Annotated in this window: 96 protein-coding genes, 1 tRNA gene and 1 other RNA gene; 28 read left to right on the top strand and 70 right to left on the bottom strand. The window is 45.6% G+C overall.

The features are described from left to right. From nuoL to AC9UEY_RS01565, 13 genes are all read right to left on the bottom strand, one after another. Positions 1 to 1177: NADH-quinone oxidoreductase subunit L (nuoL, locus tag AC9UEY_RS01625; RefSeq protein ID WP_509536827.1), on the bottom strand; the 1177-nt coding region annotated here is incomplete at its 3' end. Between the two features lie 2 nt (positions 1178 to 1179). Next, positions 1180 to 1479, bottom strand: coding sequence for an NADH-quinone oxidoreductase subunit NuoK (gene nuoK / locus AC9UEY_RS01620; protein ID WP_509536824.1), 300 nt, complete (start codon positions 1477 to 1479; stop codon positions 1180 to 1182). Then, complete coding sequence (locus tag AC9UEY_RS01615; protein ID WP_509536821.1) at positions 1479 to 2270, bottom strand: NADH-quinone oxidoreductase subunit J; 792 nt, start codon at positions 2268 to 2270, stop codon at positions 1479 to 1481. Before AC9UEY_RS01615 ends, nuoK begins: the two co-directional genes overlap by 1 nt. After that, positions 2271 to 2882: an NADH-quinone oxidoreductase subunit NuoI gene (gene nuoI, locus AC9UEY_RS01610; RefSeq protein ID WP_509536819.1), complete on the bottom strand. Its 612-nt coding sequence runs from the start codon at positions 2880 to 2882 to the stop codon at positions 2271 to 2273. Then, positions 2875 to 4125 carry an NADH-quinone oxidoreductase subunit NuoH gene (gene nuoH, locus AC9UEY_RS01605; RefSeq protein WP_509536817.1) on the bottom strand — a complete coding sequence of 417 codons (1251 nt, stop codon included), beginning with the start codon at positions 4123 to 4125 and terminating at the stop codon, positions 2875 to 2877. The genes nuoI and nuoH overlap by 8 nt, the downstream gene beginning before the upstream one ends. After that, positions 4122 to 6470 (bottom strand): NADH-quinone oxidoreductase subunit G, encoded by a 2349-nt coding sequence (locus tag AC9UEY_RS01600; protein WP_509536814.1) that lies wholly within the window; start codon positions 6468 to 6470, stop codon positions 4122 to 4124. Before AC9UEY_RS01600 ends, nuoH begins: the two co-directional genes overlap by 4 nt. After that, entirely contained in the window at positions 6471 to 7751 is a 1281-nt protein-coding gene (nuoF, locus tag AC9UEY_RS01595) for an NADH-quinone oxidoreductase subunit NuoF (protein WP_509536811.1), read from the bottom strand. It abuts the gene before it with no gap. After that, complete coding sequence (gene nuoE / locus AC9UEY_RS01590; protein ID WP_509536808.1) at positions 7751 to 8377, bottom strand: NADH-quinone oxidoreductase subunit NuoE; 627 nt, start codon at positions 8375 to 8377, stop codon at positions 7751 to 7753. Before nuoE ends, nuoF begins: the two co-directional genes overlap by 1 nt. Then, the gene (locus tag AC9UEY_RS01585) at positions 8377 to 9714 is read right to left on the bottom strand and encodes an NADH-quinone oxidoreductase subunit D (protein ID WP_509536806.1); all 1338 of its coding nucleotides are present in this window, start codon (positions 9712 to 9714) and stop codon (positions 8377 to 8379) included. Before AC9UEY_RS01585 ends, nuoE begins: the two co-directional genes overlap by 1 nt. Continuing rightward, entirely contained in the window at positions 9711 to 10337 is a 627-nt protein-coding gene (locus AC9UEY_RS01580; RefSeq protein ID WP_509536803.1) for an NADH-quinone oxidoreductase subunit C, read from the bottom strand. Before AC9UEY_RS01580 ends, AC9UEY_RS01585 begins: the two co-directional genes overlap by 4 nt. Beyond that, entirely contained in the window at positions 10337 to 10894 is a 558-nt protein-coding gene (locus AC9UEY_RS01575) for a NuoB/complex I 20 kDa subunit family protein (protein WP_509536800.1), read from the bottom strand. The genes AC9UEY_RS01580 and AC9UEY_RS01575 overlap by 1 nt, the downstream gene beginning before the upstream one ends. 3 nt (positions 10895 to 10897) lie before the next feature. Continuing rightward, positions 10898 to 11269 carry an NADH-quinone oxidoreductase subunit A gene (locus AC9UEY_RS01570; RefSeq protein WP_509536798.1) on the bottom strand — a complete coding sequence of 124 codons (372 nt, stop codon included), beginning with the start codon at positions 11267 to 11269 and terminating at the stop codon, positions 10898 to 10900. A 40-nt stretch (positions 11270 to 11309) separates the two neighbouring features. Continuing rightward, complete coding sequence (locus AC9UEY_RS01565) at positions 11310 to 12002, bottom strand: demethylmenaquinone methyltransferase (RefSeq protein WP_509536795.1); 693 nt, start codon at positions 12000 to 12002, stop codon at positions 11310 to 11312. 59 nt (positions 12003 to 12061) lie between these two features. On the opposite strand from AC9UEY_RS01565, the gene AC9UEY_RS01560 reads away from it, so the two are divergent. Both AC9UEY_RS01560 and AC9UEY_RS01555 read left to right on the top strand, forming a co-directional pair. Further along, positions 12062 to 12646, top strand: coding sequence for a biotin transporter BioY (locus AC9UEY_RS01560; RefSeq protein WP_509536792.1), 585 nt, complete (start codon positions 12062 to 12064; stop codon positions 12644 to 12646). A gap of 2 nt (positions 12647 to 12648) precedes the next feature. Then, entirely contained in the window at positions 12649 to 13869 is a 1221-nt protein-coding gene (locus AC9UEY_RS01555; RefSeq protein WP_509536789.1) for an isochorismate synthase, read from the top strand. Here the strand turns inward: AC9UEY_RS01555 and menD are convergent. From menD to menB, 3 genes are read right to left on the bottom strand one after another with little or no spacing between them, the layout of a single operon-like run. Next, entirely contained in the window at positions 13862 to 15436 is a 1575-nt protein-coding gene (gene menD, locus AC9UEY_RS01550) for a 2-succinyl-5-enolpyruvyl-6-hydroxy-3-cyclohexene-1-carboxylic-acid synthase (protein WP_509536786.1), read from the bottom strand. The two genes, AC9UEY_RS01555 and menD, sit on opposite strands and share 8 nt — an antisense overlap. Then, positions 15433 to 16362: an o-succinylbenzoate synthase gene (locus tag AC9UEY_RS01545; protein WP_509536783.1), complete on the bottom strand. Its 930-nt coding sequence runs from the start codon at positions 16360 to 16362 to the stop codon at positions 15433 to 15435. Before AC9UEY_RS01545 ends, menD begins: the two co-directional genes overlap by 4 nt. Positions 16363 to 16365: 3 nt before the next feature. Next, complete coding sequence (gene menB, locus AC9UEY_RS01540) at positions 16366 to 17205, bottom strand: 1,4-dihydroxy-2-naphthoyl-CoA synthase (protein WP_509536836.1); 840 nt, start codon at positions 17203 to 17205, stop codon at positions 16366 to 16368. Between the two features lie 80 nt (positions 17206 to 17285). Here menB and AC9UEY_RS01535 point away from each other — a divergent pair, with 80 nt between their 5' ends. The 3 genes from AC9UEY_RS01535 to AC9UEY_RS01525 are packed head-to-tail and all read left to right on the top strand — an operon-like array spanning position 17286 to position 19447. Next, positions 17286 to 18338 carry an AMP-binding protein gene (locus AC9UEY_RS01535; protein WP_509536780.1) on the top strand — a complete coding sequence of 351 codons (1053 nt, stop codon included), beginning with the start codon at positions 17286 to 17288 and terminating at the stop codon, positions 18336 to 18338. Further along, positions 18331 to 19179 carry a 1,4-dihydroxy-2-naphthoate polyprenyltransferase gene (locus AC9UEY_RS01530; protein ID WP_509536777.1) on the top strand — a complete coding sequence of 283 codons (849 nt, stop codon included), beginning with the start codon at positions 18331 to 18333 and terminating at the stop codon, positions 19177 to 19179. Before AC9UEY_RS01535 ends, AC9UEY_RS01530 begins: the two co-directional genes overlap by 8 nt. A 4-nt stretch (positions 19180 to 19183) precedes the next feature. Continuing rightward, positions 19184 to 19447: a PLD nuclease N-terminal domain-containing protein gene (locus tag AC9UEY_RS01525; protein ID WP_509536775.1), complete on the top strand. Its 264-nt coding sequence runs from the start codon at positions 19184 to 19186 to the stop codon at positions 19445 to 19447. Here the strand turns inward: AC9UEY_RS01525 and ccsB are convergent. From ccsB to AC9UEY_RS01500, 5 genes are read right to left on the bottom strand one after another with little or no spacing between them, the layout of a single operon-like run. After that, the gene (gene ccsB, locus AC9UEY_RS01520) at positions 19444 to 20334 is read right to left on the bottom strand and encodes a c-type cytochrome biogenesis protein CcsB (protein ID WP_509536772.1); all 891 of its coding nucleotides are present in this window, start codon (positions 20332 to 20334) and stop codon (positions 19444 to 19446) included. The genes AC9UEY_RS01525 and ccsB overlap by 4 nt on opposite strands. Then, entirely contained in the window at positions 20335 to 21807 is a 1473-nt protein-coding gene (gene resB / locus AC9UEY_RS01515; protein ID WP_509536769.1) for a cytochrome c biogenesis protein ResB, read from the bottom strand. It lies immediately after the preceding gene. After that, positions 21807 to 22532 (bottom strand): cytochrome c biogenesis CcdA family protein, encoded by a 726-nt coding sequence (locus AC9UEY_RS01510; protein WP_509536766.1) that lies wholly within the window; start codon positions 22530 to 22532, stop codon positions 21807 to 21809. Before AC9UEY_RS01510 ends, resB begins: the two co-directional genes overlap by 1 nt. After that, the gene (locus tag AC9UEY_RS01505) at positions 22529 to 23065 is read right to left on the bottom strand and encodes a TlpA family protein disulfide reductase (protein WP_509536763.1); all 537 of its coding nucleotides are present in this window, start codon (positions 23063 to 23065) and stop codon (positions 22529 to 22531) included. Before AC9UEY_RS01505 ends, AC9UEY_RS01510 begins: the two co-directional genes overlap by 4 nt. After that, on the bottom strand, positions 23065 to 23688 hold the full coding sequence (locus tag AC9UEY_RS01500) for a histidine phosphatase family protein (protein ID WP_509536760.1): 624 nt from the start codon (positions 23686 to 23688) through the stop codon (positions 23065 to 23067). The genes AC9UEY_RS01505 and AC9UEY_RS01500 overlap by 1 nt, the downstream gene beginning before the upstream one ends. 50 nt (positions 23689 to 23738) lie before the next feature. On the opposite strand from AC9UEY_RS01500, the gene AC9UEY_RS01495 reads away from it, so the two are divergent. Genes AC9UEY_RS01495 through AC9UEY_RS01480 form a run of 4 tightly spaced genes read left to right on the top strand, consistent with a single transcriptional unit; the run spans position 23739 to position 29455 of the window. Then, positions 23739 to 24500, top strand: a complete 762-nt coding sequence (locus AC9UEY_RS01495; protein ID WP_509536757.1) for an HAD family hydrolase — start codon at positions 23739 to 23741, stop codon at positions 24498 to 24500. 46 nt (positions 24501 to 24546) lie between these two features. Further along, the gene (locus AC9UEY_RS01490; protein WP_509536754.1) at positions 24547 to 26742 is read left to right on the top strand and encodes a helicase-associated domain-containing protein; all 2196 of its coding nucleotides are present in this window, start codon (positions 24547 to 24549) and stop codon (positions 26740 to 26742) included. Positions 26743 to 26751: 9 nt separating this feature from the next. Then, positions 26752 to 27813, top strand: coding sequence for a M20/M25/M40 family metallo-hydrolase (locus AC9UEY_RS01485; RefSeq protein ID WP_509536751.1), 1062 nt, complete (start codon positions 26752 to 26754; stop codon positions 27811 to 27813). Then, the gene (locus AC9UEY_RS01480; protein WP_509536749.1) at positions 27806 to 29455 is read left to right on the top strand and encodes a DNA repair helicase XPB; all 1650 of its coding nucleotides are present in this window, start codon (positions 27806 to 27808) and stop codon (positions 29453 to 29455) included. The genes AC9UEY_RS01485 and AC9UEY_RS01480 overlap by 8 nt, the downstream gene beginning before the upstream one ends. Here AC9UEY_RS01480 and AC9UEY_RS01475 read toward each other — a convergent pair. Continuing rightward, a complete protein-coding gene (locus tag AC9UEY_RS01475; RefSeq protein ID WP_509536746.1) occupies positions 29418 to 29669 on the bottom strand; it encodes a glutaredoxin family protein in 252 nt (83 codons plus the stop codon). The genes AC9UEY_RS01480 and AC9UEY_RS01475 overlap by 38 nt on opposite strands. 96 nt (positions 29670 to 29765) lie before the next feature. On the opposite strand from AC9UEY_RS01475, the gene AC9UEY_RS01470 reads away from it, so the two are divergent. Continuing rightward, entirely contained in the window at positions 29766 to 32141 is a 2376-nt protein-coding gene (locus tag AC9UEY_RS01470) for a fibronectin type III domain-containing protein (protein ID WP_509536744.1), read from the top strand. A 3-nt stretch (positions 32142 to 32144) separates the two neighbouring features. On the opposite strand, the gene AC9UEY_RS01465 is transcribed toward AC9UEY_RS01470, so the two are convergent. Genes AC9UEY_RS01465 through proC form a run of 3 tightly spaced genes read right to left on the bottom strand, consistent with a single transcriptional unit; the run spans position 32145 to position 34284 of the window. Next, positions 32145 to 32243 (bottom strand): 30S ribosomal protein bS22, encoded by a 99-nt coding sequence (locus AC9UEY_RS01465; RefSeq protein ID WP_009612566.1) that lies wholly within the window; start codon positions 32241 to 32243, stop codon positions 32145 to 32147. A 50-nt stretch (positions 32244 to 32293) separates the two neighbouring features. Continuing rightward, a complete protein-coding gene (locus AC9UEY_RS01460; RefSeq protein WP_509536741.1) occupies positions 32294 to 33484 on the bottom strand; it encodes a hypothetical protein in 1191 nt (396 codons plus the stop codon). Then, positions 33481 to 34284, bottom strand: a complete 804-nt coding sequence (proC, locus tag AC9UEY_RS01455) for a pyrroline-5-carboxylate reductase (RefSeq protein ID WP_509536739.1) — start codon at positions 34282 to 34284, stop codon at positions 33481 to 33483. The genes AC9UEY_RS01460 and proC overlap by 4 nt, the downstream gene beginning before the upstream one ends. 39 nt (positions 34285 to 34323) lie before the next feature. On the opposite strand from proC, the gene AC9UEY_RS01450 reads away from it, so the two are divergent. From AC9UEY_RS01450 to AC9UEY_RS01435, 4 genes are read left to right on the top strand one after another with little or no spacing between them, the layout of a single operon-like run. Further along, entirely contained in the window at positions 34324 to 35136 is an 813-nt protein-coding gene (locus AC9UEY_RS01450) for a DUF3109 family protein (protein WP_509536736.1), read from the top strand. Between the two features lie 26 nt (positions 35137 to 35162). Next, the gene (gene radA / locus AC9UEY_RS01445; protein WP_509536733.1) at positions 35163 to 36530 is read left to right on the top strand and encodes a DNA repair protein RadA; all 1368 of its coding nucleotides are present in this window, start codon (positions 35163 to 35165) and stop codon (positions 36528 to 36530) included. Next, positions 36527 to 37378 carry an HhH-GPD family protein gene (locus AC9UEY_RS01440; RefSeq protein WP_509536731.1) on the top strand — a complete coding sequence of 284 codons (852 nt, stop codon included), beginning with the start codon at positions 36527 to 36529 and terminating at the stop codon, positions 37376 to 37378. The genes radA and AC9UEY_RS01440 overlap by 4 nt, the downstream gene beginning before the upstream one ends. Then, positions 37375 to 37842, top strand: a complete 468-nt coding sequence (locus tag AC9UEY_RS01435; protein WP_509536729.1) for a GNAT family N-acetyltransferase — start codon at positions 37375 to 37377, stop codon at positions 37840 to 37842. The genes AC9UEY_RS01440 and AC9UEY_RS01435 overlap by 4 nt, the downstream gene beginning before the upstream one ends. Here the strand turns inward: AC9UEY_RS01435 and AC9UEY_RS01430 are convergent, their stop codons facing one another. The 14 genes from AC9UEY_RS01430 to AC9UEY_RS01365 all read right to left on the bottom strand — a co-directional run bounded on the left by AC9UEY_RS01430 (position 37843) and on the right by AC9UEY_RS01365 (position 51586). Then, a complete protein-coding gene (locus AC9UEY_RS01430; protein WP_509536726.1) occupies positions 37843 to 40344 on the bottom strand; it encodes an ATP-dependent Clp protease ATP-binding subunit in 2502 nt (833 codons plus the stop codon). 135 nt (positions 40345 to 40479) lie between these two features. Continuing rightward, entirely contained in the window at positions 40480 to 40971 is a 492-nt protein-coding gene (locus AC9UEY_RS01425) for an amino-acid N-acetyltransferase (protein WP_509536723.1), read from the bottom strand. Between the two features lie 3 nt (positions 40972 to 40974). Further along, complete coding sequence (gene lysS / locus AC9UEY_RS01420; RefSeq protein ID WP_509536722.1) at positions 40975 to 42480, bottom strand: lysine--tRNA ligase; 1506 nt, start codon at positions 42478 to 42480, stop codon at positions 40975 to 40977. A 20-nt stretch (positions 42481 to 42500) separates the two neighbouring features. Beyond that, a complete protein-coding gene (locus tag AC9UEY_RS01415; protein WP_509536720.1) occupies positions 42501 to 43265 on the bottom strand; it encodes a type III pantothenate kinase in 765 nt (254 codons plus the stop codon). Between the two features lie 2 nt (positions 43266 to 43267). Continuing rightward, entirely contained in the window at positions 43268 to 44020 is a 753-nt protein-coding gene (locus AC9UEY_RS01410) for a 4-phosphopantoate--beta-alanine ligase (protein ID WP_509536717.1), read from the bottom strand. A gap of 56 nt (positions 44021 to 44076) precedes the next feature. Further along, positions 44077 to 44526 carry a 2-amino-4-hydroxy-6-hydroxymethyldihydropteridine diphosphokinase gene (folK, locus tag AC9UEY_RS01405; RefSeq protein ID WP_509536714.1) on the bottom strand — a complete coding sequence of 150 codons (450 nt, stop codon included), beginning with the start codon at positions 44524 to 44526 and terminating at the stop codon, positions 44077 to 44079. Further along, on the bottom strand, positions 44523 to 44885 hold the full coding sequence (folB, locus tag AC9UEY_RS01400) for a dihydroneopterin aldolase (RefSeq protein WP_509536712.1): 363 nt from the start codon (positions 44883 to 44885) through the stop codon (positions 44523 to 44525). Before folB ends, folK begins: the two co-directional genes overlap by 4 nt. Further along, positions 44882 to 45637, bottom strand: coding sequence for a dihydropteroate synthase (gene folP, locus AC9UEY_RS01395; RefSeq protein WP_509536710.1), 756 nt, complete (start codon positions 45635 to 45637; stop codon positions 44882 to 44884). Before folP ends, folB begins: the two co-directional genes overlap by 4 nt. 5 nt (positions 45638 to 45642) lie before the next feature. After that, a complete protein-coding gene (gene folE, locus AC9UEY_RS01390; protein WP_509536707.1) occupies positions 45643 to 46245 on the bottom strand; it encodes a GTP cyclohydrolase I FolE in 603 nt (200 codons plus the stop codon). Continuing rightward, positions 46232 to 48280 carry an ATP-dependent zinc metalloprotease FtsH gene (gene ftsH / locus AC9UEY_RS01385; RefSeq protein ID WP_509536704.1) on the bottom strand — a complete coding sequence of 683 codons (2049 nt, stop codon included), beginning with the start codon at positions 48278 to 48280 and terminating at the stop codon, positions 46232 to 46234. The genes folE and ftsH overlap by 14 nt, the downstream gene beginning before the upstream one ends. Positions 48281 to 48305: 25 nt before the next feature. Further along, positions 48306 to 48857: a hypoxanthine phosphoribosyltransferase gene (gene hpt, locus AC9UEY_RS01380; protein ID WP_509536701.1), complete on the bottom strand. Its 552-nt coding sequence runs from the start codon at positions 48855 to 48857 to the stop codon at positions 48306 to 48308. Between the two features lie 8 nt (positions 48858 to 48865). After that, a complete protein-coding gene (gene tilS, locus AC9UEY_RS01375) occupies positions 48866 to 49828 on the bottom strand; it encodes a tRNA lysidine(34) synthetase TilS (RefSeq protein WP_509536699.1) in 963 nt (320 codons plus the stop codon). A 61-nt stretch (positions 49829 to 49889) separates the two neighbouring features. Further along, positions 49890 to 50681 (bottom strand): DUF2705 family protein, encoded by a 792-nt coding sequence (locus AC9UEY_RS01370; RefSeq protein WP_509536696.1) that lies wholly within the window; start codon positions 50679 to 50681, stop codon positions 49890 to 49892. Further along, on the bottom strand, positions 50681 to 51586 hold the full coding sequence (locus tag AC9UEY_RS01365; protein WP_509536693.1) for an ABC transporter ATP-binding protein: 906 nt from the start codon (positions 51584 to 51586) through the stop codon (positions 50681 to 50683). Before AC9UEY_RS01365 ends, AC9UEY_RS01370 begins: the two co-directional genes overlap by 1 nt. Positions 51587 to 51612: 26 nt before the next feature. Here AC9UEY_RS01365 and metZ point away from each other — a divergent pair, with 26 nt between their 5' ends. Beyond that, entirely contained in the window at positions 51613 to 52839 is a 1227-nt protein-coding gene (gene metZ / locus AC9UEY_RS01360; protein ID WP_509536690.1) for an O-succinylhomoserine sulfhydrylase, read from the top strand. Here the strand turns inward: metZ and AC9UEY_RS01355 are convergent. Then, positions 52828 to 53685: a heme o synthase gene (locus tag AC9UEY_RS01355; RefSeq protein WP_509536833.1), complete on the bottom strand. Its 858-nt coding sequence runs from the start codon at positions 53683 to 53685 to the stop codon at positions 52828 to 52830. The two genes, metZ and AC9UEY_RS01355, sit on opposite strands and share 12 nt — an antisense overlap. 114 nt (positions 53686 to 53799) lie before the next feature. Between AC9UEY_RS01355 and AC9UEY_RS01350 the strand changes: the two genes are divergently transcribed. Both AC9UEY_RS01350 and AC9UEY_RS01345 read left to right on the top strand, forming a co-directional pair. After that, positions 53800 to 53955, top strand: a complete 156-nt coding sequence (locus AC9UEY_RS01350; RefSeq protein ID WP_509536687.1) for a hypothetical protein — start codon at positions 53800 to 53802, stop codon at positions 53953 to 53955. A gap of 16 nt (positions 53956 to 53971) precedes the next feature. Next, positions 53972 to 55051 carry a YncE family protein gene (locus tag AC9UEY_RS01345; protein ID WP_509536684.1) on the top strand — a complete coding sequence of 360 codons (1080 nt, stop codon included), beginning with the start codon at positions 53972 to 53974 and terminating at the stop codon, positions 55049 to 55051. On the opposite strand, the gene AC9UEY_RS01340 is transcribed toward AC9UEY_RS01345, so the two are convergent. Next, positions 55048 to 56229, bottom strand: coding sequence for a D-alanyl-D-alanine carboxypeptidase (locus AC9UEY_RS01340; RefSeq protein WP_509536681.1), 1182 nt, complete (start codon positions 56227 to 56229; stop codon positions 55048 to 55050). The two genes, AC9UEY_RS01345 and AC9UEY_RS01340, sit on opposite strands and share 4 nt — an antisense overlap. Before the next feature lie 22 nt (positions 56230 to 56251). Here AC9UEY_RS01340 and AC9UEY_RS01335 point away from each other — a divergent pair, with 22 nt between their 5' ends. Together AC9UEY_RS01335 and AC9UEY_RS01330 are read left to right on the top strand one after the other, a co-directional pair. Further along, entirely contained in the window at positions 56252 to 56899 is a 648-nt protein-coding gene (locus AC9UEY_RS01335; protein ID WP_509536679.1) for a TrmH family RNA methyltransferase, read from the top strand. Next, positions 56896 to 58059 carry an MFS transporter gene (locus AC9UEY_RS01330; RefSeq protein WP_509536677.1) on the top strand — a complete coding sequence of 388 codons (1164 nt, stop codon included), beginning with the start codon at positions 56896 to 56898 and terminating at the stop codon, positions 58057 to 58059. The genes AC9UEY_RS01335 and AC9UEY_RS01330 overlap by 4 nt, the downstream gene beginning before the upstream one ends. Here AC9UEY_RS01330 and AC9UEY_RS01325 read toward each other — a convergent pair. From AC9UEY_RS01325 to AC9UEY_RS01315, 3 genes are read right to left on the bottom strand one after another with little or no spacing between them, the layout of a single operon-like run. Further along, positions 58007 to 58486, bottom strand: coding sequence for a low molecular weight protein-tyrosine-phosphatase (locus tag AC9UEY_RS01325; RefSeq protein ID WP_509536674.1), 480 nt, complete (start codon positions 58484 to 58486; stop codon positions 58007 to 58009). The genes AC9UEY_RS01330 and AC9UEY_RS01325 overlap by 53 nt on opposite strands. 25 nt (positions 58487 to 58511) lie before the next feature. Further along, on the bottom strand, positions 58512 to 59462 hold the full coding sequence (locus AC9UEY_RS01320; RefSeq protein WP_509536671.1) for a tetratricopeptide repeat protein: 951 nt from the start codon (positions 59460 to 59462) through the stop codon (positions 58512 to 58514). A gap of 23 nt (positions 59463 to 59485) precedes the next feature. After that, on the bottom strand, positions 59486 to 60811 hold the full coding sequence (locus tag AC9UEY_RS01315; RefSeq protein ID WP_509536668.1) for a N,N-dimethylformamidase beta subunit family domain-containing protein: 1326 nt from the start codon (positions 60809 to 60811) through the stop codon (positions 59486 to 59488). Between the two features lie 95 nt (positions 60812 to 60906). Between AC9UEY_RS01315 and nicT the strand changes: the two genes are divergently transcribed. From nicT to AC9UEY_RS01300, 3 genes are all read left to right on the top strand, one after another. Further along, positions 60907 to 62094: a Nickel transporter NicT gene (nicT, locus tag AC9UEY_RS01310; protein WP_509536665.1), complete on the top strand. Its 1188-nt coding sequence runs from the start codon at positions 60907 to 60909 to the stop codon at positions 62092 to 62094. 184 nt (positions 62095 to 62278) lie between these two features. Then, a complete protein-coding gene (locus AC9UEY_RS01305; protein WP_509536662.1) occupies positions 62279 to 64417 on the top strand; it encodes a DEAD/DEAH box helicase in 2139 nt (712 codons plus the stop codon). A gap of 17 nt (positions 64418 to 64434) precedes the next feature. After that, positions 64435 to 66468, top strand: coding sequence for a M3 family metallopeptidase (locus AC9UEY_RS01300; protein WP_509536660.1), 2034 nt, complete (start codon positions 64435 to 64437; stop codon positions 66466 to 66468). Here AC9UEY_RS01300 and AC9UEY_RS01295 read toward each other — a convergent pair. The 15 genes from AC9UEY_RS01295 to fbaA all read right to left on the bottom strand — a co-directional run bounded on the left by AC9UEY_RS01295 (position 66465) and on the right by fbaA (position 79897). Continuing rightward, a complete protein-coding gene (locus AC9UEY_RS01295) occupies positions 66465 to 66656 on the bottom strand; it encodes a DUF5302 family protein (RefSeq protein ID WP_509536658.1) in 192 nt (63 codons plus the stop codon). The genes AC9UEY_RS01300 and AC9UEY_RS01295 overlap by 4 nt on opposite strands. Before the next feature lie 40 nt (positions 66657 to 66696). Then, complete coding sequence (locus tag AC9UEY_RS01290) at positions 66697 to 66897, bottom strand: BldC family transcriptional regulator (RefSeq protein WP_509536655.1); 201 nt, start codon at positions 66895 to 66897, stop codon at positions 66697 to 66699. A gap of 96 nt (positions 66898 to 66993) precedes the next feature. Beyond that, positions 66994 to 67809, bottom strand: coding sequence for a DUF8083 family protein (locus AC9UEY_RS01285; protein WP_509536653.1), 816 nt, complete (start codon positions 67807 to 67809; stop codon positions 66994 to 66996). After that, positions 67806 to 67982, bottom strand: coding sequence for a DUF3073 domain-containing protein (locus AC9UEY_RS01280; protein ID WP_509536650.1), 177 nt, complete (start codon positions 67980 to 67982; stop codon positions 67806 to 67808). Before AC9UEY_RS01280 ends, AC9UEY_RS01285 begins: the two co-directional genes overlap by 4 nt. Before the next feature lie 42 nt (positions 67983 to 68024). After that, a complete protein-coding gene (gene purM / locus AC9UEY_RS01275; protein ID WP_509536647.1) occupies positions 68025 to 69083 on the bottom strand; it encodes a phosphoribosylformylglycinamidine cyclo-ligase in 1059 nt (352 codons plus the stop codon). Continuing rightward, complete coding sequence (purF, locus tag AC9UEY_RS01270) at positions 69083 to 70552, bottom strand: amidophosphoribosyltransferase (RefSeq protein WP_509536644.1); 1470 nt, start codon at positions 70550 to 70552, stop codon at positions 69083 to 69085. Before purF ends, purM begins: the two co-directional genes overlap by 1 nt. After that, the gene (locus AC9UEY_RS01265) at positions 70549 to 70845 is read right to left on the bottom strand and encodes a sterol carrier family protein (RefSeq protein WP_509536641.1); all 297 of its coding nucleotides are present in this window, start codon (positions 70843 to 70845) and stop codon (positions 70549 to 70551) included. Before AC9UEY_RS01265 ends, purF begins: the two co-directional genes overlap by 4 nt. Before the next feature lie 5 nt (positions 70846 to 70850). After that, positions 70851 to 73076 (bottom strand): phosphoribosylformylglycinamidine synthase subunit PurL, encoded by a 2226-nt coding sequence (gene purL, locus AC9UEY_RS01260; RefSeq protein WP_509536638.1) that lies wholly within the window; start codon positions 73074 to 73076, stop codon positions 70851 to 70853. Continuing rightward, positions 73076 to 73744 carry a phosphoribosylformylglycinamidine synthase subunit PurQ gene (gene purQ / locus AC9UEY_RS01255; RefSeq protein WP_509536635.1) on the bottom strand — a complete coding sequence of 223 codons (669 nt, stop codon included), beginning with the start codon at positions 73742 to 73744 and terminating at the stop codon, positions 73076 to 73078. The genes purL and purQ overlap by 1 nt, the downstream gene beginning before the upstream one ends. Further along, positions 73744 to 73989, bottom strand: coding sequence for a phosphoribosylformylglycinamidine synthase subunit PurS (gene purS, locus AC9UEY_RS01250; protein WP_509536632.1), 246 nt, complete (start codon positions 73987 to 73989; stop codon positions 73744 to 73746). Before purS ends, purQ begins: the two co-directional genes overlap by 1 nt. A 14-nt stretch (positions 73990 to 74003) precedes the next feature. After that, complete coding sequence (locus tag AC9UEY_RS01245) at positions 74004 to 74885, bottom strand: phosphoribosylaminoimidazolesuccinocarboxamide synthase (RefSeq protein WP_509536630.1); 882 nt, start codon at positions 74883 to 74885, stop codon at positions 74004 to 74006. Next, a complete protein-coding gene (purB, locus tag AC9UEY_RS01240; protein WP_509536627.1) occupies positions 74882 to 76303 on the bottom strand; it encodes an adenylosuccinate lyase in 1422 nt (473 codons plus the stop codon). The genes AC9UEY_RS01245 and purB overlap by 4 nt, the downstream gene beginning before the upstream one ends. Further along, on the bottom strand, positions 76304 to 77548 hold the full coding sequence (gene purD, locus AC9UEY_RS01235) for a phosphoribosylamine--glycine ligase (protein ID WP_509536624.1): 1245 nt from the start codon (positions 77546 to 77548) through the stop codon (positions 76304 to 76306). A 2-nt stretch (positions 77549 to 77550) separates the two neighbouring features. Then, positions 77551 to 78834: an adenylosuccinate synthase gene (locus tag AC9UEY_RS01230; RefSeq protein ID WP_509536622.1), complete on the bottom strand. Its 1284-nt coding sequence runs from the start codon at positions 78832 to 78834 to the stop codon at positions 77551 to 77553. Positions 78835 to 78862: 28 nt separating this feature from the next. After that, a complete protein-coding gene (gene fbaA / locus AC9UEY_RS01225) occupies positions 78863 to 79897 on the bottom strand; it encodes a class II fructose-bisphosphate aldolase (protein WP_509536619.1) in 1035 nt (344 codons plus the stop codon). Between the two features lie 350 nt (positions 79898 to 80247). On the opposite strand from fbaA, the gene acs reads away from it, so the two are divergent. Next, the gene (gene acs, locus AC9UEY_RS01220; RefSeq protein ID WP_509536616.1) at positions 80248 to 82212 is read left to right on the top strand and encodes an acetate--CoA ligase; all 1965 of its coding nucleotides are present in this window, start codon (positions 80248 to 80250) and stop codon (positions 82210 to 82212) included. Here acs and AC9UEY_RS01215 read toward each other — a convergent pair. Both AC9UEY_RS01215 and nth read right to left on the bottom strand, forming a co-directional pair. Continuing rightward, complete coding sequence (locus tag AC9UEY_RS01215) at positions 82209 to 82736, bottom strand: TlpA family protein disulfide reductase (protein ID WP_509536613.1); 528 nt, start codon at positions 82734 to 82736, stop codon at positions 82209 to 82211. The genes acs and AC9UEY_RS01215 overlap by 4 nt on opposite strands. Continuing rightward, entirely contained in the window at positions 82733 to 83431 is a 699-nt protein-coding gene (nth, locus tag AC9UEY_RS01210) for an endonuclease III (protein WP_509536611.1), read from the bottom strand. The genes AC9UEY_RS01215 and nth overlap by 4 nt, the downstream gene beginning before the upstream one ends. A 19-nt stretch (positions 83432 to 83450) precedes the next feature. Here nth and AC9UEY_RS01205 point away from each other — a divergent pair, with 19 nt between their 5' ends. Further along, positions 83451 to 84134: a Crp/Fnr family transcriptional regulator gene (locus tag AC9UEY_RS01205; RefSeq protein WP_509536608.1), complete on the top strand. Its 684-nt coding sequence runs from the start codon at positions 83451 to 83453 to the stop codon at positions 84132 to 84134. A gap of 3 nt (positions 84135 to 84137) precedes the next feature. Here the strand turns inward: AC9UEY_RS01205 and AC9UEY_RS01200 are convergent, their stop codons facing one another. The 8 genes from AC9UEY_RS01200 to ffs form a co-directional block, all read right to left on the bottom strand. After that, the gene (locus tag AC9UEY_RS01200) at positions 84138 to 84605 is read right to left on the bottom strand and encodes a RidA family protein (RefSeq protein ID WP_509536606.1); all 468 of its coding nucleotides are present in this window, start codon (positions 84603 to 84605) and stop codon (positions 84138 to 84140) included. Continuing rightward, positions 84602 to 84760, bottom strand: a complete 159-nt coding sequence (gene sp36 / locus AC9UEY_RS01195) for a Sp36 family protein (protein WP_509536603.1) — start codon at positions 84758 to 84760, stop codon at positions 84602 to 84604. The genes AC9UEY_RS01200 and sp36 overlap by 4 nt, the downstream gene beginning before the upstream one ends. After that, positions 84757 to 85209 carry a GatB/YqeY domain-containing protein gene (locus tag AC9UEY_RS01190; RefSeq protein ID WP_509536600.1) on the bottom strand — a complete coding sequence of 151 codons (453 nt, stop codon included), beginning with the start codon at positions 85207 to 85209 and terminating at the stop codon, positions 84757 to 84759. Before AC9UEY_RS01190 ends, sp36 begins: the two co-directional genes overlap by 4 nt. Further along, positions 85206 to 86279 (bottom strand): aspartate-semialdehyde dehydrogenase, encoded by a 1074-nt coding sequence (locus AC9UEY_RS01185; protein ID WP_509536597.1) that lies wholly within the window; start codon positions 86277 to 86279, stop codon positions 85206 to 85208. The genes AC9UEY_RS01190 and AC9UEY_RS01185 overlap by 4 nt, the downstream gene beginning before the upstream one ends. Then, a complete protein-coding gene (locus tag AC9UEY_RS01180; RefSeq protein WP_509536594.1) occupies positions 86276 to 87547 on the bottom strand; it encodes an aspartate kinase in 1272 nt (423 codons plus the stop codon). The genes AC9UEY_RS01185 and AC9UEY_RS01180 overlap by 4 nt, the downstream gene beginning before the upstream one ends. Before the next feature lie 90 nt (positions 87548 to 87637). After that, positions 87638 to 88231, bottom strand: coding sequence for a recombination mediator RecR (recR, locus tag AC9UEY_RS01175; RefSeq protein ID WP_509536830.1), 594 nt, complete (start codon positions 88229 to 88231; stop codon positions 87638 to 87640). Between the two features lie 12 nt (positions 88232 to 88243). Beyond that, complete coding sequence (locus AC9UEY_RS01170; RefSeq protein WP_509536592.1) at positions 88244 to 89968, bottom strand: DNA polymerase III subunit gamma and tau; 1725 nt, start codon at positions 89966 to 89968, stop codon at positions 88244 to 88246. Between the two features lie 54 nt (positions 89969 to 90022). Further along, positions 90023 to 90120, bottom strand: an RNA gene (ffs, locus tag AC9UEY_RS01165) — signal recognition particle sRNA small type. A 41-nt stretch (positions 90121 to 90161) separates the two neighbouring features. Between ffs and AC9UEY_RS01160 the strand changes: the two genes are divergently transcribed. The 3 genes from AC9UEY_RS01160 (at position 90162) to AC9UEY_RS01150 (ending at position 91940) form a co-directional block, all read left to right on the top strand. Further along, positions 90162 to 90246, top strand: a tRNA-Ser gene (locus AC9UEY_RS01160). A gap of 84 nt (positions 90247 to 90330) precedes the next feature. Further along, on the top strand, positions 90331 to 91236 hold the full coding sequence (locus AC9UEY_RS01155) for a proline iminopeptidase-family hydrolase (protein ID WP_509536589.1): 906 nt from the start codon (positions 90331 to 90333) through the stop codon (positions 91234 to 91236). 158 nt (positions 91237 to 91394) lie between these two features. Then, the gene (locus AC9UEY_RS01150) at positions 91395 to 91940 is read left to right on the top strand and encodes a hypothetical protein (protein ID WP_509536586.1); all 546 of its coding nucleotides are present in this window, start codon (positions 91395 to 91397) and stop codon (positions 91938 to 91940) included. A gap of 16 nt (positions 91941 to 91956) precedes the next feature. Here AC9UEY_RS01150 and AC9UEY_RS01145 read toward each other — a convergent pair whose 3' ends face one another. After that, positions 91957 to 93375, bottom strand: a complete 1419-nt coding sequence (locus AC9UEY_RS01145) for an NAD-dependent succinate-semialdehyde dehydrogenase (protein ID WP_509536583.1) — start codon at positions 93373 to 93375, stop codon at positions 91957 to 91959. 104 nt (positions 93376 to 93479) lie between these two features. Here AC9UEY_RS01145 and AC9UEY_RS01140 point away from each other — a divergent pair. Continuing rightward, positions 93480 to 95790: amino acid permease (locus tag AC9UEY_RS01140; protein ID WP_509536580.1), on the top strand; the 2311-nt coding region annotated here is incomplete at its 3' end.

Here is a 95790-nt window from a genome sequence, read left to right as displayed (position 1 = left end):
GAACACCAAGGATTGCTAAATACCCAAGACCAAAGGTCACAAATGTAATTGGCATAAACTTACTAAGCGCACCGTATTTGCGCATATTTACTTCATCATTCATTCCATGCATAACAGATCCTGCACCAAGGAACATTCCTGCTTTAAAGAATCCGTGTGTGAGCAGGTGCATGATTGCGAAGGCATAACCAACTGGGCCTAAGCCAGCTGCAAGGATCATGTAGCCAATTTGAGACATTGTTGAGGCAGCAAGTGCCTTTTTAATGTCATCTTTTGCAGTACCAATCAGTGCGCCAAACATCAATGTGATCGCACCAACGATTACAACTAATAGTTGCGCAGTCGGTGCTGCATCAAAAACGAAGTTAGAACGAGTAATTAAATAGACACCTGCTGTAACCATTGTCGCGGCGTGAATCAGCGCTGACACAGGCGTTGGACCCGCCATCGCATCGCCAAGCCATGCTTGCAATGGGAATTGCGCAGACTTTCCGGCCGCAGCAATTAACAGCATGATTCCCATGCCTGTTAATGCCGCCTCTGATGTGTTTTCTACTTGTTCTGCCACCCCTGCAAATGAGACTGTGCCCATGGTTGCAAAAGCGATCATGATTGCAAATGACAATCCCATGTCACCAACGCGGTTCATAACAAATGCCTTTTTAGAGGCTGTGGCATAGGCAGGCTTGTGATTCCAGAAACCAATTAATAGATAGGAAGCAAGTCCCACGCCTTCCCAGCCAACATAAAGGCTGAGGTAGCTGTCGCCCAAAACCAAGAGCAACATGGCTGCAATAAACAAATTTAAAAAGGCAAAGAATCTACGACGATCATGATCGTGCGACATATAAGAAATTGAATAAATGTGAATCAGAGTTCCGACGCCGGTAATGAGTAAAACGAAACAAATAGAGAGCTGATCTAATAAAAGGCCTGCGTCAACATTGAATGTTCCAACATTGATCCACTCAAAAAGCTTTTGTGAAACTGGACGAGCCTCGGTTGAGCGTCCAAGCATCTGTGAAAGTTCGTATAGACCAACTCCAAATGATGAGGCTGAGAGCGCAGTAGCAAGTAGGTGGCCCCACTTGTCTGTGCGACGTCCACCAAGAAGAAGTAGCGCTGCTCCTGCTAATGGCAGCACAATCAAATAGACAAGGCTTGTCGATGTTGTCATCTTTATCGCTTCAACAAACTCGCATCATCAACAGATGCTGATCGACGTGAACGATAAATCGTGACGATAATTGCTAAACCAACTACAACTTCACACGCTGCAACGACCATTGTGAAGAATGCCATTACCTGACCATTGAGGTCACCGTTGATGCGTGAAAAAGTTACAAATGAAAGGTTTGCTGCGTTGAGCATTAGCTCAATACACATGAACACAACGATTGCATTACGGCGAACAACAACTCCAACCGCTCCAATAGTAAAGAGGAGTGCTGATACGTAAAGGTAATTGGAGGCGTCCATTACTTCTCCTCCTCAACCTTGGTATTGACTTCGCTAAGATCAAATTTCTTGTAATCCAACATGTCTCCACGCGCAGAAAGAGTTGCATTGACTGAGCCCGCGGCAGGCGTTCCATCTGGAAGCAGGGCGGGAACATCAACTGCGTTGTGTCGTGCGTAAACACCTGGGCTAGGCAGACCTGCTGCTGTACCTAGAGATTCACCGCGGAAGCGATCAATTGAAAGCTGACGCTGCGTTGGACGGATAATTGTGCGCTGGTGATGGGCCAAGACCATTGCTCCAAGAGCTGCAGTAATTAGTAGCGCAGAAACAACTTCAAATGGCCAGACATAGGTACTAAATAAAAGTTGAGCCAACGCTTGAACATTTCCATCAGCATTTGCTTGTGCTAATCCAACGGACTGGCGACCAATAGTTGCTTGACCTAACAATGAAACCATTAAGCCGCCGAAACCAACCGCTGCTGTAATTGCAATTGGACGGAGTCCACGAATTGTTTCAGTTAATGAATCAGAGGAATCAACACCAACAAGCATCAAAATGAATAAAAAGAGCATCATCACTGCGCCGGTGTAGACAACAATCTGAACGATTCCTAAGAATGCGGCATCTTGGGCAATATAAAAAACCGCCAAAATAATCATTACAAAAGCCATCAAGATCGCAGAGTGAACCGCCTTCTTCACGAGCAGCATTGCAAGAGATGCAACGACTGCTAGTGGACCAAGGATCCAGAACATGACAGCTTCTGGTTTAGCGGTTTGTCCAACCTCGAGGGCTAATTCCAACAATTACTTGCCCTCCTGAGAAGGGTGCGCCTGCTTTACATCCCCGTTGTAATAATTAGTGTCAGTCATGTCTGGATACATCGGATGCGGTGGCATCAACATTCCTTGACGAAGCGGGGCTAATAAATCTTGTTTTTCAAAGATCAATTTGGCACGAGTGTCATCTGCAAGTTCGTACTCGTTTGTCATTGTTAGTGCGCGAGTAGGACAAGCTTCAATGCATAGACCACAGAAAACGCAGCGAAGATAATTAATCTGATAGACCTTGCCGTATCGCTCTCCTGGTGACATGCGATTTTCTTCAGTGTTTGTTTCACCCTCAACATAAATCGCATCAGCAGGACATGCCCACGCACACAGTTCGCACCCAATGCACTTTTCCAAACCATCTGGGTGGCGATTGAGTTGGTGGCGTCCATGGAAACGCTCTTCTGTTGGTGCTTTAACCTCAGGGTATTCAACGGTCAAAGGCTTCTTAAACATTGTGGAGAAGGTGACCCAGAACCCTTTCATGCTTCCAAGGAAGCCAACGGCAGGGGTCTGCTCTACTTCGTAGAATTCAACATCGTTGATGCCAAGCTCTTTTGACTTTAACGGTTCTAGATTTTCACTCACGGTTATCTCCTACCTTCTGTGAAACATTGATAGTTGAAACTTCCATTGGCAAGGAAGGCACAGCAAATTTTGGTACAGCTTTATTATCGCCATCAGCAATCGCTTGCTCTTTCTTCTTTTTGGAGCTTTCAAATCCCAAATTAACCGCCATGATGATGAATACGACGCTGCTTGCAAAAGCAATCACGACGATTCGTGGTGCATTCTGCAATGAAAGAACGCGAAGTGTGGCAACGACCAAGATCCATAAAATTGAGACTGGAATTAAGACCTTCCAACCAAATTGCATGAATTGGTCATATCGCAAACGTGGCAAGGTTCCACGCAGCCACACAAATACAAAGAAGAATGTAAGAACCTTCAGGAAGAACCAGATAGCTGTGAACCAGCCACCAAGCCAGCTTTCAGTAAATCCAAGTCCTGGAGGAGCTTTGTAACCACCAAGGAACAATGTTGTAGCCAAAGCAGATACGGCAATGATGTTTACATATTCAGCCAAGAAGAAGAGTGCAAATTTAAGTGATGAGTATTCGGTGTGGAATCCACCAACTAATTCGCCTTCAGCTTCAGCAAGGTCAAATGGGGCACGGTTTGTTTCGCCAACCATTGAAATTACGAAAATTGCAAATGATGGGAACAAGACCACTGCATACCACCATGTTGACTGCGCAGCCACAATGTCAGATGTTGACATTGAACCGGCATAAATAAATACGGCAACTAATGAAAGTCCCATTGCGATTTCATATGAAATTACTTGAGCACTTGAGCGAAGTCCGCCAAGTAATGGATAGGTAGATCCTGAAGACCAACCCGCTAACACAATTCCGTAAACACCGATAGAAGCAATTGCAAGAATGTATAAAACACCAACTGGAATATCAGTGAGCTGCATGGCTGTCTGGCGGCCAAACATTGTTACCTCGCCAGTAATTGGAATTACAGCAAAGGACATAAAGCAGGTAGTGGCACTAATAATTGGTGCCAAAACAAATACAACCTTGTCAGCAGCTGTAGGAATGATGTCTTCTTTAAGGGCCAGCTTAACTCCATCGGCAACTGCCTGAATTAATCCAAAGGGTCCAACACGGTTTGGGCCAGGACGCTGCTGCATACGGCCAACAACACGGCGCTCTCCCCACACAGACATAAGCGTTAGCAATACACAGATAGCAAAAACGACTAATGCTTTTACTACGATTAACCACCCTGGATCTGATGCAATGAGTTGTGCATTTGTCATGCCTTCACCACCGTAACTACTGCGCCATGTGCAACGCCTAGATTTACCAACAATTGAGATCCGCGTGAATTACGTGGCGCCCATACTGCATCATCATGAATGTTTTCAACTAGAGCAGAAAGCGTTACTGATCCTTGATTAGTTGAAATCTTTACTCGATCTCCATCCACAACACCCATCGCTTGTGCTCGTTTAGGAGAAATAACTGCAACCGTGCGACGTGCTGTTCCTGCAAGGTTCTCTTCACCTTGCTGCAAAGTGCCAAGATCTAATAAGCGACGCCATGAAGTAATGAGTGCTTGATCGGCATTAAGTGCAGGCTGTGCTGAAGAGTTAACTTTGTTAAGTGAAACTCGAACGCCATCCCATTTGCCTATTGAAGCAATTTCCTTGATAGCCGCGGTGACAGTTCCTAAGTTAAGTGAAATTCCCATTTCTTCAGCGATCATCGAAAGGATTCGAAGATCACTACGATTTAAGGAATCGCTCACCGCTGTATCAAAAGAACGGGGGCGGCCTTCCCAGTTAAGGAATGAACCAGACTTTTCAGTAATAGCAGCAACTGGCAGAACAACATTGGCTCGCTCTGTGACCGCACTTGGGGCAATTTCAAGTGAAACGACAAAAACCTTATCAAGTGCTGCCAAAGTTGCCTGGCTGTTATCACCATCTAGTGGATCAACACCACCAACAATTAGCCCGCCAATCTGTCCGGCATTAACAGCTTCAATAATCTGTGAAGTGCTGCGACCTATTTCAGATGGAATTGATTCTGTGTTCCAAAGCGCTGCGATGTCCACGCGGGCCGCCGCATCTGTTACTGGACGCCCACCTGGCAACAGGTTGCCAATTGCGCCAGCTTCAAGTGCCCCACGCTCACCTGCGCGACGTGGAATCCAAGCAAGCTTTGCACCAGTTGAATCGGCAAGTGCTGCAACGGCGCTCAATGCACCAGCACTTTCAGCAGCTCGTTCCCCAACAAGAATGACAGATTTGTTTGTTAATGATTGCGCCGCAATTGCTGCTGATTCTTGTCCTGGTGCAACCTTTACAAACTCGGCCTTCAGCTTGTCCACTGCAATAGATTCCTTAGAACCGATTGAAACTACCTTCAATGCACGCTTGCGGAATTGCTTGTTAATACGCAAGAAAACAATTGGTGATTCTTCTTCCGGCTCAAAACCAACAAGTAGAACTTGATCAGCCTTATCGATGTCGCGATAGGTAGTTGTTGATCCAACTACTCGTGCTGCCAGGAACTCACGTTCTTCATCTGATGAAACACGTGAGCGGAAATCAATATCGTTAGTGCCAAGTGCAACGCGAGCAAACTTGCTATAGCCGTATGCATCTTCATATGTTGCACGACCACCCACAAGAACAGCCGATTTTGCTGCCTTCAATCCTGCTGCAGCAACTGCCAACGCTTCAGGCCATGAGGCTTCTTCAAGAACGCCTTCAGCGTTTCGAATCTGCGGAACCTTGAGGCGATCTACCGCTGTTACATACTTAAATGCCCAGCGTCCCTTATCGCAGTTCCACTCTTCATTAACTGATGCATCATCGCCTGCAAGTCGACGCAAAGTTTTTCCGCGGCGAACATCGGTACGCATATCGCAACCTGATGCGCAGTGCTCACATGCAGATGGAGTTGATACTAAATCGAATGGACGAGCACGGAATCGGTATGCCGCACCAGTTAACGCACCTACTGGACAAATCTGAACAGTGTTGCCTGAGAAATATGATTCAAAGGGCTTGTTCTCGTAGATTCCAACTTGCTGCAATGCACCGCGCTCATTCAAAGTAATGAATGGATCACTAGCAATTTGCTCAGAAAAACGTGTGCAACGAGCACACAAAACGCAACGCTCACGATCGAGCAATACCTGTGAAGAAATGTTGATTGGCTTTTCAAATACGCGCTTTACGCCCTCAAAACGACTTGATCCTTCTCCTGTGCTCATTGCTTGGTTCTGCAATGGGCACTCACCACCCTTGTCGCACACTGGGCAATCAAGCGGGTGATTAACAAGCAAAAGCTCCATGACACCGCGCTGTGCTTTTTCGGCCACAGTAGAAGTTAATTGTGTTTTAACAATCATTCCTGGCTCAACAGGAATTGTGCAAGAAGCCTGTGGCTTTGGAAAAGCGCGACCATTAATTTCGATATCAACTAAGCACTGACGACATGCTCCGACTGGCTCAAGTAGTGGGTGATCGCAGAAGCGTGGAATCTGAATTCCAAGTTGTTCTGCTGCGCGAATAACTAATGTGCCCTTAGGAACAGTGACTTCGAAACCGTCGATTACGACGGTGATCATGTCCACTACTTCTGTTGTCATTTATGCACCAGCTCCAGCAAATAGCGTTGAGGCAACTGGATCAAAAGGACATCCACCATGTGTTAAGTGCGCGATGTATTCATCACGGAAGTACTTAATCGAAGATGTAATTGGACTAGTTGCACCATCACCGAGTGCGCAGAATGAGCGGCCCATGATGTTGTCGCAGAGATCAAGCAACTTAGCTAGATCTGCTTCAGTTCCCTTACCCGCCTCTAGATCACGTAGGATTTGTACTAACCACCAGGTGCCTTCACGACATGGTGTGCACTTTCCACATGACTCGTGCTTGTAAAACTCTGTCCATCGCAATACTGCGCGAACAACACATGTTGTCTCATCAAATATTTGTAACGCTTTTGTTCCAAGCATTGATCCTGCTGCTGCAACACCTTCGTAATCCAGCGGAGTATCAAGGTGTGCATCAGTAAACAAAGGTGTTGATGATCCGCCAGGTGTCCAGAACTTCAACTTGTGTCCTGGGCGAACTCCCCCAGCTAGATCAAGAATTTCGCGAAGTGTGATTCCTAGTGGTGCTTCAAACTGTCCTGGGTTAACAACGTGGCCTGACAAGGAGTAAAGAGTTGTTCCCTTGCTCTTTTCAGTTCCCATTGATTGATACCACTCAGCGCCATTCTTAATAATTGCTGGCACAGATGCGATTGATTCAACGTTATTTACAACTGTTGGACGTGCATAAAGGCCTGCAATTGCAGGAAATGGTGGACGCAAACGAGGCTGCCCACGGAATCCTTCTAGTGAATCAAGCAGCGCTGTCTCTTCACCACAGATATATGCACCGGCGCCAATGTGTAGAACTACATCGATTCCGTTGCCAAGAATTCCTGCAGCGTAGGCATCTTCAATTGCTTGATTAACTCGACGAACAACATGAGTTACTTCACCACGGATATAAATAAATGCATGCTTTGCGCGAATTGCATGGCAAGCGATGATGCAACCTTCAATTAAAACATGTGGGTTAGCCATCAATAATGGTGTGTCTTTACAGGTTCCTGGCTCTGATTCATCTGCGTTAACAACAAGATAGTGATCCTTGTTATCGCCTTGAGGAATAAATCCCCACTTCATTCCGGTTGGAAAGCCTGCGCCACCACGACCACGAAGTCCTGAATCCTTAACAAGCTGAATGACTGCATCTGGATCCATCGCAAGTGCTTTTGCAGATGCTGTGTATCCACCATGGCGCTTATAGCCTTCTAAAGTAAATGAATCCTTTTCATCCCAATGTGCAGAAAGCACTGGTGCTAGCTTTGTCATTATTTGCCCTCTTTCGAAAGTTTCAAGCCAAGCAAAGTTGGCTCTCCGGCTTGAACACCTTCATGTGCAAGTCCATCATTTAATCCTGCTAGAACAGCAGAAGCTTCTTTCCATGTAACCAGCTTGTTTGGTCCTCTGGTTGGTGGCTTTGGATTACCTGCACGCATTGAATCAACTAGATCTTTTGCAGACTCAACAGTTTGGTTGTCGTAAAATTCCCAGTTAGCCATTACAACAGGTGCGTAATCACAAGCTGCGTTGCACTCAATGTGCTCTAGTGAAACTTTGCCATCGGCAGTGACTTCATCGTTTCCAATACCCAGGTGATCCTTGAGCGAAGCAAAGATTGCATCCCCACCCATAACGGCGCACAAAGTATTTGTGCAGACACCTACGTGGTACTCGCCTACCGGTGTTGGCTTGTATTGGGTATAAAAGGTAGACACAGCAGTGACTTCAGCAGCCTCTAGTTGTAGAACCTTGGCAATAACTTCAATACCTTCATTAGTTACATAACCTGCTTTTGATTGCACGTAATGCAACAAAGGCATGATCGCTGAACGAGGGCGTGGGTAGCGCTTAATAATTGAATCCATAATCTGGAAATCTTCATCTGAATATGCCATTAGCGATCAACCCCTCCCATAACTGGATCAATTGATGCAACCGCACCGATGATGTCGGCAACCATGCCACCTTCACTCATTGCAGCTGTTGCTTGTAAATTATTAAATGACGGTTCCCGGAAGTGAACGCGATAAGGCCGAGTTCCACCATCAGAAACAACTGAAGCACCAAGCTCTCCGCGTGGAGATTCGATCGCAACATATGCCTGACCTGCAGGAACATGGAAACCTTCTGTAACAAGTTTGAAGTGGTGAATCAAAGACTCCATCGATGTCCCCATAATCTGGCGGATGTGATCGAGTGAGTTACCAAGTCCATCGCCACCCATTGCAAGTTGTGCTGGCCAAGCGATCTTCTTGTCTGCAACCATGACTGGTGCACCTTCAAGCTTTTCTAACTTAACGACACATTGCTCGATGATACGAAGTGATTGTTCTAATTCATTCATACGAATTAAGAAGCGGCCATACACATCGCAAGTATCTGCAGTGACAACATCAAAGTTATAGTTTTCATAACCACAATATGGTTGCACCTTACGAAGATCCCAGGGCATTCCAGTTGAACGAAGAACTGGACCAGTAATACCAAGTGTTGTGCAACCAGCAAGATCTAGATAACCAATGCCTTGTGTGCGCTTCATCCAAATTGAGTTACCAATAAGCAAAGTTGCATTGTCTTTAAAGTTTTTGCGCATCAGCTTTACGCCATCGCGGATCTTGGTAAGAGCACCCTCTGGAAGATCTTGCTGAACTCCACCTGGACGGATGTAGGCCATATTCATGCGCAAGCCGGTGATCATTTCGAAGATTTCAAGAACAGTTTCACGATCACGGAAAGCAAAGAACATAGGGCCCATAGCGCCTAATTCAAGGGCTCCTGTGCCAAGTGCAACCATGTGTGAAGAAATACGGTTGAGCTCCATCATCATTACTCGAATAACTGAAGCACGCTCTGGAACATCATCTGTAATTCCCAAAAGCTTTTCAATCGCTAAGCAATAAGCAGTCTCGTTGTGCAGAGGTCCTAGGTAATCCATTCGAGTGACAAATGTTGTTCCCTGAGTCCAATTGCGGTACTCCATGTTCTTTTCAATACCTGTGTGTAGATATCCAATTCCGCAACGTGCTTCTGTGACTGTTTCGCCTTCAAGCTCTAGCACCAAGCGAAGCACACCGTGTGTTGAAGGGTGCTGAGGACCCATGTTTACAACAACACGCTCTTCCTTGGTTGCGCCAATATCTTGAACTAGCGCGTCCCAATCTCCACCTGTAACAGAGAAAACTTTTCCTTCAGTTGTATCACGCGAAGGAGCGTATGGATCAAATGTTGTCACTTGTAGCTCCTTCTTTCACTAGGAGGTGGTGTGGTTGCACCCTTGTACTCAACTGCAATTCCACCGAGTGCGTAATCTTTGCGTTGTGGGTGACCTTCCCAGTCATCTGGCATCAAGATGCGCGTCAGTCCTGGGTGGCCATCAAAGATGATTCCAAACATGTCAAAAGTTTCGCGCTCGTGCCAATTGTTGCCGGCCCACACTTCTACCAATGACGGGATGTGTGCGTCGCCATCTGCAACTGAAACTTCGAGGCGAATTCGCTGATTCTTTGTCATTGAAAGCAATGGGTAAACAGCATGTAATTCGCGGCCAGTTTGCTCTGGGTAGTGCACACCATTAACGCCCATGCACATTTCAAACTTCAACGTGTCACGCAAAATCAAAGCAACTTCAACCAGCTTTTCACGCTTCACGTGAAGAGTTATTTCCCCACGATCAACAACAACGCGCTCGATTGCATCAGAAAACCCTGGGTAGGCACGTTCTAGATCGTCGGCAACATCATCAAAATAACCACCGTATGGACGCTCGGAAGAGCCTGCAGTACTAGCTTTACGAACTAAACCACCGTAGCCAGAAGTATCGCCAGTGCCTTTTGCGCCAAACATTCCATCAGTCATTACGCAAGCAAGCCCTTCATCTCGTGAGTTGGCTTCGCGTTCATTGCAGCAAGTTCAACTTCCTTGATGATTTGAGCGCGGTTTGCACCAAGCTTTGTCTCATTGATTTGTTCATGTAATTTCAAAATTGCATCAAGCAACATCTCTGGACGTGGTGGGCAGCCAGGCAGGTAAATATCAACTGGAACAATATGGTCTACGCCTTGAACGATTGCGTAGTTATTAAACATTCCACCTGATGATGCACACGCACCCATTGCAAGTACCCACTTTGGTGCTGACATTTGATCATAAATCTGACGAAGAACAGGAGCCATCTTGTTAGAAACGCGACCTGCAACGATCATTAAATCTGCTTGACGTGGGGAGGCGCGAAAAACTTCTCCACCAAAACGGGCAATGTCATACTTTGCAGCTGAACCAACAGCCATCATTTCAATTGCACAACATGCAAGACCAAATGTTGCCGGCCACAATGAGTTCTTGCGCATGTATCCAGCAAGTTTTTCAACTGTAGTTAATAAGAAACCACTCGGGATTTTCTCTTCAAGACCCATTGTTTAATCCCATTCCAATCCGCCGCGGCGCCACACATATGCATATGCAACAAAAACAGTTCCAATGAAAATTGCCATTTCCACTAAACCAAACAAACCAAGAGCATCAAATGAAACCGCCCATGGGTATAGAAAAACTATTTCGATATCAAAGATGATGAAGAGCATCGCAGTTAAGAAGTACTTGACTGGAAAACGTCCACCTTCTGCTGCTTGGGGAGATGGTTCGATTCCACATTCATAGGCGTCGAGCTTTGCTCGGTTGTACCGAGCTGGGCCTGCGAGCGCGCCAGCAACAACCGAAAAGAGGGCGAAGCCAAAACCAATGGCCCCAATCACCATAATCGGTACATACGGGTTTGAAGTGGGTATCACGGTCGAAATCCTAAGGTCGATTGGCCTATGCCGCTGACCGCTAGCCCTTTATCCCGCTGTGAACTGCAACAACCCCAAAAGTCAGATTTTTCCAGGTGACCTGGCTCCAACCAGCTTTTTCCATACGGGCTGCTAGGCCATCTTGATCTGGCCACGCCCTGATCGATTCAGCTAGGTAGATATAGGCATCTGGGTTCGAGGCGGTCTTTGTGGCGATCGCGGGTAGGAGGCGCATGAGGTACTCCGTATAGATGGTACGAAAGGGGCGCCACGTGGGATGGCTGAACTCAACAACCACCATTCGCCCACCTGGCTTGGTTACTCGACGAGCCTCAGCAAGGGCCTTATCGAAATCAGCTGTATTTCGCAGGCCATAAGAAATAGTGACCACATCAAATCTATCCGCCTCAAAGGGCAGATTCAGGGCATCGGCCTTGGAGAAGTTCAGGTATGGACGAGCTTTTCGGCCCTGAGCCAGCATTCCCTCGCTGAAATCGGTGGCAAAGACGGTTGCCCCGGCCTTAAAAAGAGGTTCTGAAGAGGAGCCAGGCCCTGCTGCAAGATCTAAAATCACCATTCCGGGCTGTGGGGCGATGATCTTTGTCGCCGCTTTGCGCCAGGCCTTGGTGCGGCCCAGACTCAAAAGATCGTTGACCAGGTCATAGCGCTTAGCGACCCCATCAAACATTGCCGCGACCTCATCGGGATCCTTGTTCAAATTAGCGCGTGACATAGGCTCATTCTCCCTTGAAGTAGGCTCATCCACAACTTAGGTACATCGAAAGGCTCCCCATGTCGCTCTCTGCTACATCGCTTCGCACTTCACTGATCCCCCGATCAACGGCTCTTTCAAACGCTGTTCTCGTTGTTAGTGGAGTTCTTGGCTTAGCAGTATTGGCACAAATTGCGATTCCAGTTCCGGGATCACCAGTTCCTGTTACAGGTCAAACATTGGGTGTCTTGATTCTTGGAACTGCATACGGATCAACCTTAGGATTCACAACTTTTGCTATCTATATCCTGGCTGGAATTGCAGGTGCACCAGTATTTGCAAATAGTGGCCATGGACTAGATCGCATTGTTGGAGCGACAGGTGGGTACTTAATCGGAATGTTGGTTGCAACCTTTGTATTGGGTCAGCTTGCACGTTTTCGCTTAGATCAAAAATTCTTAACAGCTCTTCCTTCGATGTTAATTGGAACTGTTACTACTTTCTCATTTGGTCTTGTGTGGTTACAGCAATACACAGGCCAAAGTTGGAGCTGGACGATTAATGCAGGGCTGACTCCATTTATTGTTGGTGAAGCTTTAAAGATTGCAATTGCTGGAACTTCGCTGCCTGCTATTTGGCGAGTTGTTAACCGCAAAAATTCATAGCAATGCCACAACTCACTCCTGTAACCACAACTCGCCTTGGCGAGCATTTACCGTTGCTGGAATTACTACCAGATTCAAATCCTGTTGCCTGGGTTCGAAGTGGTGATGGTTTAGTTGGTTGGGGCACTTATGCCACTACAACAGTTAGTGGTCCGCATAGATTTGCAGATGCACGTCACTGGTGGCAGAAGCAGCTAGAAAAGTTAGCAGTCACAAATACTGTGCACGGCAGCGGAACTGGCCCAATTTTGTTTACCTCTTTTTCTTTTTCACCTGATGATGTTTCCGTTCTTGTTATCCCACAGGTAGTTGTTGGTTCTAAAGGCGATAAGTCTTGGATTACATGGATCGGTTCAGATCCTCAACCGGTACTTAAAACCACACCTGATCATGTTTCTAACGCAGATATGGCCTGGGATGAAAAACCACAGTCAGATCTAGATTGGAAAAACCGCGTTGCAACTGCGGTTTCACGAATTCAATCTGGGGATTTAGACAAGGTTGTTTTAGCGAGAGATATCACCATAAAGTCCAATAAAAGCATTGACTCGCGGGCCATCTTGAACAAGCTAGCGGTTGAATATCCAACAACTTGGAAGTACTCAATTTCAGGATTAGTTGGAGCAACTCCTGAACTATTACTTCGCTTATCACGCGGAATGATTACTTCACGCGTCTTGGCCGGAACTATTAGCAAGACTGGTGATGATGCAAAAGATTTGGCGTTAGCAGCATCTCTTGCTCGTTCATCAAAGGATCTGGCAGAACATGAATACGCCGTGCGATCAGTTGCAGATGCAATAGAGCCATTTTGTTCATCAACAAATGTTCCTGAGTCCCCATTTGTCTTACACCTTGCAAATGTTATGCACCTTGCAACAGATGTGACTGGTGCACTAGTTGAAACACTTGCTCACACAGATGCATTTACAATTCTTGAGCAATTACACCCGACAGCTGCTGTGTGCGGAACTCCGAGACCAATTGCCGCAGCATTAATCTCTGAGATTGAAGGAATGTCTCGTGGACGATATGCGGGGCCTGTTGGTTGGATTGATGCAGCAGGTGACGGAGAACTTGGAATTGCACTTCGTTGTGGTCAAATAAATGGCGACACTATTCGCATCTTTGCCGGATGCGGAATTGTTGATGGTTCAGATCCGAAGATTGAATTAGCTGAAACATATGCAAAGTTTGCACCAATGCGAAGCGCCCTTAAATAGAGGTTAGTGCCTCCACAATCTTCTTTAGATTATCTGCATTCGATTCACGATCAGGTACATCGCACACAACAACGCTCACACCAGATATTGGTACCTTGATCTCTGCCTCTAACTCTTTAAGGGTTGTAATTTGCTTTGCATCAACACCCATCGCTTGCGCAATTGCTGCTGGATTTAATCCATGGGGTGTTCCAAAAACAGTTTCAAAGCCATTTACACCGCGTTGCGGAAGGGTTGAAAAGATTCCCCCGCCGTCATTATTGATAACAATGAAGCGGCAGTTAATTGCCTCCTTATTTACTAAACCCGTTAAATCATGCAGGAAAGAAAGATCGCCCAGCACTGCAATTGTGGCCTTATGGCCATAGGCAACACCTAGCGCAGTTGAAATGTTTCCATCAATGCCAGCTAACCCTCGGTTTGCATATGTGCGAACACCGCCTCGTGGATGGGCAAAACCTTCAAGATCTCGAATTGGTCGTGATGAAGAAACAAACAAGGCGGTGCCATTTGGAATTGTTGCCGCGATTGTTCGTGCAATAAGCGCTTCGCTCCATCCATCTAATGATCCGATCAGTTTTTGGGCGCGCTCAGAAACCTTGTTCCACTTTGCAATCCACTCATCAGATTGGATAACGCCTTGAAGATCCGGTAACTCTGTAAATTTACGATCTGCTTGACGATCAGAATCCACCGTTGCAAGTCTTTGATCTACTACATATGTGATTGGGCTAGATTTAATAAAAGCATTAATAGACCGTGACAAAGTTGTGCGTCCTATTACCAAAATAGATTGTGGAATTAGCGTACTTCGTATTTCTGGTGATGTTAAGAAAATAGATGCATGTGCAATGGCATCAGGAAAAGAAAGTGGATCTTCGGCAATTACCGGCCAACCTAGTACCTTTGTGAACTGTGTAACTTCATCAACTGTTAAACCACCACGATCGTGTCCAATTACGACAACTCCTCGCGCGCCAACCAAGCGAAGCGTGCCGGGCTTGGTTCGTGGAACAAACTCTTTTGGAGCAACATTAATCTGTGAAAGCCAATCAGAAGAATCATCTGACAATAAAGGCTCATCAAACTGCAAATTCAAATGAATTGGCCCAGTGCGCAAACTATCTAGTGGCAACTCCATTGGGTATACGGGACCATCAATATCTGCAAAGTAACGAACAGCTTTTCCAAAAATTCGTGCTTGTTCTGTTGTTTGATTAGCACCGGTCTTACGCAACATCGCTGGGCGATCTGCCGTTAAAACCATGAGCGGTGCGTTTGTGTGGCTAGCTTCAAGTACTGCTGGGTGGTAATTAGCAACGGCTGTTCCGCTAGTACACACAACAGCCACTGGACGACCAGTTGATTTGATGATTCCTAGTGCAAAGAAGGCAGCTGTCCGCTCGTCAATACGCACATGAATCTTAATTAAGCCCTCTTGTGATGCTTCAAAAAATGCCAAAGACAAAGGCGCATTGCGTGATCCAGGAGAAATAACTACATCGGTAATCCCAGCTTCAATAATTTGGCGAACAACTACACGCGCTAGCGATGTGGAGTTGTTCACTTCAGTAGCCCCGCGGTTCTCATGATGCGATTCTTCCACCATTCGAAGCGATCCGCACTGACATCTAAGCCGTCAAGATTAGGAACCACATCACTAATCTGGATTTTTCCATCAACTATTGGCAATTGGGCAACATTCTTTGCTAGAAGTGAGCCTGTGCCAAGGCCACAATCAAAGTTCATATCCTCAAATGATGCGGCCAAGGTAAGACCATAACTAATGCCAACAGCACTTTCTAGCGCACTTGAAACTACTACAGGTAATTTGTGATGTTGTGCAAGTTGATGTGCACGCTTGATACCACCAAGCGGCTGAACCTTTAACATCAAGTAATCCACAGCCCCAGTTAGGTCGATAGTGAATGGGTCTTTTACTTTTCGCAGCACTTCATCACCAACTATTTTGACGTCAATCCGCTTTTTTAATTCTCGCAGCTCGTTGATTGTTGCACAGGGTTGTTCAATGTATTCAATGTCTCCCACCAAGTGCAACAACGAGACTGCTTGCTCAACGCTCAATAAACCATTGGCATCAATACGAATCTTTGCATATGGTCGCAGAGATCTAATTGTGTTTATCCGTGCAACATCCTCTTGGGTGTTCGTACCAACTTTCACCTTAAAGGTTGAGACACCGGGAAAAGAGTTGACCACTCTTTCTAATTCTTCTTTATCGTTTATCGCTGGGATCGTTCCATTAACGGCAACCTCATTGCGAAATAGCTGTGGTTTTGGCTGGGTTGCCGCTTCAATTGCACAGGCTAACCATGGTGCTGATTCAGCATCGTCATACTCAAGAAATGGTGAGAATTCACCCCAGCCATACTCGCCTTGAATTAAAGCGACTTCACGAACAGTAACGCCACGAAAATTAGTTTTCATTGGCAGCGCAACTACACGCAATGTCTCTAGAAGCAATTGATCCATGGATTATGGGCGCTTTGGAAACTTTCCAAAATCAGGAGCGCGCTTTTCTTTGTAAGCATCCCGACCTTCTTGGCCCTCTTCTGTCATGTAGAACAACAAGGTTGCATCTCCAGCAAGTTGTTGCACTCCTGCCAAACCATCAGTTGCAGCGTTCAAACTAGCTTTCAGCAAACGCAGCGCCATTGGAGAGTTGCGAAGCATCTCTCGGCACCAAGAAACAGTTTCAGCTTCTAATTCAGCAATTGGGACAACTGTATTCACAAGCCCCATATCCAAAGCTTCTTGTGCATCGTATTCGCGTGTCATAAACCAAATTTCGCGAGCCTTCTTTTGACCAACATGTGCTGCTAATAATCCAGCGCCATATCCACCATCAAAAGAACCAACCATTGGCCCAGTCTGACCAAACTTTGCATTATCAGCAGCAATTGTTAAATCGCAGACAACATGTAACACATGTCCGCCACCGATTGCCCAACCAGCAACCATTGCAACAATTGGCTTTGGTGTGCGACGGATCTGCACCTGAAGATCTAGAACATTCAGGCGACCGATTCCCTTTTTAGCTAACTTGTCATCGCCAAGGTATCCATCATCTCCACGAACACTGATGTCTCCGCCAGAACAAAAAGCTTCTGTGCCTTCACCAGTAAGGATGATCACGCCGACTTCTTCATTATCGCGCGCTAAATTAAATGCTTCCATCAATTCAATAATAGTTTGAGGACGAAATGCATTACGAACCTGCGGACGGTTGATCGTAATCTTGGCGATGCCATCGCCCATTTGATATTTGATATCTACGAAATCTTCTCCGCCGGGTGCTGTGACCCATTGTGGAATCTCTCGGCTACCAAATTCTCGCTTGATCGGCTTGCTCACATTTCCTCCATCGTCGTTGCTAGCGATAGCCTACGGTGGCAATGGATACCTCGTCACAACGAAAGATTCTGCGGGTCAGCCCTGCATGCGAAATCTCCCAACTAGCGAGAGAAATCACAGCAGCGCTCGTGGGCGATGGCCCCACCCTTGGTTTCGGCGAGATCTCATCAGAATACGCACCACACGATGCCGCAGTTGCGATCGGAACATCAGGATCAACTGGCGCGTCCAAAGAAGTGTTACTGAGTTCAACTGCCCTAATTTCATCTGCGCGAGCTTCCAATAAATTTATTGGTGCGCAATCTGGCCAAACTTGGTCACTATTACTTCCGCTGACTCACATCGCTGCGGTAAATGTAATTGTGCGCTCAATGGAACTAGGAACAACACCAATTGATCTGCGTGATTTTGAGGGTGACTACCCAAAAGCTGACTACACCGCAATTGTTCCAACACAATTATTCCGTGCGCTAAATGGTGACCAACGTTTACTAAGCCACCTTAAATCAGCCAAGGCAGTTTTAGTTGGCGGTGCTGCGCTATCTCAAGCATTGCGTAATCAAGCCGAGTTGGCAGGAATCAAAGTCATTACAACATATGGAATGACTGAAACATGCGGTGGATGTGTTTATGACGGCACGGCACTTGATGGCGTGGAGATTGAAATTCGAAGTGGCAAAATTTGTATCAAAGGTCCAGTTCTTGCATCCTCTATTGCGGTCAACGACGAATGGTTTGAAACAAATGATCTAGGTGAATACGACAATGATCATCTAGTTGTTATTGGAAGATCTGACGATGTCATTATCTCCGGTGGAGAAAATCTTTCCCTTGACGCTGTTGAAAATTCGCTCAGCCTTGCATTTCCAGATACTCAATTTGCCGCCTTTGCTGTTGAAGATCCTCAGTGGGGACAGAGCTTACAACTTGCAGTTGTTGGAACGATTAGCGATGATCAAATTGCTACACATCTTGAAAGAGATCTTGGTGGTTTTGCAAAACCAAAAGGCATACATCGCATGACATCGTTACCATTGCTGGGTATTGGCAAGATCGATCGAAAGAGTTTGGCGAAAGGTATTGCACATGAATAAGTGGGTACTGGGTGCACGTCCCCGAACTCTGCCAGCAGCGATTGCGCCAGTTGTCGTTGCTTCTGCTTTAGCGGGTTCAGATTTCAATTGGTTTCGGGCAACACTTGCTCTCAATGTGGGAATATGGCTTCAGATAGGGGTCAACTTCGCCAATGATTACAGCGATGGGATCAGGGGTACCGATGATGATCGTGTTGGCCCGATTCGTTTAGTTGCCAGCGGAGTAGCAACTTCACAGTCGGTTAAGGGTGCCGCCTTAATCTCTTTTGCAATTGCATGCATCGCCGGAGCTTGGTTGGCTTTCTTGACCTCACCTTTTCTCATAATTATTGGGGCTATCGCTATTGCTGCTGCGTGGGGATACACCGGAGGAAAAAATCCATACGGCTACAAAGGCCTTGGTGATATATCTGTCTTCATTTTCTTCGGAGTAATTGCGACTGTTGGTACTTTTTATGTCCAGACTGAAACAATAACTCCCTTGAGTTTTATTGTTTCAATTCCGATGGGTGTCCTGTCCTGTGCGATTCTTGCGATTAACAATCTCCGGGATAGACCTAAGGATGAGTTAGCCGGAAAATTGACGGTTGCTGTGCGTATCGGTGACACCAAAGCGCGGTACATGTACGTTGCACTCTTGGCTACTGCACACATCGCAGCAATTGCAACTTTGATACCTACAGCACTTCTAACTTTGTTGCTACTTCCAATGAGCCTCTCGATTTCAAGGCAAGTTCTCAGCGGTGCTTCTGGAATGGAATTAGTTCCTGTTTTAGGCCGAACTGGCAAGCTTCAACTGATGTTTTCAATAGTTTTTGCCGTCGCCTTAGCGATACACTAAATTCATGTCACGGATTCTTCCACTCATCTTGGTCTTTGGGTTAACAATTTATGCGTTAATCGATTGCGCACGAACTGATGAATCCCAGATTAAGACTCTTCCAAAATGGGGCTGGCTACTTTTAATTATTATTCTTGGCCCACAGGCACTTGCAATTGGTCCCATTGCATATTTAATTGCTGGAAGAAATAAACCAAAGGGTGGCAAGGCTCCTAAGCGACGCATCTTGCCGCCAGATGATGATCCAGATTTCTTGGGAAAGCTTTAAAGGCCTGAGTAGGTGTGCTTTCCACTTCCCCAGATATTGACGTACACATAGTTAAACAAGAATGTAGAACCTGCAAATAAACATAGCCATGCAGCTCTGCGTCCACGCCAACCAATAGTTACACGAGCATGTAAATACGCTGCATAGGCAACCCAAGTAATGAATGCCCATGTCTCTTTTGGATCCCAACCCCAATAACGACCCCAAGCGCTCTCAGCCCAAATTGCTCCTGCAATAACTGAAAAAGTCCACAATGGAAATACAAATGCGACTAGTCGATACGAGAGTTGATCCAGAACTTCTAATGAAGGAAGTCGCTTGGCCCAGGCTGTTCGCTCACCTTTTGTTTCCATTTTATCTAGATACAGATAAGCTGCTGCAATTACATTTGCTAACAAGAACACGCCACCTGAAATAATTGCAGTAGAAACGTGAATAACTAACCATGGTGACTTTAGCGCCGGTACTAATGGTGCACTTGGCACATACAAAACAGTTACAGCGGTACCAATAGTTAGCAATACTGAAATCGAAACAAGTAGGCCTAACCAACGTAGATCATATTTACGGAGCGCACCAAGATATGCGCCAGTAAATGCAAGTGCACCTGTAATTGAAAACTCATACATGTTTCCCCACGGCACGCGACCTGCTGAAATTCCACGAGCAATTACACCTGCAAACAAAAGAATGAAACCTAAAACCATCATCGCTGTAGCGATGCGTGCCACTTTTTCGGTGCGCTTGTAATCCAGGGTTTTTGTAGTGTCATTGGGGACTTTTACCGCCCATGCTGTCTCTATTGCATGAGCTAAAAATGACAATGTGTAAACAGCCATGGCGGAGTAAATGAAATAGTTTGAAGCAAAAGCCCACGAACGTGACATCTATTTCTCTCCCTTTAGCATCCGAACAAACTGTTCCATTTCAACATCTAGCCCTGGTGCACCATTTTTGGCTAATCCAGCAACTTCTACTTGTGACTCAACTCGAATCCAAATACGACGTCTGCGCGTAAATAGTGAAGCGAGCAATCCAAGGATGGCAACGATACCGCCCAGCAATGCGAACTTCTTTCCAGGATCTGCAACGAAGTTAAGGTTGACCCATTGGAGATAGCCTTCAAATCTGATTGATCCGCCTGGATACTCAAAGGTTTCCCCTGGCTTCAGAGATTTAAGACCGACTTGCAGCATCTTTGAGGTATCGATTCTGTACACAGATTGAGGAACACCAGAGTCCAATCCAAGATCACCAGCCCATGCTGCCAACAACAACCGTGGATCTAGCGCCTTAGGGAAAGCACTCAATGCGCCCCCGCCATTTGCATCACGAACATATGTCGGAACAAAAGATCCAACAAATCCAATCTGTGGGACTGCATCTGGAACTTTGATCGCACCGATTGATCGAAGATTTAAATCTTGTGGCAAGAACGGGACAGGGCCTTGGAAAGCAACATCACCCTTGGAATCTCTAACAGTTACAACAGGTGAGTATCCATTAGCTTGTAAATAAATTCGCGTACTCCCAATTGTCAGTGGGCTATTAACCTTAATAACTTTCTTCTCTACAACTGAAGAGTCCTCGCGAAGTAGTGAAACATCTAAGGTGTAATCCTCTGGTGCACTAGTTTTCAAGTTGTATTGTGCAACAAATTTATCTGTAGTCAACATAAAAGCTGGCAGATTTGCATCTTTATACAATTTTCCATAAGTCAATGTGTCATAACTAGTTGGTGTATTAACAAATCTTTCACCAACATTAATGATTGCTTCACCACGCATGCCAAACAGTGAACTAAAACTAATTCCTAACAAAACAAGGATGAGTGCTAAGTGGAAAAATAGGTTTCCAGTTTCTCGCGTAAAGCCCTTTTCGGCCGAAATAGATACATCTTTTTCTAAGACTCGAAAATGCTTTGACTTAAACCATGCGCGAGCCGCATCTAACTCTGTTCCATTAGCTATCCATGTTGAATGATGTTCCATTCGCGACAAGTTCTTAGGTGTTGCGGGCGGAAAAGCGCGCGCGGCATGAAAATGCTCAATTGTTCGAGGCAATACACAGCCAATTAAAGAGATGAATAAGAGGATATAGATGGCGCTAAACCAGGGTGAACCGTAGACGTCAAATAGATAAAAACGATCCATCCAGCGCGCAAGCTCTGGCGAATCCTTAAAGTACTGACCTACTTGTATTGGATTTTGAGTGCGTTGAGGCGCCAAAGAGCCAGGAATAGAGGCAACTCCGAGCAGTAACAAAAGAATTAACGCCGTGCGCATGCTCGTTAATTGGCGCCATGCATAACGCAAAACACCAACACTATCTAGCTCTGGAAGCTCGGTTTGTTGACTCATCAAATCACCGGAATGAAATCAGAGATTAGTGAACGCATTGAATTTAAAAGCTGGTTCCAGAAACCAAGAACCTGAAGGACGCCGATTGTAATCAAGAAGATTCCACCGATTTTTGAAATGAGATCGCCTCTGCGGTAAATAATTGAACGCAACTTGGCAGATTTATCTAGAGATAATCCTGAAAGGATAAAGGGAAGTCCTAGACCTAGGCAGTAACCAAAGGAAAGCACCGCTCCCCGCACCGCACTTGATTCTTGGAATGCCAGAGTCTGTACCGCGGCTAATGCCGGTCCAATGCATGGTGTCCATCCAATTCCGAACAACACACCAAGTAAAGGTGCACCTAGCAGTCCACCGGTTGTTCGCATCTTTGGTCGAATAGTTGGTGAAAAAGGAAAACGTCCGTAGAAAATAAATCCTAAGAAAATTGTTATTACGCCAAGAATTCTAGAGATTATTTCTTCGTTGGCAGAAAGTTGATTTCCCAAACCACCAAAGACTGCGCCGTATGAAACAAAAACCGCGCTAAAGCCTAGAACGAATAAAAGTGAGCCTAAAAAGACTTTGCCTCTGCTTACTGAAAATCCAGCGGCAAATGAAAGATAACCAGGCACCAATGGCAAAACACATGGTGACAAGAAAGAAACAATTCCTGCGATAAATGCGAAAGGAAATGCTGCTACAAGAACACCCGAAAATATCTGCTCTACAAAGAACTCTTTCATTCGGCGCTCACCCTTTCAATCAGCTTGGTCAGCGAAGCAACGGTAACCACGCCTGAAATGCGTGCGGCTACACGTCCTTGCCTATCCAGAATTACCGTCGATGGGATGGCATTTGCCGGCAATGAACCCTTAAATCCAATCAAGATGGAGTCATCAATAACTGTTGGATAAGGGATTTTAAATCGACGTTCAAACGCTTCGGCGTTTGCAGGATTATCACGGGTTAAGATTCCAATAAACGCAACATTTGTATATTTGTTTGCCAATGAAACAAGTATTGGTGCCTCAGCCCGACACGGTGAACACCAGGATGCCCATACGTTAACAACGGCAACCTTGTCTTTTGTGTATGTGTAATTAGTACCAGACAGAGTTAATCCAGTGATTGCTGGAGCAATTTTTCTATCTTCAATCTTTATGAATGTTATTGATCCATCTCCTGAGACAAAACTTTCTTCAGCCGAAGATGTTCCGCCCCCGCTACACCCGGTCAGTGCAATTGCTAATGCAATCAGGAGTGAAAATTTCTTCATTACTTATTTTCAGGCAATAGGTGACGTGCTGGCTCAGAATAGGTTAGACCTGAAATAAATCCCTCATCATCAAAGTGAACACTGGTGACAGATGCAAGTGTGCACTCGCGTTTGCGAGGATCGTGTAATAGCCGACGATTTGTAATCGCACTTCTCAAAATCCAGATCGGTAACTGGTGTGAAACGCAGATTGCGTCTTTCCCATTGGCTGCATCCCGAGCTGCAAAGATTGCTGCAAGCATGCGAGTGATTTGTTTATCGTAGGGCTCACCCCATGATGGCTTCCATGGATTCCATAAGTGCTTCCATGCTGCAGGATGGCGCAAGACGCCATCACCGACACCGAATGGTTTTCCTTCAAAAATATTTGCGGCCTCAATGAGACGTTCATCAGTAGTAATAGAAATGTTGTGGGCAGCGGCAATAGGAGCAGCTGTTTCTTGAGCGCGTTGCAAGGGTGAAACATGAAGCGCGCCTAAATCAAGAGTCTTAGACCACTCAGCAATTGTGCGAGCCATCTCTTGTCCTCGATCAGATAATCTCCAACCGGATTGGCGACCATACAAAATCTTGTCAGGATTATGGACTTCTCCGTGGCGGAGCACATGCACTGTTGAACTCATTGGTAAAGCATAAAGCGTTCCTAAACCCCGTCTATCGGTAAGGTAGTGACATGGCACTCACAGGTAAACGAGCGGCCTTCTTTGATGTCGACAACACGCTTATACGTGGCTCAACCATTTATTTCTTGGGCCGCGGCATGTACCAGCGCGGTTACTTCACCAAGAAGGACATTTCACGTTTTGTATTAGCTAACCTGAGATTTCGCTTAACAGGAAAAGAAAACAAAGAAGAGATCGCACGTTTTCAATCTGCCGCAACCGACTTTATTGGCGGACATAACGTCAAAGACATTGAGGCGATTGCGCAACAAATTTATGACGAGTTTGTTTCTCCTGCAATGTGGCAGGGAACAATTGACATTGCCCAAACACATATTGCAAATGGAGTTGAAGTTTATTTAGTTACCGCTGCGCCAGAAGACATGGCTACATTAATTTCCGCCAGACTCGGTTTAACTGGTGCTCTTGGTAGTAAGGCTGAAATCAAAGATGGTCTCTACACCGGACAAATGAATGGTGCTCTACTGCATGGAAAAGAAAAAGCGGTCGCAGTTCGGGAGTTAGCAGAGAAAAAGGGATTTGATCTAGAGAACTGCTTTGCTTATTCAGATAGCAGCAATGACCTACCGTTACTGCAATGTGTTGGCCATCCATCGGCAATTAATCCGGATGCGCTGCTGGGCTTGCGTGCAATGGCTGAAGGTTGGCCTATCCATGACTTCCGTCGCGCCAGATTTATTGGTCGTGCTATTTCGCCAATAGTTGTCCGAATTGCAGCTCTTGGAACATGGCTGACCCCGCGTAAGCGATGAAGTGAATTAACAAGAACAGGTAATTTGCCAGTAATGTAGGCAAGTTATGGAAATGCGCTCCTTCTCTGACTACCTACGTAGTGTTGATGATGCTGCCCTTTTAGATTTATTCACCGCACGTCCAGATCTAGTAACTCCCGTTCCCCCAGATATCGCCTCGCTTGCAGTGCGTGCTTGTTCTGCACCAAGTTTGGCAAGAGCAATCGATTCACTCAATCAATGGCAGTTTCAAGTGTTAGAAGCAACAGCATCCTTAAATGAACCCTTCTTAGAAAAAAGCGTCGTAACTCTCACAGATAAAGAAGCAAAAGGTGCTTTAGAGCATTTGGTACGGATTGGTCTTGTCTATCCATCCGATGATGGAATGCGCTTGCCAACACAGTTACGCGATGTAATTGGCACAGAACCTGCAGGCTTAGGGCCAGCTTCAATGGCAAAGCTAAAGCTCAGTGAATTAGATGATGCACCAGCAGATGCTAAGAAAGTTTTAGAACGATTGATATGGGGCCCTCCGCGCGGAAGTGTTGGAGATATTAAGAATCCTGGACCCGGAGTGACTTGGTTACTTGAAAAGAAGTTCTTAGTCCCACTAGATCAACGAACTGTTATCTTGCCTCGTGAAGTTGCGATTGCATTACGCGGTGGAAAGATTCACAAAGAGCGTTTTATTACACAACCACCGCTGAGCGGTGCAAAGCGTGATGAACGACAAATAAACCTTGCCGCAATAGCCAATGTCTCAACAGTCCTGCGCTGGGTTGAAGAGCTGCTTAATTTTTGGGCCGATGAACCCGCAGATGCACTACGTGCTGGTGGTTTAGGAGTTCGTGATCTCAAAATTATTTCAACACACTTAGGTGTTGATGAGTCCTGCACAGCATTTGTTACTGAACTTGCATACCTTGCATCATTAATAAGCATTGATGCTGATGACCGAATCCTGCCAAGTAATAAATTTGATATCTGGTTAATGCAAACACCTGCTGATCGCTGGCAGATGCTAGCATCGCAGTGGTTAATAACCTCACGAGTTAGCGGATTAGTTGGCCGAGTAGAAGCAAAAAATGTTGCAGCACTTGGCCCTGAACTAGATCGAGTAAATGCTGCGCGCGTACGTGCTTTAACTCTTGAACTATTACGGGAAAACGAAGGCATTGCACCTGAATGGAATAGCTTCAGAGAGGTCTTGTCATGGCGCACACCAGTGCGTCGTAACTCATCACTGCAGGACGAACTCGCGGAATGGACCCTTCGTGAGGCGGAATGGCTAGGAATTACAGGCCAAGGCGCACTCTCTAAGTTCGGTACCCAATTTCTTGATGGTGATGATCTAAGTTCCATCAACGAAGATCTACCAAAGACTGTTGATCATATTTTGATTCAAAGTGATAACACCGCAATTGCACCGGGCCCACTTGAACATGAGATTTCGCAAGCACTTGCCATGATGGCTGAGATTGAAAGTCGTGGCGGTGCCACTGTTTATAGATTTACAGAGGGCACAATTCGACGCGCTTTAGATCACGGTAGGACGGGCGATGAGATAAAAACATTCTTGATTAAGACATCAAAGACACCAATGCCGCAACCACTTGAATATCTCATTGCAGATGTTGCAAAAAAACATGGCAAGTTGCGTGTTGGAAACACATCCTCGTTTATTCGTTGTGAAGACACCGCCTTAATTTCACAGATCATGAATGACAAAAAGCTTGAAATCTTGGCCTTACGTCGTATTGCACCTGAAGTTGTCATCTGTGACATGGATGCAACAGATGCAATGCGCCTACTGCGTGAATGTGGTTATCTACCTGCAGGTGAATCTGCAAATGGAATGATTTTGACTGGACCAAAATCTAACCGTGCATTAACAAAGCCTCGCCCTCCACGCGTAATTGGAGAAGTTGAGATTCCCGATACCGAAAGTTTAAAGACCGCTATTCGTGCATTACGTACTGGTGAAAAATCAACCTATCGCCAAACTCGTTTGCGTCAGGTGGCAAGCGAAGCGTTAGGTCAGCTTCCTCGCACAACTGCAAATGAAACAATGGATACTCTGAATCAATTCATTATTGATGAGAAAACCCTTTCAATTGGATATGCCGATAACAATGGCGGAGTAACCCATCGAATAATTGACCCAATTCGCATTAGCGCAGGCGCCTTAATCGCACGCGATCATGCAACGGGTGAGGTCCAATCCTTCAGAATTCCACGCATTACTGGCGTGGCACCGCTATAGACTTATCCCATGTTGGCAGCCCTTGAAGCTTTAGTTAAGTTGGAATCACCAACTGAAGATCTAGATGCCTGCCGCGATGTTGTTCATTTAGCAAGTGACATAGCAACTAGAATCTTGGGCACTCCTGCAGAAATTCGCGAAGTAAATGGGCGTCCAGTTTTTTGGTGGGGTGCACCTAATCCTGATGTTGTTGTTCTTGCCCACTTAGACACTGTGTGGCCTAAGGGATCTTTTCAACCTTTGTGGAGCGTTGAAGGAACAGCAGCTCGCGGGCCAGGAATTTTTGATATGAAAGCTGGATTTGTTCAGGCGTTATATGCCATGAAGGGAATTACAGGAAGTGCGGCATTGATTGCAACTACAGATGAAGAAACAGGTAGTGCGACAAGCAAAGATTTTATTAAGGAAATTTCTGTCAAAGCAAAAGCAGTTTTAGTTATAGAGGCAACACTTAACGGTAAGGTCAAAACTGGTCGCAAAGGCACCGCGATGTATCAAGTGAAGATTCATGGCAAGGCATCACATGCAGGCCTTGAACCTGAAAAAGGTGTGAACGCTACAACCGAAATGGCGCATGCTGTTTTAGCAATTACAGCAATGCAGAATCCAGAACATGGAACAACGGTTGTTCCAACAACACTTCGCGCGGGTAACACGACCAACACCGTCCCAGACCTTGCAGTCCTAGATATTGATATCCGTTCATACTCAATGGATGATCTAAAACGAGTTGACGCTGCTATCAAGGGCTTAAAGCCTATTAATGCTGCGAGCCGTTACGAAATTACTGGTGGATTTAATCGTCCTCCTTTAGAGACAACTTCAACTATGGCCCTCTATGAACGCGCAGAGAAAGTCGCTAAAGCACTTGGAATGCCACCACTTGGCCATGCATCAGTTGGCGGGGCAAGTGATGGCAACTTTGCAGCCGCAGCAGGTGCACAAGTTCTAGATGGGCTTGGTGCAATTGGGGATGGAGCCCACGCAGCACATGAATGGGTAGACATCAGTACCCTTGAAGATCGCAGCAAGTTATTACACGCGCTAATAAAGGATTTACTTAATGACTGATGGTCCACTGATTGTTCAGAGCGACAAAACGCTGCTGCTCGATATCGACCATCCACTGTCCACTGAATGTCGGCGAGCAATTGCTCCATTTGCCGAACTAGAGCGAGCACCAGAACATATTCATACATACCGATTAACATCACTTGGTTTATGGAATGCCCGTGCTGCAGGACATGACGCGGAACAGGTTATCGACACATTAATTAAATACTCCCGCTACGCAGTCCCCCACTCAATTCTTATTGATGTTGCCGAAACAATGTCTCGTTATGGACGCCTGCGTCTTGAGATGGATCCTGTCCATGGACTAATTCTTATTACGACTGATACAGCCGTTCTTGAAGAAGTAATTAGAGCAAAGAAGATTGCTCCACTACTTGGTGCACGAATTGATCCTGAAACAATTACCGTTTTACCTAGTCAACGTGGACAAATCAAGCAGTCACTACTTCGTCTTGGTTGGCCAGCAGAGGATTTTGCAGGTTACGTTGATGGCCAGGCTCATGAGATTTCATTGGTGCAAAAGGATTGGAAAATCCGTCCTTACCAAGAACTCGCAGCTGAAGGTTTCTGGCATGGCGGTTCTGGTGTGGTTGTTCTTCCTTGCGGTGCAGGTAAAACTATTGTGGGCGCTGCTGCAATGGCACATGTAAAGGCCACAACTTTAATTTTGGTAACAAACACAATTGCTGCACGTCAATGGCGTGAAGAATTGTTGAAAAGAACAACCCTTAATGAGGATGAAATTGGTGAGTACTCAGGGGCAAAGAAAGAGATTCGCCCTGTAACGATTGCCACATACCAAGTGATGACTCAGAAAAAGAATGGTGTTTATGCGCACTTGGATCTCTTTGATTCATATGACTGGGGTTTGATAATTTATGATGAAGTGCATCTACTGCCTGCGCCAATCTTCCGCTTTACCGCAGATATCCAATCACGCCGCCGCCTTGGACTAACAGCAACTTTGGTTCGCGAAGATGGCATGGAAGGTGAAGTTTTCTCACTGATCGGTCCAAAGCGTTTTGATGTGCCGTGGAAGGAAATCGAAGCACAAGGCTATATCGCGCCAGCTGAATGTATTGAGGTTCGAGTTAATCTCACCGAAACAGAGCGTTTAGCGTATGCAACTGCTGAGCCAGAAAACCGTTATCGCAACTGTGCAACAACTCGCACAAAGCGCGAAGTGGTTGAAGCTTTGGTAGAAAAACACGCAGATGATCAGGTATTAGTAATTGGCCAATACATCGATCAACTTGATGAGTTATCTGAAGTCCTAGGTGCGCCTCTGATTAAGGGTGAAACCCCTATTAAAGAGCGAGAAATACTGTTCAATAAATTTAGAACTGGTGAAATTAAATGTTTAGTTGTTTCAAAGGTAGCTAACTTTTCAATTGATTTACCTGATGCAACAATTGCAATTCAGGTATCTGGAGCATTTGGAAGCCGTCAAGAAGAGGCGCAGCGCTTAGGACGCATCTTGCGACCAAAGTCTGATGGACGTACCGCAAAGTTTTATTCCGTAATTTCTCGAGACACTATCGATCAGGATTTTGCACAGAACCGTCAGCGCTTCTTAGCTGAACAAGGTTATTCATACAAAATTATTGACGCTGACGATGTTTTTCAAGGGAAGATTTAAACCGTTCTGGATCTACGCGCCAGAAATCATGATGCACTCCATCAATTTGAGTAACAGGAATCTTCTCACCATATAGTTTTTCTAACTCTTCATTTCCATCAATTAATATCTCTTCGATTTCAAAGTTAAGTTCATCCCGCATTGATTGCAAAAGCTTTAATGCATCCTCGCAGAGATGGCAACCAGTTCGGCCATAAATTGTTACCACGGTCATTGATTACCCCTTTCTTACCTGTTAATTCACTTAGAGAATTGGTAATTCCTACCCCTGACCTTAAACCACGCCCGATGCCCTGATAGCGTTCGGCTCATGCTGCGTTTGAACAGACTCTGGGCAATCACCTTTGCTGGTGCGCTTGCTGTTTCCATTCTTTCTGCGCCATCTGCCCCAGCTTTAGCCTTTAAACAGATCCCTGCAACTAATTGGGGTTACATATATGCAGGAACCGATCCTGTTACAACTACAACAGCCAAACCTGCGGCAAAGAATCTAGAGTTTAAATCGAAGTTTGACGTTAAATACAACAACTTTCCGGATTGGGCTAAAAAAGAAGTTCAGGCTGCAATTGATGTGTGGTCAGCAAACTTTAAATCAACAACTGTGATTACTGTCGATGCATCATGGGGACGTTCAAGCTCTTGGGGTGTTCTAGGTAGTGCTCGTCCCGGAAGTTTCTTTTCAGCATTTTCTGGTGCACCTGATCCCTCACTGTGGTACTCATCAGCTGCTGCAAATGCTTTAGCGGGAAAAGATTTAGATAAAGCAAATCCTGAAATAATTATTCAAGTTAACTCTGGCGCAACCTGGAATACTCGTGGAGATGGAGTTCCAACTTCTTCTGAATACGATCTTGAATCTGTTTTCATTCACGAACTTGGACACGGGCTAGGTTTTCTTTCTAATGACGCATACGATCCTTTTTTCGAATTAGGTAGTTTGGATCAACCAACACCCTTTGACGCATACCTACAAACAGCAGATGGTCGTCGCTTAGCAGATCTTCCAACGCCATCACGAGAATTAGGAACTGCACTTACCTCATCTTTAGTGTGGTCAGGTCCTCTTGGAATTAAAGCCAATGGCGGAGTTAAGCCAAAGATGTATACACCTTCGCGTTACCAATCTGGATCATCAACCTCGCACTTAGATGAAGATACTTTTTCAAAATCTGGTCTTGATTCAGTTATGACTCCAAGTCTTGATCCGGGTGAAGTTTTTCGCCAACCTGGCCCACTTCAATTGGCAATGATGGAAGATATGCGCAATAAACCACCTGTCGGCATTGCAACAGATCTTCCACAGTCACCACGCAATGCTCAGGCATTCACAGGCGATTCATCTGCACTTGTTTCATTTGATCCACCGGTTAATTTGCGCACCGCACAAATTAGTGAATACATTGTTAAGAACTTAAAGACTGGCCTTGAGAAGAAAGCTCTTTCTAGCCCAGTGTTGATGGCTGGATTAAAAAACGGCACTTCATACAGTTTTTCAGTTGTAGCAAAGAATGCTTTAGGTGTGTCAGATGCTGTAACAACTAAATCTGTCATCCCACAAGCGGGCTGGAAAAGCACTGTCCTGGATACTGCAGCTGATGGTAAGAGTGTTGCAAGTACAACCTTTAACGGACAGCCAGCAATTGCCTACACAGATACAAAAAGTGGCGACCTAAAGCTTGCAACCTTTGATGGCAAAGCTTGGAAGAAAGTCACTGTTGATGGGGCTGGCGGAAGCAGTGGTCGCACAACGGACACAATTTCTGGTGGTATTTCTATGTGTGTGAATGGCAGTGGAGTTAAGCAAACACTCCATATTTTCTACAGTGACTCAACTGAAAAAGATCTCCGCTATGCCACATATAACGGTAAGAGCTTTGCTATTGAAGTGGTTGATGGCAATGGTCCTGCCGTCAATGAGTACACGGACTTAGTTCGTGTGCGCACATCTAGTGATGTAAACGTGGCAAATGCGTGCGTCGCTACAACAAGTACTGTGCAGGTCTTTTATCGAGATGAAAGCCAGGGAGTGCTTCTTGGTGCCATAAAGAGTAAGTCTGCTGCTTGGAAATATGAACTTCTAGATGGCGATCGTAAAACAGATGGCCGCACTACTGGTGACGTCGGATTCCATTTGCAGGCAATCTTTGATGGTTCAAAAACATATGTTGCATATGATTCAGTTGTCTCAATGAATCAGAAGAAAGAAATCACATCCGGTGCAATCCGTATTGCGACTCGCACTGGCATTGAACCAACTGGATGGGCCTATCAAACACTAGATCTCTCAACTGATGATGCTTCTGTATTTGGATTTGATGTTGCGCTTGCCAAGGTAAATGGTGATGTAATGGCTACATGGTTAGCTGCATCAACTGCAACAGCACCAAAACCTAATCAAGTTCGTTGGGCACTATTAAGCGATCCAACAAATATTTCAAAGTTAACGACCGAAAATTTCGGAACTCCCGGCGAGTACCTGACAACTGATGGAAAGACAATTATTTTTAACTGTCAGGACAGATTGTGTGCTCTAGATACGAGCAAAAAGGATTTAGGACAAGCTGCAATACGTTTAGTAAGCAGTACCCAAGGCTCTGAACCTACTCAGAGCGCTTGGGTAACTGTTAATAAGATTAAATATCTTCTTGCCACGGTTAACGGCAAGCTTGCCCTTCTAAAGCCGTAATTATTACTTCGCGTTACGGCGCTGAATGCGAGTCTTCTTAAGAAGCTTCTTGTGCTTCTTCTTCGCCATGCGCTTGCGTCGCTTTTTAATTACGGAACCCATATGTCACGCTCTCATTTCATAAGTTCGCACTGAGTGTGCGGGGAATTAGGTTACCGCGGAAGTAGGGTAAAAATCGAAACCGATTCTGTGCTCGAAGTAAGGGCTAAAACCCCAAACTCCTTGGAAATGAGTAGCCCAAGCACTTCTTTCTGCCCTATGGGGCCACTATCGGCTGCAGTGATGAGCCCTTTAGAGTCAAAGGTGAGCAATAACGGTGTTGGAGACTTGGGATTCCAATTGAGTTGTGCAACTGCGCCGGTAGAAATGAAGATCACCTGAGTAGCAGATGCAGAAAACGTTGGACCTGTTGAAGCAAAGCGATAGCTCCATGATGGCGCATAAGCAAGAGAAAACTTTGTAATCGCTGACTCAGTTTTACCGCCTGCTACAACTTCACCCGCAAGCAGTAATGAATTCGATGCGCTATTCCAGATGCGCTTTCCCTTTGCAACCGAACTGCGTACAACAGAAGTTATCTTCAAAGCCTTTGATACCTTCACCAAAATGCCATCAGTTATTCCGGCAACTTTCTTCCCAGCCAAAGTTTCCGCACTAGACCCAGCAATAGTAAAACTTCCATCACCATGTCTTGCAACTGCATCTGCTGTTGTCGATACTGCACCGATCTGCAACAACTTTGAGAACGCACCGGCGGTATCTGCATTTGCTAGAAAGCCGGCATTACCTTTCTCATTAGCAATAATTCCAACAACAGATGCTCCATTTTTATCTACTGCAATTGCAGTTGGAAATAGCACAGAACTAGTTGGCAAGGTATTTGTAAACAACAATGCACCTGCTGCACTTACCTTCCAAATAGTTACGGCTTGTAAATCGCCAATGAATACAGATGGCGGAATAACTGCATTATCTGGATTTACTGGAGTAGCAGTTGATGCAGGTGGAATTGCACCCAAGGCAAGTGGTGTTGCACCAGCAATCCAAATATCTCCTGCTGAATCAACAGCAGCAGATGTTGCAACTGATGCTACAGATTGATCCAAGGTTAAGTTCCACAGCTCTTTACCCGTCCTATCAATTGCCCGGGCATATGCCTTTGAGCTTTTAGTACCAAAAATAATTATTGATTTACCGCTAACAACTGCTCCACTTACTTCATCTGGCGTCCCAATTGTCGTTAACAATTGCATTGGCTTAACGCTGATTTTCTTAGGTGCAGCCTGTGAAACTGGAGCAATAACTAGTAATGCAAGTACAACGAATGCTACAAAGCGTTTCACGCTAATTCCTGCGAACGATCGCTAGCCGCCTTCATTGCCGCAGCAACCATAGAGTTGAGCTCACTTGAACCAAATGAGGCGAGCGCGGCAGCGGTTGTGCCATTTGGACTTGTCACATTTTCTCGCAGAGTTGTTGCACTCTTACCTGACTCATCTAATAACTTCGCAGCACCAATAATTGTTTGAACTGTAAGAGTTGTTGCATCGGCTTCGCTGAGGCCAAGTTCTTTGGCACCTGCAACCATTGCCTCAACGAATGCAAAAAAGTAAGCAGGTCCAGAACCGCTAGTTGCCGTAACTGCATCTTGTAGATCTTCGGCAACTTCAATTACCTTGCCGGTTGCCGCCAAGAAGCCCAGAACAAATTGCTTGTGTGCAGGTGTAACGCCTGGACCAAAAGATGCTGCAGCCATTCCCGCACCCACCATTGTCGGTGTATTGGGCATAACGCGGACAACAGGGTTGCCAGTACCTAATCCATTGCTAATAAATGAGATTGTCTTGCCCGCTGCAAAGGTGATTACAACCGCGGCAGAGTTAATTGAACCCTTGATTTCTTCAAGTACTCCAGCCATATCCTGAGGCTTAACCACCAATAAGAGAGCATCTGCTGCTGCAACATTGGATGCCAATGGTGCTTGTTTGATTGAGTACTTTGCAATCAGCTCTGCGCTTCGATCTGCACGCTTTTCTGAAATTGTGATCAACTCTGGATTAACACCAGATGAAATCAATGCAGCGATCAAGGCTTCGCCCATAATGCCGACGCCAACAACTGCAACCTTTGATTGCTGATCCATGTAACAAGCCTACCTGTTATGCCTGTAGGCTCTACGACTATGTCAGAAGTTAAAGCTGGATTTGCGCGTGATTGGGTTGAATTTTTCGACCCAAATGATGCTGAAACTATTTTCAAGTGCGACCTAACCTGGTTGACCTCGTATTGGACTTGTATTTATGGTGATGGCTGCCAAGGTGTTTTTAAAAGCCAGCCATTTTCTGGATGTTGCACCGAAGGTGCGATGTATACAGATAAGGCAGATGAAGAGCGCACAGTTAAAGCTGCTGCTTATCTAACTCCTGAAATGTGGCAGTTCTATAACGAAGCCCGTCCAAAGAAGCCTGGCGGAGATTTACGAATCTCTGAAAAAGATGAAGATGGCGAACGCAAAACTCGTCGCGTTGAAGATGGTTGTATCTTCTTAAACCGTAAAGCTTATGAAGCAGAAGGTTTCACAGGATCATTTGGTTGCGTACTTCACCATGTTGCACAACGCGATGGAAAGCACTTTGCAGATACAAAGCCTGATGTGTGCTGGCAGTTGCCATTACGACGTAGTTTTGAAACTCGCGAATATGGCGAGCGCGAATACTCAGTAACAGTAATCGGTGAGTACGAACGCCTTGCATGGGGCGATGGCGGAGAAGATTTTGACTGGTACTGCACAAGCAACAGTGATGCTCACGTTGGAACAGAGCCTGTGTATATCTCTAACAAGTACGAGCTGGAACTGTTGATGGGTAAAGATGCATACAACGAACTTGAGCGCCTATGTCACGCACGCATGGAACACATCCGTGAGTCCACAGCCCGCAACTTGCCACTATTTGTCATTCAGCATCCAGCAACATTGGCTGCCCAGAAGAAATAGTCAGTGCCTTGTCATAGGGTTACCTCATGGCCAAGGTTGAAAAAGATCCGTTCCGCTGCACAGAGTGCGGTTGGACATCCCAAAAATGGGTTGGTCGCTGCGGTGAATGCCAAGCATGGGGCGTTGTTGAAGAGATTGCTGCGCCTAAGAAACTCTCACTTGTTGCAGGAAATGTAACCGCGAAAGCAACTCCGATTGGCGATGTTGATTTATCTGCAGCCCATGCACGTCCAACAGGTGTTTCAGAGTTAGATCGCGTTCTTGGTGGTGGATTAGTACCAGGTGCTGCGATTTTATTAGCGGGCGAACCAGGCGTTGGTAAATCAACGCTTTTACTTTCAGTTGCCGCACAATCTGCAGCAAAGGGCATTTCAGCACTTTATATAAGTGGTGAAGAATCTGCCTCACAGGTGCGACTTCGCGCAGAGCGCATCAATGCAATTGATCCACAACTATTTCTTGCATCCGAAACAGATCTTGGCGCAGTAATTGCCCACGTTGATTCTGTTAAACCACAACTACTCATCATTGACTCAGTACAAACTATTGGAAGTGCTGCAGCAGATGGCGCACCTGGAGGAGTTACACAGGTTCGAGAAGTTGCTGGTGCGTTAATCCGCATCTGTAAAGATCGTGACATCACACTACTTCTTGTTGGACATGTAACCAAAGATGGCTCAATTGCAGGTCCAAGACTTCTAGAACACATCGTTGATGTTGTTTTACAGTTTGAAGGAGAACGTCATTCGCGCCTTCGTTTAATCCGTGCAATCAAGAACCGCTTCGGTGCATCAGATGAAGTTGGATGTTTTGACTTAAGTGACACCGGAATTGAATCTGTGCTTGATCCAACTGGACTATTCACATCACGTCACGCAGAACCTGTGCCAGGCACATGTGTAACCGTCACTCTTGAAGGTCGCAGGCCACTGCTGGCAGAAATCCAAGCACTAGTCTCTGCAGGACGTGAAAATGATTACGGAAATGCACGTCGCGTTGTTTCGGGTCTGGACTCAGCTCGCACATCAATGACTCTTGCTGTTCTAGAACTACGCGCAAATGTTCGAGTTGGCGGCCGCGACGTCTATGCAGCAACTGTTGGCGGTATGAAAATGACTGAGCCTGCCGCTGATTTAGCCCTTGCTCTGGCCGTTGCATCTGCTGCAAAAGGTCTTGCTCTGCCTTCAGATTTAGTAGCAATCGGTGAAGTTGGATTAGCTGGTGAAATTCGCAAGGTCAGCGGAGTTAATCGCAGACTTCAAGAGGCATATCGTCTTGGTTTTAAGCGCGCTCTAGTTCCAACCGGATCAGACACAAAGATTGACGGCATGGAGATCGTTGAGGTTTCACGTCTTGATGCCGCTCTAAAACGGGTAAAAATCACCGGCGAATGAGTTCTTTAGAAAAACCAATTCTTACCTGGTTTAAAAAGAACAAAAGAGATCTACCGTGGCGAGACACATCCCCGTGGGGTGTAATGGTCAGCGAATACATGTTGCAACAAACCCCAGTGAATCGCGTTCTTCCTAAGTGGAATGAGTGGATGGAACGTTGGCCAACTCCTATAGATTTAGCCAAGGCAACACCTGCTCAAGTTATTACTGCTTGGGGACGTCTTGGATATCCACGCCGTGCATTACGACTTCATTCTGCAGCACAAATCATCGCTGAAGATTTCAATAACACCGTGCCAGAAGATCAAGAGACACTTCAGCTCTTGCCAGGTATTGGTGAATACACCGCTGCTGCTATAGCCGCTTTTGCATTTGAACAAAGATCACTTGTTATGGATGTGAATATCCGAAGATTACTGGTGCGCGCCATTGATGGTGAAGAGCATCCGAAGCCAGCTCCGACTGCTCGAGAGAAAGCTCGCAGACTTGAAATTCTTCCAACCAAGAACGCTCACCTGTGGGCTGCTGCAACCATGGAGCTTGGCGCACTTGTTTGCACATCAAAAAATCCCTCGTGTGAACTCTGCCCGATAATTAGTCAGTGCAACTGGCGCAAGAATGGTTATCCAAAAACAGATCTAGTTCGTAAATCTCAAGATTGGCATGGCACTGATCGCAAATGCCGCGGAACAATTGTTCAAGCATTACGCGAGAATGAATCACTCACAGAATCAGCGATAAAGACGTTGTGGCCTGAAGAATCACAGGTCGAAAAAGCATTGAAAACATTGACTGATGACCTACTTATTCAAAGACTCCCCCGTAATCGCTATAGACTGCCGCAATGATTCGTTACGCAACCAAAGCGGATATTCCCCGCATACATCAGCTGATTAAAGATCTAGCTGAGTATGAAAAAGCACCTTTGGAAGCAAAAGCCACAGTTGAACAAATCGAAGAGACAATCTTTGGAGAAAACCCAGTTGCCTACTGCCACGTTGCAGAAGAAGATGGTTTTGTAGTCGGAATTTCTATTTGGTTTCTCAACTACTCAACATGGGTTGGCAAGCCTGGAATTTATCTCGAAGATCTCTATGTTGATCCCGCTTATCGCGGCAAGGGTTACGGTTTAGCTTTCCTTAAAGAATTAGGAAAGATTTGCGTAGAACGTGACTACGAAAGATTGCAGTGGTGGGTTCTGGACTGGAACCAACCAAGCATCGACTTCTACAAATCCATAGGCGCAGTGCCCATGGATGGGTGGACTGTGTATCGCGTTAGCGGAGAAGCACTTAAAAAACTAAGAAGTTAATTAAGCAGTTGGTGATTCAGCAAGATCTTCAGGAGTATCAGGCGTAGCAACCTTTGGTGCTCCTACAAATGTGAATTTTGCTTCGGCACCCTCTCCTTCAATATCAACAACGATGATCTCGCCAGCCTTTAGCTCGCCAAACAAGATTCGCTCTGACAATCCATCTTCGATCTCACGTTGAATAACACGACGCAGTGGACGTGCTCCTAGAAGTGGATCGTAACCACGCTCTGCAAGAAGATCCTTAGCAGCAGGAGTGAGCTCGATGCCCATGTCCTTTGACTGCAAACGATCATCAAGATTTTTCAGCATGAGATCAACGATCTGAATGATCTGAGGCTTAGTCAACTGGTGGAAGACGATGATGTCATCAATACGGTTGAGGAACTCAGGGCGGAAGTGTGACTTAAGTTCATCACTAACCTTGCCCTTCATGCGCTCGTAATTAGTCATATCGTCATCGCTGTTAGCAAAGCCAAGCCCGAGTGACTTAGAGATATCACGAGTACCTAGGTTTGTTGTCATGATGATGACAGTGTTCTTGAAATCTACTCTTCGGCCTTGTGAATCTGTTAGATGACCTTCTTCTAAAACCTGTAGAAGTGAGTTGAAGATATCTGGGTGTGCCTTTTCGATTTCATCAAAAAGCACAACAGAGAATGGACGACGGCGAACCTTTTCAGTCAGCTGTCCACCCTCGTCATATCCAACATATCCTGGAGGTGCGCCGAACAAGCGTGAAGCGGTGTGACGCTCTGAGTACTCAGACATATCAAGTTGAATCAACGCATCTTGATCACCGAATAAGAATGCAGCAAGTGTGCGTGAGAGTTCAGTCTTACCAACACCTGAAGGACCAGCGAAGATAAACGATCCACCTGGACGGCGTGGATCTTTAAGACCTGCGCGGGTTCGACGAATCGCTTGTGAGAGCGATTTAATCGCTTGGTCTTGTCCGATGACACGGTTGTGTAATTCATCTTCCATGCGCAGCAGACGTGCTGTCTCTTCTTCGGTTAACTTAAAGACTGGAATACCTGTTGATGCAGATAGAACCTGAGCGATGAGTTCTTCATCAACCTCAGTGACCTTATCTAGATCAGTTGCTTTCCAATTCTTCTCAGCTTCTTGCTTTTCAGTGATAAGAGTCTTTTCCTTATCACGAAGAGTTGCTGCTAATTCAAAATCTTGACCATCGATTGCAGACTCTTTTTCTTTGCGAGCGTTTGCGATCTTTTCATCAAACTCGCGAAGCTCTGCGGGTGCTGTCATGCGCATAATGCGAAGACGTGAACCTGCCTCATCAATAAGGTCAATTGCCTTATCTGGCAAGAAACGATCTGACACATAGCGATCTGCAAGGTTTGCAGCTGCTGCAAGTGCGCCATCGGTGATTGAAACACGGTGATGTGTTTCGTAGCGATCACGAAGGCCCCTCAAAATCTCAATTGTGTGCGCAACAGAGGGCTCTTTAACCTGAATTGGCTGGAAGCGGCGCTCTAGGGCTGCATCCTTTTCAACATGCTTGCGGTACTCATCAAGAGTTGTTGCACCAATTGTCTGTAGCTCACCACGTGCAAGCATTGGCTTCAAGATGCTTGCTGCATCAATTGCACCTTCTGCAGCGCCTGCGCCAACAAGAGTGTGAATTTCATCGATAAAAAGAATGATGTCTCCGCGAGTTTTGATCTCCTTAAGCACCTTCTTCAAGCGCTCTTCGAAATCTCCACGGTAGCGGCTACCTGCAACAAGTGCACCTAAATCTAATGAGTACACCTGTTTATCTTTCAAAGTTTCTGGAACATCGTTCTTATAGATCGCCTGTGCAAGACCTTCAACAACAGCTGTCTTACCAACACCTGGCTCACCGATGAGAACTGGGTTGTTTTTGGTGCGACGTGAAAGAACTTGCATAACACGTTCAATTTCATTCTCGCGGCCAATAACTGGATCAAGCTTTCCTTCGCGGGCAGCTTGTGTCAGGTTTCGACCAAACTGATCAAGTACCAGCGATGTTGATGGTGTGCCCTCTGCAGGTCCGCCAGTTTGTACAGCTTCTTTTCCTTGGTATCCAGAGAGAAGTTGAATAACTTGTTGACGAACACGATTGAGATCTGCGCCAAGCTTCACAAGAACTTGTGCGGCCACTCCCTCACCTTCACGGATCAAACCAAGAAGAATGTGTTCTGTGCCAATGTAATTGTGACCTAACTGCAACGCTTCACGAAGTGAAAGTTCAAGAACTTTTTTCGCGCGCGGAGTAAATGGAATGTGACCACTTGGAGCTTGCTGACCTTGTCCAATAATTTCTTCAACTTGTGCGCGCACGCCTTCAAGTGAGATGCCTAATGATTCAAGGCCCTTAGCTGCAACGCCTTCACCTTCATGGATTAATCCCAAGAGGATATGTTCAGTACCGATGTAGTTGTGATTGAGCATGCGTGCTTCTTCTTGGGCCAGCACAACAACTCGGCGGGCTCTGTCGGTAAAGCGCTCAAACATGGGCGGTGCTCCTTTGGGTCGATCTTTGATTAAGCCTAATACCTGCAGGCCTACGCTCGCGAGGTGGATTGGATCTGAGTTTTACACCCCCAAATATGGCGGGGTTATGCCCGAAAATGGACTAAATCTAGGTTCCTATAGCTTCTTGAGCATTCGGGTATTTCCCAGGGTATTGGGCTTTACCGACTCAAGATCCAGGAACTCAGCTACACCGGCATCGTAAGAGCGTAGGAGTTCCTTGTATATCTCTGGCTCAACCGGTGTTCCCTCGATGACTTCAAAACCATGGCGTCCAAAGAACTCCGTCTCAAAGGTCAAACAAAAGATTCGCTCCACGCCAATATTTTTCGCACGATCAATGATTGATTCAAGGATTTGATGACCAACACCTTTACCGCGAACCTTTTCTGACACTGCAACTGTACGAACCTCTGCAAGGTCTTCCCACAAAATGTGTAGTGCGCCGCAACCAATTACTTCATTGCCTTCAACGGCAACAGTAAATTCTTGGACGCTTTCATACAAAGTAACAGTTTCTTTTGTAAGCAGACGACCTTGCGGTGCATAGGAGTCAATTAATTGACGAATGCCCTTAATATCACTAGTGCGTGCTAGACGAATCTCCATCGATTAATCAATTTCTGGTTTAACAAGTGGGAACAGAATTGTTTCGCGAATTCCAAGACCAGTAAGTGCCATGAGCAAACGATCAACGCCCATTCCCATTCCACCAGTTGGCGGCATTGCAAACTCCATTGCGCGCAAGAAATCTTCATCTACTTGCATTGCTTCAAGATCACCCTTTGAGCCAAGTGTTGCTTGTTCAACTAAACGATCGCGCTGAACAACAGGATCAATTAACTCTGAGTAGCCCGTTGCAAGTTCAAAGCCGTCAATGTATAAATCCCACTTTTCAGCAACACCCGGTAGCTCGCGGTGTGCGCGAACAAGTGGTGAAGTATCAACCGGGAAGCCCATAACAAAAGTTGGTTCAATTAATTCATGGCGTGCAACATTTTCGAAGATTTCTTCGGCAAGCTTTCCGGTAATCCACTTAGGATCAATCTTCATACCTAGCTTTTCAGCGATCTTCTTCAACTCTGCAATAGGGGTAAGGGCTGTAACGCTCTGACCAACACCATTAGAAATAGCGTCATATAAGGAGATCTGCTTCCACTGGCCACCAAGATCTGCCTGGCGTCCATCATGGTGTGTAACAACATGTGAACCAGCAACTGCCATTGCCGCGTTCTGAACAAGGCTGCGAGTTAAATCAGCGATTGACATCCAATCGCCATAGGCCATATAGCTCTCGATCATTGCAAACTCTGGAGAGTGAGATGAATCAGCGCCTTCATTACGGAAGTTACGGTTGATTTCAAATACTCGCTCAATACCGCCCACAACACAGCGCTTTAAGAATAGTTCTGGCGCAATACGTAAGTACAGATCCATGTCATAAGCGTTAGAGAAAGATTTGAATGGTCGTGCAGCTGCCCCGCCATGTATTACCTGGAGCATTGGAGTTTCGACTTCAACAAAGTTTGCTTTATCAAATGTGTCGCGCAAGGACTTCATGACAGCTGGGCGCATGCGTGCATTACTACGTGCCTCAGGGCGAACAATTAAATCCACATAACGCATACGAACACGAGTCTCTTCAGACATCGGCTTGTGATCATTTGGCAATGGGCGAAGTGACTTTGACGCCAAAGTCCATGAATTAGCAAGGATTGAAAGTTCTCCGCGCTTTGAAGTAATAATCTCGCCCGTTATAGAAACGATATCGCCTAAATCAATATCTGCTTTCCATGAATCAAGAACTTCTTGGCCAATCTTGTCTAATGACAACATGGCCTGAAGTTCTGTTCCGTCACCTTCGCGCAACGTTGCAAAGCACAACTTTCCTGTGTCGCGCTTAAAGATGATTCGCCCTGTTAGAGATTCAATATCTCCTGTTGCAACATCAATTTCAAGACCAACATACTTCTCACGAATTTCAACAAGAGATTTTGTGCGAGGCACAGAGACTGGATATGGCTCAATGTTGCGCTCTAATAATGAGGCGCGCTTTTCACGTCGAATACGGAGCTGCTCAGGCAGATCCTCTTCAATCGGTGGGTTTTCTGTGCTCATAGGATGCCAAGCCTACCGACTTAGGCATTTCGTTCGTGAATTAGGCGAAGTCCGATGAGGGTCAAATCAGGCTCGTGGTGGTCGATTGTTTCTGAAACTCCGATGATCAATGGGGCTAATCCACCCGTTGCAATAACTGTTGGCTTTTCAGAATAAGAATCCATTAGCTCTGCTGTGATTCGATCAACGAGACCATCAACCTGGCCAGCAAATCCATAAATAGTTCCAGATTGCAACGCCTCAACTGTGTTCTTGCCTATGACATTTTTTGGTCTGATTAATTCGACTTTGCGAAGCTGGGCAGCGCGAGCAGCTAACGCATCAACTGAGATTTCAATTCCAGGTGCCAGTGCTCCACCTAGAAATTCTCCCTTTGGTGACACAACATCCAGATTTGTTGAAGTTCCAAAGTCCACCACAATTGCCGGTCCACCGAACAGAGTGTGAGCAGCCAAGGTATTAACAATGCGATCTGCGCCAATTTCCTTTGGGTTATCAACTAATAGTGGCACACCAGTTTTAATCCCTGGTTCAACAATTGTGACTCGAACATCCGCAAAATAATCGGCAATCATTGTGCGAAGTTCGCGCAATGTGGCAGGAACAGTTGAGCAAACAGCTAAACCAGTCATCTTGTAATCCTCTATCAAAGCGCGGTACTGCAGCCACAACTCATCAGCGGTGCTGCGAGGATCAGTTTTGACTCTCCACGAATGAACCAATTCCTTATCATCAAAGATTCCAAGGACAGTATTTGTGTTTCCAACGTCAACTGTTAATAACATTGTTATCTCCCCACCAGTAGCATGTTGTCTATCAATCGAACTCCCTCAACCCATCCAGCAATAATTGCTCGACGGTTTTCTGTGCCTTCATCTGCTAAGGAAAAATCCTTTTCATCAATAATTGTTGCGTAATCCTTATCAAAGCCAGGCTCCATAGATAGCGTCGTGTTTAGTATTTCCTGGGCAATTTCTACTGTTGGGGCTAGCTTTGCAGCCGCTAGCGCCCGGTGAATAACCAATGCAACATTTCGGCCTGTTTCACTCAGTCGCAGATTGCGTGAAGACATTGCTAAGCCATCAAATTCGCGAACTGTTGGAACGCCAACGATCTCAACTTTGCTCTTCATTGCTTTAATGATTGTTAACTGCTGAAAATCTTTTTCGCCAAATACAGCTTTGTCTGGCTTTGCAATTGCACACAGCCGATCTATAACTGTTACGACACCATCAAAGTGACCAGGACGTGAAGAACCTTCATATAAATTTCCTAGCGCTCCAGCACTTAAAGTTTTGAATCCCTCTGGATATAAATCTTCGTACTCCGGAAACCACACCTCAGTAGCGCCAGCAATTGTTGCAATTTCGATATCACGCTCTGGTGATCGTGGATACTTTTCTAATTCTGATGTGTTCTCAAACTGCAATGGATTTACAAAGATGCTTACGATTACATCTTTATCCAATGTGCGCGCACGTTTAATCAACGCTTGGTGGCCTTTATGCAAGGCGCCCATTGTTGGCACTAATACAGTCATTTCAGTGGCTCCAGTCCTTTCGTGGGGTACCGGGCGAGATACATAAAAGTTTACCTCTAAGCAGGCAATTGCTCCAAAAGTTCTTTTATCGCTCCATGCGTAAGTAGGATTGCATCAGGCTCAATTTCAAACCATGGTTCTAGAACAAAACGACGCTCATGTGCGCGTGGGTGCGGCAGCTGCAGTTCATCAGCTTTGCTTAATAACCCGCCGTATTGAATAAGGTCTAAATCAATGGTTCGGGGTCCCCAGTGCTCAATTCTTTCGCGGCCCAAGCTCTTTTCGATGCCATGTAGCAATGACAATAGATCCATTGCCGGTAACTCACTGTCAATAATGCACACCGCATTTAAGTAATCAGGTTGCTCCGGTCCACCAGCTGGTGCGGTTGTGTAATAGCTAGATACTAATTGCACATCAGTTGCCTCTCTAAGTAATGCAATTGCTAGATCAAGATTCTCTTTTAGTTCACCAATATTGGCACCAAGTGCGATGACAGCTTTCATCTGGTTCTAGTTACTACAACTGCAATATCTTTTAGTTGCGCAGCAACAGGTGCTTGAGGCTTATGCACAGTGACAGTCACAGACTTAACTTTCAGATGGTGATTTAGCACTCGCTCTGCAATTCGCGCTGCTAGCTTTTCAATTAAGTTAACTGGATTACTTGTTATCTCTTCGACAACCAAATCTGTAATCTCAGCGTAATTAACTGTATCTGCAATCGCATCTGATTGTGAAGCTGCTTTCAAATTGACTACAATTGTTAGGTCAACAAAGAAATCTTGACCATCTTTGCGCTCTTGTTCAAACAATCCGTGAAAACCAAAACCATGGATGCCTGTTAGAACAATCTGATCACTCATTGTGCCAACACCTCCTTATGTGGTTTCACGCTATGAACTCTAACCGCCCACACACCTGTGGTGGCAAGTCGCTTCGTTAAATCAATTGTTGCTTGTTCGCGTTCATCTGGAGAGTCCCCACCTAGAAAACGCTTGCGTGAAGCACCGATTAATACTGGATAGCCCAAACCAACAAAGGCATCGATTGAATCAATGATCCTCCAGTTTTGTTCGGCATCTTTAGCAAAACCCAGACCTGGATCAATTATTAGATTGCTAACTTCAATACCTGCATCCAAGGCAGCAGTAATACGCTCTTGTAGCTCTGAAATCACGTCGATGACGACATCGTTATAAATAGCCTTTGAATTCATATCTTTTGACTGTCCGCGCCAGTGCATTGCAATATATGGCACCTGTGAGCGTGCAACGGTTTGCAGCATGTGAGGGTCCGCTAATCCCCCGCTGACATCATTAATTATTGATGCACCCGCTTTAATTGCAGCCTCTGCTGTACTTGCACGCATTGTGTCGATGCTGATTCTTGCGCCACTTTTTGCAAGTTCAGTTATTACTGGAATAGTGCGTTCTATTTCTTCTGCTTCACTTACTCGTTCTGCGCCAGGTCTAGTTGATTCACCACCGATATCAATGATGTCAACACCTTCTGCGATCATTTCAAGACCGCGCGTAACTGCAGCATCGAAGTCGTTATGTCTTCCACCATCGGCAAAAGAGTCAGGGGTAACATTTAAGATACCCATGATCAACATGAGAATTACGCCTTAGTGATAAGTGAAATTGCTTCTGCGCGTGTAGCAGGATTTAACAATGCGCCACGAACAGCAGATGTTGTAGTTCGAGCATGTGATTTCTTAACTCCACGCATTGACATGCACAAATGCTCACAATCAATAATCACAATCACACCTAGTGGATCCAAGATTTTTACCATCGCGTCTGCAATCTGTGTAGTTAAACGCTCTTGCACCTGTGGACGCTTTGCATACAAATCAACTAAACGAGCAAGCTTTGATAGACCGGTGATCTTTCCGCGCGGGATATAACCAATATGTGCAACGCCGTGGAATGGAGTCAAATGATGCTCACAATGTGAAAATATCTCGATATCGCGAACGATCACTAACTCTTCATGGCCAATATCAAAAGTAGTAGTTAAAAAATCCTCAGGTGATTGCCATAATCCTTCAAAGTTTTCCTTCATGGCGCGTGCTACTCGTGCAGGAGTTTCTTTTAATCCTTCACGATCAGGATCCTCGCCAAGGGCTATAAGCAGCTCACGAACGGCCTTTTCAGCACGTTCCTGGTCATAAGGGCCAGATGCGCGACCATCAGAGACAGTTACTTTATTTACCGTCACTTGCAGCCTTCTTACGACGTGTTGGTTTCTTTGCTGCAACAGGTGCCACAACAACGCGCTCTGGAACATCCACTGGTGGTTGCTCAGATGGAATGCGAGAAGCAGAACCAGTCCATGCAGGACGCTTTGTCACTAGCTTCACCTTCTTAAAGATAGCAGCGATTTCATCCTTGTTCAAAGTTTCCTTTTCAAGAAGTTCAATCACCATCTCATCAAGAATTTTGCGATTGGCAACCAAAATATCAAATGCTTCTTGATGTGCATTTTCAATTAGACGACGAATTTCGCGGTCAACAACGCCTGCAATGTTTTCGCTGTAATCGCGTTGATGTCCATAATCTCGACCTAAGAATGGTTCAGAAGCGCCGCCGCCAAGTTTGATTGCACCAATTGCTTCTGTCATTCCGTATTGAGTAACCATTGCGCGAGCAAGCTCTGTTGCCTTCTCAATGTCATTTGAAGCACCAGTTGATGGATCATGGAAAATTAGCTCTTCTGCTGCTCGGCCACCTAATGAGTACGCCAACTGATCTAGTAATTGATTACGAGTTGTTGAGTACTTATCTTCATCTGGTAACACCATTGTGTAACCAAGCGCACGACCGCGAGGCATGATCGTGACCTTGTGAACAGGATCTGTGTGTGGCAAAGCATGTGCAACAAGTGCGTGACCGGCTTCGTGATAAGCGGTTACTCGACGTTCATCATCGCTCATCAAACGAGATTTACGTTGTGGACCGGCCATAACGCGATCAATAGCTTCATCTAGTTCTGGATTTCCAATTGCTGACTTGTCTTCGCGTGCAGATAAGAGCGCTGCTTCATTGAGCACATTTGCTAAATCGGCACCTGTAAAACCAGGGGTGCGACGGGCGTAATCAACTAGCTTTACCTCATCGCTCAGTGGCTTGCCCTTTGCATGAACCTGCAAGATCGCTTCGCGACCCTTGAGATCTGGACGATCAACAGCGATCTGGCGATCAAAACGACCTGGACGCAGCAACGCAGGATCTAAGACATCTGGACGGTTTGTTGCAGCGATCAAAATAACCTGTGAGTTTTCCTCAAAACCATCCATCTCAACAAGTAGTTGATTAAGTGTTTGTTCACGTTCATCGTGACCACCACCCATACCTGCGCCACGTTGGCGACCGACAGCATCAATTTCATCAATGAAAACAATTGCAGGTGCGTTTGCTTTTGCTTGATTAAACAAATCGCGCACACGCGCTGCGCCAACACCAACAAACATTTCCACAAAGTCAGAACCTGAAATTGAATAGAAAGGAACCCCTGCTTCACCGGCTACTGCGCGAGCAAGAAGTGTCTTACCTGTTCCTGGAGGACCGAACAGCAAAACACCCTTTGGGATCTTTGCACCAAGGGGTGCATACTTTTCTGGCTTTGCAAGAAAATCTTTAATTTCATCTAATTCAGCAAGTGCTTCGTCAGCTCCTGCTACATCTTTAAATGTTGTCTTAGGAACATCGTTGTCTTGTAATTTGGCACGTGATTTTCCAAATTGGAATACCTTATTTCCGCCTTGAGCTTGACTCATCATCCAGAAGAACAAGAAACCGATGAGTAAGAATGGAACGATTGAGAAGAGGAATGAGATCAGTAGTGACTGCGAAGGAACCTTTACATTCCAGCCTTTTGAAGGTGGATTAGCTGTTAAGGCATCAACCAGCGTTGGTTCTTGACGTGCAACATAGAAGGATTCAACCTTTGAGTCACCATTAATTGTGTTGCCAGGAGTAAGTATGAGACGAATCTTCTGATCTTTATCAACTAGCTCTGCTGAGAGAACCTTTGACTGAGTAATCGCATCGATAGCCTGAGAGGTTTCAATTTGTGTGTATTTATTACCCGCAGATGAGATCTGACCAAAAACTGTAACCGCAAAGATTGCAGCGATAATCCAAAAAAGAGGACCACGAAATATTTTGCTGCCTGATGAGGCAGGCTTCTTTGACGTGTTCTTGCTTGAGAAGCTTTTCTTTGTCGGTTTCTTAGACTTTTGCGCTTGTGACATATTTGGGAATTCTCGTTTCTAATTCTTATTCATACATGTGCTTAGCAAGCACACCAATGAAGGGAAGGTTGCGGTACTTTTCATTAAAATCAAGGCCATAGCCAACTACAAAATCTTTTGGAATATCAAAACCGACATACTTCACATTTACTTCAACCTTTGCTGCCTCTGGCTTGCGCAAGATTGAAAGAATCTCCACTGATCCAACTCCGCGTGATTCAAGGTTTGCCTTAAGCCAAGAAAGTGTCAAACCTGAATCAACAATGTCTTCAACGATCAATACGTTACGACCAGTAATGTCTCGATCTAAATCTTTAAGAATTCGCACAACTCCGCTGGACTTAGTTCCGGATCCGTAGGATGAAACTGCCATCCAATCCATATCTATATGGCGCTGCAGTGCGCGTGAAAGATCAGCAACAGCCATAACCGCACCCTTTAAGACTCCAACAAGTAAAAGGTCTTTACCTTCGTAATCTTTATTGACCTGTGCGGCAAGCTCTTTAATACGTGCTTGCAACTGTTCTTCGGTCACGATTACCCGTTCGATATCGCCCTTGACTACTTCTAAATCCACGGTTCTCCCTATGGTCGGTGCGGTGAGAGCGAAAGTCTGCCCGAAATTCGCTCAACCTTCACACCGCCCGGCAAATTGAGCGCACCTTGACCGTTCCACGCGGAGATTAGCGCCTCAACCGCACTCACATGCTCTGCTGAGACCGATCCTGAAGGAGCACCAGCTGCATAGATGGCAGATCGAAGAATTCGGGTCCGAATTGCTCGAGGCAAGGATTCAAGATGGGAACAATCCAAATCATGAAGATCTAGATGAATCTCTTCACGTTTTGCCCAATGATCGAGTGCATCTGCGTCATCTCGCAAGAGGTGAGAGCTTCGAGCCAATGCATTTGAAATTCCTGGACCAATACTTTTTTCTAAAACCGGAAGCGCTTCAGTGCGAACACGTACACGTGCAAACTGTGCGTCTTGGTTGTGTGGGTCATTCCAGTAATCCAAACCGACTTCCTTACAAAACTCTTCATTTTGGTTTCGAGTAATTTCTAGGAGTGGTCGAACATAGATTCCATTGTGATGTGCCATTCCAGATAGCGACCGAGTTCCGGAACCACGTGCAAGTCCTAACAATACTGTTTCAGCTTGATCATCTTTTGTGTGGCCAAGAAAAACTGCAACTGCATTTTCTTTTTTGGCAACTCTGCTGAGTGCTTCATATCTGACTTTACGTGCTGAAGCTTCTAAACCTTCTTTCATGTCAACAGTGACTTTCTCAATTACACACCTCAGACCAAACTTTGAAAGTTGGTCTACAACTTTTTCTGCTTGAGTCGATGAGGCCGCTTGTAGTTGATGATCAACAGTTACACCAATAACAGTGATCGCAAGTTTTTCTGCTTCAACTGAAAGTGCGTAAGCAAGTGCTAAAGAATCTGCACCACCGGAGACGGCAACAAGTACTCTGTCTCCAGCTTCATATTTTTCCAGCCATGTTCGAACCGTGTTTCGAACTGCAGGAACTGCTGTTGTCATAGGACAAGAGTAGTGCTGGTCTAGACGCGACCACCAGATAGCACGAGATTTTTGAGCGTCGCTAATTAGCCACATCACGACGGACAAAGAGCACTGAAGCAACAATTGCTCCAACTGCTACATATAGTCCACCAACAGTGAGTGCATGCTTATAGCTCAGATCTATTGCTCCACCAGAGGCGATTGCAGAAAGCTGGGCACCGGGTAACCAACTCTGTAGAGAGTTTTTCACTGCAATCAATAAGTTTTCAACAATCAATAACCACAAAACACCAAAGGAAATGGCACTTATTGGTGAGCGCAAGAGAAGTCCCAAAACCATTCCTACGATTCCAAATGCGACAACGGAAATTGTGACATTTATAAAAGTTGTGAATATGGCATCAAAACCAGCGGATGTGAACCAAAGATCTGTGCTCACTTCGGCACCTGGGGCAAGAATGTAAGAGATTGCGATACTAACAACAGCAGCGATAGTGATCATCGCGACTGCAAAAAGCGCCATAGAAATTAATTTACCAACAAGGATTTTCATTCGGCCTGGTTGACGAATCAATAAGTTGCGCAAGGTTCCGTAGGTGTACTCCTGGGCTGTTTGTGCCGCAAATACACACAGTGCAATGATTCCTAAAAACCCACCAACAGATGCAAAACCATTAACGGATCCACTAGCTAGCGCCAAAACTTCTCGACTAATGGATCGACCTCGATCACCATTTCCTTGCGGTGAATCAATCATCAAGTAAATAAATGAAGTGATCAGGCCGGTAAAGAAGAGTGCAGCTCCCATGGTGCCAAAAAATAATGTGGGACGACGCAGTTTGCGTAGCTCTGCTTTGACAACATTAAACATTACTTATCCCCCGTCATTTCAAAGAAGGTCTCTTCCAGGTTGGGCAGCTGGGGTGCGAGTTGGGCCAATGTGATCCCTGCATCAAATGCTGCTTTATTAAGCACTGGCGCCCACTCCATATCTGCCAAGACATGAACTGAATCATTTCTAATGACTGCGTGATGTCCTGCCTTTTCGGCAATCTCAGCAATGCGCTGTAGCTCTGAGTTATTAAGTGATTTAGCAATAATTGTTGGTTGCTGCTGAGCCATTAATTCTCCAATAGGACCAGCAAAAACAATCTCACCCTTTCGCAACATAACAATGTAGTCGCTAATAATTTCTAGCTCGGATAACAAGTGCGAGGAAACAAATACCGTTGTTCCTTCATTTGCTAAGTCGCGCAATAGAGCACGGACTTCTTGAATTCCTTCAGGATCTAAACCATTTGTTGGTTCATCCAACATCAATAACTTTGGCTCGGGTAGAAGCGCTGCTGCAATTCCTAATCGCTGCTTCATTCCAAGTGAATACGTTTTAAACTTTGACTTTCCGCGATCTCCAAGTCCAACTTTGTCTAGTAACTGCTGTACTCGCTCAATTGGAAACCCACCAAGCTTTGCAAGAACCATTAAGTTCTCATAACCCGACAGTGCTGGATAAAAAGCTGGCCCTTCAATCATTGCGCCAACGCGACTCAAATACTTTTCTGGATGCTCAATTGGCTCACCAAGAATGTGGCCCTGACCAGTTGTTGGAGTAATAAGACCCAACAGCATTCGCATAGTCGTTGTCTTGCCTGATCCATTCGGGCCAACAAAGCCACACACCGTGCCCAAAGGCACTTCGAAGTTGATATGTGAGACCGCTAAGCGGTCATCATATTTTTTGGAGAGATCTGTGACTGAAATAGCAGTATTAGGCATGCCCCTTACTCTGCCACAATTAGCCCATGAGCAAACGACCTTGGGGTTATCAATCTCGTAAGGATTCACTGGGACCTGACTGGGAATTACACCCCCAGACACATTCAGTGCGCACAGGTTTGGCTCGATCTGGTTTTGGTGAAACATCTGAAGCTTTGTATCTAACAAGTGGCTTCACATACACATCTGCTGAAGAAGCTTTTGATTCCTTTGCCGAAGAAAATGATCACTATTTATATGGCCGTTTTCATAATCCAACAATTGCGATGTTTGAGCAGCGACTTGCGGCAATTGAAGGTGCTGAAATGTGCGTTGCGACAGGCTCAGGAATGTCTGCAATGTTTGCATCCCTTGCCTGCTTAGTTGAGCAAGGTGACCACGTAGTTGCATCTGCTGCAATGTTTTCTTCTTGCTATGTTGTTATTACAGAATTTTTGCCTAAGTGGGGTGTCACATACGAATTAGTAAAGGGTAATGATCCTGCTGCGTGGGCAAAGGCCTTAAGTAAGCCAACTAAGGCTGTCTTTATTGAATCACCAAGTAATCCATTGTTAGAGATCGTTGACATCAAAATGGTGAGCGAGCTTGCACACAAAGTTGGTGCAACTGTAATTGTAGATAACGTCATGGCTTCACCTGTCTTGCAAAAGCCATTACAACTTGGAGCAGATGTGGTTATGTATTCGGCTACCAAGCACATTGATGGACAAGGTCGAGTGCTAGCTGGCGCACTACTTGGTTCTGCAAATTACATTGTTGAAAAACTTCTACCGTTTGTTCGTCACTCAGGTCCTGCACTCAGCCCATTTAATGCCTGGGTGCTTGTTAAGTCATTAGAAACAATGCATATGCGTGTTGAGAGTATGGTTTCAAATGCACAAGCAATTGCTGAATTCTTAGAAAAGCAGCCTGCAATCAAAACTGTTCGCTACCCCGGATTGAAATCTCATCCTGGTCACGAATTAGCAATGAAACAGATGAGCAATGGCGGCGGAAGCACAATTGGTATGGAATTTAAAGGCTCTCAGGAAGAGGTCTTTGCATTCATGAACAAGCTTTGCGTCATAGATATTTCAAACAACTTGGGTGATAGCAAGTCTCTTATTACTCATCCTGCATCCACCACGCACCGCCGTTTGGCTCCAGAAGTTCAGGCAGAGATGGGCATAACAGCATCAGTGCTGCGTTTGTCTGTTGGATTAGAACACTCATCAGATCTGATAAAAGATCTGGAACAAGCCTTAGCTAAGTAGTTGGGCTGCAACAAGTACAACAGAAAGCAAGCTTAAGTAAGTAATAGACCACTGGAAAATCTTTCCGGCAACTTTTCCATACTCTGGCGAGCCTTCTTTGAGAGCAAGCAATTGACGCGCAAAAACTAATCCAAGTGCAATTGTTACAACCATCGACCATGTTGGCAGCTTTGCAGAACTGATTAACCAAATTGATGATGCGATCATCAGGGTTGTGTGGAACCACATTTCACCAAGTACGCGACCCTTTGTTGCAACTACAGGGAGCATTGGTGTGCCTGCCGCCGCGTAGTCATCTTTGTATTTAATTGCTAGCGCCCAGAAGTGTGGTGGGGTCCAAAAGAAGATTACAAAGAAAAATGCCCAAGGTGTCACTGACAATGAATTTGTTACCGCTGCCCAACCGATTAGCACCGGCATACATCCTGCAGCGCCACCCCACACAATATTTTGTGATGTGCGTTGTTTCAGCGCCATTGTGTATACGACAACGTAAAAAACAATTGCGATAAAGGTCAACAAGGTTGCCAGCGGAGTTGTAAAGAGCCAGAACATAACTAGGGAAAAAACTCCAATTACCCCTGCAAAAATTGTTGCATTTGTTTTTGAAATCAGGCCCGTAACAATTGGACGCTTTGATGTTCGCGCCATTAATTTATCTAAATCACTTTCAATAACCATATTGAATGCATTTGCACTACCCGCAGCCAAAGTTCCTGCAAAAATTGTTGCGATAGCCAAGCCAAAATCTGGCAAACCTTTTGCCGCCAAAACCATCGCAGGTAAAGTGGAAACGAGCAATAGCTCAACGACCCGTAACTTCATTAGGTCTAGGTATCCCCGAATAGCGATGCTCACTCACCAAGATTACTCAGCGATTTAATTTGTGCATCACAGTCTCCTCATAGGGACAATAGTTACCTTGCTCTCAACCAAGGGTCCTAGAGAAAGAATGTGGCCATGACTGAGAACAACAAGCCCGAATGGTTTGAGATCGCAGAAAATGAGGGACCAGCGATGCCACCCAAGCCATCTAAAACTTTGCCAATCCTGCCATTTCGCAGGGTCCCAACAGATAGCCCGAGTGATAACGCTTATGAATGCGACGATGTCTGACTAGTACAGTTAGAAAATGCGCAACCGCTTCCTAACTTTAATTCTCATAACTTCGCTCTGTGCCATCGCAATACCGGCCCAGGGCGAAGTTGTTTCACCCGAACTAAAGATGAAGTTAATCAAAACAATTAATGGTTCAATTGCACCAAAATCGGTTAGATCATCAGGTGATGGTGTGGTTAGCGCTCATAACATGATGTATCGACATTCAGTCACTATTTATGATGCAAAGACTTTTGAATTACTTCATACAGTTCCTGACTCTGTTTCACTGCAGGACTTCGGGTACTCCAAAAGCACATCAATCTTCAAGGGTGCACCAGTTGAAGGAACATTCTCACCAGATGGTAAGTACCTCTACGTGAGCAATTATGCGATGTATGGTCCTGGATACAACAAAGAGGGACATGACACTTGTTCTCCAGAATCTGGGTACGATAAAAGTTTTGTCTATCGAATCAATCGCAGTAATTATGAAATAGATGCAATCTACCCAGTTGGATCTGTTCCCAAGGTTGTAGAAGCAACCCCTGATAATAAATATGTTTTGGTTGCTAACTGGTGTTCTTACACAGTGTCAGTCATTTCTGTGGAAGCTCAAAAGGTTGTTCAAACAATCAAAATTGGTCGTTATCCAAGGGGTATCGCAATCTCTAATGACTCAAAGCGTGCATATGTAGCTGAAATGGGTGGCAACAGAATTCATGTCATTAACTTAGAGGATTTCACAGTTTCCTACATCCCAATTGGAAGCAACCCTCGCGCAATAGTTCTATCACCAGATAACTCAAAGATGTATGTGACTATGAACCTTTCGGGCAAAGTCGCATCATGGGATTTGATTGCAAGCAAGCCTGGTAAATCTGTAAAAACTGGGGAAGCCGCCCGTAGCTTGGCGATTTCCTCAGACGGATTAACAATGTTTGTTGTTAACTTTAAAAGCAACACCATGTCCAAAGTGCGAACAAGTGACATGAAAGTCTTAGAAACGATTAGAGCATGTGCTGAGCCAATCGGTGTTACCTACGATGTACCAACAGGCAATACCTGGGTTGCATGTTACAAAGGACAGATAAAGATTTACTCCAACAATTAAGGGGTTGGACTAATCTCTGCAGGAATATTTGGAGCAGCAATTCTTCCAAGAACTCGATCAATTGCAGCCCGTGCTTTGTTAAGAGCAGCATTTCCTTTTGCTATGTCATCTGCAAGGGTTACAAAGACATATTCACGATCAGTTGATTGAACATAACCTGCAAGTGTTGCGGTGCCGTTTAGTGTGCCGGTCTTTGCGCGCACCAAGCCCACAGCAGATGAAGCAGTTGTCGTAAACCTGTCCTGCAATGTTCCAGAGACTCCGCCTACAGGAAGAGATTGATACAAAAGTGCATACTTTTCATCTTTACGAATCTTGTACAAAAGTTCGCCCATTAGTTTTGCGGTGATCTTATTTTGCTTAGACAACCCGCTTGCATCAGCTACAACTAATTTGCCGTCATCAATTTCTAGTTGGGTCAATAGTGTGCGGAATATTGTCTCGATGCCCTTGATGTTGGGAGAATAACCAGCAGCTCGGGCTGCTAATCCAGCCAGTCGATCGGCCAATAAGTTATCGCTCCACAGCATCATAAAATCAAGAATTTCTCTAACTGTAGGTGAGTTCTCTGAGACGACGAGATCACCTTGGGCCATATAGGCTTCTTCATCTTTAACCTGTTTAAAAACTGGCTTGAATCCACGCTTTGCCCAAAAAGCTTTTAGATTAGCAACATCTTTCGAGTAGAGATTGCTGTAAATGACTTTGTAGTTTTTTAAGGAGCCGCCATTGGCCTTTTTAATGGCCGATAAAGTATTGAAACCCATATACGGCAAGGAAGCACGGTTCATTTTGCGAGCAACATTGTGATCCAGGCTAATCCACGGATCAAGTGATCCTCGGATAACAACCGTCTTTCCCTCAGGTGCAATATTTATGGTTGTGTTAAACACTGATTGTGGATCTAAATACTCAAGAGTTACAGCGCCAGCTAAAACCTTCATGACAGATGCTGGTTTGCGTTGCGAGTAAATATTTTTTTCGTAAATGATCTGCCCTGTTGTGCCGTCAATAACGATCATGGCTGGATTAGACAGCGTCGGAACTTTAAGAAGTTCATCAAATACTGCAGGGATTGAGTCAGGGCCTAAAGCAGCATCTGCCGGTGCAATCGGAAGAATCAGCGCAAGGCAGACCGCAAATATTCTTCGGAGCGCAACCATGTTGAAGGTAGACATCTGTTCAGTTTAGAGTGCACGCATGTCTTCTCCAACCACCCCCGCCAGTATTGGCCCAGGGGAATTTTTTCCCGTTGTAGGAGTCGGACCTCATGAAAAACCTTGGCCAGAAGGTGATCACTACGATCCTGAATTATTACTGAATGGTGATCGTCGTAATGTTTTAGATCATTACCGATATTGGAGCGTTGAAGCGATTGTTGCCGATTTGAACACTAAGCGTCACAAACTTCAGATCGCGATTGAAAATTGGCAGCACGATTTGAATATCGGATCGGTCGTTCGTACAGCTAATGCATTCAATGTTTCTGCTGTTCATATTATTGGAAAGCGTGACTGGAACAAGCGTGGGGCAATGGTGACAGATAGGTATCTAACAGTTATGCATCATCCAACAGTTGAAGATTTTGCTGCATACTGCAAAGAGCAAAACTTACCGATCATTGGAATTGATAATGTGCCAGGATCAAAGCAGCTAGAACCGGCAGTTCTGCCTGAGAGTTGTGTTCTTCTCTTTGGTCAAGAGGGTGCTGGCATGTCAGATGAAGGTATTGCAGTCTGCGAAGTTTTGTATGAGATCAATCAATATGGCTCGACTAGGTCGATGAACGCCTCTGCAGCGGGTGCGATTGCGATGTATCACTGGGCGTTACAACACCTTCCACGATGAAAAGAAAGTGGCTCTCCAAGAATCTAGTTGTCTTAACCTTAGTTTCTCTTACACAAGATGCTGCAAGTGATCTTTTATATCCACTGTTGCCTCTGCTATTAGTTGGTGTTATAGGCGCAGCTCCATTGGCCCTTGGCATTATTGAAGGATGTGCTGAAGCTGCAGCAGGCTTTTCAAAACTATATGCGGGAAAATTCAGCGACAAGTTTGGTCGTAAGCCATTTGTTGTCGCTGGTTATACATTAGCTGGCCTCGGAAAAGTCTTTGTCGTACTCGCAACTACATGGCCTTTGGTTTTCTTTGGTCGAGTCACTGATCGCATCGGTAAAGGAATTAGAAGCTCGCCTCGCGACGCATTAATTAATGACTCAGTTGACACAAAAGATCTTGGGAAGGCATTTGGTTTTCACAGAGCCGGTGACAATTTAGGAGCTGTTATTGGCCCTGCGTTGGCGTTAATAGGGTTATCCCTTCTCAATGATGATGTGCGGGCTGTGGCTAAATGGGCTTTAATTCCAGCTGTTTTATCAGGTCTACTAACATTTTTAGTAAAAGATAACTTTGTTAAACCAGCTAAAAAAGAGGTAAGGGTTGCAAGTACCTACAAACTATCTGCTGGTTTGAAGGTAAGAATTTCTACGCTAGTAGCAATTCAGCTTACTAATATTCCAGATGCACTTTTATTGCTTCAACTCCATCAGATTGGTTTTTCTGCCAAGGGTGTAGTTGCTTCTTACATGCTATTTAGTGCGGTTTCAGCATTACTTGCTTATCCTGCTGGAGCGTTCTCTGACAAGTTGAACCCGCGTATCGTTTACGCAATTGGTTTACTTTTCTTTGCTTTTGGCTATATAACTTTAGGAGTGACTGAAAATCACACACTTGCTATTGTCGCAATTGTTCTTTATGGCGTTTTCCCAGCATTAACAGATGGGGTTGGAAAGGCGTGGATTGCATCTTTAAGTCCACAAGAACACAGAGGAAAGATTCAAGGTATTTATCAATCATCAATGAATTTTGCAATCCTTGGTGCAGGAATTTGGGGTGGTGCCACATGGACCAGTAATGGCACACAGTGGCCATTAGTTGTTGCAGGTTTTGGTGCGCTTATAGGTTCTTTAGTTCTCGTAACAATCCGTCCACAGCCTTTTCAACCATAGCTAAAGTTTCTTCATAAGCTGCATCAGATTGGTTGTAAGGATCAGGGACTTCTAGCTTGAAGTAATCTGCTGAACTTGGATCTAAGCCTTTTAGTAAAGGATCAAAGTTTCGCAAATAGAAAACTTTGCTGCGATGCTCTTCATTTTCAGCCAATGAAACAACGTTGTGATAATTACTAGAATCCATTACCAAAATCAGATCGTGGACAAAGAAATCATTTGCCTTAAATTGCTTCGCTATATGGGAATGCTTGTATCCAGCGGCTTCCCAAATCTTTTTCGATGAAGGGTGTGGACCTTGTCCGATATGCCACGAGCCAGTACCTGAACTATGAACTTCAATGCGCGGAGTTTTCCAATCAGCGGTTTTGCCCGCCAGAACAGCAGCTGCCATAGGTGAGCGACAAATATTGCCGAGGCACACCATCGTGATGCTGAGTTTGTCCCTGCCTTTAAGTGAGGAGATCAAGCTCTGGTTCATCTTCCAGCGCTTCCTGCACAGTCTTTAAGCGGCGTTCAATCTCATCTGCTTCTTCACCCCGACCTTGCATGCGCAAAATCTTGGCGATTCGAGACTCAACATCCACAATAAATTCGAAATCTTTTGGCTCATCTTCACTAACTATTGCCAACACATTCTCAAGAGTTGCTAAACCATCATCATACTTTTCAAGCAAGATCTGTGCCTTGCCAAATTCGAAGGTTGCAAATGTTTCACGACGATGATCGTGGCCTGTTTCAAAAACATCAATAGCTTTGCGAGCAGTTTCTAAAGCTAACTCACCCTGACCAAGTTCAATTAAGCACGATGCCATTTTTTGATCGCAACGGGCAACATGAATGACTTCTTTGTTTCTTTTAAAGAAAGATCTTGCTTCTTTAAATGCTTCGATTGCTTTTTCATAATTCTTCAATTCGCGCTCTGCGCAACCAATCAGGTGCAGATCATTTGCTGCACCAATTTCATTACCGTCAACTAAATGCTCTTGTGCACACTCATTCATAGTTATGACAACTTTGTCGTACTTCTTTGATGTGTACCACCACTCGCCAAGTGTGCAAGCAAGTTCAAGTGCAATGGGTGATTTATTTTCCCGAAGTAATTCAACCGCTTTACTCATTGCTAATGCTGCTTCATCCATACGCTTTAATTGATTTAGGTTATAACCAATTGCTGAATATGCTTGAGCTAATCCTTCAGATGGTGCTTCTTCACCAAGTTGTGAATAAATATCACGGGCGGTTTCAGCTAATGCAAGTGCTTCGTCATATTGACCACGTGCATAAATTCGCGCACTTAATTCGTAATAGGTGCTGGCACGTTCTTCGCCTTCGACCTCGGGGATTCGATCCCACAACATCTCTTCGCTGATGAGTTCTTCTAAGCCATCATCTTCGCTCATGAGCAAAACCTATACGGATTGGCTTACGAACGAGTGGGAATATCTATCTGCGCCACAGGCCATTTTGAAGTTTTGACAGTCTTAAGAACCGCTTCGGTAACCTTTTGAATCTGTTTTTGAGCCTGTAAGTCGAAGGTGTGACCCCAAGGGCAACGGTTAGAGATCGCACAGACCCAACCGTTGGTACCCATATTCATTACAGCTGCCCCGCTAGGCGCTGTGTAATAAGTACTCATTGCAACGAAACCTTTTTCCGTTGGGCTTATGACTGCTCTGGCAAGAACCTGAACTCCGGGTCCTCTCGTTCCCATGGCTGTGTCCGCCTCGTAACCATAAATCCCTTTTATCTGAGCATCAATTCCAAGTACTGAAAATGGCCACACATTGTTTGACACTAAATCTTTTCGTATTGCTACTGCAAAGTATTGCGAGCCAAGTAGAAGGGATTCGGGTTGTCCAATTTCACGATAAGGGGTTCTGCCAGAAATTTTACGCGCCTTAATTTCAGTGATTGCATATCCTGTGTTACCACCAAAAACAATGAGATTAATTCCAGATGCAACAGCGTTTTCAAAATGTTGGCGCATGTTTCTGGTCCAATATTCGCTGTGTCCACCCACAACAATTGAGCGAGTTTGAGCAAAGACTTCTGGGTTTGAATCAACTTCTAAATCAGTGATGTAATTAATGTCTAAACCATTCTTTTCCATCAAGGTTATAAGTGGCTGTTCCATATATCGAAATTGTCCTGAGCCATCACCATCGTATGGTCGATCAAATGAAACTACAGATGCTGCGGTTTCGCGATTGCCATCAGCTCCTTTGTACAAGGACTCTCCGCCCCACTGGTTATATGACTGCCACGTAAGTACGGATGAAACGAAAGTTAGATCATTAGCACCGCTACCTGTAATCACTAACGGAACAAAGGTGCTTGCTCGCTTAAGGCTTCGCAACTTCAATAAATACTGCCCAGGAATCATTGTGCTATCTACCGTTATTGATTTAGGTGATACAAGAGTTCGAATGAGGCGAGCGCCTGTGTTTTTGTAATAACCCATTCGATAGATCTCAACCTGAAACTTTTTAGATTCCACCGTAGTTAAAGAGACTGTGTCGCCACATGTCGCAGAAGCTGAACTTACAAAGCCTTCAATCCGTGGAACCTCTTTGCGGCGCGTGAAATCAGCGCTGAAACGAAGTGGCACATCCGCATCCCACTTAGCGTCTCCCTTTTTAAGGTTTTCCCGTTGGACCCATCCGGGGTTTTGATCCCACGAGCAAACCTTGGCTTGGGCCGGAACCGGAGTGAGTCCCAGCAGTAAGGCCAGAACAAGCAGCAACTTCATGCTTGTAACCCTAGGGGCAATTTCAAATAGACACCTCTTTGAGCCTGCTTTACCCTTCTACTTGCAAATCATTCGCATATACCACCAGGAGCGCCGTGAACCAGATAGTCCAGGAGCCAATCAAGGTTGCCTTTCGTGACCGCCTAACTCGGGATGAGTGGCGCCGCATGGCAGCCATGTTCGGATTCATACTCTTCTTGCACGTTGCAGGCGCAAGTTTGATGTGGAAAGCAACTACCGGAAATTATGTTTTAGCAGATGGAACTTTGTTTGGTTGGGGCACAGCCGCCCTTGCCTACATTTTGGGTATGCGCCATGCATTCGATGCTGATCACATCAGTGCCATTGATAACACAACTAGAAAATTAATGTCTGAAGGCCAACGTCCATTAGCGGTTGGTTTCTTTTTCTCGCTCGGTCACTCATCAGTAGTTTTCCTACTCACCATTTTGCTTGGCTTTGGTATCAAGACTCTTGGATCACAGCTAAACGATGATGATTCGGCACTACAGCACTACACAGGACTAATTGGAATTTCAGTCAGTGGCACTTTCTTGATGATAATCGGAATCTTAAATTTAATAGTCTTAGTTTCAATCGTTGGTGTCTTTTTTAAGATGCGCCAAGGTGCATATAACGAAGAAGAGTTAGAGAAGCACCTGGACTCTCGTGGGTTACTAATGCGTTTCTTCGGTCCTATTGCCCGTCGAATCGATGCTTCATGGAAGATGTATCCGCTAGGAATTTTATTTGGTCTGGGTTTTGACACTGCAACTGAAGTAGGGCTACTAATTCTTGCGGGATCATCAACCATTGCAGGGCTGCCATGGTGGGCGATGATTTCATTGCCATTTTTCTTCGCCGGTGGAATGAGCTTGCTTGACACTATTGATGGATCGTTTATGAACTTTGCTTATGGTTGGGCTTTCTCAAAGCCTGTTCGCAAGGTGTACTACAACATTATTATTACTGGCCTCTCTGTAGCGGTTGCACTTTTCGTAGGTGGGCTTCAAATTCTCCAAATTTTTGCCCAACAGTTGAATCTAACTGGTGGTATTTGGGATTCTGCACTTGCCTTTGACTTAAATAGTGCTGGGTACTTTATTGTTGCCTCTTTTGTAGTTGTATGGACCGTTGCATTGTTGTTATGGAAGTACGGCAAGATTGAAGAACGTTGGCATAACAAGGCACATGAAGCCCAGTTATCGCGCGGAGAAGAGTCAGATCACACCGCTGCAGGAATTGGACTAGGACCCATTAAAGACGGCTTTAAGATCGATTAAATCTGGTGGTAATGAGTACGAATAATCCACGGTAGAATTATCCCGTCGGTGCGACCGCACCACAGTACTTCCCCCAAGTGCTGCTATATGCAGCACTACATGCGAGTCTTATTTTCGCCCTAGCCGCCAAAAGTGCGAGCTATACCCGAGACGCGCTTGTCGTCTCGATTGGTATGCATTTTCTATGTCTCTACAACCACGTACTAGCGCGCCCGGAAAAGCTCGTCGCGCAGCATCAGCAGGAAAGCCTAAGCGCACGAAGAAGGCTGCTGAATTTAAAGAAGCAGCTCCTAAGGCACGTCACACCACTGCACAAAAAGCAGCACGCAAGGGTGCGGCTGTAAAGCCAGCGACTAAAAAGCCTGCATCAACTCGTCGTTACTCAGATGTTGATACAACTGCAACATCAAAGAAGGAAACTCGCTTAGTAGAGCGTTCAAAGTTGCGCGCCAAGCGTTATCAAGAACAAACTGCATCAAAGCCACGTCCAACTGAAGAACCAGCAGAGCGTTCAGCACGTATTGAGCGATCACAGCGTCCAGATTCACGTGCAAAGAAGTTTGTTAAAGAACGCGAAGTTCGCGAATCAGCACCACGTGCAGAGCGAACAGAACGCACTGAGCGTCCAGCATCTCGTCCAGAGTTTAAGAAGACATATAAGAAGGCAGAACGCCCAGAGCGTCCAGCATTCAAGCGCGAAGATTCACGTCCAGCATTCAAGAAGGATTCGGACACTCGTCCGACAACACGTCGCGATGCGGTGAAAGCAAAGATCGCTCGCACAGATGATGGTCGTCCAAACTTCGAGCCACGCAAGCGCGAAAAGTTTGATCCAACTCGTCCGAAGAAGTCCAGCGTTGCACCAGATACTCGCGCAGCTAACTTCCGCGCAGAGCGTCCAGTACGCGATCGCCGCAATGATTCATCAGCCTATGCTCGTGATGATTTCAAATCTCATTCAAAGTCTCACTCAAATGCAGCGATCGATTTCGGTGCAGATGACAACTACATTTCAGCAAATCTTGCAGATGCAAACCTTGTTGATGCAACTCCCCTAACTGAGATCACAACAACATTTGCTGATCTGGGTATTGCAGCTCCACTTGTTAACGCACTGAGCAAGCAAGGAATTTTGCATCCATTCCCAATCCAGATTGCAACATTGCCAGATGCGCTAGCAGGCTACGATATTTTAGGTCGCGGACAAACTGGTTCAGGAAAGACTCTTGCATTTGGTTTGGCACTTCTTAACAACTTAAATGGCAAGGTTGCAAAGCCCCACAAGCCATTGGCACTTGTTTTGACTCCAACTCGCGAACTTGCACAGCAGATCGATGAAGTTTTGATGCCACTTGCTCGTTCAATTGGTCACGAATCAGTTGTTGTTGCTGGCGGAATGTCGTACTCAAAGCAGATCACTGCGATGCGTCGCGGAACAGCAATCTTGGTTGCAACACCTGGTCGTTTGATCGATCTACTTAACAAGGGTGAAGTTCAATTAGATCATCTTCAAATTACTGTTCTTGATGAAGCAGATCAGATGGCAGACATGGGCTTCTTGCCTGTTGTTAAGGAAATTCTTGATCAGGCAAAGCTTGATGGTCAGCGTCTTTTGTTCTCTGCAACTCTTGACCGTGGTGTGGATTCATTGGTTCGTCAGTACTTGAAGAACCCAAAGACTCACTCACTACAAAACGATCGTGCATCAGTTTCGACTATGGAGCACTACGTATTGGTTATGAACCCAACTGATAAAGATGACATCACAAATCAGGTTGCGGCACGTAACGGAAAAACTATTTTGTTCGTAAAGACTCAACGCGGCGCAGATCGCTTAGCTGACAAGCTTGCTCATGCAGGTGTTCCAGTTGGTGCATTGCACGGTGGAAAGTCTCAAGCAGTTCGTACACGTACTTTGGCTTTGTTCAAGGAGACAGCAAATGCCGCGCTAGTTGCAACAGATGTTGCAGCACGTGGTATTCACGTTGATGGAATTTCACTTGTTGTACACGTAGATGCTCCAACAGATCACAAGGATTACCTGCACCGCGCTGGTCGTACAGCACGTGCTGGTGAGGCCGGAACTGTTGTAACTCTTGCGACAACACGTCAACAGAAATCAATCGGCGGACTGACACAGCGTGCTGGCGTAACCCCTAAGTTTGTTGGAGTTACACCCCTCAGCACTGAATTAATGAAGATTACGGGCGCACAGGAGCCAACAGGTATTCCTTACATCGTGCCAATCGTTGAAAAGTCTGTGCGTAGTGGTGGAAAGCGCCCTCGTCCAAACTCTAGTCAGCGTCGACGCCGTCCTCACTAATTAGTACAGTTCGCGTCATGACAAACGCGAATCCATTTGCCCAACGAAGCACCCTTGAATATGAGCTGCCTCCATTTGCTGTGATCAAAGAGGAGCACTATCTACCTGCCTTCTATGAAGGATGCACGGAGCATCTAGCTGAAGTTCAGGCGATTCTTGATACACCGGGTCCTGCCACATTTGAGAACACAATTGTTGCTCTAGAAAAGAGCGGACAATATTTGGGCAGAATGATGCGCGTTTTCTACAACAAGTCTTCAAGTGATACCAATGATGCCCTAGATGCAATAGAACAAGAGATTGCACCGAAATCAGCAGCGCATCAAGATGCAATTAGTTTAAACCCTGTGCTTTTTAAGCGAATCAAAGATCTCTATGATGCGCGGGAATCTCTTGGTCTCAACAGTGAAGACGCTTGGTTGCTTGAGCGCTATTTCAAGGACTTGATTCACAAAGGTGCGCACCTCACTGAAGCTCAACGTGTGCGCCTGAAAGAGTTAAATGAAGAGCTTTCATCGCTTCAAACTCAATTCTCAAAGAATGTTTTGGCTGATACCAATGATTTAGCAGTTCTTGTTGATTCCGCAGAAGAGCTAGATGGTCTTAGCGAGAATCAGATTGCTGCAGCTAAGGCTGCTGCAAAAGATCGTGGACACGACGATAAGTGGCTCATTGGAATGGTGAACTTCACTGGTAATCCAGTTCTTGATTCACTGACAAACCGTGAACTACGGAAAAAGATCATGGAGGATTCGAAGCTAAAAGCTAATCGTCCTAATGAAAACGATAACAAGCCTGTTTTGCTTCAATTGGTCAAACTTCGAGCAGAGCGTGCACGACTTTTTGGTAAAGAGACTCATGCCGAACACGTTATTGCAGTGCAAACAGCTGAACATCCAGACAATGTGCATGCAATGCTTCGGAAAATTGCACCTGCTGCTGTTCGGAATGCAAAGGCAGAAGCTGAAGATCTGAAGAAATCTGCTGGCACGAATATTGAAAGCTGGGACTGGGGTTTTTACACCGAACAAGTTCGAGTAGAAAAGTACAACATCGATACAACAAAGATGCGTCCTTACTTTGAATTAGAGCGAGTATTACATGATGGTGTTTTCTTTGCAGCCAACAAATTGTTTGGAATTACCTTTAAAGAGCGTCCTGATCTAGTTACTTATCACCCAGAGGCCCGTGCTTTTGAAGTCAACAATGAAGATGGCACCAAGGTTGGGCTTTACATTGGGGATTTCTACACACGTGATTCAAAGCGTGGTGGAGCCTGGATGAATAGCCTTGTAAACCAAAACTTCCTTTTTGATCAGCTTCCAGTTGTTGTAAATAACTTGAATATTCCAAAGCCGCCTGCGGGAAAGCCAACGCTCCTAACATTTTCTGAAACAACTACTTTGTTCCACGAGTTTGGGCATGCAATTCATGGCTTCCTCTCCCAGGTGAAGTACCCACGTGTTTCTGGAACTAGCGTTCAACGTGACTTTGTTGAGTTCCCATCACAGGTAAATGAAATGTGGATCTTGTGGCCAGAGGTTGTTGAAAATTATGCACGTCATCATGAAACAGGCGAGAAGTTGCCACAAGAGTGGATAGACAGTCTCAATGCTGCAAGTACTTTCAATGAAGGCCATTCAACGACTAGTTACTTAGCAGCGGCTATTTTGGATCTTGCCTGGCATGAACTAAGCACTGAACAAGCAGCCAAAATTACTGATGTGGAGAGCTTTGAAGCTCAAGCAATTAAGGATTATGGCCTTGATTTTGCGCCGGTTCCTACTCGTTACCGTTCTACTTACTTCAGCCACATCTTTGCTGGTGGTTATTCATCTGGTTACTACGGCTACATCTGGTCTGAAGTTCTAGATGCTGACACCGTTGATTGGTTTAAGGAAAACGGCGGATTACAGCGCAAAAATGGCGAACACTTCAAGAACACTCTTCTTGGACGTGGTGGATCCATTGATTCAATGCAGATGTTCCGCAATTTCCGCGGTCGTGATTCAACAATTGAACCACTACTAAAGCGTCGCGGTCTGATTTAACCAGCAGAACCTGAACCCGATGGTCCGGCCTTGCGCTGAACCTGAGGAGCTCCACCACTGCGTTGTCCGCCGCGAATCTTTGAACCTGATTCAGCATGGGCTTGTGTGCCTGGTGCACCTGGCTTGTTCTTCTTTGCTTCAAGGGCAGCAAGCATTCTTGCCTTCATGTCATCATTTTTATCGGCCATAGGTTGAGTCTACCGCCTTCCAAACTAATAGCTGGACGGGCTAAGAGCTTGACTCTTTATATTCGCGCAACCGTTCTAGAACTTCTGATTCGCGATAACGACGGTGTCCCCCTAATGTGCGAATAGCTGTGAGCTTTCCAGCCTTCGCCCAGCGAGTAACTGTCTTTGGGTTTACATGAAATCGTTGTGCAACCTCTTTGGGGGTCAAGAGAACTTCTGCATCGGGGATGCGGTTACTCATGTTGACTCCTTTAGATCTAACTATGTCCGATTTAGCCTGTATTAGGATGAAGTATGACCAGTATTTAAGCGTGAGGCAATACCCCCACAGTGAACATTAGGAGGCTTGTTCGAAGGCCTGAACTAAGCGCCAACGGGACATTAAACGCTGATATCCAACACCCGCGGCCATTCCATCGGCTGTTGCAAGGCCTGCAACTGAACTTGTCACATCTTCAATTGATGTGTCGGCATCTAGTCCATCTTCACCTGAATCACGCAAAGCTTTATCCATGTAATTTGCCAAGCCGCCGTAATCAAGTTCAACTAATGATTCTGGGTGAAACATTTCTAGCCAGGTCAAGAGATTTTCAAGTTCTTGTTCTACCGGACCATCACCAAAGGCACCGAGTACTGCATCATGTGCGTCATCGCATCGTTGTTTTGCATTAGCAATCGTGGTGTGAGAAACACAAAATTTGCCATACTGGTTTTCGCCGCGTGTGCGTTCATTGGGTGAAAATAAAATAAACCAACGAGGTGGAATAATCCAGGTTTCATTTAAGATATGCGGAACTTTATCGTCGAGTAAATCCACACCTGCCGTAATAACTTCTTCCATCGCAGATGAAACAAAGTATGGAACGACTGTGCTTGGTAGAGACTCTTTGAAGTTATCTAACGCCGCCCAACAACGGGTTGCAGTTGCCCATGGTGATAAGTATCGGATTCCATCGCGATCTAAAACATGAACACCGTCAGGACGACCTGCAGGTGGTTCGGGTTGAACAACACGATGGAGCGCTAGCTCTTCTTCACGATTAAAACTTGTTGTATCACTTTCTAAATTTTGCCAGCGCAAACGATCAGCTGGATCAAATGCAGAAAGTGGTTCGTAGATACGAAGTGAGGCTAGGTACGGTGTAGCTCTCACGCACGTGGAATGTAATTGCCCTCAGCGTAAGGATCTTCGTCATCCTTGCGTGAAGTGTTATCGACTTCGCCGTGAAGTTCTTTGGTAAGACGATCAAGATCCATATCTTGCGCGTTATATTTCAAATCACGTGCAACTTTTGTTTGCTTTGCTTTTGCGCGGCCGCGACCCATGGGCGACCTCCTTCACTGATTGCTGTGCGTCAGGAGGGTAGGTTATCGCGCTTGGTAGATACCTTCCAAAGTTGAGCGTGGATCAGAGCCTTTACGCTCACCAACAACCCCGGCAACCCAGGCTTTCATCCCCCGAGCAGCCAAAGATCGCAGGGCCAGATCGACAACAGAAGGGTCAACAAATGCGCTCATGCCGATGCCGCAGTTCCAGGTGCGCTCCATATCGGCTTGTGGAACTCCGCCCATCTTTGCCATGAACTCCATTTCAACAGGAAGCGACCATGTTGAACGATCATAGGTAGCTGTTAAATGCTCTGGAATAACTCGCGCAGTATTTTCTGCAATTCCACCACCTGTGATGTGTGAAAAGGCGTGTAAATGCTCTGGCATTGACTTAATCAACGCTAAACAATCGAGTGTGTAGATCTCAGTAGGAGTCAAAAACACTTCACCTGATGTTTTTCCGTATTCGCTGACATGTGCCTCAAGGCTTAACTTGGCCGTCTTAATGATGTGTCGAACAAGTGAGTATCCATTTGCATGAAATCCACTAGATGGCATACCAATTATTACATCGCCTGCTTTGACTCGATGGGCACCTAATTGGCAATCTGCATCGACCACGCCAGTAGCAGCACCTGCAACATCAAACTCATCATCATCTAGCAATCCCGGATGCTCAGCAGTTTCGCCACCGATTAACGCAGTGTTTGCTTTTGCGCACCCTCGCGCAATTCCAGCAACGATGTCAGCGATATGTTCTGGAACGACTTTTCCAACTGCGATGTAATCAGTCATAAACAATGGTTCAGCACCACACACCACTAAATCATCAACAACCATGGCGACTAGATCTTCACCGATAGTGTCATATTTGCCGAGAGCCCGAGCTATTTCAGTCTTTGTGCCAACACCATCAGTTGATGTTGCAAGCAATGGTTGCTTCATATCCTTTAGCTTGCTTGCATCAAACAAACCAGCAAAACCACCGATACTGCCCATAACTTCAGGACGAGATGCCTTTGCAATAGATGCCTTCATTAACTCAACAGCGCGATCTCCTGCGTCAATATCCACGCCTGCATCTTTATATGTAGACATTAGTGACCGTGAACTTCTGTGATTTCTAGGCGCAATTTACCTTCAGACATATCCTCAGGGATACTCATGGGGTATTCACCTGAAAAGCAGGCAGAACAAAGGCGTTCGGAAGGCACCTGGGTCGCAGAAATCAGGCCATCTAGAGAGACATAACCCAAAGAATCCGCACCAATCGAGCGCCTAATTTCTTCAACCTCTAGCCCATTAGCAATTAATTCAGCCTTGGTTGCAAAATCGATTCCGTAATAACAAGGCCACTTAACCGGTGGAGATGAAATGCGCACATGAATCTCTCGGGCACCTGCCTCGCGCAACATGCGAACAATTGCGCGCTGGGTGTTACCGCGAACAATTGAATCGTCCACGACAACAATACGCTTGCCTTCAATAATCTCGCGCAATGGATTTAGTTTTAGTCGAATACCAAGCTGGCGAATAGTCTGTGAAGGTTGAATAAATGTGCGACCCACGTAAGAGTTCTTAACTAGTCCTAAGCCAAATGGAATGCCAGACTCTTTTGCATAACCAATAGCAGCCGGTGTTCCTGATTCAGGTACCGGGATTACAAGATCTGCCTCTGCTGGTGCTTCTCGTGCGAGCTGTGCACCGATGGCAACACGTGTTTTGTGAATTCCGCTGCCAGCTATTGTTGTGTCTGGACGAGCTAGATAAACATATTCAAATAAGCAACCCTTGGGTTGTGCCTCTGCCCATCGTTGTGATCGCACACCATTGCTATCTATCGCAATAAATTCCCCGGGCTCAATTTCTCGAACAAAAGCGGCACCGACGATATCTAGCGCAGCACTTTCAGAGGCAACTACCCAACCAGTTTCAAGTTTTCCAAGTACTAATGGACGAACACCGTGTCGATCGCGGGCTGCATACAAGGTCTGCTCATCCATAAATACCAGGGAAAAAGCACCCTCTAGTTGTGGCAACACAGCTAACGCACTTGCTTCGACATTCTTTTCATCCTGCAATGCGATCAGCGCCGTCATAATCTCAGTATCTGTTGTCACACCACTCATGCTTGTTGACGAACCTTCAAGTTTTTGAACTAGCTCTGCTAAATCACCAGTATTTGTCAGGTTGCCGTTGTGGGCTAAAGCCAGTGTTCCGTAATTAGTTGGACGCAATGTTGGCTGGGCGTTTACCCAGGTACTTGATCCCGTCGTGCTGTATCGACAGTGACCAATGGCAAGGTTGCCCTTTAACGTTGCAAGATCACCTTCTGTAAACACCTGTGAAACAAGTCCCATATCTTTAAAGATAAGAATTCTTTCGCCATCACTTGTAGCAATTCCAGCAGATTCAGTGCCGCGATGTTGTAGTGCATACAAACCATAGAAACTTAACTTAGCAACCTCCTCACCAGGTGCCCATACTCCAAAAACACCACACGCATCTTGAGGGCCTTTGTCTTCACCTAATACATTGTGATTGAGTAAACCATCAGGGCGTCTCATAGATCAGATCCTAACGGTAGGTACTCGGTTAAATCAGCCCGAACACCAGATGCGGCAATAGCTCCGCTGTTCATGGCATCAGACCAACTTATCTTTCCAGAAGCTAACGCTAACCAGGTATCGGCATTCATTTCAATAGTGTTTGGCGGAGTACCGCGAGTATGCGTTGGACCATCGCCACATTGAACAGCTGCATACGGCGGCACCCGAACTTCAATTGCACGACCAGGGGCTTTTGCAGTCAAAAGTGCGAGAGTGCTCTTAACTTGCTCAAGTATCTGTTGATCGCGCATATGCATCACCCAAACAACTTTGGAAACGTTGATGTGTGTGCAAGTGAAAGTTCGGACAACGAGATAACCGCATCATTAATAGTCAATGAGTCTCCCCCAGTCGTTCCTAGCTTTGTGATTACGATCAAATTCTTTGTTGCCAATTCTTCAAGTTTTGACGTATGTGATGGATCAATAGCAACAAGAACTCGACCAGGTGTCTCACTGATCAAGCTAACTCCTGCGTTCTCAAGTGCAATTGTTACGCCAACTTTATGACGCAAAACCATCTCTGTTAATCCTGCAGATAATCCACCCTGACTTAAATCATGGGCTGCAGCAAAGAAAGAGTTGCCTTCTAGAAGTAGCTCTATAAGGCGCATTTCGCGCTGTAAATCAGCATCTGGTGATTGCCCAACGCGCTGGTTGTGCAAGAAAGCCCACTCACTGCCAGCTAGATCTTCGTGGGTTTCACCAACAAGATAGAGATCTAAACCAGCTTCAGTAAAACTCATTGGTGTACGTGTACGAACATCTTGAATAACTCCCAGTACGCCAATGACTGGAGTTGGCAAGATTGCAACAGATCCTGTCTGGTTATAGAAAGAGACATTTCCACCGGTAACAGGTAGCCCCATTTCTAAACAACCATCTGCTAATCCACGAACAGATTCGGCAAACTGCCACATAATACCTGAATCTTCAGGTGAACCAAAGTTAAGACAGTTAGTAACTGCTAGTGGTCTAGCACCTGCCGTTGCAATATTTCGCGCAGCTTCAGCCAATGCCAGCTTTGCGCCTTGATATGGATTTAAGTAGGACCAGTTCGCATTTGCATCTGTTGAGATTGCAACACCTAAATGAGTTGTCTCATCAATACGAACCATTCCTGAATCATCAGGTTGAGATTGAATTGTGTTGCCCTGAACATACTTGTCATATTGGGATGTAACCCAGGATTTATCAGCAAGATTTGGAGCTGCTGCTAATTTTAAAACAGCAGCTTTGACTTCCGCAGCAGTTACTGGAATAGGAACATTAACCTTTTGCCCATTTACTTGATCTATATAGGCAGGTTGTGCCAATGGGCGGTTATATACGGGACCATCGTGTGCAACCGTGCGCGGTGGAACATCAACAATTAACTCGCCATTCCAGGTAATTTCAAGATGTTCTCCATCTGTCACTTCACCAATAACAGTGACCGTCACATCCCACTTCTTGCATATTTCCAAGAATCGATTGATCTTACTTGGCTCCACAATTGCACACATACGCTCTTGGGACTCTGACATCAAAATCTCTTCAGGAGAAAGGGATGGATCGCGCAACGGAACCTTGTCTAACTGCACCTTCATGCCACCTGAACCACCTGATGCCAACTCACTTGTGGCACAGGATAAGCCTGCTCCCCCAAGGTCTTGGATACCAACAACTAGATCTTCAGCAAAGATTTCTAGTGAGCATTCAATCAAAACCTTTTCAACAAACGGATCGCCCACCTGCACACTTGGACGCTTAGTAGATCCACCAGCACCAAATGTTTCTGATGCAAGTACTGAAACTCCACCAATACCGTCGCCACCTGTTTTTGCGCCATACAAGACAACTAAATTGCCGGCACCTGCAGCCTTTGCCAACTTAATGTCACTATGTTTCATCACGCCAACACATAGTGCGTTTACCAGTGGATTACCCGCATAGGTTTCATCAAAGGTTACTTCGCCACCAATGTTTGGAAGACCCAGACAATTTCCATAACCACCAACACCGGCGATAATTCCTGGCAACACACGACGAGTATCAGGTGCATCTGCCGGACCAAAGCGAAGTGGATCCATTACCGCAATTGGTCGAGCACCCATAGTTAAGATGTCACGGACAATTCCACCAATACCTGTTGCAGCTCCTTGATAGGGCTCAACAAATGATGGGTGATTATGTGATTCAATTTTAAAAGTCACGGCATATCCCTGACCAACATCAACAACGCCGGCGTTTTCACCAATACCAACTAACAACGCATCTGACTTTGGTGCCTTTTCACCAAACTGCTTTAAGTGAACCTTTGATGATTTATAAGAACAGTGCTCAGACCACATCACCGAATACATTGCTAGCTCTGAAGATGTTGGGCGGCGACCAAGAATTTCCTTGATGCGTGCATATTCATCAGGCTTTAAACCAAGTTCTGCAAATGGTTGTGAGTTATCAGGAGTTGTTTGGGCAATTGCGACGGTATCTAGCGCCATTACTTCACCATCGCATTTAGGATTGATGTAAAGAAGCCAAGGCCTTGGGCCGATGGCCCTGTTAACTCATTAATAGCGTGCTCAGGGTGAGGCATTAACCCAACAACATTGCCCTTGGCATTAGTGATTCCAGCGATCAAATTGCGTGATCCGTTGGGATTTTCCCCCACATAACGGGCTATTACGCGGCCTTCGCCTTCTAGCATCGCAAGGGTTTGATCATCACATTGAAAAGCACCCTCCATATTTTTCAAAGGAATTACAACTTTCTCGCCCTGTCGAAAAGAGCTAGTCCATGCTGTCTGGTTATTGGTAATTTCAATTTCTTGTTCGCGGCACAAAAAGTGTAAATCAGCATTACGTGTTAAAGCACCTGGTAACAGATGCGATTCACACAAAACCTGAAAGCCATTGCAAATACCTAGAACTGGCATTCCTTTGTTGGCCGCATCAATTACAAGTTGCATTACTGGCGCAAAACGAGAAATCGCACCACAGCGTAAATAGTCTCCATAAGAAAATCCACCAGGCAAGATGACAGCATCAACGCTTTTTAAATCCGCGTCCCCATGCCACAGCGAAACCGCTTCTGCGCCACCAACTGCTACTGCGCGGGCAGCATCACGATCATCCAGAGTGCCTGGAAAGGTTATAACTCCAACGCGCATTACTTCTCGACTCTCACGACAAAGTTTTCAATGACTGGATTTGATAGCAATACTTCAGCAGCTTTTTCTACTTCAGCAAGTTGAGCAGGTGTTGGCTCACCATCAATTTCAATTTCAAAGCGTTTTCCTTGACGAACTGATTTAGCAAAAGTAAATCCAAGTCGTGGCAACGCAGATGCAACCGCATTTCCCTGAGGATCTAGAATCTCGGGCTTTAACATCACATCAACCACGATCTTTGCCATTTGTTTTCTCCCTATTAGAACTTGCTGCCGGTGATTCGGAAAAATGCTTCTTCGTAACGCTGTGCTGTCTTCTCTACGATCTCATGAGGTAGTTCAGGGGGTGGGCTATTTCTATCCCATCCACTTGAAACTAGGTAGTCGCGTAGAAATTGCTTGTCATAGGAGGGTTGAACGCCGCCTGGCTTCCAGGTGGAGGCCTCCCAAAACCGTGAAGAATCAGGGGTTAAAGCCTCATCGCCAAGGAGAATCTGGCCTTTCTCATTTCGACCAAATTCAAACTTAGTATCTGCCACGATGATTCCGCGACTAGCTGCAAACTCTGCAGCCGTTTCATATAACTTAAGTGTGAGATCACGAAGTTCGGCAGCATCATCTGCGCCAACAATAGACACAGCACTATCAAAATCAATATTGATATCGTGATCGCCAATTTCTGCTTTAGTTGCTGGCGTAAAGATACTGTGTGGGAGCTCAGATCCATCTAGCAAACCTTCTGGTAACACATTTCCACAGACCGCTTTGTTGTTCTGGTACTCGCTCCAACCGCTACCAGTTAGATAACCACGGGCAACGCATTCGACTTCAAACATTGTTAGTGGCTGCACAATAATCGCTCGATCTTCAACTGCGTCAGGAACTTCTGTTGAAACAATATGATTACAAATAATGTCTTCAAGTAGTTCAAACCAAAATAAAGATAATTGAGTTAGGACCGCACCTTTACCTGGAATTACTGTTGGCATCACCCAGTCATATGCAGAAATACGATCTGATGCAACTAGCAAGATTTCTTTTTTATCATTTGTATAAAGATCTCTAACTTTTCCGGTGCGCAGATGTTTCCACCCAGTTATTTCAGGCGCTGGCGGTGGGCCAGCTAGGCCAAATCCGCTCACCGAATAGAACCAGGCTTGTACTGCGCTGCGGCAGGATGCGCGGAAGTAATCGCACCGATGCGACTAACAACTCGAGCTACTTGTTGGCGAGCTTCGCCAGTAAATTCAATGGGATCACTAATTACCGCATTAAGTGCTGCGCAATCTAGTGGCAGGCGATCATCTGCGGCTAAATCATCAAGAAGAGTGTTTTTCTTTCCTTCGCGCATTCCAAGTGCTGCCTTTACTGCGTGCTCCTTGATTACTTCATGGGCTACTTCACGCCCAACGCCTGCTTTAACGGCTGCCATAAGAATCTTTGTAGTGGCCAAGAATGGTAAATAACGCTCTAATTCAGCACTAATTACCGCTGGGAATGCCCCAAACTCATCTAGGACTGTAAGCATTGTTTCGAGCAATCCATCGATTGCATAGAAAGCATCAGGTAGTGCAACACGGCGAACAACGCTGCATGAAACATCGCCTTCATTCCATTGATCACCAGAGAGCTCACTCACCATTGATGCATAGCCGCGTAATACAACAGATAGACCATTTACTCGCTCACATGAGCGTGTGTTCATCTTGTGAGGCATTGCGCTGCTGCCAACCTGGCCAACTTTAAATCCTTCAGTTACTAGTTCAGCACCAGCCATCAATCTGATTGATGTGGCAAGTGATGATGGTGATGAGGCAATCTGCACAAGCGTTGTTACAACATCGTAATCAAATGAGCGCGGATAAATCTGTCCGGTTGAATCTAGGACATTGCTAAAACCAAGTTCCTTTGCGATTGCACCTTCTAATTTAAAGTGCGCATCTGTTGAACCTAGAAGATCAATTGAATCTTGCGCGGTGCCAACTGGGCCTTTAATTCCACGCATTGGATAGCGATCTTGTAGCGCAGTTAAACGCTCGTATGCAAACAACAACTCTTCAGCGGCGGATGCAAAACGCTTTCCTAAAGTTGTAACTTGCGCAGGAACGTTGTGTGAGCGTCCAGCAATTGGCTGATCGGCATACTGTGTTGCACGTTCTGCCAAACGGGCAAGTAGTGTCACAACTTTGTCATGAACAATCTCTAAACCATTTCGAATCTGCAGTGCTTCAATATTTTCAGTTAAATCACGGCTTGTCATACCAGCATGAATTGCTTCGTGGCCAGCCAGAGCATTGAACTCTTCGATTCGAGCTTTAACATCATGACGAGTCTGCTTTTCACGGGCATCAATTGAAGCAAGATCCACTCGTGTAATTACATTTTCGTAAGCTGTAATTACATCCTTAGAAATTGCGTGGCCCAAAGTTGATTGAGCGCGCATGACCGCAATCCACAACTTACGTTCAGCGATGATTTTGGCCTCCGGTGCGAAGATTTCGCGCATCGCAGCTGATGCATATCGGCTAGCAAGCAGGCTCATTGGTGAATTATCAGTCATTTAATTGCCCTTCTCTGCCACCGACGCATTAAGCGCGATGTCTGTGCGATAGAAAGATCCAGCAAGGCGGATTTGGCTAATCGCACGGTAGGCACGGTTGCGGGCTTCGGTCAGATCCTCGCCAATTCCAGTAACTGTTAGTACCCGGCCACCTGATGCAACAACGCCTTGTTCTGTGGCAGATGTACCTGCGTGATAAATCTGAACATTGTCGATTGCAGTAAATCCCGTGATTGCCCCGCCGCTCTTAGGTGCAGCTGGATAACCTTCAGCGGCCAAAACAACTGTTACCGCTGATTCATCTTTCCAATCCAGTGTTGTACCTTTCAAATTTCCTGTCGCGGCGTTGTATAACAAAGTTGCAAGTGGAGTCTTAAGTAGTGGAATCAAAACTTGTGTTTCAGGATCACCGAAGCGCGCATTAAATTCGATTACGCGAGTTCCGTAATCTGTTAGTGCAAGACCTGCATATAGCAAACCCACAAATGGAGTGCCACGCGCAGCCATTTCAGCAATCATCGGCGCCAAAACTTGTTTGTATGTATCTTCAACGATGTCAGATGGTGCCCATGGCAAGGGAGAGTACGCACCCATGCCACCTGTGTTTGGTCCTTGATCACCATCGAGTGCGCGCTTGAAATCTTGTGCTGGTTGCATGGGCAGAATTATTGTTCCATCGCTAATGCCAAATAGTGAAACCTCTGGACCGTCTAAATACTCTTCAATAACAACTCTTTTGCACGCTAATGCGTGATCAAGTGCTTCTTGGCGATTAGTCGTAACTACGACTCCTTTGCCTGCAGCTAAACCATCATCTTTAACAACATACGGTGCATCAAATGCATCTAATGCGATCTCAATTTCATGTTGAGTTGTGCAGGTGAAACTATGCGCCGTTGGAACTCCCGCATCGCGCATAACTTCTTTAGCAAAGTTCTTTGAACCTTCTATTTGTGCGGCCAACTTAGATGGGCCAAAAACAGCGATTCCTGCTGCCCGCAGGATGTCTGCAACACCATTTACTAATGGAACTTCGGGCCCAACAACAACTAGGTCTATATGTAGTTGCTGAGCTAACTCGAGGATTGCTTGATTGTCGGTAATGACAAGTGGATGGCATTGGGCAAATTGTGCGATGCCTGGATTGCCCGGTGCAACGTGTAGTTCAGTACAGGCTGGATCTGCTTGCAGTCCTACTCCTAGTGCGTGTTCGCGTCCGCCACTTCCGACTAGGAGGATTTTCATTCTTAGATGAAATCCTTTACGACAATTGTTTGATCTCGACCAGGACCCACACCGATTGCACTCATAGGAGCACCTGAAATTTTTTCAAGAAATGCAACATAATCTTGTGCATTCTTTGGCAGATCAGAAAGCTTTCGTGCATTTGAAATATCTTCAGTCCAACCAGCTAAGTATTCATATATTGGCTTTGCATGGTGGAAATCAGTTTGTGAAGCAGGCAGCTCTTCAACGCGCTTTCCATCAATCTCATATGCAACACACACTGGAATCTTTTCCCAGCCAGTTAATACGTCTAGTTTTGTTAAGAAGAAATCAGTTAAACCATTGACACGAACTGCATAACGAGCAATCGGTGCATCAAACCAACCACAACGACGTGCACGGCCAGTAGTAACGCCAATTTCTCCGCCGATACGACGGAGCGCTTCGCCATCTTCATCAAATAATTCAGTTGGGAAAGGTCCACTACCAACACGAGTTGTGTAAGCCTTCAAAATACCAATGACGCGCGTGATCTTTGTTGGTCCAATTCCTGAACCTGTGCACGCACCACCTGCAGTTGGATTGCTAGATGTCACAAATGGATATGTACCGTGATCAACATCGAGCAATGTGCCCTGAGAACCCTCTAGGAGTACTCGTTTTCCAGCTTTTAGAGCTTCATCTAGAATCAAAACGGTATCTGCAACATAAGGACGAAGAAGTTCTGCGTACTTTAAATACTCTTCAAGAACTTCATCTACTTCGATGTTCTTGCGATTGAAGACCTTAATCAAAATCTGATTCTTATCACGCAGCGCGCTCTCTAGCTTTTGACGAAGGATTGATGGATCAAACAGATCTTGAACACGGATACCGATTCGGTTGATCTTGTCTGCATATGCTGGGCCGATACCGCGACCTGTTGTACCAATCTTTGACTTACCTAAGAAGCGCTCAGAGACCTTGTCGATGGTGCGGTGATAAGGAGTAATCAAGTGAGCATTAGTTGAAATCAGAAGTTTGCTTGTGTTGATACCGCGTTCGTTAAGGCCACGAATTTCTTCAAGCAAAACACTTGGATCAATGACAACACCGTTACCAATAACAGGAATTACATTGGGAGAGAGAATTCCTGATGGTAGTAAGTGAAGTGCATACTTTTGATCACCGATAACAACTGTGTGGCCTGCGTTGTTTCCGCCTTGATAGCGAACAACATAATCAACACGATCGCCCAATAAATCGGTAGCTTTACCCTTGCCTTCGTCGCCCCACTGAGCGCCGAGTAGTACTAATGCAGGCATGAGTAAAGCCTCTCCGACTAGTTGTTAATTACTTAAGTGATGAAGTACCGGTTGAGCGCAAATCTTCGCAACCACGAACAACGCGAGCTGCCATTCCTGCTTCTGCAGCCTTGCCCCATGCACGTGGATCGTAAGCCTTCTTGTTTCCAACTTCTCCATCAATCTTTAGTACGCCATCGTAGTTCTTGAGCATGTGCTCAACCACTGGACGGGTGAAGGCGTACTGAGTGTCGGTATCGATATTCATCTTTATTACGCCGTAATCAAGTGATTCGCGGATCTCAGAAAGAAGTGAGCCAGAACCACCGTGGAATACCAAGTCCATTGGCTTGCTTCCTGCTGGCAGGCCTAGCTTTGCAGCAACTGCTTCTTGAAGAGTTGCAAGAATTTTTGGTTGCAATACAACGTTACCTGGCTTATATACACCGTGAACATTTCCGAATGTTGCTGCCACCATGTAGCGAGCATTGACATCTGTTCCTAGAGTTTCAAGTGTCATTAGGGCATCTTCAGGTGTTGAGTACAGCTTTGCATCATGCTTTGCTTCGATGCCATCTTCTTCTCCACCAACAACGCCGATTTCAATTTCAAGAATTGTCTTGGCAGCAACTGACATCGCAAGCATTTCCTTAGCGACCTTCATGTTTTCAACCATGTCTACCGCTGATCCATCCCACATATGTGAGTTGAACAATGGAGCCTTACCTGACTTAATTCGATCTGCGCCAAATGCAAGAAGTGGACGCATGAAGCCATCTAGCTTTTCAGCTGGGCAGTGATCTGTGTGAATTCCAATATTTACTTTGTAGTTCTTGGCAACAACATGAGCAAACTCTGCGAGCGCAACTGCGCCATCAACCATGTTCTTTACAGTTGAACCTGATGCGTATTCCGCACCACCCCATGAAAACTGGATGATTCCATCTGACTCTGCTTCGGCGAAACCACGAATAGCAGCTGTGATGGTCTGTGATGATGAAACGTTAATTGCTGGATATGCGAATGCGCCCTTTTTCGCGCGATCCAACATCTCCGCATAAATTTCGGGGGTTGCAATTGGCATTCTGACTCCTAAGAACTCGTTGTAATTCTTTAGACTGAGCGCTTCATTGAGTCGTCTAGAGGCTTACGGCCAATCCTCTCACCTTCGTCCACATGGCACAAAAAGACCCTCCGCACGGGGTTACGGAGGGCCTTTTCTTGAGTTAGCTCACCGTTTTGAGAGCGTTAGCCAAGAATTTGGCCAGGGCGGCTACCAAGACTGGGCTGCTGAGCAGTTTGATGAGCATCAATATGAAGGATGTAAGCATTCTTTCTCCTCTCTTTGGCGCATCTTCAAGCCAGTTGATACTTCAAAAATCCATCACCGCTTTGTCTGTTGATAACAATGCCTAACAGGTAACCTCTTACGTTATGAGCCACAATCACGAGTCCCTAGAAAACCTGCTCAGCGAGGATCGCTTGTTTCCTCCATCAGCAGAGTTTGCGGCACAAGCAAATGCAAAGCCTGAACTTTATGACAAGGCTGAAAAAGATCGTTTGGCGTTCTGGGATGAGCAAGCCAAAGAACTCTCGTGGCAAACACTGTGGAATAAAACTCTTGATTGGCAGTCACCCTTTGCTAAGTGGTTTATTGGGGGAAAGATCAACGCCTCTGTTAACGCGCTAGATCGTCACGTGCAAGAAGGACGTGGAGATCGCGTTGCATTTCACTTTGAAGGCGAACCTGGCGACACTCAGACAATTACATACGCGCAGTTATTAACTGAAGTTAAGAAAACTGCAAATGCATTAATTGAACTAGGTGTTGTTGCAGGCGATCGTGTTGCGATTTACATGCCAATGATTCCAGAAGCTGCAATTGCCATGCTTGCATGTGCTCGTATTGGTGCACCTCATTCAGTTGTCTTTGGTGGTTTTTCTGCAGAAGCGTTGCTTTCTAGAATTCAAGATGCGGATGCAAAGTTAGTAATTACTGCTGATGGTGGATTTAGAAAGGGAAGTGCGTTTGCATTAAAGCCGGCTGTTGATGAAGCACTCAAAGGTAAGCACAATGTGAAGAATGTTTTAGTGGTGCAACGTACCAAACAAGAAACAGCCTGGAACTCGGCAACTGATGTGTGGTGGCATGAGATTGTTGGTCGCCAATCTGCAGATCACACCCCAGAGTTCTTTGATTCTGAGCACCCGTTATTTATTTTGTACACATCAGGCACCACTGCTAAACCAAAGGGAATCTTCCACACAACAGGTGGCTACTTAACCCAGGCCGCTTACACTCATCGAGTTGTCTTTGATATTAAGCCCGAAACAGATGTTTATTGGTGCACGGCAGATGTGGGTTGGATTACCGGTCATAGCTACATTGTCTATGGACCGCTGATTAATGGGGCAACGCAGGTCATGTATGAAGGAACCCCTGATACGCCACATAAGGGACGTATCTTTGAGTTAATTCAAAAGTACGGCATCACTATTTTGTATACCGCTCCAACATTGATTCGCACCTGGATGAAATGGGGAGATGAATTTCCTAACAAACACAACCTCACATCGCTGCGTTTATTGGGATCAGTTGGTGAACCAATTAATCCAGAAGCATGGATGTGGTATCGCGAGGTTATTGGTGGAAACCGTTGCCCAATTGTTGACACCTGGTGGCAAACAGAAACTGGTGGAATCATGATTTCACCGTTGCCTGGTGTTACTGCAACTAAGCCGGGATCGGCCATGACTGCGATTCCTGGAATTAGCGCAGTTGTTGTTGATGATAACGGAAAACCGGTTGGAAAAGGATATGGTGGTTATTTGATTTTAGATAAGCCTTGGCCCGGCATGCTGCGCGGTATTTGGGGCGAAGATGAGCGATACAAAGAAACTTATTGGTCAAGATTTGAAGGAATCTACTTTGCTGGAGATGGTGCAAAGTTAGATAAAGATGGTGCGATCTGGTTACTTGGTCGAGTCGATGATGTAATGAATGTTTCTGGTCACCGAATCTCAACAACAGAGGTTGAATCCGCACTTGTTTCACATGAATCAGTTGCAGAGGCGGCAGTAGTTGGTGCCGCAGATGCGATGACAGGCCAAGGGATTGTTGCATTCGTTATTTTGCGTGGCGGTATTGAACATGCAAAGGGAGAAACACTCATCACTGATCTGCGTAACCATGTCGCCAAGCAAATCGGTGCCATCGCAAAGCCTCGTCAGATACTTGTTGTTGCAGAACTTCCAAAGACTAGAAGTGGCAAAATCATGCGCCGATTACTGAAAGATGTAGCTGAAAACCGCCAAGTTGGCGATGCGACAACATTGGCAGATCCCAATGTTATGCGCTTGATTTCAGATGGATTACATACTTCAAAGGATGAGGATTAGAGCTTCACACCTAAGTACTTGTTTGTCAGTGTGATCAGTTCTATTTCATCTTTAAATGCGCCAATTTTCTTACCTGCTACCGAACCGTCTGCTGCAATAAACCAGGTGACCGGAACCCCTAATCCAAAGTACTTTCGTGAACGCCCATCTGGATCATATAAATTGGGCCAAAGGATGCCGTTTCGTTCTACGAAGGTGCGGCCATCATCAAAATTAGCTTCTTCAACATCTACACCAATGAGTGCGACTTTACCTTTAGCTTTTTCATAAAAGGATCTAAGGAGAGGAATTTCTTCTTTGCACGGTCCACACCAAGATCCCCACACATTAACAATCATGGGTCCCCGAAGTGCGCCTAGTTGCGCGCCTTCACTTCGATCTAAGCAATCCATTGTTACGCCACCAGTAAAAGTCTTATCTTGTGAAATAGATTCACATGAAACGACTTCGCCTTTTACATAGGAAGATGATGGAGAACAAGCGGTCAGCAATAGAAGAGCAACCATCACTAATGCTCGCTTCATCTGAAATCCTTATCTGTTTTTACCAACAGTAACGCCTTGCCTTTATCCATCTCACCAATACCAACACTTGGACAGATCTTTGCAACAGGACATGCTCCACACGCAGGTTTGCGTGAGTGGCAGATTCGTCGTCCATGCCAAATAATTCGTTGTGAAAGATTTGTCCATTCAGCCTGTGGAATCAACTGCTGCACAACCATTTCGACTTTTTCGGGATCTGTTTCTTTGGTCCAACCAAATCGGCGAGACAAGCGTCCGAAGTGGGTATCGACAGTGATTCCTGGGGTATCAAATGCATGCCCTAAAACAACATTGGCGGTCTTTCGACCAACCCCTGGCAAGGTGATTAATTCCTCAAGAGTTTGTGGAACTTCTCCCCCAAAATCTTCTACGATTTTAAGGTTACAACCTTTAATATTCCTAGCCTTCGCATGAAAAAAACCAGTGGAGTGAATTAACTTTTCAATGTCTAGGATGTCGGCCTTCACGTATGCCTTTGAGGTTTTGTACTTCTTAAACAGCGCTGGAGTAACTGTGTTTACTCTCTTATCTGTGCACTGAGCGCTAAGAATCGTTGCCATCAAGAGTTCAAGGGGGTTCGTAAAATCCAATTCACAGTCGACCTCTGGATAGGTCTTCACCAAAATGCGGTAGACCGCCCGAGCCTGTTTGCAGGTTTCGCTATCGACCTTCATGGGTAGTAAAGTACCCCTCGTGCCCATAGATCAAGAAGTTATTCGCAAAGCGCCCCTTTTTACCGCGCTTGATGATGCCGCTTCGGCTTCCCTGCTTGCGAACATGGTTTCCGTAAAGATTGCAAAGGGAACTATCTTGTTTGCCGAGGGCGATGGGGGCGATCAGCTCTATGTAATAGCCGAGGGCAAACTAAAACTTGGAACTTCAAGTGGTGATGGCCGTGAAAACCTACTGTCAATCCTTGGACCCGGCGAAATGTTCGGCGAGTTAAGTCTTTTTGATCCAGGCCCACGTACTTCAACTGCAACGGCTGTTACCGATGCAAAGTTGTTAAGTCTGGGACAAGAAAAATTGCTTCCATGGCTTGCTGAAAATCCAAAGGTTTCGCTGCAACTTCTCGCTAGTTTGGCGCAGCGACTACGCCGCACTAATGAAGCAGTTGGCGACTTAGTGTTCTCTGATGTTCCAGGACGTGTTGCCAAAGCTCTTATTGATCTGGGTGAGCGTTTTGGAAAGAAAACTGATGAAGGTTTATTTGTTCACCATGATCTCACTCAAGAAGAATTGGCCCAACTAGTTGGTGCATCACGCGAAACTGTTAATAAAGCACTTGCTGATTTCGCAGGACGCAACTGGTTAAAGCTAGATGGTCGTGCAGTACTAATTACAGATTTCGAACGACTCTTAAAGAGAAGTAAGTAAGCGTTAGTCGGTAATTTCGACTGTTAGTTCAATCTCCACTGGTGAGTTAAGTGGAAGCTCTGCAATTCCAACAGCGCTACGTGCATGCTTTGCACCGTCGCCCCAGATTGCAATAAACAGTTCCGATGCTCCATTAACTACACCAGGATGACCGATAAAGCCAGGAACTCCGTTTACATATCCAACTACGCGAACAATCTTTGTAATTTTGTTGACATCAGCAACGGTTTCAACTGCAGCTAGCGCATTGAGTGCACAAACTTGTGCAAGCTCCTTTGCACGCTCAGGTGAGATCTCTCCGTCAACCTTTCCAACGCCAGCCATTTCTCCGCCAGCAAGAGGAAGTTGTCCTGCTGTAAAAACTAAATTGCCTGTACGAATTGCTGGAACATAAGCAGCAACTGGCTTTGCAGCAACTGGAAGCTCTAAACCAAGTTCAGCTAGCTTCGCACGAACATCAACCCTATTCATGCAATTGCTCTCTTCATGTATGCAACAAGCTGCTCGCCGCTGCCGGGTGCTGGAATAACTTGCACAAGCTCCCAACCATCTGAACCCCATGTATCAAGGATCTGCTTAGTTGCATGTGAAAGAAGTGGAACTGTCGCGTATTCATACTTAATCATTTGTTGAGACTCTCTTTCACTAGTGATGAAACAAGTGCCCCATCAGCCTTTCCTGCAATCTTTGCCTTGATGGCACCCATTACCTTGCCCATATCTGCAGGGCCTGCAGCACCAGTTGATGCGATTGCATCAGCAATGATTGCCTTAACCTCATCTGCAGTAAACTGCGCAGGCAAATACTTAGCAATAACTTCTCCTTCAGACTTTTCTAGTGCAGCCTTTTGTGGATGGCCAGCACCTTCAAATGCTTCTGCTGCTTCACGACGCTTCTTTGCTTCGCGCGACAACACAACAATTACTTCATCATCGCTAAGCACGCGTGCTTCCTTGCCGGCAACCTCTTCATTAGTGATTGCGGTTAGAACCATACGGATAGTGCTGGATGTAATCTCGTTGCGACCACGGATTGCTTCAGTTAAGTCGGCGCGTAATGTTTCTTTGATCGTCATTTTGTTAACTCTACCGCCAATAGCTCGGCAATTTGAGCGGTATTAAGCGCTGCTCCCTTGCGTAGATTGTCTCCACACAAGAACAAATCAAGAGATTTCTTATCATCTGGTGATCTGCGTACTCGACCCACCCACGTTGCATCTGTTCCAACAGCATCATTTGGCGTTGGAAACTTCTTATTCTCTGGGTCATCAAGCAAGATAACTCCTGCTGCCTTTTCAAGCAGCTTTTGCGCTCCCTTGCGAGTGACATCATTCTTAAAGGTTGCATGCACCACAAGTGAATGTGTTGTCAGAACTGGAACACGAACACATGTTGCAGAAACCTTTAAGCGTGGCATTCCTAGAATCTTGCGAGATTCATTGCGAACCTTGAGCTCTTCAGATGTGTGTCCATCTTCCTTTAATGATCCTGCCCATGGCACAACATTGAGTGCAAGAGGTGCAGGAAATGGCCCTGAATCCTTTACGTGCTTGCGAACATCACCAGTTGCTTCACCGGCATTGGTTCCTGCAACTGCCAAAATCTGTTCACGCAACGCATCGATACCAGATTGCCCAGCTCCCGATGCTGCTTGATATGAAGCAACAACAAGTTCCTTCAACTGATACTTCTTGTTGAGTGCGCCCATTGCAACAATCATTGAAAGAGTTGTGCAGTTTGGATTTGAGATAATTCCCTTTGGACGCTTCTTTGTATCCTTTGGATTAACTTCAGGAACCACCAATGGAACCTTTGGATCCATTCGAAATGCGCCAGAGTTATCAACAACGATTGCACCACGAGAGACAGCAATCGGTGCCCACTCTGCAGAAACTTCATCTGGAACATCAAACATTGCAACATCGATGCCGTCAAAAGCTTCAGGAGAAAGTGCGACAACGGTCAACTCTTCTCCGCGGCACATTAACTTCTTGCCTGCACTGCGCGCCGAAGCGATCAGACGGATCTCGCCCCACACATCTTTGCGCTCAGACAAAATGCTGAGCATTACGGTGCCGACTGCACCAGTGGCACCTACTACTGCAAGTGTTGGTTTCTTTGGGACTTTCTTAACTTTTTTACTCATCGCCCAGTTCCTCCATATACAACAGCTTCATTTTGATCTGCATCTAATGCAAACGCGGTGTGAGCAGCCTTGGCTCCGCGCTCAAGATCTGTCTCGCGACAAATAATTGAAATACGAATTTCAGAGGTTGAAATCATTTCAATATTCACGCCTGCATCAGATAAAGCACCAAAGAATGTTGCAGTAACACCTGGATGTGAGCGCATACCAGCACCAACTAATGACAATTTGCCGATTTGATCATCGTATTGAATTGAAGCAAAGCCAACTTCACCTTGTAGCTTCTGCAAAATTGCAGTTGCCCCAGCACCTTCTGCCTTTGGTAATGTGAATGAAATGTCTGTAAGACCAGTGGCGGCGGCAGAAACATTCTGCACGATCATGTCGATGTTGATGTCGGCATCTGCAATCGCTTGGAAGATGCGTGCAGCAACACCAGTTCGGTCGGGCACTCCGACAATCGTTATCTTTGCCTCAGACTTATCATGTGCGATTCCTGAGATGATTGCTTGTTCCATTGCGCCTCCTTCTGGATGATCTTTGACCACCCATGTTCCTTCATTTGTTGTAAAAGATGAACGTACGTGAATTGGTAAATTGTAACGGCGTGCGTATTCAACGCAACGCAAGTGCAGCACCTTTGCACCGCTTGCTGCGAGTTCAAGCATTTCATCATAAGTAACTGTCTTTAACTTACGAGCATCTGGAACAACTCGTGGGTCGGCGCTAAATACCCCATCAACATCTGTGTAAATTTCGCACACGTCTGCATCTAACGCCGCAGCTAATGCAACAGCTGTTGTGTCACTGCCACCTCGACCCAGAGTTGTTACATCTTTTGTATCTTGCGAAATTCCTTGGAAGCCGGCAACAATTGCGATTGATCCAGCATCTAACGCTTCTTTAATTCGACCAGGTGTCACATCAATAATACGAGCGCGACCATGTGCAGAAGTTGTAATCACACCTGCTTGGCTGCCTGTGAACGACAGAGCTTCGTGGCCTAAGTTATTAATTGCCATTGCAAGAAGTGCCATTGAAATTCGCTCACCGGCAGTTAGCAACATATCTAACTCACGGCCCTGAGGAATAGGAGTGATTTGTTCAGCCAGATCAATCAACTCATCGGTTGTATCGCCCATGGCAGAGACCACAACAACAACCTGATTACCGTCCCGCTTTGCCGCCACAATTCTGTTGGCAACGCGCTTTAGCCCTGCCGCATCTGCCACGGATGAGCCGCCGTACTTCTGAACAATTAACCCCATGGCTCAATCATGAAGCACAAAATCTTGTGGGGCTACCCAATTTCTCGCTTTTCCCAAATAATGAGACAAGTAGCATCTCAATTAATGAGATTAAACATCCCTACGGCCCTCAAAGGCACGGCCCAAGGTAACTTCATCGGCATACTCCAAATCTCCGCCTACTGGCAATCCGCTGGCCAAGCGCGAGACCTTTATATCCATCGGCTTAATAAGTCGGGATAGATAGGTAGCTGTTGCTTCACCTTCAAGGTTGGGATCAGTTGCCAAGATTACTTCAACGATTCCAGCATCTGCCAAACGAACCATTAATTCACGTATGCGAAGTTGTTCCGGACCAATGCCATCGATCGGACTAATCGCACCACCTAGCACATGGTACTTACCGCGAAATTCTCGAGTACGTTCAATTGCAATTACATCTTTGCTCTCTTCAACAACACAAATGGTGGTGTTATCGCGGCGAGGATCCCGGCAAATGCGGCATTCATCCTCTTCTGAAACATTTCCACACACAACACAAAACTTAACGCGCTCTTTAACTACACGAATTGAGTCAACAAGAGCTGATGCAACTTCGGCATCAGATTGCAAGATGTGAAAAGCAATTCGCTGGGCACTCTTTGGGCCAATACCTGGCAGGCGACCTAGCGCATCAATTAAATCTTGAATTGCACCCTCATACATTCCTGACATCTATTACTTACCCTCAACAATTTTTGCGCCAAGCTCTTTTGCCAAAAGCGCAGCACCTGACAAAAGCACAGCATCACTTGGTGCTTCAGAGGTTCTTGTCTCACGGGCAGCCGGTGTATTGGTATCAATTGAAGGATCAACGACAACTGCAATCTTTCGATCCAGTCCCACCACATCAATAAATGCATTACGTAGAATCACATCAGATTCAGAACGCTCAAAGCTTTCCTTAGCCCCAGCATTAATAATGCCAATAGTGATTGCATCTTCATCAACGCTCAATACCTGCGCAGATGCACTTAAGAGGGACCAAGTCAGCCTGCGACGCTTCTTCACATCTTCAATCACATCAGGCCATGCTCGTCTAAGTGCTGCAATATCGAAGTTACCCGGTACGTGCGCCTTCGGTACGGAGACAGGGGCGGAGTTCTTTTCTTTAATGGGCGTTACAACTTCTTCAGCTTTAGAGGGAGTGACATCAGAAACCGAATGAGTGGAGGTTGCTTTTTCTTTTGGCTCCACGGTTCGTGTTTCTGAAGAACGAACGGATGTAGTGAGAGGCGCAATATTTTCAGCACGTTCAAGTCTTTCAATTCGAGACAACATTCCCGCCTCAGTGTTATCGCCAATCGGCAACAAAATGCGCCCACAAATCAGCTCCAGGATCAAGCGGGGAGCTGTAGCACCACGCATTTGGGTCAAACCTTCTGCTGCAATATCTGCTGCTCGTGAAAGATTTGCAGTTCCAATTCTGTTTGCCTGATTGCGCATGCGTTCCATTTGATCATCTGGCATATCGCGCAAGATTGAATTAACTGTTGAATCCTTTAACGCATCTACAATCATTAAATCGCGGATACGTTCCAACATATCGCTAGTAAATCTGCGTGGATCATGTCCTGATTCAATGACACGATCGATTGTCTTAAATAGTGTTGCCCCATCATGGGCGGCAATCGCATCGATTGCATCATCTAGAAGCGCACCATCTGTGAAGCCAAGTAGTTGAATTGCAATTTCATAGCTAACGCCATCTTTGCCGGCACCAGCTAAAAGCTGACCTAGGACAGAGAGTGCATCACGCACAGAGCCGCCAGATGCCCGCACTACAAGTGGAATAACACCCTTATCAACCTTTACGCCTTCAGCGTTACAAACCTTTTCAAGATGAGCAGCCAGAGTTCCTGGTGGAACTAAGCGGAATGGGTAGTGGTGTGTACGAGAACGGATAGTTGCAATCAACTTATCTGGTTCTGTCGTAGCGAAAATGAAAATCACATGTGCTGGTGGCTCTTCCACAACTTTAAGTAGTGCATTGGCAGCACCTGGTCCAAGCTGATGTGCCTCATCAATAATGTAAATCTTGTAACGACTTTGTACTGGTGCAAAGAATGCTTTGTCGCGAAGATCGCGGGCATCGTCTACTAAACCGTGCGTGGCTGCATCTAGTTCAATCACATCTAATGAACCTGGACCATTCGCAACTAGATCTTTACATGACTGACATTCACCACATGGATTTGGTGTTGGACCTTTTTCACAATTTAGCGAGCGCGCCATGATTCGTGCGCTAGAAGTTTTTCCGCAACCACGTGGACCACTAAATAAATATGCGTGGTGTGTGCGACCTGATTCCAGAGCATTTGAAAGTGGAACAGTTACATGTTCTTGTCCGATGACATCTGCAAAAACAGAGGGACGATATTTACGATACAAAGCTAAAGACATCGCCGTGCTCCTCTACTGTTCGTCGCGCCCATTTTTCCTTCTTGCAAACCCTATTAAAAGGACCCCTCGCACACCCGCCAGAGCGGACCTACCCTTGCTGCATTCCTGCCCTGGGGGAGTTCAGTACGGATAACGCCGTACGAGGGATCTGGCGTAATCATAGTTACAGCCACCGATAGAGTTCACCTCCTCGGGAGGATTCGCATAGCGGCCGAGTGCGCACGCTTGGAAAGCGTGTATAGGGCAACCTATCGAGGGTTCAAATCCCTCATCCTCCGCTCAGAAGGTTCATTTAAAAACTATTCCACTCCCGGTGCTCCCAGCGTACCGTTGCCAATCATGGCAAAGAGTGGAGAGCAATAATGGCTGAGCAAGCACTTGACTACACCGGAACGATGCAATGGAAGTACGGCAGCACTTGGTATCGAGTCGTTGGAGATTTGAAATCCAAGCTGACTCCGGCTGTTGTCATACATGGTGGACCTGGTGCTCCACATAACTATGTTCTCGGAATTGTTCATCTCATCGCTATGTCGGGCCGTCCGGTAATTGTCTACGATCAAATTGGATGTGGTCAATCAACGCATTTAAATGACAAGCCAAGTGAGTTCTGGACCGTTGAGCTCTTTAAAGAAGAACTTGATTTGCTATTGAAAGAATTAAAGATTTCGAAGAAGTACATCCTTGTTGGTCAATCATGGGGTGGAATTCTTTCCTTTGCGCACGCAGTTGAAAAGCCAAAGGGGTTGAAAGGTCTTGTAATTGCCAATTCTCTTGCATCTGTTCCAAAGTGGTTGCCTGAAATTGAAAGACTTGTTTCTGAATTACCCGCGGTACATCGCAAAGCAGTCCACAAGGGTTTAAAGGAAGGTAATTACACCTCTCCTGAGTTTGAAGCAGCAAATGATTTCTTCACTATACGACATTTGGTGCGCGTTCCAATGACAACAGATGTGGCTGAAGCCTTTGGTCAACTTGCAGTAAATCCGACTGTTTATGCAGCGATGTGGGGGCCTGTTGAATTTGCACCTATCGGCTCATTAAATACCTGGGATGTAGAAGATCAACTCAAGAAAATAAAAGTTCCAACACTTCTTATTAATGGAAAATTCGACGAGGTAACTCCAAAGATGCAAAAGCATCTTGTGAAAAAGATTAAAGGTGCTGAGTGGGTCTGTCTTCCTTATTCTTCACACCTTTCATGGGTAGAAGAACCTGCAGCATGGATAAACGCTGTGAGTGATTTCTTGAAGCGTAAGAAGCTCTAGCTGAGATTAGTCCTGGGGGTGGTTCTCATCTCATTTAACTATTTCATACCACTTATTGATGAAGTTTTTCTACAAAGTTGGATGCTGTCGAGTGCATAACTCAGAACTAGAGTTAAAAAGTCACTCTGCGTAATTTAGATTCTTTGTACATTCTCATCATGAGAAAAAATAGAAATATAAATGAAGTGTCAAATAGTGAGCAGGGCTGGGCAGAAATTCTAATAGTCTCTGAAGAAATTGAGTCTGACAATTGGGATGAGTTAGAAGCAGATTCGTTCTACCAAACTTCTAAAATGGATCGCTTTCGATGGCGCATAATGAAAAAACTAGCCAACTACTGGTTCAAAAAACTCGTGAAGGGTTTCGCGCGCAGTGTTTACGATATCGGTTCTGGCGACTTTGGATTGTTCGTTCAAACACAACGGTACGCTCCAAGAGCGCAATACTTGTTAAAAAATAAGTGGATGACTATTCAATTCGGGTTTTATCTTATTGAATACACGATTATCGACGGAGTTGCTTACGGTTTCTATTCCTTGAATTATGGAGTTAGATATGTATTTTTCATGGAATCGGAATTGACTAAAAATCAAGAATCAAACATAAAAATTCTTACTAATCTGTTTAAAGAAACGGAAGAATTCCTATATCAAACATTTGCCGATCGAAAACCGCCATACACTCCGAACTATCTATTTAGATAGCTAAATCCCCAATAGATTAGATCTCTACGCCAATGAACTTGGTCTGCAAGAACTCATGAATTCCATCAAAGCCACCTTCGCGGCCCAAGCCTGATTGCTTCACGCCACCAAATGGTGCGGCTGGATCTGAGATAACACCCTTATTGATTGCAACCATTCCTGATTCCATCGCCTCCGCTGTGCGCAGTGCGCGGGTCAGGTTTGAAGAGAAGACATAACTAATAAGACCAAAATCGGTGTCATTAGCCATTTCGATTCCTTCTTCATCGGTATCAAAAATAACAATTGGTGCAACTGGTCCAAAGATTTCATGCAGCAGGATTGGGTTATCTTTTTTAACAACTAACACCGTTGCTGGGTAGAAAGCGCCATTACCTTCAGGCTTAACTCCACCAACTTCAACCTTTGCACCAGCTGCGATTGATTCATCAACTATGTCAGCAATCTTGTTGCGCTCTTTCATTGAAACATAAGCGCCAAGTGTCGTTGTGGCTTCAGTTCCACGGCCCATTACATATGAGCTCATGGACTTAGTCATCTCTGCAATGAACTTATCTGCAATACCTCGTTGAACAAAGATTCGGTTTGCAGATGTGCAAGCAGCACCACCATTGCGCATCTTTGCAAGGGACAGCTGCGGAATTGTTACTGCTAGATCTGCATCATCATGAATAACAACTTGTGCATTTCCGCCAAGCTCCATAGAGCAGCGAATAACGCGGTCTGCAGCCTCTTTAAGAAGGATGCGACCAGTTTCTGTTGAACCTGTAAAGGAAAGGTTCTTAACACGTGGATCATGCAACATCTTTGAAATTGCGGGACCTGTTTTTTCTGGAAGAACTAAGTTTAGAACTCCCTTTGGCAAACCTGCGCGTTCCATGAGATCCACGATGTACATCGCAGTCAGTGGAGTTTCACCCGCTGGCTTTAAGACCATGGTGCAACCAGCAGCAATAGCTGGGCCGATCTTGCGGGTAGCCATTCCTGCAGGGAAGTTCCACGGTGTAATGAGAATAGAAAGACCAATTGGTTCGTGTGAGACAAGGATTCGCTTATCCCCTGATGGAGATTTACGGAAATCACCTGGTGTGCGAACAGTTTCTTCGGCAAACCAACGGAAGAATTCGGCAGCATATGCCGCTTCACCGCGAGCATCGGGCATTGCTTTTCCGTTTTCGCGAGAGATCATTGTTGCGATCGCTTCACTTTCTGCCGTCATTAATTCAAATGCTTTACGCAATATCTCTGAACGATATCTGGGGGCAGTCTTTGCCCATGCTGTTGCTGCGGCATCTGCAGCTGCAATTGCGGCATCACATTGCGCATCTCCAGCAAGGGCTACTTCGGCAATTACCGATCCGTCGCTTGGATCGTAAACAGGTAACTTTCCAATTCCATCAACCCACTGGCCATCGATATATAACTGTGTATGCATAGCCTGAAGCATACGCTTTACGCGTAAAACAGTGAAGATTGTGCGGGCTGAGGTAGAGTGATACTTATTAAATTGCAGTAAATGCAATTAAAAGAGGAGTTTAAGTGCCCAAGTCGTGGACTGATGATGCGCCAGCCCCAGAAGTTTTAAGGGATCACGCACATCTGAAGGACCCCTTTTTCTACACAATCAAACGCCGTTTATTGGGTAACCCACTTAACCGTCACTCTTTGGGCCACCAGCGCCTCAGCAAGCGTTATGCATTAGGAATTCTTTCTTCAGACTGTATTTCTTCATCTGCCTATGGTTCTGAACAGATTTTAATTGCATTACTACCAGCATTTGGATTGGCGGCTTTTGCAATCTTGATGCCAATGACGGCTGTTGTTTTAACAATTTTGGTGATCATTACATTGTCATATCGAGATGTAATTAATGTCTATACAAAGGTGGGTGGGGCATACATTGTCTCCCGCGATAACTTTGGCCCCGTAGTTGCGCAAATTGCAGCTGTTGCATTGATGCTTGATTACATCGTGACCGTTGCAATTCAATCTGCAGCAGGTGTTGCAGCAATTATCTCAACGTTCCCATCTCTTAACAGCTACAAGATTCCAATGATTTTGGTAGTAATCATCTTGCTTACTTACGGAAACCTACGTGGAGTAAAAGAAGCAGGTAAAGCATTTGCTTTACCAACGTACTTCTTCGTTGGATGCATGTTCATCGTATTCACAACTGGTCTCTACAAGGTTGTTACCGGAAATATTGATGTATTGCCTACTGATTTGCCTGGTGCTGTCCATGTTGGAGAAAGCCAAGGGCTCTTAACCTTTGCTGCGATCTTTATTCTGCTTCGCGCCTTTGCTAATGGTGGTTCATCTCTAACTGGTTTAGAAGCAATTTCTGATGGTGTGGCCTTATTTAAGACTCCTGAACATGTAAACGCTCGTCGCACCCTGTACGTGATGAGTACTTTGCTTGGAATTCTTGTTCTTGGTGTCTCATGGTTTGCCCACAAAATCCATGCAATGCCTTATGAATCCGGCACGCCAACCGTTATTTCGCAGATTGCTAAAACCATCATGGGAGATGGCACTGTGGGTCAGATTATGTTCGTAATGGTTCAGCTAGCCACAATGCTTATCTTGTTTGCTGGAGCAAACACCACATACAGCGCCTTTCCAATCTTGGTTAACTTTGTTGCAACAGATGGCTACTTGCCACGTCAACTAACAAAGCGCGGCCACCGTCTTGCTTTCTCAAACGGAATCTTGTTGCTTTCTGGTGGTGGAATCTTCTTAGTGTTAATTACCGCAGGATCTGTTGAACACCTAGTTGCTTTCTACGCACTTGGAGTTTTCACAGGCTTCACCTTGGCCGGTTTTGGAATGACTCGTCACGCACTACGCAACAAGACTGGTGCCTGGAAAGCTAAAGTATTTATCAATAGTTTGGCAGGAAGCATCTCTTCTGTTGTCGTTGTAATCTTCTCAGTTGTTAAATTTACAGAAGGTGCCTGGTTAGTTCTTGTTACTGCACCGATTTTAGTAATTGTGTTCTTGCGCTTGCGTCGCCAGTACACACGTGAACAAGAAGCATTAGTTGTTAAGCAACATCAAGAGCGTGCTACATCTATTGCGCGCCACGACGTGACTGTTCTTGTAGATAACGTTGATATTGCGACTGTTCGCGCGATTCGATATGCACGTAGTTTGAAGCCACGCAATTTAGCTGCTGTCCACTTTGTCATAGATGATCGTCGCGCTGAAGAAATCCAAGCAGCGTGGGCAGCATCGGATGCGTTAGATGATGTAACACTTGAGTTAATTGACTGTCCTGATCGTCGACTTGCTAACTCTGCTTTAGATTATGCAATTCGAATGACAGAAAAACCAGATGTTGAATTAACTTTACTTCTTCCGCGTCGTGCGTACTCTGGATTCTTAGGTCGCTTACTTCATGATCAAACTGCTGAAGAAATTGCCGCACCTATTTCACAATTGCCTCGAGTAGTTGCAACAATTGTTCCTATCGACGTGGACCGTATTACTTCTGGAATAAATTTGATTGCTGATGAAAAGGACGCTCCTGCAGTACCTGCCCCTAAGCAGATTAAAAAGGCACCACCGGTGAACCTTGATCCAGTAAGTCACTACGCCGAAAATGTGACACCAATTGGCAACATTGAATGGCGCAGACGAGCACAAGTCCAAGGTCGTGTTACATCAATTAAAATCGCGCCTCGTGGATCAGCCCCAACCCTTGAAGTCGAAATCTGGGATGAATCTGGTGGGGTTTCACTACATTTCTTAGGCCGACGTGAAATAGCTGGACTTGAAATTGGTTCTCAGTTACGCGCCGAAGGCATGGTTGGTGAAGAAGAAGGATCTATGGTGATTCTTAATCCTTCTT

Origin of the sequence: Candidatus Planktophila sp. (genome assembly GCF_040402275.1) — a bacterium.
In the GTDB taxonomy this organism is placed as follows: domain Bacteria; phylum Actinomycetota; class Actinomycetes; order Nanopelagicales; family Nanopelagicaceae; genus Planktophila.
Note: the sequence above shows the minus strand (reverse complement) of the source record. Positions and strands in the feature narration are given on the sequence as shown.

Excerpts from the sequence above, each read along its gene's own strand:
- AC9UEY_RS01435 (WP_509536729.1), top strand. The coding sequence starts at position 37,375 with ATGATTCGTTACGCAACCAAAGCGGATATTCCCCGCATACATCAGCTG.
- AC9UEY_RS01480 (WP_509536749.1), top strand. The coding sequence starts at position 27,806 with ATGACTGATGGTCCACTGATTGTTCAGAGCGACAAAACGCTGCTGCTC.
- AC9UEY_RS01545 (WP_509536783.1), bottom strand. The coding sequence starts at position 16,362 with ATGGATCAATTGCTTCTAGAGACATTGCGTGTAGTTGCGCTGCCAATG.
- AC9UEY_RS01580 (WP_509536803.1), bottom strand. The coding sequence starts at position 10,337 with ATGACTGATGGAATGTTTGGCGCAAAAGGCACTGGCGATACTTCTGGC.
- tilS (WP_509536699.1), bottom strand. The coding sequence starts at position 49,828 with ATGACAACAGCAGTTCCTGCAGTTCGAAACACGGTTCGAACATGGCTG.
- recR (WP_509536830.1), bottom strand. The coding sequence starts at position 88,231 with ATGTATGAGGGTGCAATTCAAGATTTAATTGATGCGCTAGGTCGCCTG.
- AC9UEY_RS01340 (WP_509536681.1), bottom strand. The coding sequence starts at position 56,229 with ATGTCTACCTTCAACATGGTTGCGCTCCGAAGAATATTTGCGGTCTGC.
- AC9UEY_RS01300 (WP_509536660.1), top strand. The coding sequence starts at position 64,435 with ATGACAAACGCGAATCCATTTGCCCAACGAAGCACCCTTGAATATGAG.
- AC9UEY_RS01295 (WP_509536658.1), bottom strand. The coding sequence starts at position 66,656 with ATGGCCGATAAAAATGATGACATGAAGGCAAGAATGCTTGCTGCCCTT.
- AC9UEY_RS01440 (WP_509536731.1), top strand. The coding sequence starts at position 36,527 with ATGAGTTCTTTAGAAAAACCAATTCTTACCTGGTTTAAAAAGAACAAA.
- purF (WP_509536644.1), bottom strand. The coding sequence starts at position 70,552 with ATGAGACGCCCTGATGGTTTACTCAATCACAATGTATTAGGTGAAGAC.
- purQ (WP_509536635.1), bottom strand. The coding sequence starts at position 73,744 with ATGCGCGTTGGAGTTATAACCTTTCCAGGCACTCTGGATGATCGTGAT.
- AC9UEY_RS01370 (WP_509536696.1), bottom strand. The coding sequence starts at position 50,681 with ATGTTTAATGTTGTCAAAGCAGAGCTACGCAAACTGCGTCGTCCCACA.
- AC9UEY_RS01470 (WP_509536744.1), top strand. The coding sequence starts at position 29,766 with ATGCTGCGTTTGAACAGACTCTGGGCAATCACCTTTGCTGGTGCGCTT.
- folK (WP_509536714.1), bottom strand. The coding sequence starts at position 44,526 with ATGAAAGCTGTCATCGCACTTGGTGCCAATATTGGTGAACTAAAAGAG.
- AC9UEY_RS01305 (WP_509536662.1), top strand. The coding sequence starts at position 62,279 with ATGTCTCTACAACCACGTACTAGCGCGCCCGGAAAAGCTCGTCGCGCA.
- AC9UEY_RS01490 (WP_509536754.1), top strand. The coding sequence starts at position 24,547 with ATGGAAATGCGCTCCTTCTCTGACTACCTACGTAGTGTTGATGATGCT.
- AC9UEY_RS01290 (WP_509536655.1), bottom strand. The coding sequence starts at position 66,897 with ATGAGTAACCGCATCCCCGATGCAGAAGTTCTCTTGACCCCCAAAGAG.
- proC (WP_509536739.1), bottom strand. The coding sequence starts at position 34,284 with ATGGATCAGCAATCAAAGGTTGCAGTTGTTGGCGTCGGCATTATGGGC.
- AC9UEY_RS01345 (WP_509536684.1), top strand. The coding sequence starts at position 53,972 with ATGCGCAACCGCTTCCTAACTTTAATTCTCATAACTTCGCTCTGTGCC.
- AC9UEY_RS01505 (WP_509536763.1), bottom strand. The coding sequence starts at position 23,065 with ATGAAGAAATTTTCACTCCTGATTGCATTAGCAATTGCACTGACCGGG.
- AC9UEY_RS01600 (WP_509536814.1), bottom strand. The coding sequence starts at position 6,470 with ATGACAACAGAAGTAGTGGACATGATCACCGTCGTAATCGACGGTTTC.
- acs (WP_509536616.1), top strand. The coding sequence starts at position 80,248 with ATGAGCCACAATCACGAGTCCCTAGAAAACCTGCTCAGCGAGGATCGC.
- AC9UEY_RS01155 (WP_509536589.1), top strand. The coding sequence starts at position 90,331 with ATGGCTGAGCAAGCACTTGACTACACCGGAACGATGCAATGGAAGTAC.
- resB (WP_509536769.1), bottom strand. The coding sequence starts at position 21,807 with ATGAGTCAACAAACCGAGCTTCCAGAGCTAGATAGTGTTGGTGTTTTG.
- AC9UEY_RS01215 (WP_509536613.1), bottom strand. The coding sequence starts at position 82,736 with ATGAAGCGAGCATTAGTGATGGTTGCTCTTCTATTGCTGACCGCTTGT.
- AC9UEY_RS01230 (WP_509536622.1), bottom strand. The coding sequence starts at position 78,834 with ATGCCTGCATTAGTACTACTCGGCGCTCAGTGGGGCGACGAAGGCAAG.
- purS (WP_509536632.1), bottom strand. The coding sequence starts at position 73,989 with ATGGCAAAGATCGTGGTTGATGTGATGTTAAAGCCCGAGATTCTAGAT.
- AC9UEY_RS01265 (WP_509536641.1), bottom strand. The coding sequence starts at position 70,845 with ATGCGCGATCAACAGATACTTGAGCAAGTTAAGAGCACTCTCGCACTT.
- AC9UEY_RS01485 (WP_509536751.1), top strand. The coding sequence starts at position 26,752 with ATGTTGGCAGCCCTTGAAGCTTTAGTTAAGTTGGAATCACCAACTGAA.
- metZ (WP_509536690.1), top strand. The coding sequence starts at position 51,613 with ATGAGCAAACGACCTTGGGGTTATCAATCTCGTAAGGATTCACTGGGA.
- AC9UEY_RS01535 (WP_509536780.1), top strand. The coding sequence starts at position 17,286 with ATGGATACCTCGTCACAACGAAAGATTCTGCGGGTCAGCCCTGCATGC.
- purM (WP_509536647.1), bottom strand. The coding sequence starts at position 69,083 with ATGTCTACATATAAAGATGCAGGCGTGGATATTGACGCAGGAGATCGC.
- purL (WP_509536638.1), bottom strand. The coding sequence starts at position 73,076 with ATGGCGCTAGATACCGTCGCAATTGCCCAAACAACTCCTGATAACTCA.
- folP (WP_509536710.1), bottom strand. The coding sequence starts at position 45,637 with ATGTTGATCATGGGTATCTTAAATGTTACCCCTGACTCTTTTGCCGAT.
- AC9UEY_RS01475 (WP_509536746.1), bottom strand. The coding sequence starts at position 29,669 with ATGACCGTGGTAACAATTTATGGCCGAACTGGTTGCCATCTCTGCGAG.
- AC9UEY_RS01170 (WP_509536592.1), bottom strand. The coding sequence starts at position 89,968 with ATGTCTTTAGCTTTGTATCGTAAATATCGTCCCTCTGTTTTTGCAGAT.
- AC9UEY_RS01330 (WP_509536677.1), top strand. The coding sequence starts at position 56,896 with ATGAAAAGAAAGTGGCTCTCCAAGAATCTAGTTGTCTTAACCTTAGTT.
- ccsB (WP_509536772.1), bottom strand. The coding sequence starts at position 20,334 with ATGTCACGTTCGTGGGCTTTTGCTTCAAACTATTTCATTTACTCCGCC.
- AC9UEY_RS01350 (WP_509536687.1), top strand. The coding sequence starts at position 53,800 with ATGACTGAGAACAACAAGCCCGAATGGTTTGAGATCGCAGAAAATGAG.
- purD (WP_509536624.1), bottom strand. The coding sequence starts at position 77,548 with ATGAAAATCCTCCTAGTCGGAAGTGGCGGACGCGAACACGCACTAGGA.
- AC9UEY_RS01335 (WP_509536679.1), top strand. The coding sequence starts at position 56,252 with ATGTCTTCTCCAACCACCCCCGCCAGTATTGGCCCAGGGGAATTTTTT.
- AC9UEY_RS01560 (WP_509536792.1), top strand. The coding sequence starts at position 12,062 with ATGTCGCTCTCTGCTACATCGCTTCGCACTTCACTGATCCCCCGATCA.
- purB (WP_509536627.1), bottom strand. The coding sequence starts at position 76,303 with ATGACTGATAATTCACCAATGAGCCTGCTTGCTAGCCGATATGCATCA.
- AC9UEY_RS01190 (WP_509536600.1), bottom strand. The coding sequence starts at position 85,209 with ATGACGATCAAAGAAACATTACGCGCCGACTTAACTGAAGCAATCCGT.
- AC9UEY_RS01430 (WP_509536726.1), bottom strand. The coding sequence starts at position 40,344 with ATGTTTGAGCGCTTTACCGACAGAGCCCGCCGAGTTGTTGTGCTGGCC.
- folB (WP_509536712.1), bottom strand. The coding sequence starts at position 44,885 with ATGAGTGATCAGATTGTTCTAACAGGCATCCATGGTTTTGGTTTTCAC.
- AC9UEY_RS01200 (WP_509536606.1), bottom strand. The coding sequence starts at position 84,605 with ATGAATAGGGTTGATGTTCGTGCGAAGCTAGCTGAACTTGGTTTAGAG.
- AC9UEY_RS01525 (WP_509536775.1), top strand. The coding sequence starts at position 19,184 with ATGTCACGGATTCTTCCACTCATCTTGGTCTTTGGGTTAACAATTTAT.
- nuoK (WP_509536824.1), bottom strand. The coding sequence starts at position 1,479 with ATGGACGCCTCCAATTACCTTTACGTATCAGCACTCCTCTTTACTATT.
- radA (WP_509536733.1), top strand. The coding sequence starts at position 35,163 with ATGGCCAAGGTTGAAAAAGATCCGTTCCGCTGCACAGAGTGCGGTTGG.
- AC9UEY_RS01450 (WP_509536736.1), top strand. The coding sequence starts at position 34,324 with ATGTCAGAAGTTAAAGCTGGATTTGCGCGTGATTGGGTTGAATTTTTC.
- nuoH (WP_509536817.1), bottom strand. The coding sequence starts at position 4,125 with ATGACAAATGCACAACTCATTGCATCAGATCCAGGGTGGTTAATCGTA.
- AC9UEY_RS01425 (WP_509536723.1), bottom strand. The coding sequence starts at position 40,971 with ATGGAGATTCGTCTAGCACGCACTAGTGATATTAAGGGCATTCGTCAA.
- ftsH (WP_509536704.1), bottom strand. The coding sequence starts at position 48,280 with ATGTCACAAGCGCAAAAGTCTAAGAAACCGACAAAGAAAAGCTTCTCA.
- AC9UEY_RS01145 (WP_509536583.1), bottom strand. The coding sequence starts at position 93,375 with ATGCATACACAGTTATATATCGATGGCCAGTGGGTTGATGGAATTGGA.
- AC9UEY_RS01500 (WP_509536760.1), bottom strand. The coding sequence starts at position 23,688 with ATGAGTTCAACAGTGCATGTGCTCCGCCACGGAGAAGTCCATAATCCT.
- AC9UEY_RS01150 (WP_509536586.1), top strand. The coding sequence starts at position 91,395 with ATGAGAAAAAATAGAAATATAAATGAAGTGTCAAATAGTGAGCAGGGC.
- AC9UEY_RS01325 (WP_509536674.1), bottom strand. The coding sequence starts at position 58,486 with ATGGTGTGCCTCGGCAATATTTGTCGCTCACCTATGGCAGCTGCTGTT.
- nuoF (WP_509536811.1), bottom strand. The coding sequence starts at position 7,751 with ATGACAAAGCTAGCACCAGTGCTTTCTGCACATTGGGATGAAAAGGAT.
- nuoE (WP_509536808.1), bottom strand. The coding sequence starts at position 8,377 with ATGGCATATTCAGATGAAGATTTCCAGATTATGGATTCAATTATTAAG.
- lysS (WP_509536722.1), bottom strand. The coding sequence starts at position 42,480 with ATGAGCACAGAAAACCCACCGATTGAAGAGGATCTGCCTGAGCAGCTC.
- nth (WP_509536611.1), bottom strand. The coding sequence starts at position 83,431 with ATGAAGGTCGATAGCGAAACCTGCAAACAGGCTCGGGCGGTCTACCGC.
- AC9UEY_RS01575 (WP_509536800.1), bottom strand. The coding sequence starts at position 10,894 with ATGGGTCTTGAAGAGAAAATCCCGAGTGGTTTCTTATTAACTACAGTT.
- AC9UEY_RS01510 (WP_509536766.1), bottom strand. The coding sequence starts at position 22,532 with ATGAAAGAGTTCTTTGTAGAGCAGATATTTTCGGGTGTTCTTGTAGCA.
- AC9UEY_RS01555 (WP_509536789.1), top strand. The coding sequence starts at position 12,649 with ATGCCACAACTCACTCCTGTAACCACAACTCGCCTTGGCGAGCATTTA.
- AC9UEY_RS01565 (WP_509536795.1), bottom strand. The coding sequence starts at position 12,002 with ATGTCACGCGCTAATTTGAACAAGGATCCCGATGAGGTCGCGGCAATG.
- AC9UEY_RS01530 (WP_509536777.1), top strand. The coding sequence starts at position 18,331 with ATGAATAAGTGGGTACTGGGTGCACGTCCCCGAACTCTGCCAGCAGCG.
- AC9UEY_RS01495 (WP_509536757.1), top strand. The coding sequence starts at position 23,739 with ATGGCACTCACAGGTAAACGAGCGGCCTTCTTTGATGTCGACAACACG.
- AC9UEY_RS01185 (WP_509536597.1), bottom strand. The coding sequence starts at position 86,279 with ATGAGTAAAAAAGTTAAGAAAGTCCCAAAGAAACCAACACTTGCAGTA.
- AC9UEY_RS01415 (WP_509536720.1), bottom strand. The coding sequence starts at position 43,265 with ATGTTATTAACAGTTGACGTTGGAAACACAAATACTGTCCTTGGAATC.
- AC9UEY_RS01315 (WP_509536668.1), bottom strand. The coding sequence starts at position 60,811 with ATGAAGTTGCTGCTTGTTCTGGCCTTACTGCTGGGACTCACTCCGGTT.
- AC9UEY_RS01365 (WP_509536693.1), bottom strand. The coding sequence starts at position 51,586 with ATGCCTAATACTGCTATTTCAGTCACAGATCTCTCCAAAAAATATGAT.
- AC9UEY_RS01320 (WP_509536671.1), bottom strand. The coding sequence starts at position 59,462 with ATGAGCGAAGATGATGGCTTAGAAGAACTCATCAGCGAAGAGATGTTG.
- AC9UEY_RS01465 (WP_009612566.1), bottom strand. The coding sequence starts at position 32,243 with ATGGGTTCCGTAATTAAAAAGCGACGCAAGCGCATGGCGAAGAAGAAG.
- sp36 (WP_509536603.1), bottom strand. The coding sequence starts at position 84,760 with ATGATTAAGTATGAATACGCGACAGTTCCACTTCTTTCACATGCAACT.
- AC9UEY_RS01280 (WP_509536650.1), bottom strand. The coding sequence starts at position 67,982 with ATGGGTCGCGGCCGCGCAAAAGCAAAGCAAACAAAAGTTGCACGTGAT.
- AC9UEY_RS01180 (WP_509536594.1), bottom strand. The coding sequence starts at position 87,547 with ATGGGGTTAATTGTTCAGAAGTACGGCGGCTCATCCGTGGCAGATGCG.
- fbaA (WP_509536619.1), bottom strand. The coding sequence starts at position 79,897 with ATGCCAATTGCAACCCCCGAAATTTATGCGGAGATGTTGGATCGCGCG.
- AC9UEY_RS01410 (WP_509536717.1), bottom strand. The coding sequence starts at position 44,020 with ATGACTGTATTAGTGCCAACAATGGGCGCCTTGCATAAAGGCCACCAA.